The organism is Kribbella sp. NPDC058245, from assembly GCF_042882005.1.
Classification (GTDB): domain Bacteria; phylum Actinomycetota; class Actinomycetes; order Propionibacteriales; family Kribbellaceae; genus Kribbella.
Window position 1 is genome coordinate 356,494 of the sequence record NZ_JBHVWY010000004.1, and the last position, 112,238, is coordinate 468,731.

The following is a 112,238-nucleotide window of genomic DNA, read 5'->3' on the forward strand; positions in this document are numbered from 1 at the left end:
GAAGGGTTGCCGATCTACTCGCTGGCGATCCAGAACGAGCCGCACAACGAGGCGGCGTACGAGTCGATGCGGATGGAACCGGCTCAGCAGGCCGACGTGATCAAGAACCAGCTCGGTCCGAAGCTCGCGGCCAACGGCCTGTCGCCCAAACTCGTTGCCTGGGACCACAACTGGAACGAGGCGAACTACGCGACGACCGTTCTCAACGATGCGGGTGCGAAGCAGTACTTGGCCGGTTCGGCGTTCCACTGCTACGCCGGTGACGTGAGCGCACAGACCGCCGTACACAATGCGCATCCGGACAAGGACATCTGGTTCACGGAGTGCGCCGGTGGCGACTGGGCGCCGAACTTCGGCGACAACCTGAAGTGGAACCTGCAGAACCTGATCATCGGCGGGACCCGGAACTGGGCCAAGGGCGTCCTGTTCTGGAACCTCGCCCTCGACCAGAACCACGGCCCCACGAACGGCGGCTGCACGGACTGCCGCGGTGTGGTCACGATCAACTCCGGTACCGGCAACGTCAGTTATAACGTCGAGTACTACGCCCTCGGGCACGCGAGCAAGTTCGTCGTACCTGGTGCACGCCGAATCAGCTCGACCACCGTCGCCGGCAGTGTCGAGACCGTTGCCTTCCGCAACCCCGACAACTCGGTCGCCCTGATCGCACTCAACCCGTCCAGCTCGGCCAAGACGTTCACCGTCCGCTACAACGGCCAGTCCTTCAACTACACGCTGCCCGCCGGAGCGGTCACCACCTTCAAGTGGGCCGGCTGAAGCAGGCACAATGACCCCGTGAACTCAGATAAGCGCACCCGGGACCTGGCGTTGATCGCGACCTTCGCGGGTCTGGTCGGCGCCATGGGCCTGGTGCCAGGGGTGTCGCCGTTCGGATTCCCGGTGCCCGTCACCGTCCAGACACTGGGCGTGATGATCACCGGGGCGATCCTCGGCGGTCGTCGCGGTGGACTCTCGATGGTGCTGTTCCTCGGGCTGGTCGCGCTCGGACTGCCGCTGCTCTCCGGCGGCCGGGGCGGCCTGGGCGTCTTCACGGGACCGAGCGCCGGGTACGTGATCGGGTTCCCGGTGTCCGCGTTCGTGATCGGGGCACTCGTTTATCGGTTCGGAGCGCCGTACCGGATGTGGTTGGGTCTGCCGAGCATCGTGTTCGGCGGGATCGTGGTGCTGTACTGCATCGGGATTCCAGTGACGGCTTGGCGTGCGCATCTGTCGTTGGGTGAGGCGATCACCGGCAGCGCGTTCTTCCTGATCGGCGACAGCATCAAGGCCGTGATCGCGACTGTGGTCGCCGACGCCGTGCACCGCGCCGTACCGGATCTGCTGCCGCGGCGTCAGTCGTCGAAGCCGCGCGCGATCAAGGCCTCGGCCAACCCGTCGGCCTGACGCAGCGAACGAACCACCAGCGGTACGGCGAACGCTCGCAGGCTGAACCCGAGTCCACGGGCCAACTGGGCCGCGCGGACATCACGAGCCAGGTCGTAGACGACGGCAACCGAACGGATGCCTAGGGCAACGGTTATCCCAACACGCTCGGTGGTACAACGAACCGCCAGATCGAGAAGGTCGGTGGTGCGCGTTGTACTGCTGACGACACCGGCCAGCGCGAGGAGTGCAGCCAACCCGCCCGCGACATGGAAGGCTGTCGCCAGGCCGTCGGTCAACCATTGGTAGCCGCCGAGCAGAACGACGACCACCAAGTACGCCTTCCACTGCTTGACAAGCAGTCTGCGTGGGAGACGCGCCAGCACCGTAGCCGTCGCGGCCAACGCGAGCGCGCCCGCTGTTAACCACGCTCGGTCGACGACCACGGTGGCGATCGAGACCACAGCCAGGGTGAGTACCTTCGCACCAGCGGGCAGGCGGTGGATGATCGACGTACCGGGCGAATAGATCATCAGGTCGCTCATGTGACGAGCTTCCGGTACGCCGCTCGAGCCTCGTCAGGACGATCGTCGGCAGCCAGACGCCCGTCGTGAAAGACCAGGACGCGGTCGAAGTCGTCCAGCAGATGCAAGTGATGGGTCACCAGGATCACTTGGAGATCGAGCTGCTCGATCTCGCGCCGGATCCGCCGTTCGTTGCTCAGGTCAAGCAATGTGGTGGGCTCGTCGAGCACGAGAACCTCGGGCTCGGTCACCACAACGGACGCCAGTGCCAGCAGCTGTTTCTGCCCACCCGACAACGTGTGTGCGGGACGATCGGCGAGTTCGGTCAGGCCGTAGGTGGCGAGGATGCCGGAGACACGTTGCTGTACGTCGGTTTTGGCGAGGCGAAGCCGACGGAGGCCGAAGGCAACATCTTCGGCGACGGTCGGCATCACGATCTGCGAGTCCGGATTCGTGAAGCAGAAGCCGACCTTCCGGCGGATCCGGCGGGCCTGGTTCGCGGTGCTGTCCCCGTCGACCTTCACCGTGCCTGCCTCTGGAACGACCAGCCCGTTGATCATCCGCACGAACGTCGACTTGCCCGAACCGTTGCCGCCGATGATGCCGATCCGGCGCTCCTGAAGGGAGACCGTGACGTCTTCCAGGACAGCTGGTCCGTCTCCGAAGGCGTGCGTCACTTCGGCGAATTCGATCAGCGGCATGCTTCGACCAGGATCGCCGTACCTTGGCCACCACCAGCAGCGATCGCGGCGACGCCGTACCGACCGCCCTCCTGAGTGACCAACTGACTGAACAACCGCACCGCCAGTACGGCGCCACTCGCGCCCCATGGATGCCCGAGCGCGAGCGCTCCGCCCTGCGGGCAGACGCGGTCGTCGGGAAGCCCGAGCACGTCGCAGCACGCGAGCACTTGGCCGGCGAACGCCTCGTTGAACTCCCACACGTCGATCTCCGGCAAGGTCAACCCAGCCAGCTTCAGAACCCGTTGCACAGCAGGCACAATCCCAAGCCCCGGCAACGTCGGGTCCACTCCAGCAGATGCAGCCGCCACCACGCGAAGGCCCTGGCCAGCCTCTCGAGACAGCGCCACTACCGCGGCACCATCGTTCACGCCGCACGAGTTCCCGGCCGTCACCGTCCCGTCGGCCCGGAAGACCGCCGGCAACTTTCCCAATCGCTGCACGGTCAGCCCACTGCGCACCCGCTCATCAACCACCTCGCCTTGAACCGGCACGATCTCGCCCTCGAAGGCACCCGCATCCTGTGCAGCCGCGGCCCGCTCGTGCGACCTCGCTGCATACTCGTCCTGCCGACTGCGCGTGATCCCGTGCAGCTCGGCTAACGCGTCAGCCGCAGCGCCCATCTCCGGGTCACGACCCGCGGGAGCAAACGGCGCACGCTCGTACCGGACCCGCGTCTCCGGCCACGATCGCCAGGGCGCCGTCGAAGCGCTCTCCACCCCACCGGCCAGCACGTATCCATCGCGAGGTCGGGCGATCTCGATCGCGGCCAGGCCGCTCGCGCACTGCCGATCAACGGTCAGCGCCGGCACGTGATCGCCAATCCCAGCAGTCAATGCAGCAACCCGAGCTAGGTTCCCGCCCGGCCCCATACAGTTGCCGAGGACAACATCTTCCACCGGCCCCGGCAGTCTGCGGACCAGCTCCCCCAGCAGTACCCCGCCCAGCTCGGCGGCGGTCACCTCGCGAAAAGCCTTACCTGCGGTGCCGATCGGCGTCCGGAGCGCATGCGTGATGAACACGTCAGCCACGCGCCAACCGCACTCGATCAACCTTGCCGCCAGCAGTCAGCGGCATCTCGTCGACAACCTGCCACCGCCGCGGCCGATGCGACGACGGCAACTGTTCACGAGCAAACGTCCGCAACACCACCAGGTCATCCTCATCGACAACGGCAACCGCCAGCACCTCACCCAGCACCGCATGCGGCACCCCGAAAACGACCACCGGCCCGCGGGCGATCCGCGCCAACTGCTCCTCAACCTCGGCGATCACCACGGTCGCGCCGGCCGTCGTGACAGTTCCAGGCCGCCCCAGCACGCGCAACGCCGTACCGGACCATCGTCCGCGGTCCCCCACCGTCGCCCACCCGTCCGGATCAGTCCGCAGCGGACCGGCCGCGCCATCGGCGTACCCGAGGCAGACGTACGGCGACCGCACCCAGATCTCACCGTCCCGAAGCTCAACCTCAACCCCGTCGAACGGCTGCAGGTCATCACCATGGTTGCCCGCAGCCACAAACGACAACTCGGCAGCACCGTAGTAGTGAACAACCTGCGGCCCCGCAGACCGCTGCTCCAGCCGAGCGCCCGCAACACACACCACGGCCTCAGGCTTCAGCTCATCACCGAGCCGATCAAGCTGCGCAGGCGTCAGACAAGCGTGCGTCGCCTCACCAGGCTCCTCGACCACCCGAGCCCCAACCGCCTCCGCGTGCACCGCAGCAAACAGATTCATCGTCGCGCTCACGGGTCCCGGAATCCACACGGTTGCCCCGGCGCGGACACCGGTCAACTCCGAGTACGCCGGGAACGACGCCCACCACGACTCCGGATCCCGCACCACGAACCGCGGCCGATCCGTCGTACCGGACGTCGCCAGCGCGATCACCACCCCACGCTCCCGCGCCGCAAACACCGCCCGCACCGGGTCGTCCGTCTCCAACGGCCGCACAATCACAGCCCTGACTGTAGTTCGTACGCGCCCAAGGACAGGAGGTAGTCGTCTACGCATACCCCGCCGCACGCCTGAGCGACGCCGCCGCGACCGCAATCAGGTGACTACTACCTGTCGTTAGGCAGACCACTCAGCCCGGTTTGGTCGGCCCGGTTCCGATTGGTGGGAACCATCGGGCAAGATAGGCGCGGGTCGCTCCGGAAGGTGGGTGGCTGCCGCCGCGAGGCGTGTGGAGCATTGTCATGTCTGTCGACCATTCGTCGGCCGAAGCCTTCAGCAGACTGGCAGCTGAGCTGCAAGCAGTCGACGGGGTCGAAGAGACCGTCGAGGCCGTCGTCCAGTTCGCGCTGCAAGCCGTCTGGTGTCAGTACGCCTCGGTCGTGCTGATCACCCAAGGCCGTCGGCCGGAGCTGCTCGCCTCGACCGACCCGAAGCTGGCCGAGCTCTATCAGGAACAGATCGAGGCCGACGCCGGACCGCTCCTGACCGCCATCCGGGAGCGGACGGCACTCTCGATCACCGACGTCCAGACGGAGACCAGGTGGTCGCGGCGGCTCCTCGACCAATTGAGCGCCGCCGGAATTCACAGCGCGGTCCACCTGCCGCTGGCCGTCACCGGCCGCTCCGAGGCGGTGCTCAACCTGTACGGCGCCAAGCCCGGCGCCTTCACCGTGGACGACCTGGCAGTGGCCCACGTCCTGGCCAGGCACGCCTCGATCGCGATCGCATCCGCACGCCACCAAGCGACGATGATCCAGGCGGTCGACGCCCGGAAACTGATCGGCCAGGCGATGGGCATCCTGATGGAGCGCTACGACCTCGACGGCGGCCGCGCCTTCGAGGTCCTGAAGCGCTACTCCCAGGACAACAACCGCAAACTGCGCGACGTCGCCCAGGAGCTCATCGACACCCGCAGGCTCCCCGACCGCGTGCGCTAACTCTTGGTGAGGCTCTCCTCGCCGGCGCGCTGGGCGTCGGCGACGAGCTCCTCGGAAACCCTCCGCAGCTTCACGTTCCGGTGCTGCGACAACCGGGTCAGAAACGCGAACGCCCGCTGATCGGTGAGCGTGTACCGCTCCATCAACAGCCCGATCGCCTGTCCGATCGTACGGCGGGAGCGCAGCGCCTCCTGCAGATCGCCGATCTCCTGCGCGTACCCGATCGCCATCGCCGACTGATGCGTGAACAGCACGCCGATCTCCCCCAGATCCTCGAACGACCCCACCGTCGTCGAGTAGAGATTCAACGCCCCCTGAGACTTCGGCGCATCGAACAACCGCAACCCCGCCTGCGCCAGAATCCCGGTCGCGACCGCCGTAGCGGCGTACCGGGGAAACCGGTCGTCGTTGGCGAGATCCGGCGACAGCACGTGCACACCCTCGGTGGCCGCGTCGTAACACGGCCCCTCCCGAAGCTTGTACTGCGCCGCGTCCACACCCCACAGCAACTCGTCGGTCGGCGCGACCGTCTCCACCCGCCCGTCACTGTGCTTGATCGTGAAGCTCGCATACTCGACCTCGGGCAGGACCTCCACGGCGGCCGCCGTAATCCGACTCAGCGTGTGGTCAAGATCACCGGGCGTCAGCGACTTCGACAATCGTTCGGTCGTCTCGAGAAGTCCGGTCGCATCCATGGCCCGCCAGTACCCGCCCTCACACCCGCTGAAGCGGTCAGTGAGTGAGGACGGCGATCGCGACGATCAGGTAGAAGAGGTTGATCGCGACGAGGAAGATCCGCTCGGAGATGCCGAAGAATCTCCGGCGGAGCGGGCTGACCAGCAGAGCGACGACGAGGGCGATCAGCGAGACCAGCGCGATCCAGTGCAGGACGGTCAGTACGGCGAGGTTGTACTGACGGGCGAAGGTGCCGGTCAGGGAGTAGCTGATCGCGAACCAGGCGATGGCGGCCAGGTAGTGGACCCGGCCGATCGCCGTCCGGCGGGCGCCCTCGATGTCGGTGGGGATGAAGGGCAGGGCGAGGAAGATGGCGGCCAGGATCAGCAGCCAGAGCCTGGTCGACCCGTCGTCGACCGCGCCGGCGAGGGCCGCCCAGGCGACGGCTGTGATCCAGGTACTGGCCGTGGAGAGGCGGCGGGTGGGGCCGACGGCGTAGTCACTGACGGCGTGCTCGATGGGGTTGTAGTCGCTGCGGGCAAGATGCAGGGCGACGAAGAGGCCGAGCCGAACCAGGAAGAGCGCGGCGGCAACAACAGCCAAAGCGGTAGTCATGAAGGCATCGTCCTGCCCCCGTCTGACATTTCAATGACACGCCACCACCCCGGCCCGCCGGATCAAGTGGCGAGCAGTTGCTCGCGGTCGAGCCAGGCCTGTTCCCAGCGGCGGGTCATCGCGGGGTAGATGACGAGGTAGCGGAAGGGGGCGATCGCGGCCATGTAGCACCGGCCGAACGAGCCGTTGGGCTTGACGAGCACCGCCATCCGCAGTTCGAAATCACCGTCATCCCCTTGCACCCAGCCCAGATGCATGACCCCGTGCACGGTCTTGTTCGCGATCTCGCCGGCTGCCTCCCGTTCGAGCTCGTAGACGGGTATCAGTGGCATCCGATCGTCGTTCAGGTCGGTTGAGGCGGCGGGGAGATCAGCGGGCAGGCGGTCTCGTAGTGAGGCGACCCGGCTCCCGAGAACCGGCTTGTCCCAGCCGAACACCGCACCGAGCTTCCAGCGGAAGGCGAACAGGAATTTCGCCAACCAGGGCTGGTTGTCGAGCCCACCGGACGCCCGGATCGCCGCGAGCATGACCGGGAAGTCGTCGGGCCCGGCCCCCGGCGTACGGAAGGACCACAGGTCCTCGACCCTGAAGTCCCCCGCCAGCTCATGAATGCGCCAGTCCGTCTCGGCATGAAGCTTCGGTTCGAGTCGCGCCATGACCCCCGCCTCTCGATGTATACGTCGCCGTACATTTGATTTGTACGCTAACGTATAAATCCCATCGCAGCAATGGAGGCAGACCGATTCCCGCCGTCGCCAGGACCCCGCGAGCCCGCTGGATCGAAGCCGGCCTGACCGCCTTGGCCCGAGGCGGACCCGACGCCGTCCGGATCGAAACCCTGGCCGCCGAGCTCGGCGTGACCAAGGGCGGTTTCTACGGGTACTTCGACGGCCGGGCCGCACTGCTCGAGGAGATGCTCGACGAGTGGGAGCTCCGCTGCACCCAGGCCGTGCTGGCTCACATCGAGGCCGAGGGCGGCGACGCCGCGATGCGGATCCGTCGCGCGGGCGAACTGACCTTCTCCGAGGAGATCTACCCGATCGACCTGGCGATCCGGGCCTGGGCCCGCCACGACGAGGCGGTCGCGGCACGGCTGCGCCGGATCGACACCGAGCGCATGGACTTCCTGCGGGCGATGTTCAGCGCCTTCATCACCGACCCCGACGAGGTCGAGGCGCGCAGCATCCTCGCCTACACCTTCGCGATCGGCCGCCACTTCATCGCCTTCGACCACCCCGGTCGCACCCGCAGGGAAGCTGTCCACCTAGCCGGCGAACACCTCCTCCGCCCACCTCAGTGATTCCGCAGGCCTCAGCGATTCCGCAGGCCTCCGTGATTCCGCAGGCCTCAGTGATTCTGCAGGCCTCAGTGATTCCGCAAGCCGCGCAGTAGCAGTTCAACCAGGCGGCGCGGGTCGTAGGCGGGGTCACCCTCGCGGCCGATGCAGAGGTTGCCCACGCCGCGCATGAGCTCGAAGGCTTCGATGTCGGACCCGATCTCCTTGGCCTTGATCGCGGCGGCCAGCAGGTCGGCGCAGACCGGGACCAGGCGCTCGAGGAAGTAGGCATGCAGAGCTTCGAAGCCACTGCTGTCCGACTGCATCGCGTGGGCGAGACCGTGCTTCGTGACCAGGAAGTCGACGAAGAGGTCGACCCACTGACGCAAGGCCTCGAACGGTGAATCGAGGTCGGCCGACAAGCGCGGACCAGCCTCGGCGCAGGCCTCGACCTGATGGCGGTAGACGGCGACGACCAGGTCCGCCCGGGTCGGGAAGTTGCGGTAGATCGTGCCGGTACCCACGCCGGCCTGGGCCGCGATCTCCCGGATCGGCGCATCGACGCCGGACGCAAGGAACACCTCAGCGGCCGCCGACAGCAGCTTCTGCTCGTTCCGCAGTGCATCGGACCGCTTGCTCCGGCCGACTCCCATCACCCAACTCCCTTCGCGCGATGAAGCGGAACGGCGTCCCACTTGATAAGCGGAACAATGTTCCGTATCGTCGTAAGTGGAACAACGTCCCGGTTATTACTGTAGTGCACTGGAAGGAAACCGATGAGCACTCCCGTCATCTCGTACAGCCCGGTGATCCTGTCCGTGCCCGGACGGCCGGTCGACCTGCAGGTCCGCGTCTCGGCGCCGGCCACCGGCACCGACCTGCCGGTCATCCTGCTGTCCCACGGCCACGGCCACGCGAACAACCTCTCCTCGCTGAACGGCTACGCGCCGATCGCCAATGACTGGGCCGCACGCGGTTTCGTCGTCGTCCGGCCGACCCACCTCAGCTCGCGAACCCTGACCAACCAGGTCGCCGACGCTCCCGGAGCGCCGTACTTCTGGCGGTCGCGCGCCGAGGACATGTCCCAGATCCTCGACCAGTTCGACCTCATCGAGTACGCCGTACCGCAGCTTGCCGGCCGGGTGAACCGCGACCACGTCGCCGTCGCCGGCCACTCCCTCGGCGGCTTCACCGCCACCCAACTCCTCGGCGCCCGCATCACCGATCCGGAGACCGGCGAGATCGCCGACCTGCTGGAGCGCCGCATCAAGCAGGGCATCGTCTTCGCCGCCCCCGGCCGCGGCGACGTCCTGAACGGCCCGATGGCCGACGCCATCGACTTCGCCCGCACGATCGACTTCAGCACCATGACGACCCCGGCCCTGATCGTTGCCGGTGACAAGGACGACTCCCAGCACTTCACCGACTTCGGCCCCGACTGGCACGCCGACCCCTACCACCTGGCCCCCGCCCCCAAGACCCTCCTCACCGTCTTCGGCGCCGAACACCTCCTCGGCGGCATCCAGGGCTACGACGCCGCCGAAACCACCGACGAGAACCCCGAGCGAGTCGCCGCCATCGCCCGCCTCACCGCCGCCTACCTCCACACCCAGTTCCACCCCGGTAACCCCGCCTGGCAAGGCGCAACCGCAGACCTCGCCGGCCTAACCCACGTCGAATCCAAAACCACCTCGCGCTAACCAGCCGGCCCGCGCCATCACTGGTGCCTTGAGGCATGTACCACGGGCCGGAGACCTGATGCCACAGGTCTCCGGCCGTCGTTTGGTGTCTCTGGCCACCAGTGGTGGCCAGAGCACGCGGACAGGATCGGCACTGGGAGCCGACAATTCCCTGACATTCGGTCGGCATCGTGGCCGGTATGACGACCAGGAGACTGTTGCGGTGGGCACCGATGGTGCTGGTGGTGGTGTTGGCCGCGGGATGCTCGGCATCGAAGGGGGATACCGAGGCCCACGGGCAGGACGCCCCTGAGATCGCGTCCCTGACCACGCCGCCACCGGGGAAGAGCAGCACGAAGGCGACGCCGAAGGATCCGGACGCCGGTCGGCCCCGCGAGCGGATCGACATGACCGAGGCCGACCGGAAGCGGATGTACGCGCCGTACCTGCAATGCTTGAAGGACAACGGGATCGACGCCCTGGCGCAGCGCAAGGAAGCGGGTGTGTTGGGTAGCGGGCCGACGACGGATCCGAAGAAGGCAAAGGAAGCCGGCAAGGTCTGCGAGCCGAAATTGCCGTTGCCTGCTTGGGAGATCGACGCGAACAACCCGGACGCGCTGGACTTCGGTCGCAAGGTCGTGCAGTGCTTGAAGGACAAGGGCGTCAAGTACGTCGAGCTGTCCACAGACACGTCGTCCGGGATCGTCGGCCCGGCGCTCGGCGGGAAGAACAACGACATGCAGTCCATCACCAAGGGCATGGATCTCATGCCGGAGTGCGAGCGCGAGGTGGCCGGCAAGTGAGCTCTCGACGACGTGTGGTGACGGCCGTTGTGGCGCTGGTCGTTGTGGCCGGTGGTGGGCTGGCCGGCTTCCGGTACGTCGATCGTCCGGAGAAGGCGGTTGCGGCGAACGGTCCAGACCCGGCGCAGACGGTGGCGATCACCCGGACCGATCTGTCCCAGGCCAAGGAGGTGTCGGGGCAGCTCGGGTACGGCGATAGCTCGACCATCAAGAGTCATGCCACCGGTACGATCACGTGGTTGCCAAAGGCAAACACTGCGATGGACCGCGGAGACGTGCTGTATCGGGTGGACAACAAGCCGGTCACACTGTTCTACGGGTCCACTCCGCTCTTCCGCACGATCGGACCGCCTGCGGCCAAGGCCAAACCACTCGCCGGGCCGGACATTCGCGTCGTCAAAGAGAACCTGACCGCACTCGGCTTCTTGTCGAAGACGACCACCGACAAGCTCACCCCCGCCACCACCAAGGCGATCAAGGAGTGGCAGAAGTCCCTAGACCTGGAGCCGACCGGCGTTATCGACCCGACCACGGTCGTGGTGCTGCCTGGCGCCGTACGGGTCGATTCGCTGAAGGCGGCCCTCGGTGATCCGGCGGCCACCGATCTCCTCGGCGTCACGGCGACCGACAAGGTCGTCACGCTGCCCTTCGACGCCGACGACGCCGCCGGGATCAAGGCGGGTGCGAAGGTGAAGCTCGCGCTTCCGAACGGCAAGGACACCACCGGCACGATCCGCAGTGTCGGCACCGATGCCACGCCGCCGCCCGACGGCGACAATCCGGCTGACGGTGACAAGAAGCCGCAGCTGATCGCGACGATCACTCTCGATCAGCAGGCCGCGAGCAACGGCGTCGACACCGGCCCGGTTCAGGTGACGGTCCCTGGTCCCACGCGGAAGGGCGTTCTCGTCGTACCCGTGGCGGCATTGCTCGCCCTTCGCGAGGGCGGGTACGCCGTCCAGGTGGTGAACGGTACGACGACCTCGCTCGTCGGTGTCCAGACCGGGATGTTTGCCGACGGCAACGTCGAGATCACCGGCACCGGATTGCAAGCGGGCCTGAAGGTGGTGACCACCTCGTGACCGCGGTCGTCGAGCTCACGCATGCGGTGAAGGAGTACCCCGGCGGCGTCCGCGCACTGGACGACGTCTCGCTCACCATCGACCAGGGCGAACTGGTCGCGATCGTCGGCCCGTCCGGTTCCGGCAAGTCGACGCTGCTCAACCTGATGGGCACGCTCGACCGGCCGACCGCGGGCACGGTTGCGATCAGCGGCCACGATGTCGCAAGCCTTTCCGATCGTGAACTGTCCGCACTCCGCGGTCGCTCGATCGGGTTTGTGTTCCAGCAGTTCCACCTGTCCGACGGCCACACCGCCACCGAGAACGTGGCGACCGGACTTCTGTACGCCGGTACGCCGAGGCGCGCCCGGAAGCCGCTCGCGTTGGAAGCACTCGCCAAGGTCGGCCTCTCCCACCGAGCCGACCACCGCCCACACCAGCTCTCCGGCGGTGAACGCCAACGAGTCGCCATCGCGCGAGCCCTGGTCAACAGCCCATCCGTCGTACTGGCTGATGAACCGACCGGTGCTCTCGACACCGCCAACGGTCTCGCCGTACTGGACCTGCTGACGCAACTCCACGCAGCCGGTACGACGATCGCCGTCATCACGCATGACCGAGACATCGCGGCGCAGCTCCCCCGTCAGCTCGAGATGCGCGACGGTCAGTTGGTGAATGCATGACCAGGCTGACTCAGCCCGTGCGACTGGCCGTTTCCGACCTCCTGCTCTTGGGCCTCACTCGTTTGCGCACTCGGCCACTGCGTGCTGCCCTGTCCGCGCTCGGCATCTCGATCGGGATCGCAACGATGATCGTCGTGACCGGGATCCCGGCCTCCAGCCAGCAGGCGGTGCTCGACGAGTTGTCGACGCTGGGACCAGACCTACTCCGGGCGGCCGCCGTACCGGATGCGACGGACAAGACTGGTGCGCCGGCCGGGCTGCCGGTGGCATCCGTCGGGATGGCGGAACGAATCGGTCCTGTGCAAGACGTCAGCGGGGTGGCCAACGTTCACGCGAGCGTACGGCGTTCAGACAAGATCGATGCGACAACCAACAGCAGCGGGATCACGGTGCTGGCCGGGACGCCGAATCTGCTCGGTCTGATCAGCGGCAGAATGTCTTCCGGGAAGTTCCTCTCTCCCGCCACCGACAAGTTCCCGACGGTCGTGCTCGGGTCGAAAGCCGCTACCTGGTTGGGGATCACCAGTCTGCCCGCCGGGCAACCACTCCCCCGGATCCTGCTCAACGACACGTGGTTCACGGTGATCGGCGTACTGGCCAACTCGCCGCTCGCGCCGGATGTCGAGCAGTCGGTGCTGGTCGGCTGGGACGCGGCCAAGACCAGCCTGGGATTCGATGGGCGACCGTCCGTGGTCTACGTGCGGTCGACCGATACCGCGGTCGAGGACGTTCGCGCCGTACTCGGCCGCACGCTCAGCCCGGAACAACCCGGCCTCGTTCAGATCAGCAGACCGTCGGAGGCTCTGGCGGCAAAACGCATCACCCAGAACGCGTTCTCAACTCTGTTCCTCGGTCTAGCTGGTGTCGCCCTTCTCGTCGGTGGGATCGGTGTCGCGAACACGATGGTCATTTCCGTCCTTGAACGCCGTCGCGAGATCGGACTGCGCCGCGCACTCGGCGCCAACCGCGGGCAGATCCGCGGCCAGTTCCTGACCGAGTCCGTCGTCCTGTGCGCGATCGGCGGCCTGATGGGCGCGGTGCTGGGGGTGATCGGTGTGATCGGGTACGCCGATTCACAGGGGTGGCCGATCGTCATCCCGGCGTCGGCTTTGCTCACCGGGCTGGCCGCGTCGATCTCGGTCGGCGTACTGGCTGGGGTTTACCCGGCGGTCCGCGCATCGTTGCTCACGCCAACGGAAGCGCTCGCGTCGGACTGATGACAATTGTCAGGAAGTTGTCCGGGCACGATCGGCAGCACCCGGGTCCAGGTCGATGCGTCCTATAGTCGATGACATGTGTGCGCAGGTCGTGCTTGCCGAGGACGACGAGAAGCAGGCCGAGCTGGTACGCCGGTATCTCGAGCGGGAGAACCACACCGTGATCGTCGTGAACGACGGCCGGTCCGCACTGGAGGAGGTGCGGCGGCGGCAGCCCGATCTCCTCATCCTGGACGTGATGCTGCCGGGGGTCGACGGGCTGGACGTCTGCCGGATCCTGCGTCGCGAGTCGGACATCCCGGTGCTGATGCTGACCGCGCGGACCGAGGAGGACGACATGCTGCTCGGCCTCGATCTCGGTGCGGACGACTACATGACCAAGCCGTTCAGCCCGCGGGAGCTGGCGGCTCGGGTTCGCACGCTGCTTCGCCGTACCAGAGTGCCGGCAGCCGCCGAGCCCAGCACGCTCCTGCGCGTCGGCGAGGTCGCCGTCGATCTCGAACGCCACGAACTGTTTGCCGACGGCACCCAAATCTCCTGTACGCCGGGTGAGTTCCGGCTGATCGCAACCATGGCCGCGCGACCGCATCGGGTCTTCAGCCGCGCCCAGTTGCTGGCGAACATGCACGGGATCGACCAGTACATCACCACGCGAACGATCGACACCCATGTGCTGAACCTGCGGAAGAAGATCGAGCCGGATCCGCGACGCCCGGTCCGGCTGCTCACCGTCTACGGGGTCGGCTACAAGCTGACCGACGGCTGAGATGGCGGCGCGGCGCAGCATCCTGGTCCGGCTGTTGGCCGGCGCCGTACTGATCGCGCTCTGCTCGATCGCGGCAACGGCTTGGCTGGCAGCGCGCAGCACGACGGTCGCGATCCAGGAGCAGCAAGGCCAAGCGCTGGCCGACGACGCCAAGATCTACAACACCCTGCTCGAGTACGCCGCGACGCATCGCAGCTGGGCGGGTGTCGACCGGCTGCTCGGCGAGATCAGTCAGGTGACCGATCGACAGATCAGCCTCAGTACCCGCAACCGCGAGCCCATCGCCGGAAAGCCCGTCCCACCGACCCGCAAGCCTTCGGCGGTCATCTACCCGCTCCAGGTCGACGCCGCGCTGACCGCGGCGGAGGCCGGTGGCGACCAGATCGACCCGCGCGTGGTCGGGCCGTTCGCACTCACGCCGGCCCAACGGACGGCGTACAACGAGCTCGCGCAAGAGGTCGTGAAGTGTGTCCAGGGCCGCACCGGTCAGGGCAAGATCGTGATCGAGCCGACTGGCCGGCCTCATGTGGAGGATGCACCGGAGGTGGTCCTCAGTGGGTGTAACGCCGATCGGCTGGCCGTCATCGAGCCGCCGCAACTGGCGGCGTACGAGCGTCTGCAGAAGGCGGTCAACACCTGTCTGAGCGCTCGCGGACGGGTCTCCCCGATCAAGATCGCAGCCGACCTGAGCTGGTCCATTCCCAGCGGTCCGGCCGAACAGCTCCGGCCGGTCGAGCCGGCGGTCGCACCACCGCGCCCCGACCCCGACGCCGTCGACACCTGCCTGCTGAACGCACGCCGCGACCTCCTCAAGTCGTACGTCGCTCCGCCCGCGCTGCTGTTCGTGAGCGCGCAGAGCAGTAGTGCGTCGGCCGAGTTCGACCTGTCGTCGGCCAACCAGAAGCGGATCGCTGGAGTCGCCGCAGCGATCCTCGCGATCACCGTGCTGATCGCGGTGATCGGTGGGTTCCGGTTGGTCCAGCCGCTGCGCGCACTGACCAAGGCGTCGCGGCAGATGACCAGCGGTGACGAGGAGATCCGGGTCAGGGTCCGCGGTCAGGACGAGATCGGTCAGCTGTCCCTCGCGTTCAACGAACTGGCCGACAGCCGGGCCCGGACCGAATCGTTGCGCAGGGCAATGGTCAGCGATATCGCGCACGAGCTGCGGACTCCGCTGAGCAACATCCGCGGCTGGCTCGAAGCCGTCGAGGACGGCGTCGCCCAACCGGATCAGGCCTTCATCGCCTCACTCAGCGAGGAGGCGGCCCTCCTCCAGCACATCATCGACGACCTGCGCGATCTGGCGACCGCCGATGCCGGCAACCTCCGGATCCATCCCGAGCGCGTCTACCTCGGTCTACTCCTGGAACAGGTGGTCGCCACCTACCTCAGCCAGGCCGAGCACGCCGAGATCACGTTGTCCTCGGCAACTGACGGCGACATCGAACTCGACGCCGACCCGGTTCGCCTCCGCCAGGCCATCGGCAACCTGGTCGCCAACGCCCTCCGCTTCACCCCCGCCGGCGGTACCGTCCGGATCGAGGCACGCCGCGAAGGCGCCGACGTCGTCATCGACGTCATCGACACCGGCGCCGGCATCGCTCCCGAAGACCTCCCCAAGGTCTTCGACCGCTTCTGGCGCGCCGAACAGTCCCGCAACCGTCACACCGGCGGCAGCGGCCTCGGCCTGCCCATCGTCCGGTCTCTCATCGAGGCCCACCACGGCACCACCTCCGTCACGAGCACCCTCGACCAAGGCTCCACCTTCACCCTCCGTCTCCCCCAATCTCACCCCCTCTGACATCCCACCCACCGTCCACCCCTCGGCGGGACCCGCCACGCCCATTTGCTGGGCCCGCCCACCTCCATGTGCCACTACCCACCGCATACGGTTGGCCGTCCCACATCGCGATGGGTCAGCCCACCAAACGGGGCTCTTCTGACCCATTCGTGGGTGGTGCGGCGTACCGGTCTGTTCCCGGTGTGGTGGGGTCAGTGTGGTGGGTCAGTTGGCCGGTGCGCTGGTGGGCTGGCTGGGCGCTGTTCACCGTTGGCAGTAGGTGACCTGGTTGCAGTTGCTGGGGGTGTGGACAGGAAACGGGGACTGTGAACAAGGCATAGCTTGTTTCAAGGTCCCCGCAGGGGGTGCACACCCCCCGGGCTATATCCGGCGCTCCCCGGATATCGGACCTGTGCCACCGTCCAACCTGCCGCGCGGCTGCTCGTGCAGGTGATGCTGAGCGTGAACTGTCCGAGCCGCGCAGAGTTAGACGGTGCTGGCGGTCCGCCCCCGCCACCCCCACGCCCTCCCGCCGCATCCCCCGCCCCCGGCGAGCACGGTGGGTTCAGTCGCGGTGCAGAGTTAGACAGTGCCGGCGGTCCGCCCCCGCCACCCCCACGCCCTCCCGCCGCATCCCCCCGCCCCCAGGCGAGCACGGTGGGTTCAGTCGCCGTGCCGAGACAGCGGTCCGATGTCGAGTGGAAGGAGATTGCCGCCAGGAATCGATGTCCAGCAGCACGGTGCGTTCAGTCGACGACATCCTCTCCACATTCGCCGATGAGATCGCCCGAGACCCTGCGATCGGACGGCAACCTGACGGCAACCCGCCGGCCGGTGGCAGATCGCCGGTCTGCCAGCGGCGGTCCGACAACGCGCGAACCACCCACACCTACGTCACAACAGCCCCAATGGGCGTCCGCACGGAATGATCGCTGCCGATGTGTGCCCGTTGCGGTGTGGATGACAGTTCCTCCCCAAACCGGTTTGGGGAGGAACAGGCGCCGGCACGGAACGGGTTTGGGGAGAATCGCGGACGGACTCGGGGGGTGAATCCTCCCCAAACCGCCGCGGGGAGAGGGGATGGTCGCGCGGCGCCTCGAGTCGATCCCGCAACGTCCGAAGACACGCCGACCACGCCCTCGGGTCTTTCGGACGTTAGCCTCGGGCGGCAGCAGGGGTCGACGGCTCGGGCGGGAGTGAGGGCTCAGGGGCTTCGGAAGGTTTGGCGGTAGGCGTGCGGTGAGACGCCGACGGTGCGTTTGAACTGGCGGCGGAGGGTGGTGGGGGTACCCATGCCAGTGGCCGTCGCGATGGCGTCGATGGTCTCGTTGGTTGCTTCGAGCAACTCTTGAGCCCGGCGGACGCGACGGGTGAGGAGCCATTGGAGTGGCGTTTCGCCGGTGGCCGACCGGAAGAGCCGGCCGAGGTGGCGGGGGCTGGTGTTGGCTTCGCGAGCGAGGTCGGTGACGGTCAGCGGCTGGTCGAGGCGTTCTTCGGCCCAACCGAGCAGCCGCGACAAGGCGTGCTCGTCAGCGGGCTGCACCGGCTTCGACACGAACTGCGCTTGCCCACCAGCCCGATGCGGCTGTACGACGAGTCGCCGCGCGACCGCGTTGGCCACCCCTGCCCCGCGATCCAGGTGGACCAAATGCAGGCAGAGGTCGACCGCCGCCGCCTTCCCCGCGGAGGTCAGCACCCGACCGTTGTCCGTATAGAGCACGTCCGGATCGACCTCGGCCGCCGGGAACGCCCGGCTCAACTGTTCGGTATGCGCCCAATGCGTCGTCGCCCGCCGCCCATCGAGAAGCCCGGCAGCCCCCAGCACGAATGCGCCAGTGCATAACGACGCCACCCGGGCACCAGCGTCGTACGCGGCCCGCACAGCGTCGACCAATTCCACGGGCGGCGGTACGTCGACGTCCACACAGGCGGGCACGATCACCGTGTCCGCGACTGCCAACGCGTCCAGCCCGCTGTCCGGCTCAACCATGAATGGCCCGACCTGGATCGGACCCGGTCCACATAGGCGAACGTCGTACCAGTCCGTGGCATCGAGCGGCGGGTTGCCGAAGATCTCATAGGCGACACCCAGCTCGAAATGCAGAAGCTGTCCAGCCGTGGCGACCGCAACGGTATGCATGTCCGAAAGTGTACGCATGGTGGCGTTCCGGACGCTCCCTGATCGGACGCGCAGCGGCCAGACTGAACGCATGAAGAAGATAATCACCGTGTACGGCGCCACTGGGCACACCGGTCGTTTCGTGGTGGCGGAACTGATCCGCCAAGGGTTCACTCCCGTGGTCTCCGGCCGGGACGCCGAGGCGCTCAAGGCGCTGTGGCCCGACTTCGAGACCCGCCCGGCCGCCGTGGACGACGACCACGCACTCGACGCCGCCCTGATCGGCGCGGACGCGGTCATCAACGCCGCAGGCCCGTTCGCTCTCACCGGCGCCGCGGTCTCCGCCGCCGCCGTCCGCGCCGGCATCCCGTACGTCGATGTGGCCGCGGAGATCGAGGCCAACGCGGACACCTTCGCCGCCCACCGGAACGCGACGACCCCGATCGTGCCGGCCATGGCGTTCTACGGCGGCCTCAGCGACCTGCTCGTCAGCGCCACGCTCGGCGGGCGGACCAGCGCCGACGAGGTGATCGTCGCCTACGGGCTGAGCAGTTGGCACCCCACTCCGGGTACCCGAGCTGCCGGTCAGGTTTCCCACGATCGTCGCAATGGTCGCCGAGTGCGCTTCGCCGACGGTGAGTTGCAGTACCACGACGACCAGCCGAGCCAGGAGGACTGGCAGTTCCCCGAACCGCTCGGCAACCGCCGGGTGATCAAGGAGTTCACGATGGCCGATGTCGTCACGATCCCCAGCCATCTCGACGTACCGAACGTCCGAACCGCCATGACCCTCGAGGCCGCGGGCGACCTGGCCCAGCCGGACACCCCGGCGCCGAAGGCAGTCGACGACGAAGGCCGATCCGATCAGACGTTCATCGTGGACGTCCTGGTCCGCACCTCCGATGGCGACCTGCGGGCGAGCGCCCACGGCCAGGACATCTACGCCATCACGGCACCGCTCGCAGTCGGCGCCGTACGACGGTTGCTCGCCGGTGAAGCCCGTACGACGGGCGTGGCGTCGGCCGGAGCGATGTTCGACCCGGCCGACTTCCTCAACGAGCTATCGCCCTACCTGACAGTCAGGATTGCTTCGTCCACCAGCGGTTCGTGAGGCTGTCCCGCACGGTGTTGGTCGCGCAGTGGATCTCACCCTCGGACACATGCGTGCTGGTCAAGTCATTCACATATGTGACCTGGTAGCCGATCTTGCGGAACGCCTTCGAGATCGCGTCGGCGAACACATCCTTGCCGCCCAGCACAGGACCGAACGGTTTCGGCGCGATGTAATGACCCGCGTTCAGCACCAGGCCGTTCACAGTGCCGGGCACCTCCGCGACGCCGTCCCGCATCGCGTTCAGTTCCTTCACCTTGGCGTCCTTCTCCGGGCCGTCCGGCATCGAGCGGATGGAGGTCTCGAGCATCCCGTAGTCAAGAGAGCGCGCGGTGTAGAGCGCCGGAACGCGGACCAGGTCGGCCTCGGTCAGCCCAACCTTCTGCCGCAGTACGTCGACGTTGGCGGCGATCCGATCAGCCGCCCGCTCGTTGGTCCCGACGAACTGCGCATCGGCGAGGAACTCGTTCGTCGTCCGCTGGTCGATGCGCTCGTCGTACGGCCACTCCAGCGGCGGCTGGTTGCCATGCAGCTTGTCGCCGCCGTGCCCGGCCTTCTTGACCTCGCCGAGAAGCTTCAACCCTGCGGTCGGATCCGCGACCACGGCCTTCCAGCCGAGCCGGCTGCCCGGTACCGGAACGAACTGGATGAACTCGTCCACATGCCCGATCGTGAGCCACGACGTGTCCATGGCGATCGGATCCTGCATCCCCTGCGACTTCAGCAGCGTCACCATCTCAGGCGCCGGGCCGGTCTTCGTGTGGTCGAGACCGTCGCCACCGATCACCACGCGGCCATTCGGGTACGACGACGTGGCCGGAATCGTCTCGAGGTTACCCATCGAGTCGTAGCTGCTGTTCTCGAACGGCACCGGCACGTGCTCGACGTGCACCCCGCCGACATCAGCGCCCGCCAGTTCGGTGAAGATCACCCGCGACGCCACCCGGCGGTCGTCGTTCACCGACCCGATCAGCAGCTTCATTCCCTGCGGCTTACCGCCCGGACCAGGGATCGAGGTGTAGGCCGGTTCGAAAATGTCCTGGGCCCACTGGTCTCCGCTGAGATTCAGTTGCCGTAGGCCACCAGGTACGCCGGCCTTCTTCACCACCGCGGCCGTGTCGTCCCGCCACTGCTTACCTTCGCCCTCAGTGGTCTTTTCGGTGATGACCTGCTGGAGTTTCTGGGTGTTCAGCTGAGTCAGCACCGGCGCCTCGTGCATGGTCACCGTGCTCGCCCCACCACCGGCAACCGTCAGCGTGACGTCGATCGAGCCGTCCCACTGCGCGGTGTCGCGGATGATGTCGCGCCCTTCGATGCCCAGCTCGGCTCCCCGCCGCAACTCGTCCGCGCTCAGGCGAGTCTCCGGCGTCACCAGCTCCCAGGTACCGCGCTTGATGAAGAGGTGCACTCGATCCGGCTGCGAGATCCGCAACGAACCAACCGCCGACTTCGGCACGGTTGGCTGAGGGATCGTGTGGATCCGCGCCAGATCGAGTGCGTCCTGACTGCCGTTCACCACGGTGTCGGCAGCGTCGTTGCAGGCCGCGAGTTCGCGGTCGGCGAGGTTCTGTTCTTTCTGGTGAGTGCGCTGGAGCTCTTCGAACAGGCGCTGCGCTTCCTCCTGGTCGGGCATCTTCGCCAGTTCTTCGCGGCGTTTCTGGAACGCTTCGTCGTTGGCGGCCTCCCGGTCGACCGCTTCGGCGGCGATCTTCTTCGCGGGCGTCTGACAACGGCCGGCGTCGTCGTCGAGGTTGGCCAGGAACAGTCCGTGCGGCGTATCGGTCCGGAGCAGAGGGGACGCCGTACCGGCGTTGGCCGCGGCCAGTGGGGCTCCGATCACCAGCGCACCGGAGGTGGACAGTAGCAACAGTGTGCGAGCAAGCATGGAGCCATCGTTGCGGGCGCTTGTCAGAGAATTGTCAGCCTCATGTCCGACTCCGGTCATTTCAAGACCGGAGTCGGCCCGTCAACCTTCAGTGTCGGCTGACGGGCCGGGCCGAGGCTCAGTAGCGCCGGTTGAGCTTGCCCTTGGCAACCACCTCGGCGGCCCGGTCGGCCAGTGAACCACTGGCCTTCTTCGCCGCGGCGGCGCCCGGCGTCCCGTCAGCCGGTACGTCGGGACGCGGCGCCCCGGCGCAGACCGATCGCGACCCCGGCAGGATGCCCTTGATCAGGTAGTCGTTGATCTTGGCCGTGGCGCAGGGGTTCGAGCCGTACTGCCCGTGGCTGCCCTCGTCGCTGACCGAGATCAGTTGGTTGTCGAGCTTCGCCGCCATCGCCGGCGAACCGTCGTACTGGGTCGCCGGGTCGAACTCGGCGCCGATCACCAGACCGACCGGGTAGCCCTTGCGCTTCAGGTCGACCAGCTTCTCCTGCGGCTTCCACTTCGCGTAGGTGCAGTTGGTCGGACCGGCCTGCATCGCCCCCGGACCGTACGGGTACTTCTCGCGGAACAACCGCATCTGCTCCTCGTAACCCTTCGGGTCCTTCGACCAGACCGCCTCGCAGGTGACCGCCTGGAAGACTCCTTGGTAGGTCTCTTTGATCGTTCCGTACAGGACCTTCAGCGCCTTGCTCGCGTCCTTGCTCAAGGCCCGCTTCCCCGCCGGAGCGTTCGCCGCATCCCGGATCAGACCGATCAGCTCCGCCGCCACGGCCCACATCGGCCGGTATCCCGACCCGCCGAGGATGATGTCGAAGAACGGTCCGTCGACCGGCGATCCGCCGCCCGGGATCGGCCAGTCCACCGGGTGCGCGGCCACCTTCGCCCGGACGTCGTTCAGGTACGCCGTCACCTCGGCCAGTGTCTTGCCGAAGTGGTAAATGCTGTCACGCTGGGCCATCCATTCCGCGAGGGCGTCGAAGTTCTCCTTGGCGGACATCGACACCTCCTTGGCCTGCTCGTAGTACAGCCAGTCCGGATGCATCGACGAGTCGAGCACCGAGCGGTTCAGCTGTCCCGGGAACAGCGAGCCGTAGACGGCGCCGAGGTAGGTTCCGTAGGAGTAGCCGAAGAAGTTGATCTTCTTCTCGGCCAGCACTCCGCGAATGATGTCCATGTCTCTGGCGGTGTTCGCCGTGCTGATGTACTTCCGGATTCCGCCGTCCGTCGCCGCGCAGCCCTCCTCCAGAGCCTTGGCGTCGGCCGCGATCTGGGCGAACTGCTTGTCGGTCGGCCTGGTCTCGAAGAGCGGCTCGGTCGGCGGCACCTCACACTGCAACGGCGTCGACCGGCCGGTACCCCGCGGATCGAAGCCGATCAGGTCGAACGGCCCCGCGATCTTCTCGTCCTTCATCCAGTTCGGCATCGTCAGCCCGGGCCCGCCGGGACCGCCGGGGTTCAGCAACAGCACGCCTTGCCGATGCGCCGGGTCCGCCGCCTTGCGCCGGCTGATCGCGACCGACAGATTCCCGTCACCCGGCTTCTGGTAGTTCATCGGTACGACGATCGTCGCGCAGTCGAGCCCGGCCCATTCCTTCTCCCACTCGTCCGGCGGAAAGCCTGGCGGCGGCGGACCGGCCTCACACGCCGCCCAGTCCACCTTCTGGTTGTAGTACGCCGCGAGCGCCGCATCGGCTGCTCCGCTCGCCGGTATCACCACCAGTGATCCGGCCGCCATCGCCAGCCCGGCAGTCAGGCCCACGACTCGCGCCAACCGTGGTCGTCCACTCATCTGTTGTCTCTCCGTTCACTGAACGTCAGAAGGCAGTGACGCTAGTGACACAGTGGTGTGGTGATGATCAGCAAGAGATAGGGATCCTGTGAAGACCGCCAACCGTCCGTCGAACGGACTATCCTGTCCGCATGACCGACCGAGGGATGCAGGAACTGGCCTTGCTGTTGCTGACGGCCCTCGCGAACGAATCGCGTCACGGGTACGCGATCGCCCAGGAGGTCAAGGCGATCACGGACGGCCGGGTCGCCCCCAGGACCGGAGCCCTGTACGGCGCTCTGGACCGGCTACTGGCCGACGACCTGATCGCCGTGGAGCGTGAGGAAGTCGTCGGCGGCCGCGCACGGCGGATCTTTGCGCTGACCCCGAGTGGGCGCGAGCGCCTGGAGACAGAGGCGGAGCGGCTGGCCGCGACCGCTCGGGAGATGCGCCGGCGCCTGGCCGGTGGGACTGCTCAGGCCACATGAGGCTGTACCCGCCGAGCTATCGCGCCGCCGCCGAGATCCTCGACGTACATCGCGAAATGACGGTCGGCCTGCCGTGGCCTGCCCGAGTGCGCGCCGACGCGGACCTGCTCGCCCACGCCCTGCGCGTCCGACTCAAACTCGACTCCGCGTCAGCCGGTGGGCGGTTCTTCGAGCTGGCGGCACCATTCGCGCTGGCGGTTGCCGCGGCGTACGGCGGAATCTGTTTGATGGGCTGGTACGCCGGGGTCGCCATCTCACCGGGATCCACCTGGAATCACCTCAAGACACTCGACCTCGCTCTGGGTCTCAACGTGCTGTTCCCGTTGCTGATGTGCATCGGCGGGATCGTTGCCCTGCTCAAGTACTGGCGGGTCGGCGTCGCCCTCACAGTCGTTGGCCTGCTGGGCTTTGCCCTCCAGTGGACCGTCAACCCAGGCCTGTACGGCGATGGTCCGTTCGAGGCGATCGCCGCCGTACTGACTGTGGTCGTGATCCTGGCCTGCCCACCTGATCGACGGGGTGACCGGAAGCGCGCGGCGGTGGCCGGAGCGATGGCGGCCGTCGCGTGGTTTCCGTCCGCCTTGGTGCTGACCCGAGGGTTCGTCGTGAGCACGGACTACGGGGCCTGGCCGCTACTCGCCCTCACTCTGACCGGCCTCGCCTTCTACGCGCGGCCCTCGGGCATCCGCACGCTGGCCGCGATGGCGGCGGCCGCTCCCCTCTTCGTCGCCTATGCCGTGATTTCCCTATAGTCCGTTCAAGTGAGTATTCTCTGCAGCGTACTATCCGCGCAGCAGAGGAGAGTTCGGCATGCCCTTCACCCTGGCCCACCCGGCCGCGGTCCTTCCGCTACTGCGCCCTCCGTTCGTCCCGGTCGCACTGATCGCCGGCTCGATGGCCCCGGACGCGCCGTACTTCCTCACCGCCGCCGGGATCACCTCGACCAGCGCGGACGACTGGTACGGATCGTTCCTCAATGCGACAACGACCCATTCCCTCGCCGGGCTACCGATCGATCTGTACTACACAGCCGTCCTGGTCGCGGCCTATTTGTTGCTGAGGGCACCGATCACCGCGCTCGGACTGGCGCTCCCGAAGATCGGGCGGCCGAATGTCCTCTGGCTGATCCTGTCCGCCCTCATCGGAGCCGGCACCCATCTGCTGTGGGACTTCCTGACCGACGCCGACTTCGTGCCGGTTCTACGACTGCTCCAATACGCGAGCACGGCGTTTGGGCTCGTCGTGATCGGCTGGTATCTCTGGAAGCACCGCAGCCAGTTCCAGGGCGCGACCACGCTCAAGCCCGGATTGCGCCGGATGACCGTCGCCGTACTGATCGCGGCTCCGGCGCTCGGCGCCGCCGTACTGGCGCGCTCCGACTTCGTCGCCTATCGAGAGGCGACCGACACGTGGACCGCCGTCGCCGAAGGCGTGCTCACGGGAGCCATCAAGCGCGCGGGCGCTGCCTTCGCGGTCGCCCTCCTGCTCTACGCCGCCACCTGGCGAATCGCGCCCACCTCTAACTCGACCACCACGTCGACTCGGCGATCGTCGTGAAGCCCAACGACTGGTAGAGGTGCAGCGCGGCCTCCGCGGCGGTCAATGTGACCAGCAACGGATCGAGCTGCCCAAGGGCTGCGTGCATGAGTTGGCGGGCGAGGCCCCGGCCGCGGAACTCGGGCAGGGTGGTGACGAAGTAGATGCCGGCTACCTCGTCGTCACTGATGGTCGCGCAAGCCGCTGCCCACTGCCCCTCGACCGCGATCAGGTAGGCATCGAAGCCCACCGTCGTCAGCAGGCCGGGTGGAATGGCGGCCGCGGACCCGTGCGGCTGGAAGTGCCGAATCGGGAAGCCTTCCACCACGAGCTTGTCGACCCCGGCGAGCTGCGCTTCGGTCTGCACGTGGACCACCTCGACGGTCGGCGCCGGTAGCGGCGCTGCGGGCCGGACCATCACCGGCTTGCGGTTCGGTGTGAGAGGCGGTGACATCACGCCGAACTGATCCTCGATCGTCACCCGCGGCCAGCTCCGGCTCTTCATCAGCTCGGTGAGCTCGGCGAGGTCCGCCGCCGGTGGCTCGGGCGAGGTGAGCACGACACGGAGACCATTGCGGACGGGATCGAGCGCGGCGAGGAAGCCTGGTCGCTCGATCAGCTCGTAGCCGCGAGCTCGCCCGACCGCACGCCAGAAGGCGGCACTGTTCTTGTTGGCCAGTTGAAGGTCGTTCATGGCAACGAACCTACGACAGCGCTCCGACAGTTCTTGTCGTGGTAGGGCGCGCCCTACCAAGAGTCTCTGGCTGGCTGGATGGTTCGGCGACGGAAACGTCCATAGCGTTCGGGGTGTTCGCAAACGCCCATCCCGAGGAGTCCCCCGATGTCTTCGTCATCTCGCCGCCGGTTCGGTCTGCTGGCCGCGGTCGCAGTCGCAGCACTCGTTGGTACGGCGGCCATCTCGTCGGCCGCCCCGGCCGCCGAACTCACCCGACCGAACAACGCAGTGCAGCGGAGTCTTGATGCCCTGGCTCAAGGTCCGGCCTTTCCGGGAGTGATCGCCACCGTTCGCGACCGACAGGGGAAGACGCGGATCTACACGGCAGGTGTTGGCGATCTCGCGACCGGAGCACCGATCCCGCGGGCCAGCCGGGTGCGAATCGGCAGCAATACCAAGACCTTCACGTCGGTCGTCGTCCTGCAGTTGGTTGGCGAAGGCAAGATCGGCCTCGACCAGCCGGTCGACACCTATCTACCGGGGCTCGTCCGCGGCGACGGTATCGACGGCCGCAAGATCACCGTCCGCCAGCTGTTGCAGCACACCAGCGGCATCCCGGACTACGACGAGATCTTCGGCACGGACTATCTGCCGCTGCAGCACACCTACTGGGAGCCGCGGCAGATGCTCGACGAGGCGCTGCGGAAGAAGGCATTGTTTGCCCCCGGCACCAATTGGGAGTACAGCAACACCAACTACATCCTGGCCGGGCTGATCATCCAGAAGGTCACCGGACGCCCGGTCGGCGAAGAGATCACCCGCCGGGTGATCGAGCGCGCCGGTCTGCGGGACACGTACTGGCCGGCGCTCGGCGACCAGCGCATCCTCGGCCCGCACCCGAAGGGGTACTACAAGACGACCCCGGACGGGAAGGCCACCGACGTGACCGAGAGCGAGCCGTCGATGGGCTGGGCGGCCGGCCAGATGATCGCCACGCCCGGTGATCTGAACAAGTTCTTCAGCGCGCTGATCAACGGCAAGCTCCTCAAACCTGCCCAGCTGCAGGAGATGCTCCACACCGTGCACGCGCCCGATCTGGACGTCAACGGCGACGGTGAGTACGGGCTTGGCATCGCGAAACTCGCCTTGTCCTGCGGTGGATTCGCCTGGACCCACGGCGGCGACATCCCCGGCTTCGAGACCCGCAACGCGGTCACCCCTGACGGCCGTGAGGCTGCCGTCGCAGTCACTGCTTTGCCGACCACCATGGAGGATGCCAAGCGAGTGGCCAAGACTCTGGACACCGCGCTCTGCAGCTGACCAACCCAGCGTGGATCGCCTTGCCCCCCTAGAGCGAGGCGATCAGCGGTACCAGGGTGAGCCAGTTGGTTCGGGCCGCATCGGCAGCAGCCTCGGCATCGCCCGCTTCGCAGTGGGTGATGATCACGTTGTGCTGGGCAACTGATTCGCGGCCGCTCAGGGACCCGAAACGGAGCCGTTCGATGCGACGAAGAGCTGGCGTGTACTGGTCGAGGACGGCAGCGACCGCCTGGTTCGCGCTAACCCGGACCGGTACGGCGTGGAAGTCGTCGTCGGCCTGGAGTGCGGCGTCGACGTCAGTGGCCTGCAGGGCCTTGGCAAAGCGGGCGTTGGCGGCGCGCATCTCCGCCAGGTCGGCGGCAGCGAGATGCGGGACCGCTTCGCGAACAGCCAGTTCGTGCATGGCAGCGGTGACCAACTGGGCTTCACGGAGTGCGCGGGCGTCGAGCGGGCTGACCATCGTGTAGCGACCGGGCTTGGTCTGCACCAGCCCGGCCTGCTCCAGCCGCGCGAGCGCCTCACGGACCGGCGTACGGCTGACACCGAGCCACTCCGAGAGGTCGGCGTCGTTCAGGCGTTCGCCCGGTGCGAGCTCACCTTTGACGATCGCGTCGCGGATCGCCCGATAGGCGTCCTCGCGCAGCAGTGAGCGCGGGACGACCGCGCGTTCCTTGGGCACCGGCATGCGACCGCAACCTACCGGAAGAGTCCGCTGTAGGCGTTGAGGGCAGGCTGACCACCGAGGTGCGCATATAAGACATTCGAGTCCTTGCCGATCTCACCGTCGCGGACGAGATCGATCAACGCGGCCATCGACTTCCCTTCGTAGACCGGGTCGATGATCATCCCCTCCAACCGACCCGTGAGCCGGATCGCGTCCAGGGTCGACTGCACCGGTACGCCGTACAGGTCGCCGGCCCAGCCTTCGAGCACGGTGATCTCGTCGTGGCGCAGGTCGCGGCCGAGGCCGATCAGCTCGGCGGTGGACCGGGCGATCTTCTCCACCTGCGCCTGCGTCTCGGCGAGCTTGGCCGACGCGTCGATCCCGAGCACGCGCCGCGGCCGATCCTGACCGGCGAACCCCGCGATCATCCCGGCATGCGTGCTGCCGGTGACGCTACAGACGACGATCGTGTCGAAGAAGACACCGAGCTCGCGTTCCTGCTGCTCTACTTCGTAAGCCCAGTTGGCGAATCCGAGCCCGCCGAGCCGGTGATCCGACGCACCAGCAGGGATCGCGTACGGCGTCCCTCCGTCGGCTCGTACTTCGTCGAGTGCCTGGTGCCAACTGTCCTTGAGCCCGATCCCGAACTCGGCCTCGACCAACCGGACCTGCGCTCCCATGATCCGGCTGAGCAGGATGTTGCCGACCTTGTCGTTCACCGGGTCCGGCCAGTCCACCCAGCTCTCCTGCAGCAAGATCGCCTTCAGCCCGACCTTCGCCGCCACGGCCGCGACCTGACGGGTGTGGTTCGACTGCACTCCCCCGATGGTGACCAAGGTGTCCGCGCCCTGCGCCAACGCCTCCGGGATCAGGTACTCCAGCTTGCGCGTCTTGTTGCCGCCGTACGCGAGACCGCTGTTGCAGTCCTCCCGCTTGGCCCAGACCCGCGCCCCACCCAGGTGAGCGGTCAGCCGGTCCAGCGGGTGGATCGGGCTCGGCCCGAACAGCAGCGGGTAGCGATCGAAGTCGTCCAGGGCCATCTGCGCTCCTCAGCGATGTGCAATATATCGCATATTACAGCGCCTTCGATGCTTGCTGTCCAGAGCTACCGACGGTGACCGTCGGGGCCTGCATGTCCTGGCAAAGGCGGGCGAAAAGCCCTTCAAACACTTGAATTTCGTGAGCAATATCGTGGATTCAGGGGTATTTACGAGGATGCGGCGACTCGGTATCGCTCCGTTATTGCCGCGGATGGTTACCGCCTGGTAGGAACGTCCATCAGCTTCGTACTGAACGGTAGTTCAAGTACGTGAATCTTGGATTTTCCGGAGGGGGTCCCGGAGTCCGACAGTGAGGTGGAGGACTCAATGCAGCGCAGTACCTTGCTATGCGGTGCTCTGCTGGCCGTGGTCGCGGGTCTGTTGTGTCTGGTCGGGGAAGCTCTCGGTCTGGACACGCAGCACGTGGCACTGGTCGGCGGGGCCCTGGGGGGTGTGGTGGGGCTGGTGCAGGAACGAACCCCGGCCCAGCGAGCCATCGGGTTCCTGATCGGGCTGTTCGTGGCCTGGCTCGGATTCGCCGTACGGGCTCTGTATCTGCCGGACTCGGCATCCGGGCGAGCGGTTGCGGCGGTCATCGTGGTGGCCGTGTGCGTGGCGTTCGCGGCGGGGTCCGGGAACCGGCTTCCGTTGTGGACGTTGCTATTGGGCGCGGCCGCGATGGTGGCTGTGTACGAGGAGAGCTATACGGCAGACAGCCCGGCGTTCCTGGCGGAATCGCCCTCGGCGGCGACCGGCGTACTGCTCGCGGCAGGGATCGGGTTCCTGGCGACCTCGCTCCAATGGCCCGGGCGCACACCAGTTGCGGCTCCACCCGCAGCTGACGAACCAGCGCCCGACGAGGCCCCGACCCGCGAGTTCGCCACCACCGAAGGAGAGCGTCCGTGACCGCCCGCCGGATCACCCGGGGACTGGCCGCCGTCATCGCCGTCCCCACCGTCTTCGTCCTGACCACGTCACCGGCCCTGGCCACCGCCACCGCCGACCCGGTCGCAGTCACCAACACCGAGACCGTGCAAGCCCGCCTCGACCCGAGCGGCAAGGTCGACAGCGCCCGCATCTACGAGCAGCTCGCTCTGGTCGGCAAGGGCAAGGTGAAGGTCACCAATCCCGTGTCTGACAAGGGCATCCGCAACCTCGACGGCTGGGGCGGCTACACCGTCAAAGACGGCAAAATGACCGTCGACACGACCGTAGACGGCGAACAACGCCTGCGAACCGTCAGCGACTACGACAAGAAGAAGCTCCCGATCAAGGTCGCAGTCACCTACACCCTGAACGGCAAGCAACTCAAGAAGCCCGGCGACGTCGTAGGCAAGAAGGGCCACCTCGAAGCCCACTACGTCGTCGAGAACACCTCGGCCCACTCCGAAGAGATCACCATCACCGACGGCTACGGCAAACAGGTGAAGGAACAGGCCGACGTAGTCATCCCCATGGTCGGCCAACTGACCACAGTCCTGCCCCCCGAGTTCGGCGACGTCACCTCGAACGAAGCCAACAAAGCCGGCGACGGCAAAGGCGGCACCAAACTCAGCTTCACGGTGACCCTCTTCCCGCCAGTAGGCGCAGCCACCGCCGAGTTCGGCTGGTCCGCTCAGGTCAAGGACGCCATCGTCCCTGAAGCCGAGCTAACCGCCTTACCAGTAAGCCCCCTCGACAGCCCGACCTTCAAGACAGCGGTCACAGGCTACGAAAGCGGCGCCGAAAAGGGCACCGACCTGGTCGAAGGCGGCACCGAGCTCGACACCAACCTCATCAAGCTCCGCGACGGCTCCCAAAAACTCCTCAGCGGCTTGTTGCAGCTGAACGCCGGCGCCCAAACCCTCAACGAAGGCCTAGCCAACCAAGCTGCCCCCGGCGCCAAGCAACTCTCCACCGGCGCAGCCCAACTAGCCGGCGGCTTAGCCCAGCTGGATACCGGTGCTTCGTTGCTCCGCACCAAAACCGGCGAAGCCGCCGCGGGCGCGGACAAGGTGAACACCGGCGCGGGCAAACTTCAGACAGGTGCGAAGGATCTCAGCACCGGAGCAGGCAAGGTTCACGTCGGCGCAGGGAAGGTCGCCTCGGGCCTCAGCCGAGCAACCGGCACGGTACCGCAGCTGATCGGCGGGCTGACTCAGGTGAGCGGCGGCTTGCAGAGTGTCGAAAACGGCCTAACTCAGATGTACGGCGGCATCGGCCAACTGCCCACGAAGGCGAAGGCACTGCACGAAGGTGTGCAGAAACTCCGCGCAGGTATCGGGTCGGTCGGCGCCGACGAGACTCTGCTCGGCGGTCTCGAGAATCTGAAGAACTCGCTCGCCGCTGCAGGCCCGGGAATCGACAAGATGCGCGGTGGCGCATACTGCGCCTCCGACGCGCTGAAGGCTGTCAGCAATGGCAAGCCTGTCGGGACGTACAGCGAGGCCTGCTACGGCGCTGCGGCCGCGCAGCTGAACGGTCCGGCCGGAGCGCTGAACGTCGGGCCCGAGACCAACCCCGTCAAGAAGATGATTCTGGATGCGGTGATCCCCCAACTGGGCTCGATCACCGATCCGATTCCTGATCTGGACCAGCCGCTGCCGGACTCTGCCACGTTGCAGGTGGCCCTCGGCTATCTGAAGGGCCGCCTGACCCAACGCGCGGTACCGGGTATCGCGAAGCTGCAATGCGGTCTCGACAACAGAGTCGCGGGCTGCCCGGAGTCGACGCTTGGTCTGATGCAGGGCCTCGACGGACTGGACGCCGGCGTCTCGGTACTCGTGTCGAGTGTCGTTTCCAGCGTCCAAGGCGGAATTGGCACCTCGAAGGACACGCCTGCCAAGAAGACTCTGCGCGGCGGCATCAACGGCCTGCAGGGCGGTGTTGCGCAGATTCACGAGGGCGGCAAGCAACTCCTGTCCGGACTGAACCAACTGTCGGACGGCGCTGACCAGGTCAACGCGGGTACGGGTTCGGTCGCCAACGGAGCCGGCAAGCTGAAGGCGGGCACCGGCGTACTCGTGAACGGGACCGGGCAACTCGACAACGGGCTCGGGCTCCTTTACGGCGGGACGGGGAAGCTGGCCGACGGGGTCGGGACTGCTCGGGACGGGTCCGACCAGCTCGCCACTGGGTCGAAGGATCTGGCTACTGGGATTGGGTCGGCGGCTGATGGATCGGGGAAGTTGGCGGCAGGGTTGACGACAGCCGCCGACAAGGCGACGGGGATTCCGGATGGCGCCAAGAGGCTTTCTGCTGAGGGGGCGCAGGCCCTGCAGAAGAAGGGTGCGGATACTGCGCTGGACTTCGGGCGGAGGTACTCGATGTTGGCGGCTGCGGCTGACCGGGCGAAGACCGAGTCGATGCCGTATGGGGCTCCTGACGGTGCGGCCAGCGCGACGGCGTACTCGTTGAAGTTGGCGGGGGCTACTGGTGAGGGTGGGCGGAGCTGGATTCGCTTGCTGGCCGGCCTTGCGTTGTTCGGGGTGGCGATCGGGGCTGCGAGTGTGATTCGGCGGCGCGTCGCTTAAGAAGGAACTGTGCTGGGGACCAGGTCGCGGTACCGGCCACGACCTGGTCCTCGATCATTCGCCCGTGGGTGCGCGGCTTTGTCTGGTGGCGCGTCGGTTGCGGAGGCGGACCGCCCCCACTCACCAAGTGCCCTCGACAGCGGTTTCCACCTCCCGCCTGAGCGCGCCGTACCCGGCACTGGGCAGGTTAGTGAGTGCTGGCGGTCCGCCTCCCACCCAGTCAGCGTGGCGTTGGCCGCCCCGGCGAGCGGCCGACCTCACCCCGCCATGACAGCCGCCACCTTGAGCACCGGTCAACCATGTAGCACCCGTCGAAATGGTCGAGCCGTGCTCAACGTCGTACAGGCGGCTCACCTTGAGCACCCGTCAACCACCTTGTGGCCGGAAAGATGACTGACCCGTGCTCAAGGTCGTACCGGGTTCTGCCGGCGCCGCTGACGTCCGAAGACACGCCGACCATGCCCTCCGATCGTTCGGACGTTGGCGCGGCGAGGTGTCGGAATGGGGTGGGGCGGTTGGGGGTTGTGGTCGGTAGGGCTGTACCGGTCAGAGGAGGAGAGCACGATGGGCACGGAGCTGAAGCTCGAGGCGGTTGTTGTTCCGGTGGCGGATGTGGACCGGGCGAAGGCGTTCTATGCGGGGCTCGGGTGGCGGGAGGATGCGGACTTTGCCTTTGACAACGGGTTCCGGATCGTCCAGTTCACGCCGCCGGGTTCGCCGGCTTCGGTCCAGTTCGGTACGGCGGTCACCACCGCGAAGCCTGGTTCCGCGCAAGGGATCTACCTGGTGGTCGACGACATCAACGCGGCCAGAGCTGAGATCGCAGCACGAGGTGTTGAGGTGAGCGAGGTGTTCCACCCCGGGGCACCGGGTGCGCAGTTCGAACCGGGGGCGGCCAACCGCGCGGACGGGCGCGACGCGAACGGCGGTAGCTACGGATCGTTCGCGACGTTCCAGGATCCCGACGGCAACACCTGGCTCCTCCAGGAAGTCACCACCAGGCTCCCGGGTCGCGTGACCGAGGCGGCGTACGAGTCGGTGGAGGACCTCACCGCGGCGTTGCAGCGGGCGGCCGCCGCGCATGGTGAGCACGAGAAGCGGCACGGCGGGGAGTACGACGAGCAGTGGCCGGCCTGGTACGCGTCGTACATGATCGCGGACCGGACCGGCCAGGAGCTGTCCGAGTAGTTACTCCGGAAGAGCCGCGCGGAGCATGTCTTCGCGCGGGACGACCTTGATGCGCTCGCGACCGTGGGGTTCGCCGAGGGCGGTCTCGTGGGCGTCGAGGCGGGCCCAGGCGTCGCGGTCGACGATGGTGGCACCGTTCGCGACCAGGTGGTTGATGATCGCGTCCGGGTCGGCGACCTCGGGGCTCGGCAGGGTGTCGGCGTCGGCGAGCAGGTTGGCGATCGTCTCGGCCGCGTCGGACTTGGTGTGGCCGATCAGGCCGATCGGGCCGCGCTTGATCCAGCCGGTGACGTACATGCCTTCCAGCGGTACGCCGTCCAGGTCCAACACACGACCGCGCTCGTTGGTGATGACGCCGGCCTGGTGGTCGAACGGCAGCTCCGGCAGGTGCGAGGAGAGGTACCCGACGGCGCGGTAGACGGCCTGCACCGGCGTATCGACGTACTCGCCAGTCCCGCGCGCGGTGCCGTCGCCCTGGAGCTGGGTCTTCTCGGTGCGCAGAGCCTCGACGCGGTCGGTGCCGAGGACCTCGACCGGCGCGTGGCAGAGGTGGATGTGGATGCGGTGCGGTGCACCGGTCGGCTCGGCCTCGAGGTGCTTGAGCAGCGTGTCGACGACCAGGCGGGTGCTCTTGCTGGAGCTGATCGCGGACTGGCTCGCCTCGTCGATCTCGAAGCCCTCGGGGTGCACGATCACGTCCACCGACGGCGAGTGCGACAGCTCGCGCAGCTCGATCGGCGTGAACTTGATCTGCGCCGGACCGCGCCGCGCGAAGACGTGGATATCCGTTGCCTGGTTGAGCTTCAGGCCCTGGTACACGTTGTCCGCGATCTCGGTGCTGAGCTGCTCGTCGGCCGGCTTGGCCAGCATCCGCGCGATGTCGAGCGCCACGTTGCCGGCCCCCAGTACGGCGACCTCCCGCGCCTCGAGCGGCCATTCCCGCGGTACGTCGGGATGTCCGGCGTACCAGCTGACGAAGTCCGCGGCGCCGTAGTTGCCGGGGAGGTCGACGCCCGGGATGTCCAGCGGCCGGTCGGTGATCGCGCCGGTCGCGAAGATCACGGCGTCGTAGTGCCGCCGCAGGTCGTCGAGCTTGAGGTCCACGCCGTACGTGACGTTGCCGATGAATCGGATCCGCTCGTGCTGCAGCACGCGGTGCAGCGCCTTGATGATCTCTTTGATCCGCGGGTGATCCGGGGCGACGCCGTACCGGACGAGACCGAACGGTGCGGGCAGCCGCTCGATCAGGTCCACCTGGGCGGTCGGGTGCTCCTTGGTCACGATGTCGGCGGCGTAGATACCGGCAGGTCCGGCACCGATGACGGCGATGCGGAGATCCTTCACAAGCTGCAGTCCCTCACAGTGACTCGAATGAGTTAGGTAGTCCTAACTTTAACGAGCCTTCAGCGCCGATCCCGACTCGTTCCACACCTTGAGATTCATTTCACAAGGCCCCGGCGATGTGCTGGACCTGATAGATTATGGTCATCATCTTAAATTCGTGATGGAGGAACGGGCATGGAACTCAGTGGCGCGGTGGCAGTGGTGACCGGGAGCAACCGGGGCCTGGGGCGGGAGCTGGCGGCGCAGTTGGTGGCGCGCGGAGCGAAGGTGTACGGCGCGGCGCGGCGGCCCGAGACGGTGGACGTGCCAGGTGTCGTACCGCTGAAGCTGGACGTGACCGATCCGGAGTCGATCCTTGAGGCAGCTCGGGTGGCGAGTGACGCAACGCTGCTGGTCAACAACGCGGGGGTGTCGACGCACACCGCGCTGGTCAGTGGCGACTGGGACAACATCCAGCTGGAGCTGGACACGCACCTGGTCGGGCCGCTGCGGTTGATCCGGGCGTTCGCGCCGGTGATCGAGGCGAACGGTGGCGGCGGGGTTCACAACGTCCTGTCGGTGCTCGCGTGGGTTCACCACATCGAGGCGTATGCCGCGTACAGCACCGCCAAGGCCGCGGCGTGGGCGATGACGAACGCCGTCCGCGCCGAGCTCGCGCCGCGCGGGATCGAGGTCAGCTCGCTGCACGTCGGCTACATGGACACCGACATGGCCGACTACGTACCGGTCGGCGAGAAGACCGACCCGGCCGGGGTCGCCAAGCAGGTACTCGACGGGATCGCCGCCGGTGCGGGCGAAGTCCTTGCCGACGAGTTCACCCGGGAGACCAAGGCGAGCATCTTCCAGTAGGTTCGAGGTCGGTCGAGTGAGGAGTTGAGATGGGTCGGGCGTCACGAGCAGATGCGGCGCAACATCGCGACGATGTTGTGCAGGCCACCTCGCGGTTGTTGCGTGAGCGCGGCAGCGCGGGGATCAGCGTGCAGGACGTGATGTCGGCGGCCGGGCTCACTCATGGCGGGTTCTACAAGCACTTCGCGTCGAAGGACGAGCTGATGGGGATCGCCGCCGGCGAGGCCTTCGACGAGGTGCTCGTCCGGATGGCGCCGATGGATCGGGAAGAAGTCGTGAAGGACTACTTGTCGGTCAGCCATCGCGATGATCCGGGCAACGGCTGCGCTTGTACGGCGTTGGCTCCCGACGCGGCTCAGGCCGAGGCCGGGAGCCCGCTGCGCACGGCGTACGCGGAAGGTCTGGCGAAAACGCTCGACGCGTTCGCCGGTTTCGAGGAGGCTGCGGACTCCGACGACGATGCGCGGCGCCGCGCCGTACTGGATCTGGCCACGTTGGTCGGCGCCGTCACGCTGGCGCGGGCTGCTGGGCAGACCCCGCTCTCCGAAGAGATCCTCGCGACAGTGCTCGACCAGCTGACCTAATCCAGGTGGAAGCCCAAGGCCTTCGCGGCTCGGGTGGGGACTGGGTCGGCCCAGTTGGCGGTGTAGTTCTCGATGGTGCACAAGGAGCGCGTCTCGAGCTTGTCCACGTAGACCGTGCCGCGGAGGTGATCGGTCTCGTGCTGCACGATGCGCGCCTGCCAACCCTCGAAGGTCTTGTGGTGCGTCTCGCCGGACGGGTCGTCGAAGCTGGCGTGGACGGCGAAGTAGCGGTTCACCACCGCGGTGTAGCCGGGCATGCTCAGGCAGCCCTCGAAGAAGCCGACCCGGCGGTGCCCGGCCGAGCGGTAGCTCGGGTTGATCGCGGCGAAGAACTCCAGCTTGTACCGGTGCCGCGCCTCGGCGATCTCGGCCGGAACCGTGGCCGGATCCTCCAGTACGGCGATCTGCACCGGTACGCCGATCTGCGGCGCGGCGAGGCCGACACCGGGAGCCGCGCGGTTCGTGCGCTTCATCAGCTCGATGAACTCGGTCAGTACGGCGGCGTCCACCTGACCGTCGAACGGCTCCGCGACCTGCCGCAGTACGGCGTCGCCGAGTGACACGATCGGCGCTACGCCACCATCGCCGTACTTGTCGACGAGCTCCTCGATCTGGTCCTTCACGATGCCAACTCCTGAGGCTGTCTGGACAGAACCGGCCAACGGCAACGCCGCAGCACCGGTGAGCAAGGTACGCCGGGTCAGTGCCATGCGCACCATTATGTGGCGAGTGGGAGCCTCAGGTCGAAGGAGGCGCCGCCGGCGGGTGTGTCGCCGACGGTGAGGGTTCCGCCGTGGGACTGGGCGAGGTCGCGGGCGATGGCGAGGCCGAGACCGGCGCCACCCTCGTCGCGGCTGCGGGCGTCGTCGAGGCGGACGAAACGCTCGAAGATCCGCTCCCGATCGGCCTCCGGTACGCCGGACCCATCGTCCTGAACCTGGATCACGGCCTGTCCGTCGGCGGTGCTGACGACAACGCGAATCTCCTTGCTGGTATGACGTTCGGCGTTGTCCAGCAAGTTGCTCAGCACCCGCGCCAATCGGGTTTTGTTGCCGAGGACAACTGGTTCACCGGTGATCTGCAACCGCGCGGTCCGGCCGTCGATGGCATCTCGGACGAGGTCGGAGACGTGGATGCGCTCGGGGTCAGGGTGGTCGCCCGCGTCGAGACGAGCCAGCAGGAGCAGATCGGCGGCGAGGTGCTGCAGACGGATGGTGTCCGCGATCAGCTCGTCGAGTTCGAGCAGCTCAGGGTGGGCGGCGGCGACCTCGAGCTGGGTCCGGAGCGAGGCGATCGGGCTCCGGAGTTCATGGGATGCATCCGCCACGAAGCCACGTTGCTGGGCGACTGAGGTCTCCAGCGCGGTCAGCGTGTCGTTCGTCGTACGGGCAAGGCGGGCGACCTCGTCGCGGGACTCGGGTACGGGGACGCGGCGGCGCAGGTCGCGGGAACCGGTGATGCCGGCGAGCTCAGCGCGAATCGCCTCGACCGGCGCGAGCGCGCGGCGAGTCACCATCCAGGTGACCAGGGCAACGACCGCGAGCAGGAGCGGTAGGCCGATGAGCATGGTCCGGCTCACGCTCGAGACTGCATCCCCTGCAGTGGCGAGTTCGGCACCGGCTTGGACGGTGACTTCACCGGCGCCCTTCGGCAGCGTCACCTTCAGCGCGGCGAACCGGTAGGCCGCGGTTCGGCCGTCGACCGTCGCCGTACCGTTGGAGTAGCTGGCGTCCCCCTCGGCCACCCGTCCCGCCGGCGGAGTCGGTGTCGGGGAGCTGTCGTCATCAGGCTCGTCATCTCCTCCGCGCCCCCGCCCACGGTTGTCGTCATCATCGCCTGTGGGGGTAGGGGTCGGCTTCGGAGCCACCGTTGGCACTGGAGTCGGCCGGGACGGCTGCACAGGATTGCCGTCGACGGCGGACAAGCCCTCGCTGGCGGCGAGTACCTTGCCACTCGCATCCGTGATGCGGACCGGGTGTTCATCGTCCAGGTCGAGCTTGGCGATCGCCGTACCGGCGGCCAACTGGGAGGCGAGTTGCTGCGCGGTGACCTCGGCCTGCAGTTGAGCTTGGCTGGCGAGGTTGGAACGCAGCAGCAGTACGACGGCCAGTCCGGCGATCACGAGAGCGACCGCGACCACCGCGGTGGCGGCGACTGTGGTTCGGGTCCGGAGAGAGCCGCGCATGTCAGCCACCGTCCCGGGCCAGGCGGTAGCCAGAGCCGCGCACGGTGGTGATCGCCTTCCGGCCGAACGGCGCGTCCAGCTTGCGGCGCAGCGCGCTGACGTAGACCTCGATGATGTTCGGATCGCCGTCGTACGCCGCGTCCCAGACGTGGTCGAGGATCTGCGTCTTCGACACCACCTGGCCGGCGTTCGTGGCGAGATGCTCCAGTACGGCGTACTCCTTCGCGGTCAGGTCGATCTCGTCGGACCCGCGGAAGACCCGGCGCGCGGCCGGTTCGACTCTTAGGTCGCCGAGCTCGATCACCGGGGCTGCTCCCCTGGTACGGCGACGCAGGAGCGCGCGGATCCGGGCCAGCAGGACGACGTACGAGAAAGGCTTGGTCAGATAGTCGTCGGCGCCGGTGTCGAGTCCCTCAGCCTCGTCGTACTCGCCGTCCTTCGCGGTCAGCATCAGCACCGGCGTCTCGTCGCCGGCCGCGCGCAGGTCGGCGCAGACGCGGTAGCCGTTGCGGCCGGGCAGCATGATGTCGAGCAGGACCAGGTCGTACTCACCACTCAGGGCGCGGTCGAGCCCGGTGAGTCCGTCGTACGCGACGTCCACCACGAATCCCTCGGCGACCAGGCCCCGCGCGAGCGAATTGGCCAGCCGTTTCTCGTCCTCGACGATCAGCAACCGCATGCCCCCAGCCTGACACGCCCGCCTGAAGCCCGCTTCAGGTTCCTTCAGGACCGCTTCAGGACCGGTTGGCAAGGTCATTCCCGTCAGCAAGTTCCCCACCGAAAGGCTGCCTGATGAAGCGCCTCGCACTGACCCTGACCGCCGCCGCTGTGCTCACCACTGCGGGTGTCGCCACCGCGTACGCCGTCCAGTCCGACGACAAGCCCACGCCCAGCGCCTCCCCCACCAGCAGCCCGACGGCCAGCCCGACCACCAGCTCGAACGGCGTACCGACCGGATCGCTGACCGCGGCGAAGGCGGTCGCGCAGGCTCTGAAGGACGTCCCGGGTGGTGTGGTGACCGACGTCGACTGGGACAACAGCAAGTGGGAGCTGGACGTGCACACCACCGCCGGCTGGCGCGAGCTGAGCTACGACGCCAACGGCAAGCTCCTGTCCAACCGAGCCGACAACCACGGCGACGACCACGCAGACGACCGCTCCGACGACAGCGGCAACGACTCGGCCCAGGACCGCGCGGAGAACAAGGCCGACCGCTCCGACGACTCTGCCCAGGACCGGGCCGAGGACAAGAGCGGCCGGTCCGACGACAAGGGTGGCGACGACCACGGCAAGCAGGACGACGACAACTGACGCGCCCCGCGAGGCCGGCCGAGCATCCCTCGGCCGGCTCGTACGGCGAGACGCCCAAACACCCAGCGGTGTGAACGGATAACGTTTGCACCGTGTTCGACCGGCCCGAGTCTGCACTGCACATCGTCGCCCGGTCGAAGTTCTACCGCGCGGCGTTCTTGTCGTTGCTGATCGCCGGCATCGGCATGTCCGCCGCCACTCCCCAGCTCACGCTCTTCCTGGTCCGCGACCTCGGTACGCCGCTCCCCGTGGCCGGCCTGTACTACGTCACCAACCTCGCCGCCCCGATCGCCGGCTACCTGCTCGGCCGCCTCTCCGACCGCAGCCACGACCGCCTCCGCCTACTCCGGATCTGCGCGCTCGTCGGCACGGTCGGCTGGCTGGCGATGGCCTCGACCAACGCCGTCTGGCAGCCGTTCGTGATCAGTGCCGTCGTCCTGAGCATCGGCGGCGGGGCAATGGCGCAACTCTTCGCAGCCTGCCGCGACGAACTCAGCCGCAACCCCACCCGAGCCGACAACCGCGTCGTCGCGACCGTGCGGATGGGATTCACCCTCGGCTGGATCCTCGGCCCGGTCCTCGGCAGCTGGTACGGCGGTGTCTTCGGCCTCCGCTCGCTTCTCGTCGCCACCGCGGTCTGCGTCTTCGCCCAGATCATCCCCTTCGGCCGCCAACGCATCGAGCGCTACCAAACGCGGCGAGTCCGGGAATCGGACCGGCGCGAGATCACCCACATGCTGCCGCTCCTCGCGTTCACCACGGTCTGTGTGCTGGCCATGACCGGCGACACGATCAAGTTCGGCTACCTCCCGATCTACATGGCCGACGAACTCCACCTGTCCGACGGAGTCCGTGGCGCAGTCATCGGCATCCAGCCGCTCGTCGAACTCCTCCTGCTCCCCGTCGTCGCCCGCGCGGCCGACCGCTTCGGCGGTCTCCCCGTGATGACCGGCGGCGTCGTGATGGGCCTGGCCGGCAACCTCTCCTTCGCCACCAGTACTGGTGTCGGCATGCTCTTCCTCGGCCAGATCCTGACCGCCGGCCTCTGGGCCTGCGTCGCTGCGATCGGCGTCTCGATCGCCCAGGACCTCTACCCCGAAGGCGTCGGTACGGCGTCCGGTGTCTTCCTCGGCGCTATCCCGGTCGGCTCCGCCATCGGCGGCACGATCGGCGGGATCGGCGTCGCCGCGATCGGTCTCCCCCAGGTCTTCTTCGTCCCCGCCGCCCTGACCAGCCTGGCCATCGTCGGCTTCGTCATCCTCAGCGTGCGAGCCCAACCAAAGCACTAAGCGCCTCGTACGACGGACTCCCCGCAGCCGCGGTCAGCACCATCAACCGCTGCGCGTGACCGCCGGTGCTCCACAAATCGCAGTCAAGAGTGAGCGGCCCAACCACCGGATGCTGATAGTGCTTTGTCCCGTAGCTTCCACCGCTCACGTGATGTTCGGCCCACCACGTGCGGAAGTCGGCATCCTGCACCGACAGCTCACCGACGAGCTGCGCAAGATCCGGATCCCCGGGATCCGCGACCGCCTCCATCCGCAGCGCCGCGACCGCCTCCCGCGCATCGTGATCCCATTCCGCGTGCAAGCGCCGTACCGGATCGTTCTCGAACAGCAGGCGGAGGTAGTTGCGCCGGGCAACCGGTATCGCCGCGAAGTCGGTGTACAAGGCAACAGCCGCCGCATTCCAGGCGAGGATGTCCAATCGCTTGCCCAGGACAACGGCCGGCGTCTCGGTGAGCTGGTCGAGCAACCGCAGCATCGCGGGCCGAACCTTCTGCACGGTACGACGGCGCCGCGGGCGAGCGTCGTTCTTCCCGGCAACGGCGTACAGGTAGGTCAGCTGATCGTCGTCGAGCCGAAGTGCCCGCGCGAGCGTGGACAACACCGAGGCGGACGCCTGCACACGCCCCTGCTCCAGCCGGGTGTAGTAGTCGACGCTGATCGCGGCCAACTGTGCGACCTCTTCGCGCCGCAACCCGGAGACCTTGCGCTGCCGAGTCTCCGGCAGGCCGACATCCTGCGGACGCAAGGCGGCGCGTCGCGAGGTGAGGAACGCGCCGAGGTCGTCAGTCATGGCTCCATTCTCTGCCTAGGACAAGCGGATCTGGGAGGGAAGGATTCCTCCCAGGCACAAACCTGCTGATTTTCCGCGGCGCCCAACCGAGCGAGCGTAGGGACATGAGCAAACTCGACATCACCTTTGACAGCAACGACATCACCCTCGCCGGCCACCTCTACCGGCCACAGACCGAGGGCCCGCACCCGGCGATCGTCGTCGGTCACCCCGGCAGCGGCGTGAAGGAACAGGCCGCCGGCCTTTATGCCCGGCGGCTGTCCGAGGCCGGCTTCGTGACACTCGCGTACGACGCCGCGTACCAAGGCGAGAGCGGTGGCAAACCGCGCGGCCTCGAGGACCCGGCTCAGCGAGTCGAAGACCTCAAGGCCGCGGTCTCCTATCTGTCCGCTCAGAGCTTCGTGACCGAGATCAATGCCTTGGGCATCTGTGCATCCGGCGGTTATGCCTTGGCAGCAACGGCAACCGACCACCGCATCCAGCGGATCGCCACCGTCAGCTCCACCGACATCGCCCGCGTTTTCCGATACGGCGCCGACGGCACGCAGGACCCCGCCGTCTTCGACGGCATGCTCGACCAAGCCGCGGCGGCCCGCGCTGGCGGCCCGCAGGATCTCGTCCTGTTCCCGGAGACCATCGAGCAGGCTCGTGCGCTCGGCGGCGAACACGGCGCCGAAGGCTTCGAGTACTACCGCACCCCGCGGGCCGAACACCCACGGTCCGCGCAGACGTTCCCGTGGATCAGCATCGACCGAATGGCCACCTTCGACGCCTTCGCCGCCGTACCGCTGATCGGTTCGCGTCCGCTACTGATGGTCGCCGGCACCCGCGCCGTGACCGCGTGGATGGGCATCGAGGCCTACCAGCGGGCACGCGGCCCGAAGGAGTTCCACTGGGTCGAAGGCGCCAGCCACGTCGACCTCTACGACAAGCCCGAGTACGTCGTACCGGTAATCGCGAAGCTCGCGGCCTTCTTCCGTACGCCGAAGTGAGCCGACCACACGCATCGACCATCCCGCCTTGAGCACCCACCAACCGCGTTCGGGGCGTCGGCATGGTTGACCCGTGCTCAAGGTCGGGTGGCCGGCTCACCTTGAGCACCTACCAACCACCTTCGGGCCGGGCACACGGCTGAGCCGTGCTCAACGTCGATCGCCGTATCTCGCTCATCGAGGCCTCCTGACGGGATTTCTGGTGACGCCTCGCTAGGCTGGCCGTCATGGTGGACGGGGGCCTGGCGCGATATCGGTGGATCCAGGGGCTGATGGTTGCTGCTGGCGTGCTCTACTGCAGCCTGCTGCTGGAGCTGGCGGCCGGTCGCCCGCTCAACATCCACACCTCGATGCTCAGCGACCTGGCGGCACTGGATCAGCCCACCAGCCTCATTGCGCGCGGGATGGATCTGACGTCGGGGATCCTGCTGGTTCTCGCGGTCGTGCTCGCCCGCCCGGCCGCCCGGCTGGGCCGCGATGTGGCCGCGCTCCTGATCAGCACCGCGCTGTTCGGGGTCGGAACGATGCTCAGCGTCTTCCTGCCCCTGGACTGTGCGCCCTCGTTGAGCCAGGCCTGCCTGGACTCAGAAGGCAGCGGCCGGGCCGGGATGGCGCTGTTCCTTCATGCGACCTTCTCGACCGTCGCCGGCGTCGGTTGCGTGGCGATGGCGGTCTTCGTGCTCCTGATCCTCCGCCGCACGGGCTGGGGTAGCACGGGCGGCCGGACCGCCGCCGTACTGGCTGGAGGGGCCCTGGTCAGTCAGATCTGGCTCACCATCGCGATCGGCATCCAGGAGCTGAAGGGCGATGACGCCCACCAGCCCGGGATCATTCAGCGCGTGTCGGTGGTTCTGGTCTGTCTGATGATGGCGACGGTGGCGCCGGGGTTGAAGCAGGCGCTGACGCCGGCGGAGTCTCTTCAGCCGGTGGGCTGATCCGGGTAAAGACGATCGGCCGAGCAGCAAGCCGCAGCCGTCGACGCCGGAGAAACTCCAGTACGACGACTGTCCCGATCAGCAGGCCGAGGCCGCCGGCTCCGCCCAGCAGGCCGAGTCGCAGCCCAGCCGGGTGATACACGCAGGACACCTTGCTCGCGGACCTGCCGACCGGCATCGCCATCAGACCGGCCATCTGGGTCGGCTTGCGGAAGTCCTGGTTGTCGACCTGGCAGCGCCACCCCGGCGTCCGGACGACCCCCATCACGACGAGCCCACGGGTCTGCGGCTTCAGCTTGACGTCGATGCTGTGGCCGCCGACGTGCACCTCAGCGGGCTGGCTCTGCCGAAGAGCGGTGACCGCGGCGTCGAGCTTGGTGCGGTCCAGGCATCCGATCGGTCGGTCCGGCAGTTGGGTCGACTCCGGCACCCGCAGCTTGACGTCGACCGCGCCGCTCGGCCCCGCCGTACTGACTCGGCGGATCGGTGCACCGCGGAAGATGCCGGGCCGCTTGGCGCCGGTCGTCAGGCTGATCGTCCACTTCTGTCCGTCGACGAGCACGTCACCGACGAACTCGGGCCCGAACAAGTAGACCTCGGAGCCCGGCTTGCACCGCGCGGTCAGGCGGAACTCGCCCGCCCTCTTCAGATCCTGCGGCTGGTTGATGGTCAGCTCGCCCGGCCGCTTGTCGCTGACCGTCACGCTGGAGCCGTCGTCGACGTACGCGCGCAGTTTCGGCGTCGTGTAGACGCTCGCGCCGAGCGCAGTCTCCTGCAGGCCGTACGGCCCGGAAAGGGCCGAGACCCACGGATGCAGCGGGCGCACCGAGACGAACGGCCCGACCTGGCTGCGCGCCAGCCGCAGCTCGCCGGTGGGATCCAGCGTCAGCCGGGCGCCCGTCGCGAAGACGGCGTCGACCACCGGGTTCACCGGATCGACGATGGACCGGCCGAACGCCGAGTACCCGAAGCCGAGGTTGAGCAGTTCCTGGGAGAGCTCGTCCGGAATCGTCGAGCTGTAGTACTCCGGCCCCTCGCCACCGATCAGCATCGGGTCGTTGACCGTGGTGAACGCGCCCGGCGACACCCGCTGCCGCGGCCAGTCGTTGTCCCCCATCACCAGCGCCCGGCTCGTCTCCTGCCGGGCTCCCCACGCGCGGCCGGTGTGGTACTTCTCACCGCGGTGCGCCTCGATCGCGTACGACGACGCCCCCGACTCGATCAGTACGGCGGCAATCACCGCGCCGACCGCGATCCGTAGTACCAGCTGTTTCGGGTCGCGCCGGGTGAAGACCCACGCCAGGATCGCCAGCACCCCGACCACCGGTACGGCGACCGCTGTGACCGCCGTCGACGTCCAGTTGTTCCACGCGAACGCGTACAGCGCCGCCAGGAAAACGGCCGGTATGACGACCGTCGACACGCTGCGGATTCCCGCCGCCGCCGACATCCAGCCGGCGATCACGATCAGCCCGGCGATCACGAACGCCTGCCGGAACGGGTTCCCGTTCGGCGCGTCGAAGCCGTGCCAGATCTCGTGCGTGACGGTGATCTGCATGCTGACCATCGCGAGCAGGATGGCCACCGACCAGACGATCCGCTCCCGGAGTGCAATCTTCCAGTTGAAGGGGAAGCTCAGCGCGAGCAGCAGCATCAGGGTGCCGACGGCCAGGCCCGGCGTCTTCCCGACACCCTCCGATCCAGGCAGCAGCCGGCCGAAGAAGTACAGCCAGCCGATCGGGTGGAAGGTCTCGTCCGGACTGGGCCGCGCGTACCCGACCGATTTGAAGGTCGGCACCAGCAGCGGCGCGGAAAGCGCGATCCCGACCAGGACCACGATCAGGCTGCGCACCGCGCCACCGATCCGGCGGCCCCAGTCGCCACCGTCAGGGTCGGACAGGACGCGGGCGATCACGACGATCGCCGCGCCCAGCGTGGCCATGTAGACGGTGTAGAAGTGCGAGTACCAGAACAGGGTGATGACGAACGGCGAGATGATCATCGACGGCAGTGAGCGCGACTTCCAGACCCACTCGCACATCAGGCAGATCAGCGGGAACGCGATCAGGCCGTAGAGCCAGCCGGTCATGTAGCCGCCGTCGTCGAGCGCCCACCCGCAGGTCGCGTACGAGACCCCGGCGAGCCCGGCCAGCCAGACCGGCCCGGTCGGGCGCAGCTTGCGCAGGTACGCCGTCATCGCTCCCGCTGCGCAGGCGATCGCGGTCGCCGAGATCACGTAGAGCGCGAGGTCGATCTTGTCCCGCGGGAACAGCAGCACGATCCAGGACAGGGCGGCCCCGTTGTAGGCCATGAAGTCGCCGATATACGGAACGCCGTACCCGCTGGACCAGTTGAAGAAGAAGTCGCCCGGCCCGGTCCCGGTCAGCAGGTCGCGCAGATGAGCGTGCATCGGGATGAACTGCTGCCCGAGGTCCAGGATGTTGCGCGGGACGTCGCCGAACGGATAGCTGCCGCGAATGATCCCGCCGGCGATGTACGCGAGGGCAGCCGCCAGCGCCGCCACCGGCACTGCCAACCACCCGCGCCCTCGCCCCTGGGCTGCCGCCATCAGTCTTCATCCCTCGCTCGTGACCCCGCTGCGCCGTCCGACCTTATCCGAGAGGGTCGGCGAGGGATGAAAGTTGCCCTGCACAAGCAGGTGTTCCCGATCGGGTACCCACGCTAGACCGCTCAGAGATAGTGAAACCCAGGGTGCGGATGCATCAGGAAATCATGGTGCGAGATGTTCCACGCATACGCACCCGCCATTGCGAACACGATACGGTCCCCGGCCCGCACCTCGGCGACCGGAATCCCCTGTGCCAGCAGGTCTTTCGGCGTACACAGCTGACCGGTCAACGACACTCGCCCAGCCGCTCCCGGCCGCGGCCACGGGTGCGACCACTCTTCGACTGGTACGACGGCGAACGGCTGATCGTGTCCCTTCGTCGCCGGTGTCCGAAGGTGATGCGTACCACCCCGGACCACGGCGAAGTGCTCACCTTGGCTCGTCTTCACGTCCAGCACCTCGGTGGCGTAGTAGCCGCAGTACGCCGTGAGCGCGCGTCCCGGCTCGATCCGAAGCCGCAACTCCGGTCGTCGGTCGAGCAGCTTGCCCAGACCGTCACCGAACTCGACCCAGTCGAACCGTGCGGACGGGTGGGCGTAGTCGACCGCCATCCCGCCGCCGACGTTCACCTCGTCGAAACGCAGGCCATGCCGGGTGGCCAGCGCGGCCGACCAGTTCACGATCTGCTCAGTCACCGCGAGGTGCTCGGCCGCGCTCAGACCGCTACCAAGGTGCGCGTGGATCCCGCGCAGCCGGAGTTGCTGACCGATCGGACCGGCCAGCAACGCCAAGGCGCTCGCAACAGCCGCCGGGTCGAGGCCGAACGGGCTCGGCCGACCACCCATGGCCAGGGCGACCGACTCGAGCGAGCCCTCCGCCACCGGCACGTTGACCCGCAGCATGACGTCGACCCGCTGCTCACCGTCTAGCGCGGCCGCCAGTTGGTAGAGCTCCTGCACGCTCTCCACGTGCCACCGATGCACCCCGGCCGCGACCGCCGCAGCGATCTCGGCCGGCGTCTTGCCGGGCCCTCCGAAGGCGAGCGGCGCATCAGGCGCCGCCTGACGTACATGCGCCAACTCCCCCGCACTGGACACCTCGTAGCCGTCAACGGAGCTCCGCAGAGCCTCCAGTACGGCGGTGTCCGGGTTGGCCTTGGCCGCGTAGTACAGCTCGACACCCGCTGGCAGCGCTGCCCGCACCGCCGCCGCGTGGGTGCGCAGCGCGCCCAGGTCGTAGACGTAGGCGGGCAGCGCGTCCGCCGCCAGACCGGCGGCGAACGCGCTCACATTGGAAGGTACGGTCACCGCGCGACAGGCTCGGTCGTGGCAGCGAGAACAGCCTCCGCGATCGGCGACGGCAACCGAACGTAACCGGCACTCCGGTCCGGCAGCCGGCCCCACCGGGTCAGCATGTTCGTCTTCGCCGGCAGCGGTACGCCGGCCAGCAGCGCCGCAAGTAGCGGCGGGCAGCCGTTCTCGTCGGCGTACTCCTCCATCGCGGTCCGCACCTCGGCCCACAACCGGCCCTCGAGCTCCGGGCTCAGGTCGGCCACGGCACCGAGCAGGTCTGAGACGTGGTTGACGAGCAGGCAGTAGACCACCCGGTCCCAGCCGCGCTGAGCGTCGTACGTCATCGGACCGGCGACGTCCGCAGGCAGGCCCGCGAGGGTCTCGGTGTGCAGCTCGTCGACGAGCTTGGTGCCTTCGAGGTCCCGGAAGAGCACCTGCACCGGCTGGTTGTTCGCGTCGACACCGATCAGCACGTTCTGCAGGTGCGGCTCGAGTACGACGCCGTGGTCGAGGTAGGCGGCCAGCACAGGCGGTACCAACAGCCGCAGGTACGCCGCCCACCAGGACAGGATCTCGGCGTCATCAGCGTCTTCGAGCAGCAGCGAGATGTGCGCGGAGCTCGTCGCATACTCATCAGCCACGGCTGCTGCCATCAACGGCGTCACACCAGGACGCAGTACGTCGTTCAGTCCGGTCCGCACGATCAGTCCGAAGCCCTCGTAGACCGCGAGATCGGCAGCACCATCTGCAGCCGGCAGGGCCAGCGTCCGGAACGCGGGCTCCCGCAGTACGGCGGCACCGGGGAAGCGCGCGGCCAGATCCGCCAGCACCGGCGCGAGCAAGCGGGTGAGCGCAACCGCGCCCGTCATCTCGTACGCCGCGTTCTTGCGCAGGCAGTTGGTGATCCGGATGTTCAGGCTGAACTTGAGGAAGGCGTCCGGACCGGCCAGCGTGCGGACCGAGGAGGTCGGCGTGAACGGCACACCACCGACACCGAGGTCGATGACGTCGCCACGCTCGACCGCGGCCTGGAACAGCGGGTTGTCCTGAATCATCGCGAACTGCCACGGGTGTGCGGGCAGCAACCGGTAGCCGGCCGGGACCTCAGCCAGGTTGTCTAACAGCGCGGTGATCTCCGGGTCGAGGCTCTCCTCGGCGAGCAGGTCCGCGCGGACGGCAAGATGCCGCAACTGGAACGCCGCCCGCGATTCCGGCGCGTAGGCCGCCCAGTCGTCGCGATCCTCGGTCCTGGCCTTCGGCGCCGGATGGAAACGGTGTCCGAAGAGCATCGCCTGTTCCGATTCGAGAAACCGGTCCGCGCCGGCGGGACGCGTCCGAGTCAGTGCACGCGTGACACCCTCGTGGCTCGATTCGATCTGCGGAAGGAATTCCTCATTCTCGAATCCACTCCGCAGGGCGAGCTCCCGCCGTACCAGGTCGGCCAGTTCACGCCAGGTCAGCTCGGCCCAGAACGCGCCATGCTCCTGGAACACCGGCCCAGTGAAGCGATGTGCTCCGACCAACGCCGTCCGGCGCAGCTCGACGCGCAAGAGGACGCCGGCCCGCGGCAATCGGAGCAGCAGCCAGCCGTCGTCGACAGCGCTCTGGTGCTCCGGCGCGGAGACCTCGCGCAGCAGGCAGTTGAGCAGGGTGTGCGCGACGACGTGGTCGGCCCGCGGTAGTGCGGTCGCAGCCGGGGGAAGGGACTGCATGACAGACATAGGTGACTCCGAAGTCATCCGGGGACGAGTGAGCAACACGGCGGAAACGGCTGTGACCAAGGCTGCGCAGGTGCCGATCAGCACCGGGGCGGCTGCACCGAACAGGCTGTTCGAGACAGCTGCGACGGCGCCGGCGGCGACAGCGCCGGCCTTGGAGAAGAATTCGACGGTACCGAACATCCGGCCGGGTGCGCGCCCTCTCGCGGCGTCCGCGGCCAGAATCGACAGACACACCAGACCGAGCGTCATCCCGATCCCGAGGATGAGCCGCGCGACGACGAAACCGGGCAGGGTCCGGACCACCGCATGCGCGGCCAGGCCGAGCGCGACGAACGCGAACCCGGCGGCCAGCCCACTGCGCGAATGCGTGCGGAACCGCTGGTGCACGCCACTTGCGAACACCAGGTAACACAGGTGTGGCAAGGCGAACAGAACTCCGGCAACTGCCCCGGACGTGTTCGGCATCCGCCGTTCGATCAACGCGATCAAGTAGGGAAACGAGATGATGGTTGCGAACACGAACGCAAACTCGAAGACATACAGCAACCGGAGCGTTCGCAGCGGTGGCGGTGGCTCGGTCGACACGACCTCGTGCAGTTCGACAACCGGATGATCGGGTTCCGGCAGCAGAACCAGCAGTACGGCGGCGGCCAGCGGCAGCACGGCCATGATCAGGTACTGGCGGTGTGGGGAGACCCACGGACTCAGTGAGCCGACCAGGATCGGTGCGACCACCAACGCGGCTCGCGCACTCCCCTGCATCAGCGTGAGTGCCTTGGACAGCTTGTCGCCGGTCAGCGCCGCCGCCAGATAACCGTTGCTCGCGGCAAACGTTCCACCGAGGAAGCCCTGGAGAACGAGAGCCAGCGTGAAGGCCGGCAGGCTGTTCGCGAGCCCGGCCGCGAGGAACGCGATCGAGAGTCCGAGCTGTGCCCGGAGCAGCAGCCGCTTCCGGCCGTAGCGATCGGCGAGACGGCCCCAGAACGGCGCCCCGATCGCGCTGAAGACGGTCGGAACGACGTACAGGAGTCCGGCCCAGCGTCCGCTCTCGTCGCCGAGCGACGGCAGGATCTCGGTCAGGTACGGCGGGAGGCCGAGCGCGGCGAATGAGGCCACGAAGTAGCAGCCCGCGATCGCGGGGACGTGCATCCGGCTGAGGTGCGGGCGCGGCGGAGCGACCGGTCGTGTCGCGAGGAGAGTCACCGCGCGAGCCGGAGGTAGTTCGGGCCGGTCGTGTAGTGCTTGTTGATGTCGGCGGCACCCGACCGCTGCTTGCTCAACAGCGTCCCGGCGGTGATCATCGCTTTCACCGGCAGACGGTCGGCGTCCAGCAAATCCGCTCGTAGCGCGTCGCCGTTCGGACCGAGCCGGTCGATGGCCTCGGTCAGGCGGGTGCGCAGGATCGCGAGCAGATCACTGTCTGCCAGCTCAAACGCGAGCGACGCCGTACAGAGGTGAATGGTGATGGTGGTGAAGAGATCGGTGAGAGCGCGGTCGTCGTCGGCGAACATCCGCTCGTCGGTGAACGCGCCGCGATCCGGCCAGCGCTGCAAGTTGATCCGGAGGCCGTCGTTGTCCTTGTAGAGCAGGCGAATCCGGGTCTTGCCGTCGATACGACCGAAGATCACCGAGGTGTTCTGCTGATGGGACTCGAGCGCGATCCCGTAGCCGAACAGGGTCGTCTGCCAGTCCAGGAGCAGCGTGACTAAGGCGTCGTACAGGTCGTGGAGCTTGCCGTCGTAGAAGCGGTCGGCGAGGTGGTCGATGACGCGCCGGCCGCTCGGGGCCTGCGCGGTGAAGGCGGCGAGCGGGACGGTGAGGGCGTCGTCGAGGTCATCCGGGTAGCGACGGAGCAGTACGGCGAGAAGCTCGTCACCGCTCTCGTAGTACGTCTGCTCGTCAGCGTTCAGGATGGTCGTGGCGAACCGCGGTTCCTTCGCGATGATCTCGTGCACCAGGCGTTCACCTGCAGCACCGTCAACGAGGACGCCCGCCTTGATCGTCCGGCGGTTCCGCGCGCCGAGAGTGGCCGTTGCCATCGGCAACTTCAGGTGGCAGCTCGGGTCCTGCACGACGGCCACGGTCCGGGTAGACAGCGTCGGTACGACGTCCAGGTACGGAACCGGACCGAGGACACCAAAGGTGACTTCGGTCAACGGGTGCAGCGGCAGCGTCGTGTGATCGGTGAGCTCGGGCAGGCCGATGTCGGCGGGCGTCGGCCACCAAGTCGGCCAGTCAGCCTTGGCCGGCCCCGGGACGGCGATCCACCGGAGCTGGAAGGTCGGGTGGAACTCGGGGGTATACCCGCGCACCTGCACCGTCGTCAGCCCGAGCCGACCACGCGCGGTCGGGTACACGGGGTGATCGAGGAAGGCCGCCAACGTGTCGAACGCGAGCGAACCACCCAAACCCGTCCATTCGGTCGGGTCGTCGCCGTACCGCTCCGCCAGCCCGGCCAGAACCTCGGCTTGGACCTCGTCGTGCAACTCCATCGTGGCGAGCGTCTGTCGACACTCATCCGCGAACGTGTCGTAACCGCCGCGATCCTCCCGGTCAGCCAAGTCCCGCAGTACGGCGAGGATCTCGTCGAGCGTGGTCAGCTCGTCGCCGTCGACCTCAAGCAGCGGCCGGCGAGCGCCGTACTCGGACTGAAAGCCCTCCTCAGCCACCGGCAACGCGAGCAGTCGACCGCCGAGCTCAAGCTGGAGCCACGAACCGTCGGACCGCTCGACGAGGGTGCTTCTGGTGCGCAGCCCGAGCACGTCTTCACGAATCAGAGTGGAGAGAACGCGCAAGGTCAGAGTTGCCGCTGCGTTCACGGCTGAATGTCCCAGACGTTGTCGCGGAGGAACGCCGCGGCGACCTGCTGGAGCGCGGCCTGGTCCGGGCCAATGCCCTGGATGATGCCGAGGTAGTCGCGGTTCGTGGCGTAGTGCGGGTGCTCCTCACCGACCTCGCGGAAGGTCCGGTAGGACAGCGCGATGCCGTCGACCACCCGGTCGAACGGCTTCGGCGCCGCCTTCAACGTCCCGGCCCGGTCGGCACAGGCATAGAGGCTGTACGACGTCAGGTCGGTGCGCGCGCCGAGATCCGCCGGAAGCGGTTCGCCGAGGTAGACCCGCAGTACCTGCTCGAAGTACGGAATGCCGAGGATCTGCTCGAGCGCGAGGTCCATCCGGTCGCCGATCGCGCGGTAGTTGACCTCGATCAGCCGGGCCCGGCCGTCGTCCTGTACGACGAACTCGGTGTGGCACGCGCCGAACCCGACCCCGAGCGCGTCGAGCTGGGCCAAGACCTGGTCGGTGATCGCCTGCGGATGCGCCCCGACGAACTCCAGCGACAACTCGATGAAGGCCGGCGGCTCGGAGATCGCCGTACGGAATCCGCCGAGCACCTGGCGCGTCCTACCGTCGCCGAGCGTCTCCAGCGTGCGCAGGTCGCCGGCCAGGAACTCCTCGACCAGCAGTACGACGTCCGACCGGCGCTCCCGGACCTCGGTGACGAACCGGACCAGGCCGGCCAGGTCATCAACCAGCGCGACGTCCTCACTCGCAACGCCCTCACGAGGCTTGACCACGCACGGGAACGGGATGTCGGTCAGGGCCGCCGGGTCCTGACCAGGCGCCAGCTCGGCGGCCCAGACTGTGTCGAGCCCGGCCGCTCTCAGGCAACGCCTGGTCTCCGCCTTGTTCTTCGCACGGAACGCGGCCTGCCAGTCCTTCCCCGGGAGACCGAAGTACTGGGCGACGAGGCTGGCCTGCGTCTGCAGGTGATCGCTGTTGGTGAAGACCGCGTCCGGCGCGTGCTGCCGGGAGATTTCGCCGATCACCTCGCGGAAGTCCCGGACCGCACACTCGCGGATCTCCGGAAGCTGCGGAAAGTCCTTGTAGGCCTCGCGATGCGCGGCCGCCGAGTCCGTCAGGACGGTCACCTCGAGCCCGCGGCGCGCGGCCGCCGGGAGGAATCCTTCAGTGACGGAATCGGTCGGATTGAGGGCGAGCAGGTACAGCCGCATACCGAACGAGTCCTCCTGAACTGGGGCGGGAGACTCGATCATCTTCGGTAAGCCTATCCTTAGTCAATCCGGACGACGAGAGGTCCGTCACGCGGGCATCCCGCGGTCATTGCCATCCCCGCAGACCGGCATTCAGCCCGGCCTGGAAGCGGCTGGTGGCGTGCAGCGAGTCCTGCAGATGGGTGATCCGGCGGCGCAGCGTGCGGGGGCTGATGCCGAGGTGGCGGGCGATCGCTTCGTCCTTCATGCCGCTGGCCAGCAGGTTGAGCAGCTGAGTGTCGGGAGTCTCGGCGGCAGCCACATGCAGGGGTGTCGCCTGCCGCCAGAGCTGATCGAAGAGGACCTGGAGCGCGCTGGTGAGGACAGAGTCGGTGACGATGACCGCGCGGGGCTGGGTGGTGGCGGGCATGTCACCGGCCAGCGGGAGCATCGCCGTCGAGCCGTCGACGATCAGGAGTTTGACGGGGACCTGCGGGAGGACGCGGGACTGTTCGCCGCGGTCGGCCATCGAGGACAGGCGGGTCACCCAATCGGGGTGGTCGAGGACCTCGGAGGCGTAGATCGCGCGGAAGCGGACGCCGCGGTCGAGGAGGGCGAGCTCGGCACCGGACACCTGACTGCTGCCATCGGCAACGTACGGCGGGGTGTCGGTACCGACCGCCTGTTCGGTTGCCCCACGCAACATGTCGTCGATCCGCGCCTCGATCGCGTCCCGGCCGACCGCGATCTCGATCAGGCGACTCGGCTCGGCCCGCAGTTGACCGGCGGTGAACTCGCGGGCGAGCTGATCGGCCATCGACGCGACGCCGTCGAGCGCCGCACGGCGTTCTCGTACCAGCATGCCGAGGCCCGACCGCGGATCGACCGGCGCCGGCGCGGCCTCGGACTAGGACCGCACCAGCCCGGCCGCGACCAGCCGGTCGACCGTGGCCGCGATTGTTGCCGTCGGCACCTCAAGCGCCTCGGCGTGCCGATCCACCGGTACGCCGGGATCGCGGAGCACCTGGCGGTAAACCAGAGCGTCGAATCCGGATAGCCCTACCGCATCCCAGTCAGCCACGGACCCAGGCTAGTTGGCCGGTATCGGCGTTTGGCCGGAATGGGCGCCGTACCGGCACCGGCAGGGCTTAGCGTGACCTCGACCCCAACCGTTGTCCAAGGAGTGAGCCTTGCGTCTGCATGCCGGTCGTACCGTGATCGCCCTGGTGGGTGCGATCACCAGTGCGCTACTCGTCAGCTCGGGAGCTGGTGCCGCGACGGCGACCTTCTCACCGCAGTCGATCGTCTGGCCGACCCAGTCCGACGGCTACGTCCTCGGCCGGGTCACCTGCAGTACGACGACCTGTCCGGCCGCCGTGAAGGCGACGCACGACGGCGGTAAGACGTGGGCCGCCGTCGGCCGCACGCACAACGGACTGGCGATGAGCGGCGAGCGCGGGCTGACCAGCCTGCAGTTCGCGACTAAGACCTTCGGTTGGGCGTACGACCCGTTCCTCGAGGCCACCCGCGACGGCGGTAAGACGTGGACCCAGGTCCCGATCCCCGGTGGTGACGCCAAGGTGCTCAACCTGCTCGCCGCTCAGGACGGGACGTACGTCGTCACCTCCGGCTGCGCGATCGGCAGCGGCATCTGCGATGACCGGCCGCTCAAGGTCTGGCGCGCACCGGCCGGCCAGCTCACCGGCTGGAAGCAGGTGAAGGTCGACGTGGCCGCCGGTGATCACGCCGCGCTCGCGTCCTCCGGCGCGACGGTTTACTTGCTCGCGGCCCCCTTCGTCGACCAGAGCCGGCTCAGTACGATCAGCGGCGGCGTGGTCAAGCCCGTCAGCACGGTCACCTGCCCGACGCAGGAGGACGGATTCGCCACCGACCTCGCCGCCAACGCACCGAACCGGATCTTCATCCTCTGCAACGCCAACTTCGGTCGCGGCCACTCGGACAAGTCGGTGATGGTCTCTGCCGATGGCGGCCGCACCTTCCGGTACGACGCTGTCACCGGCGGACTCGGTCTGGGCAGCCAGCTCGCGGTCGGTGCGGACGGTGCGGTTCTCCTGACCACTGTCACCGCCAGCCTGGTCTACAACCGGCCGGCGTTCGCCAAGTCCTGGCAGGTGGCCGACAACTGGCTCGAGAACAGCGAACACATCCACGACCTGGTGTGGCAGTCGGCCACGACCGCCTGGATGGTCGAGCGCGACGCGGCATACACGCCGGACACCCGCCTGTGGATGACCCGCGATGCGGGGCAGACCTGGCAGCAGACCACGATCCCCGCCTGAGGAGTTATTGCTGTGATCTCATTGCGCCGGCTGACGATTCCGTTGGCCCTCGTCCTCGTGGGTGCCACCACCACTGTGGCGGCCGCGGACGAACCCAAGGCGGTAGCCAGCTGTGACCAGAAGGTCCAGCCCGGCTTCTTCACCTGCTTCGCCATCCGCCGGGCCGACCTCGGCTTCCGCTCCCGGGCCGCGGGTCCGGCCGGATTCGGCCCGGCCGACCTGCAGGCCGCCTACAAGTTGCCGTCGGCATCAGCTGGTCGCGGTCAGCGCGTCTACATCGTCGACGCGTACGACGACCCAACCGCTGAGGCCGACCTGGCGGTGTACCGCAAACAGTTCGGTCTCCCGCCCTGTACGACGGCCAACGGCTGCTTCCAGAAGCTCAACCAGAACGGCAAGCCGAACCCGCTGCCCGCGCCGTCGCCCTCCTGGTCCGGCGAGATCTCGCTCGACCTCGACATGGTGTCCGCCGTCTGCCCGCAGTGCGCGATCACGCTGATCGAGGCCGACTCCCCCAGCAACGATCTACTGGCCGCGACCAAGACTGCCGAACAGCTCGGCGCCAAGTTCGTCTCGCTGAGCTGGGGCGGCCCCGAGCCGACCGATGCGGCAAAGGCCGACCAGGAATACTTCGCTCCCCGCGGAACCCTGTACGCCGTCTCGACCGGCGACAGCGATTTCGAAGCCGGTACGTCGTACCCAGCCAGCTCGGCCGCGGCGACCGCGATCGGCGGGACCTCGCTGACCAAGGACGGCTCGGCCCGCGGGTGGAGTGAAACGGTCTGGAACAGCGAACCCGGCCACGGCACCGGCTCGGGATGCTCGGCCCAGATCGCCAAGCCCAGCTGGCAATCCGTCATCCCGTCGACCGTCTGTGCCAAACGCGCGGTCGCTGACATCTCCGCCGTCGCCGACCCGAATACCGGTGTCGCGGTCTACCAGACCACTGGCGGAAGCGGTTGGGGCGTGTACGGCGGAACCAGCGCGGCCGCCCCGATCGTCGCCGCGGCCTACGCGCTGGCCGGGGATCCGGCACCGGCCACGCACCCGGCGTCGTACCCGTATGGCAAGACGGCTCAACTGAATGATGTTGTCAAGGGCAACAATGGTTCCTGCGACGTCGCACCGCTGTGCACGGCACAGTCCGGCTGGGATGGTCCGACCGGGCTCGGCACACCGAACGGTCTCCAGGCCCTCACCTCACCGATCGCCTCGAACAAGATCGCGCTCAGCGCGCCGACGCACCAGTTCGGCGCGGTCGGCGACGTCGTACTGCTGCGGGTTAAGGCCAACGGTCGCGGGCTGCGCTTCACCACCACGGACCTCCCGGCTGGGCTCCACATCCAGGCCTCGACCGGCGTCATCTACGGCCGCCTGACCACGCCGCACACGCACTCGACGACGGTCACTGCGGTGGACAAGACCGGGGCCCGCGCGAACACCGCGATCAACTGGGTCGTCAGCTCACACAGCGGTCCGGTCGTCAACGGCGACTTCGAAGCCGGCGTGGGCGGCTGGACGCAGACCCCGGACGTGATTCGCGAGGACGGTCAGTACAGCAAGGCCGGTCTGGGTTATGCGTTCCTCGGCGGCTACACCGAAGCACACACCGACACCCTCAGCCAATCCGTCGCGGTCCCGGCCACGGCGCACCCGACCCTGCGGTTCGCCCTGCGCATCCATCCGGCCGCCAAGGACGCGCTCAGCCTCACGGTCGATGGCAAGGTCATCCGCACCATCCCCGCGACCCAGGCCAAGCCGTCGTACGTCGATCAGTCGGTCGACCTCACGCCGTACCGAGGCCGCACGGTCACCCTTGCCTGGACGAGCAGCGGGGCCAGCACCTTCCTGCTCGACAACATCACTCTGCGCTGAGCTGCTGCCAGGCATCCCGGGCGAACGACCAGAGCAGCGCGATCAACCCGATCGCGGGCAGTACGGCGAGCCAGCCGCTGGCGGCGAGGCGTGGAAACACCCCCGCCGCCAGGACTGCTGCGACCAGCAGGATCGCCTGCCCAAGGCCCACTACTCGCCGCGCCTGGCTGAACGGCAGCGGCTTACGCAATGCGGGCAGGGCCAGGCTGGCCAGTAGGTAGAGGTAACGCATGGCGCCGATCAGCAGCACCCACCAGCCAGCGACGTGTAGCACGATCAGGCTGATGCTGAGCACTACGGTGACCGCGGCGTCGGCCTCGTTGTCGAACCAGGCGCCGAAGCGGCTGGCCTCACCGCGGGCGCGGGCGATGCGTCCGTCGACGCCGTCCAGGATCAGGCAGAGCGTCGCCAGGGCCGTGGCGACGAGTACATGGGCTGGCAACAGGGCTAAGACGATGAGCCCGCCGAGGAGCCTGATCGAGGTGACGGTGTTAGCCAGTCCGAACCGGGTCACAGCCTCACCCCCGAGCACTACGTCCCGCAACGTCCGAACAACTGTAGTACGTGGTCGGCGTGATTTCGGACGTTGCGGGAATGATGGGGCCCAGACGACGACTTAAACTTGTGCCGGTGAAGATTTCTCATGTGGTCTGGGACTGGAACGGCACCTTGCTACACGACAACGACATCGTGCTGGCGGCGGTGAACGAGGTCTTCGTCGAACTCGGCGGTACGGCGATCACCTGGCCGGCCTGGCAAGCGGCGTACACGCGTCCGATGCGCGTCTCCTACGAGACAGTGCTGGCCCGCCTGCTCAACGAAGAGGAGTGGGCACAGGTCGACAGGCTCTACCACGACCGGTACGACGCCCTGCTCGCCGAAGCCCTGTTAGCCGACGGCACCCAAGACGTGTTGGAGCAGTTGGCGGAGTCCGGCCGCACTCAGTCCCTGCTGTCGATGTGGTTCCACGACCGCCTGACCCCGACCATCGACGAGTTCGGCCTGACATCACACTTCACCCGCATCGACGGCCTCGTCGCCGAGGTAGGCGGCGGTTCCAAGGCCGACAGCCTCACCCGCCACCTCGAGGCCCAGAACCTCGACCCGGCCAACGTCGTACTGATCGGTGACGTAGTAGACGACGCCGAAGCAGCCAAGGCCGCCGGCGCCACCAGCATCCTGGTCACCACCGGCGCCATGAGCCGCGCAGCCCTCGAAGCAACCGGCATGCCAGTCACCGCATCCATCCAAGAAGCCGTCGCCCTACTGGACTAGCCGGTTTTGCTAGACGGGGTCGGTGAACGAGACCGGCTTACCGGTGGCGCGCGCGTAGGCGATCTCCCTGGACGTGGACTCGCCGACATATCCGCCGGGATTGACGACCAGAACGCGGTCAGCCAGGTCGATCTTGCGCAGGTGAAGCTCGCCCAACGCGGTCTTCTGTTCGTCGGTGATGAGATCCTCGGCGCCCAGGAATCCTCCCGGCGCGACGACGATGACGCCTGCCAAGGTCAAGTCGCGGTTCGCCACGTACATCTCGTCGGCAAACCGGGCAGAGCCGCAGATGCACACGATCTCAGGTCGGTCAGCCACAGCCCAGCCCTTCGGATCGAACGGGTAGCGCTCGGTGCGCGCGTCGGCGTCACCGACAGGTCGACAGTGTATGCAGCGTGATGGCAGGACCGCACTGCGACTGAGGTCAACGAGCTCAATGTTTGCCTCAGGCAACGAGTGCGACGTTGTAGATCTGTGGATCTTCTGTGGATAACTATTTCCCTTGAAAATAAGGGGTTCCGGCTTTGAAAACTGTCGGAGGGGGTGTCTAGAGTTATATGCATGGAACTCCTGGGTGAGCGGCCGGCGTGGTCGATGAGCGGCAGCGAAGCGCTGGCCGACATCGACTCGATCGACGCCGAGATCGCCCGGTTGGAGACCGCTCGTCTATCGCGGGTCGCGAGGGTGGACGAGACCGGGCACGCCGAAGAACTCGGCGCCCGCAACACCGCCGAGCTCCTCACCCTCCGGCACCGCATGGACCCCTACCAAGCCCACGGCCTGGTCCGGCTCGCCCGCGCTCTGCCGAAATACTCAGCCGTGCTTGACGCGCTGCCTGACCCGAGCGTTGCGGTGCCGGTCCCGGACGGTACCGACGACACCCTCCCGCCCGAGGTGTCGCTGTCGCCGGAGCGAGCGGCTGTGATCGTGTCCATGCTGGAGAAAGTCCCGGACACGGTCCCGGTCGAGAATCTGCGCGTCGCCGAAGAACAACTGGTGAAGGTCGCCCGCGACATGCCGCCCGGTGAACTGCGCAAGGCGGCCCAGCGCGCCCGCGACATCCTCGACGAAGACGGCCCCGAGCCCGCTGAGGAGAAGGCCTACGCCCGCGAACGCCTCAACCTGATCCCCGACGAACACGGCGTCCGCATCTCCGGCTACCTCGCCAACGACAACGCCGAAATGATCTGCTCCACCATCCACACCCTCGCCCGCCCCCACCGCACCATCGATGGTGAACGCGACCCCCGCTCCGCCGAGAAGCGCCGAGCAGACGCCCTGTCCACCACCGTCCGCATCGCCACCGCAGCCACCGACGCCGCCGCCCTCCGCACCGCCCCAACCACACCGGACGCGGCGGACGCGGCGGACGCGGCGGACGCGGCGACGGGTGCCGCTGCCACACCGGCCACTGTTACGCCATCGGCGGCAGCAGGCACCCCGGATCCGACCACTCCGCCGACCGCCTCGGCTGAGTCCGACAGCGACGCCAATGCGGACTCAGGCTCGGGCGCAACTGAGGCCCACGCGGACAGCCAGGCGCCGACCGTCGACCTGCCCGCCGACACCCCGATCGATGCAGACACGCTGGTCGATGCGCAGGTAGTCGGGGGTGCTGCTACTCAGGCTGAGCATTGCGCCACCACCGCCGCGACAGCCACTCTCGGACCAGTGGTCGCCAACAACTGGGTGCCTGGGTTTGGTGCGAAGGCGACTCTGGTGGTGACGATCGACTGGCAGGACCTGAAGAACGCCACCGCACACTCCATCGCTGACACCGTCTTCGGTGCCGGTCTGTCCGCGTCCACCGCACGGCTCCTGGCGTGCGACGCCAAAATCATCCCGGTCGTCCTCGGCTCCAACTCCGAACCACTCGACGTCGGCCGGTGCGAACGCCTTGTCACCAGGGGAATGCGACGTGCCCTGAACACCCGAGACCGCGGGTGTGTCGTCTGTGGTGCGCCACCAGTCCAATGCGATGCGCACCACCTCATCTCGTGGATCGACGGCGGAATCACCGCTGTCAGCAACCTCGTCCTGCTCTGCCGCATCCACCACGTCGACCTCCACGCCGGCAAATGGAGCGTCACCATCACCAATGGCAGAGTCCACGTCGCCCGACCGTCCTGGGCGGACCCACCATCCCGCCGATACCGACCGCCCCTCCCACTCCGAGCCGAACCACCGCCCACTACCGCACGCGCCGCCACCGCCACCGCCACCGGCCAGTCCGGCACGAGCAACCCCTCCGCGCCCGATCTCGACCTGACTCCACTTGGCCTGACTCCACTCAACCCGAGCGCCTGCGGCTTTGGCGGACCCGACCTGACGCTGTCCGGGCCGACAGCGCCCCGCGCGAGTGAGCCGAGCCGGCGACAGCCCAGCGGATTCCAAGATGGTGAGGATGCGGCGCTGACGGCAGCGGAGGTTCGTGCTGCCACCATGCGGACCATCTGGGGTGAAGATCCAGCATCTGACCCTCAACCGCGGCTCACACGACTACGCGACGCCGACTTCGATCCATGGGCTGACGCAGACGCCGACCCTGCGCCCCCACAACCCACCGATCAACCGCTCGTCCCAAGGCCAGAGCCAGCAGCACCCTGGTCAGCGCCCACGCGCCACTCCGCAAAGCCTGCGAGGTCACTGGCTTCCCCATCGTCGACCCCCTGCGGAAAGCCGCCGCGGTCCTGAACCAGATCGCCAAGGAGCACAGGCGGAACTACTACAAGCCGGTGTAGCCGGTCGCGCTGACGTCGAGTGGGCTCGGGCAGCGTCCTCAGCCCTGACCACAGTCGCGCCGAGCTTGAGTGGGTCCCGGCAGCATGCTCAGCCCTGACCACCGCCGCGCCGAGCTTGAGTGGGTCCCGGCAGCATGCTCAGCCCTGACCACCGCCGCGCCGAGCTTGAGTGGGTCCCGGCAGCATGCTCAGCCCTGACACCGCCGTGCCAGGTGCACGGGGCGGGTCGCCGTCCGTACGTGGGAGCGACTCCACCATGTCGCGGTCAAGTGAGCGGCGTACTGCCTTGTCTGTTCACTGCGTGGATGTTCACCGCCTCGCCGTCGCGGAGGCAGCGGTGGGGTAGCCCGAGCGAGGCGAGGTGGGCGGCGGCTCGTTCGGCGCCTTCTGCGTCGGGGTGATCGGATCGCCAGTGGGGAACGATGCGGTACGGGATCAGGCGGAGGGACTCCGGCGGCGCGGTGGTCGGCGGATAGCCGTCGGGCCGGACGGTGGGGTCATCAACGAGGTCGATGCCTTGGAGGTCCGGTCCGGCAACGCAGGCGCCTGCCGAGTAGCCGCCGTAGGTGAACTCCGGCCGATGCTGCTGCCCTTGGAGGGCATCGCGAAGTCGTGCCTGGGTCATGGCGCGGGCCAGTACGAAGGCGTTGCCGCCCAGCGCCCAGACGAGGTCGAGGTTGTCGAGGCGTCCGGGGAGTTCCTGGGGGTCGGCGAAGTAGTCGCGGAGATCGAGTTCTTCGCACGAGTAACCGAAGCTCTCCAGGGTGCGTCTCTCGCGGGCGTAGTCGCGAGAACGTGAGGCGCCGTACTGGTCGAGTGCGTTCAGCACAATGCCCGCCCTCCCAGTGACCAGCGCACCGGGCAACCCCGACGGCCCGCTGTCGGGCGTCAGGAACCAAGAGCTCAGCACCAGTCGGATCAATACCTCCCGGTCATCGGATCGCACGGTGGTGATCACCCACCCTGCCCTGCATCGGGTGCAGTCACGCGGGGCGCGCGGAGGGGATGGGGAGCCCTGCCTGTCCATCTAGGTTCAGTCCGCTCCCAGATCCAGCCAGAGAACGAGCCCATTACCACCCGGCGGCAACCACAGCCCGGAAGCCCAAGCAACGATCACTTATCCGCCGAGCGCACCATCCACCCCAGCCCAAGACCGCGCCCGCCAACCGCTTCAGAAAACCGGCCGCAGCGGCGAGCAGCCACCGCGTAGCACCGCGCCGGCCGCGGTCGATCGGCGGCTCACCGAGTGTGGCGACGACCGCCAGCGCCACCTGGGCGCGCATGGAACGGCGGTTCCGGGGCACCGGCGGCGGATAGGCCAAAGCAGAGAAGGTCGACGACAGTGAGCGGAAGATCGGAGGACGGTGTGAAGATCGGGTACTTCCTATCGAGCGAGGAGTACACGCCCGCTCAGCTGATCGAGCAGGCCCGGATGGCCGAGGACGCCGGGTTCGACGGGTTGTGGATCAGTGACCATTTTCATCCGTGGAACGACGAGCAGGGGCAGAGCGCGTTCGTCTGGTCGACGATCGGCGCGGTTTCGCAGGTGTGCGAGTTGCCGGTGACGACTGCTGTCACCTGTCCGACTGTGCGGATCCATCCGGCGGTGATCGCGCAGGCGGCAGCGACGAGCGCCGTACTGCTGAATGGACGGTTCCGGCTCGGGATCGGGACCGGAGAGGCCTTGAACGAGCACGTCCTCGGATCGGTCTGGCCGACGGTCGACGTGCGTCTGGAAATGCTCGAAGAGGCGGTGGAGATCATGCGGCGGCTGTGGACGGAGGAGGGGTTCGTCTCCCATCACGGTAAGCACTACACCGTGGACACCGCCCGGATCTACACACGTCCGGACGAGCCGCTGCCGATCTACATGTCCGGCTTCGGTCCCGAGGCGACGGATGTGGCGGCGCGGATCGCGGACGGATACATCACCACGTCGCCCGATGCCGAACTGCTCGGTCGCTTCCGCGCGAACGGCGGGAGCGACAAGCCGGCGCAGGCCGGGTTCAAGGTCAGCTATGCGCCGACCGAGGCCGAGGGCGTCGAGCAGGCACACCGGATCTGGGGTAACTCCGGCCTGCCGGGTGAGCTCGCCCAGGTCCTGCCGTCGCCACGGCACTTCGAGCAGGCGAGCCAGCTCGTCACGAAGGAGGCGACCGCAAAATCGGTCACCTGCGGTCCGAAGGCCGATGACCACGTCGACGCGTTCACTCCGTACGTCGAGGCCGGGTTCGACGAGATTTACGTGGCCAACATGGGCCCGCACTCCGTCGACATGATGAACCTCTACCGCACCGAAGTACTGCCCGAACTGCGCCGTCGTCACCCTTAGGAGGAACTATGAGCACCAACCCGATTCCGGTCCCGCCGGTCGAGCCGCTGCCCGACCTGACCGATCCCGTGCCGGACGAGAGCAACCCGGATCCGGACCTCGACCCGAGCCCGGCTCCGGCCCCTGACCCCGATCAGGACCCGGACGAGCAGCTTCCGCACCTCGACAACTAGCCGGTCGGCTGCCCGTCGGCGTGCACTGCCAGCAGATCCGCGATCGCGCGGTTGCAGGGAGTCGGTACGCCGAGGGCGCGGCCCCGGTCGACGACGTCACCACTCAGCCAGGGCACCTCAAGCCGGTTGCCCCGCTCAAGGTCGTGGTGCATCGAGGACGTCATCTCGGCCGGGGCCTGATCGACGAAGGCCAACCGGTCATCGGCGAAGTCGGCCGGGATCGGAACGCCCTGTGCACGCGCGACCTGGACGACCTCGTCCATCACGTCGCGCAGGAACGCCCGCGAGCGCGGGTTCGCACGAATCGGTCCGATCGGCGTCCGCGTGCTGGTCGTCGTACCGGACAGGCCGACCAGGAAGACGAACTTCTCCCAGAGCGTCCGCTCGATCTCGTTGCTGACGGCAACATCAATGCCGCCCTCGGCACAGGCCGCGCGGAACGCCTCGACCCGCGCCGACGCCGACCCGTCGTACTCGCCGAAGACCAAGCGTTGCAACGTCCCGGTGTGCTTGATGACGCCCGGCTCGGCGATCGTCGCGGCGATGTAGGCGACCCCGCCGACCACGTGCTCCGGTCCGAGGATGCGACGCAGTACGTCGTCCTTCACGACTCCGTTCTGGAACGACACCACCGCAGTCTGGTCACCCAGCAACGGCTTGATCAGTCCAGCCGCCTCCTCGGTGTCCCACAGCTTGACGCCGAACAGTACGACGTCCGCCGGCGCCAGCTCACTCGGATCATCCGTCGCCTCGACCGTCGGCAAATGCACGTCGCCGAGCTCGCTCTGCACCCGCAACCCGTTGGCCCGCAGCGCCTCGAGCTGACGCCCCCTGGCCACGAAGGCGACCTCATGCCCCGCCGCCGCCAGGCGTCCCCCGAAGTACCCGCCGATCCCGCCAGTCCCCATCACCGCAATCCGCATGAAACCACCCTCGCACAGGCCCTGGGAGCACCCTCCGGCTACCAGATTGTGGGCCGCTTACCGTCGGGACCTTTGCGTAAAGATGTGCTTACTGGGCGAGAATGCGCGGGTTTGCGCTTGCCCGACCGGCCCTTGCAGGGGTTCGATAGCGGGTGTGGAGCAGACGGAACAGCATGATGGGGTCTCGTACCGGACGTTGATCTGGCTGGCGGTGGCCGCGTTCTCGACCGGGATCGACGGCTACGTGCTGGCGGGTCTGCTCCCGGCGATCGCCGACGACCTGCGGGTGACCGAGCCAGCGGCCGGTCAGCTGATGACGGTCTTCGCGCTCACCTCGGCGATCGCGGCCCCGATCCTCGGTACGGCGACCAGCCGGTGGGAGCGTCGTCGGACGATCGCGCTGGCGCTGGCGGTCTTCGTGGTCGGCAACCTGATCGTCGCGCTCGCCCCGAACTACGGCGTCGCGATCGGCGGCCGGGTGGTCGCCGCGCTCGGCGGCTGTCTGCTGAACGCCGCGATCCTGGCCTACGTGATCGCGCAGACGCCGATCCGGCACCGCGGCAAGGCGCTGTCGTTCGTCCTCGGCGGCTGGATGACCGCGACCGCGCTCGGCGTACCGGTCGGTCTGGTCATCGGTCAGTCCAACTGGCGCTTCCCGATGATCCTGGTCGCCGTGGTCGGCACGATCGCCCTGATCGGCATCCTGCTCCGGCTGCCCGAGCTGCACCTCCCCGCCGGCACTCTCGCCGACCGGCTCCGGCCGCTGCGTCAGCCCCGGCTGCTGGCCGGCCTGCTCGTCACGGTCGGCATCCTGTGCAGCAGCTACACCTGCTTCACCTACGCCACCCTGATCTTCGGCCCGACCTTCAAGGCGGACTGGATGATCATCCTGATCATGTTCGGCTACGGCGTGTTCAGCATGCTCGGGAACTTCGTCACCGGCCGGCTCACCGACCGCTTCACGCCGATCCGAGTACTGACCGTCGTCCTCTGCGGCCTGCTGCTGAACTCCATCATCGGCGGTCTCGCCCTCAGCTACGCGCCTGTCACCGTGGCCGCCGTGATGGGCCTGGCCTGGTTCTTCCTGGCCGGCGTCGGCAACGGCGGCGGCGCGGTCCCCCAGCAGGCCCGCCTCGGCGTGCTCGCCGGCGACTCAGCCGCGATCGTGATGGCCCTCAACGGCAGCGCGATCTCCCTCGGTGCCGCACTCGGCGGCGGCCTCGGCGGCATCACCCTGGCCACCGGCGCAGCACCGCACACGCTGCTCGCGGTCGCCGCCGTCATCCTCACCATCACCCTCGGCATCCACCTCCTCGTCGCCCGCCAAGGGCGGACCGCCATCACCGTCTAACTTCGTGAGGCTCCCGCAGCTCACGCTCAGCGTCACCCACGCGAGGGCCGCTTTGGCGAGTTGGACGGTGGCACAGGTCCGCTAGGCGCGGTGATCGGCGGCTAGGTCGTGGGCGAGGGCCAGGGTGGCAGCGTCGAGGGTCGCGGGGTGGAGGACTGCGTGCTGGGCGTAGGCAGCACGTAGTAGCAGTTCGACGGAATCGGCGCGGCCGGGAGCTTCCGACGCGACCGAGCCGACCGAGGCCGGATCAAACGGCAACTCCAGCTGGCGGTAGATCTCGGTGAGCAGCGGCCGCAGCTGGTCGTCATCACCGAGCACGACCAGCGCACTGAACAGCCAGCCGCTGCGGACCACGCGCTGCCCAGTTCCGATCAGCTTCACGACTCCGCGGGCGTTGACGCTGTGCGCACCCGGGCAATACTCCCCCGGTACGGCGCCCACGCGCGCGTCGATGCCGAGGTCACGGAGCACACCGGCGTACAGGTCTCCGTAGTGCGCGAAGCGCGACTCCATCCCGTCCGGAGCTAACCGCTCATGCCGGACGTGGTCGACCACGAGGGCCTCGGTCGTGTACGCAACAGGTCGTCCACCGACCGCACGGACCAGCGGCTCGAAGCCGGCCTCCCGAGCAGTCTGTACGGCGGCCGCGAAGCCCGGCAGGCGCGTATCCCGGCGACCGAACACCACCACCGGAGCAGCCGGTCGGTAGATCCGGAGTGCTTCCTCGAGATCACCATCGGAGGCACGCCGTACCAGCGCATGAGCTACCGCTAGCTCCAGTGATCCATCAGGATGCGACACAGAACCTTGTTGCAGATGACCCGAGTACACATGCACCTCGGAATGGTGCCACGGGCCGATAGTGTGCCCGCATGGAGGAGGCCGAGCCCGACGTACAGGCACGAGTCCGCGCGAGCTTCGAGCGCCAAGGACTGATGGAGCACCTGGGTGCACAGTTGACCCGCATTTACCCGGGGTGTGTGCACATCGAGTTGCCGCGACGCCCCGAGGTCACCCAGCAGCACGGCTACTTCCATGCCGGTGCGACCAGTGCGATCGCTGACAGTGCAGGTGGTTATGCAGCCTTCACTCTCTTCGCTCCGGACAGCTCGGTACTGACCGTCGAGTACAAGATCAACCTGCTCGCGCCGGCCGAAGGCGACTACCTCGAGGCGGTCGGGACGGTACTCAAAGCTGGTCGTACGTTGACTGTTTGCCAGCTCGAGGTCTTCGCGGTGGAAGGAGATCGTCGCACGTCGATCGCCACCGGGCAACAGACGCTGATCCAGATCGCGGCGCGTCCGGAGCACTGAAACGTTAGCGGTAACAGTTACCCGTTGAGGCCATTTCGTCGGGGTGGTGGGCGCATTGTCTCGGGGTCCGGCAAGGTCTGAAAGAAGTTGACCGTGAGTACATCTTGACGGGGCCGGTCGCCACCTGATTACTGTTAGTGAGTAAGCCGACGGGGTCGGACCACAGGCGATCTGGGGACGCCGAAGTCCGTATGCCACCCGTCGTCGTCCAGTCGTCCGTGTGATCCGCCCGTCTCTCCGACAGCTGATCCACGCTGTGCCTTGGCTGCGTCATGCCCAGGTGGTTTCAGCGTGGCGTTCTGATCTGCACAGACCACGCATGCGTGGTGCTGACGCATGCCCGCAGTCGATTCGAACGGTGGTGTGTTTGTCATGACCCTGACCGAACCTGATCTGAGCGCCAACGGACAGCCGCAGCTGAGCCTCGGTACGGCGGCCGCCCGCAACCTGGCCACGACCACGAAGTCCGAGCCGCAGATGCAGGGCATCACCTCCCGGTGGCTGCTCAAACTGCTGCCCTGGGTGGAGGCCAAGGGTGGCGCCTACCGGGTGAACCGCCGGCTGAGCTACGCCGTCGGCGACGGCCGGGTCACCTTCACCACCTCCGGTGCGGAGGTCCGGGTGATCCCGCAGGAGCTCTGCGAGCTGGGCATGTTGCGCAGCTTCGACGACGTCGAGGTGCTGAGCGCGCTCGCGGACCGCTTCGTCCAGCGCGACTTCCAGCCCGGGGACGTGATCGTCGAGCGCGGCCACCCGGCCGACCAGATCTGCCTGATCGCCCACGGCAAGCTGGACAAGATCGGCGTCGGCAAGTACGGCGACGAGACCGTGCTGCAGACCTTGGTCGACGGCGATCACTTCACCTACCGGGCGATTCTGGAGTCCGACGACCTCTGGGAGTTCACGGTCAAGGCGACCACGCCGGGCACGTTGCTCTCGCTGTCCCAGCAGTCGTTCGAGGAACTCGTCGGCCAGTCCGACAGCCTGCGCGCCCACATCGAAGACTTCCGCAACAGCCCCGAGGCGGCCCAGGACGAGTACGGCGAGGCTGCCATCGAACTGGCCTCCGGCCACGCCGGTGAGGCCGAGCTCCCCGGCACGTACGTCGACTACGAGACGACCCCGCGTGAGTACGAGCTGAGCGTCGCGCAGACCGTGCTGCGGGTCCACACCCGGGTCGCGGACCTCTACAACCACCCGATGGACCAGACCGAGCAGCAGTTGCGGCTCACCATCCAGGCGCTGCGCGAGCGGCAGGAACACGAGATGGTCAACAACCGCGACTTCGGCCTGCTGCACAACGCGGACCTGAGCATGCGGATCCCGACCCGCAGCGGCCCGCCGACGCCCGGTGACCTGGACGAGCTGCTCAGCCTGGTCTGGAAGGAGCCGGCCTTCTTCCTGGCGCACCCGCGCGCGATCGCCGCCTTCGGCCGCGAGTGCACCAAGGCCGGGATCTACCCGGACGCGATCGATGTCGGCGGTCACCGGCTGCCCGCGTGGCGCGGCGTACCGATCTTCCCGTGCAACAAGCTCGGGATCAGCGAGACCCGGACCAGCTCGATCATGCTGATGCGTACCGGTGAGGACAACCAGGGCGTCGTCGGCCTGCACCAGACCGGACTGCCGGACGAGTACGAGCCCGGACTGTCGGTGCGCTTCATGAACATCAGCGAGAAGGCGATCATCAACTACCTGGTCAGCGCCTACTACTCGGCCGCCGTCCTGGTTCCCGACGCCTTAGGTGTCCTCGAGAACGTGGAAATCGGCCGCGAGGCCTGAAACAGATGAAGCAACAGCAGCCGTACGAGCTGCCCGACTTCTATGTGCCGTACCCCGCCAGGATCAATGCCCACCTGGAGGGAGCCCGGACGCACAGCAAGTCCTGGGCCTACGAGTTCGACATGATCGACGTACCGCAGGAAGGGCATCACGTCTGGGACGAGCACGACTTCGACTCGCACGACTATGCGCTGCTGTGTGCGTACACCCATCCCGACGCGACCGGTCCGCAGCTGGATCTGGTCACCGACTGGTACGTGTGGGTCTTCTACTTCGACGACCACTTTCTCGAGCTGTACAAGAAGACCCGGGATATCCCAGCGGCCAAGGCGTACCTCGATCGGCTGCTGTTGTTCATGCCGGCGGAAGGGGAGATCGTCGAGACACCGGAGAATCCGGTGGAGCGCGGTCTCGTCGATCTGTGGAACCGCACGATCCCGGCGATGTCGACGGACTGGCGACGGCGGTTCCGGATCACCACAGAGGCTCTACTCGCCGAGTCCCTGTGGGAGCTCTCGAACATCAGCGCCGGCCGGATCGCCAACCCGATCGAGTACATCGAGATGCGGCGGAAGGTGGGCGGCGCGCCCTGGTCGGCGAACCTGGTCGAGTATGTGACGGCCGAGGTACCGGAGGCGATCGCCGAAACCCGGCCCATGCATGTGCTGAGTGACACGTTCTCGGATGCCATTCACATGCGGAACGACCTTTTCTCCTACCAGCGCGAGGTCGAGGTCGAGGGTGAGGTCAACAACGCGGTGCTGGTGATGGAGACCTTCTTCGGTTGCCCGACGCAACGGGCCGCCAACCTGGTCAACGACATCCTCACCTCGCGGTTGCACCAGTTCGAGAACACGGCGGTCGTCGAGGTCCCTCAGCTCCTCACCGAGCACGGGATCGATCCCCAGGGACACCTCGACGTGCTGAACTATGTGAAGGGCTTGCAGGACTGGCAGTCCGGCGGTCATGAGTGGCATCTGCGGTCGAGCCGCTACATGAACCAGGGCGGCAAAGCCGCGTCGACGGGCCTGGGCAGTGGATTCGGTACGGCGGCGATGCGGATCGTGTCGTCATTGGTTGCCACGGCCCCCTACCGAGCCCGCAGTCACAGCTTCACGCCGTACCAGCCGGTCGGGCCGACGACGCTGCCCGACATCTACATGCCCTTCAAGGCCAAGAGCAGCCCGCATCTCGACAACGCGCGGTTCGCGGTGCTCGAGTGGGGCGCGCAGACCGGGTTGTCCGACGGCACGATCTGGGACGCCCGGATGCTTGAAGCCTTCGACCTGCCGCTCTGCGCGTCCGGCATCTTCCCGGATGCCTCGGCCGAGCAGCTCGCCCTGGCCAGCCAGTGGCTGGCGTGGGGCACATATGCGGACGACTACTACCCGCAGGTCTTCGGCCAGCGGCGTGATCTGGCAGCAGCAAAGGCAACCACGGCACGGTTGTCGGCGTTGATGCCACTCGACCTGAACGGCCCACCACCGGTGGGTGCGTTGGAGGTCTCGCTCGCAGACCTGTGGCAGCGCACTGCCGGCCCCATGGCCCCGGACAACCGGCGAGCCTTCCGGCAGGCCGTCGATACGATGACCGAGAGCTGGCTGTGGGAGCTCGCCAACCAGGCGCAGAACCGGATCCCCGATCCGGTCGACTACGTCGAGATGCGGCGCCGGACCTTCGGCTCGGACCTGACCATGAGTCTGTGCCGGATCGGCCACGGTCGCTCCGTCCCTCCGGAGGTCTACCGATCGCGTCCGGTATAGGCGATGGAGGCCGCGGCCGCCGACTACGCCTGCCTGCTGAACGATCTCTTCTCGTACCACAAGGAGATCCAGTACGACGGCGACTTCCACAACGGGGTGGCGGTCGTGCAGAACTTCCTGGCCTGCAGCAAGGACGAAGCCGTTGCCGTCGTCAACGACCTGATGACGGCCCGGATGCAGCAGTTCGAACGCGTCACCGAGACCGACCTGCCGATCATGATCACCGACTTCGGCCTGTCCGAAGAGGTCGGCAAGGCAGTGCTCGGGTACGCCGACGAACTCCGCAACTGGATATCCGGGATTCTCGTCTGGCACGAAGGCTGTCATCGCTACAAAGCCTCTGACCTGCCGCATCGCCAAGCCGCCCTGCCGCATCGCCTCGGTGGACCCACCGGGCTCGGCACCTCCGCCTTCCGCATCCACAGAAAGGCCGGTGCAGCATGACGGTCGACCAGGAACAACCTCAACTCTCACTCGGTACGGCGGCCGCCCGGCAACTGTCGACGACCACCAAATCCGTCCCGCAGATGCAGGGCATCACCCCACGCTGGCTGCTGAACCAACTCCCGTGGGTGGAGACCAAGGGAGCCGCGTTCCGCGTCAACCGGCGGACCACCTTCTCCGTCGGTGACGGCCGGCTCAGCTTCTCGGTCACCGGGTCTGACGTCCGAGTGATCCCGGCCGAGCTGACCGAACTGCCGCCGCTGCGCGGCTTCACGGATGAGGACGTGCTCAACGCGCTGGCCGACCGCTTCCACCGTGAAGACGTTCAGCCCGGTCAGGTGATCGTCGAATTCGGCAGCCGCGTCGACGACGTCGTACTGATTGCGCACGGCAAGGTTGCCAAGACCGGCGTCGGCGAGTACGGCGCCGGTACCGACCTCGGGACTGTTGCCGACGGCGACCATCTCGGTGCGCAGCTGCTGACCGAACCGCCGGAGCACCTCTGGGAGTACACGGCCAAAGCACTGACGAGCTGCGTGATCCTGCGACTGCGCCGTCACGACTTCATCGAGTTGGTCGATCGATCTGAGGCTCTCCGGGCCCAGCTCGACGAGTACCGGCAGCGGCCGAAGCAGGCGCAGAACAAGAACGGTGAGGCGGAGATCGATGTCGCCTCCGGTCACGCCGGCGAGGATGTGCTGCCCGGCACGTATGTGGACTACGACCCGGCACCGCGAGAGTACGAGCTCAGCGTCGCGCAGACGATCCTGCGCGTGCAGACCCGGGTGGCGGATCTCTACAACGACCCGATGGACCAGACCGAGCAACAGCTCCGGCTGACCATCGAGGCGCTCCGCGAGCGGCAAGAGTGGGAGATGATCAACAACCGCGAGTTCGGTCTCCTGCACAACGCGGACTACAACCAGTGCATCTACACCCGCACCGGTCCCCCGACACCCGACGACTTCGACGAGCTCCTCACCCGGCGGCGAAAGCCTCGGCTGCTGCTCGCTCATCCGCGCGCGATCGCCGCGTTCGGGCGGGAGTGCACCAAGCGGCGCATCTACCCCGAGACCACGGTGGTCAACGGCAAGACCGTGCACGCGTGGCGCGGCGTACCGCTGCTGCCGTCGAACAAGATCCCGATCTCCGACACCAACACCACCTCGGTGCTGGTCCTGCGGACCGGTGCCGATGACGAAGGTGTCATCGGATTGCACCAGACCGGTCTGCCGGACGAGTACGAGCCCGGCCTGAACGTCCGATTCCTCGGCATCAGCGACAAGGCGATCATCTCGTACCTGGTCAGCACCTATTACTCGGTGGCTGTTCTCGTCCCGGACGCGCTCGGCGTTCTGGAAAACGTCGAGCTCGGCGGATGAGGGGGAAGAGATGTCAACACTCCAGGAGACCACCAGTCAGGGTGATCGTTCGGCGGCCGAGGTGCTCGCGTGGAGCCGGGAGGTCGTCGATCCGGCACTCCGCGCCGCGGTAGCCACACTCCCACCGGCGACGCGACGGATCGCCGATTACCACTTCGGGTGGGCCGACGAGGAGGGCCGGCCCGCGCATGCTGACAGTGGCAAAGCGATCCGGCCGGCGCTCGTTCTGCTCACCGCACAAGCAGTCGGCGGTACGACGGAGTCCGCGCTACCGGCCGCGGTCGCGGTCGAGCTGGTGCACAACTTCTCCTTGCTGCACGACGATGTGATGGACTGCGACACCTCGCGACGGCACCGCGCCACGGCGTGGACCGTGTTCGGACTCGGGCCGGCCATCCTCGCCGGCGACGCGTTGCTCGGCCTGGCCTTCGACGTACTGGTTGGAAGTGGTCACCCGGCTCGCGGCGAAGGTGCTCGCATCCTTGGCGCGGCGGTTCAGGAGCTGGTGGACGGCCAGTTGGCCGATGCCGAGTTCGAGACCCGGGCTGACGTCGTACCGGCGGAATGTGTGCGCATGGCGCAACTGAAGACCGGCTCACTGCTCGGATGCTGCACGGCCCTCGGCGCCCTTCTCGGTGGCGGGCGACCCGATCAGGTCGACCACCTCCGCCTGTACGGCGAGGATCTCGGGCTCGCGTATCAGTACGTCGACGACCTGCTCGGCATCTGGGGAACGCCGTCGGTCACCGGCAAGCCCGTGTACTCGGACCTGACCAGGCGGAAGAAGTCGTTGCCAGTGGTCACCGCGCTCGCCTCCGGTACGCCGGCCGCCAGGGAACTCGCCGCGCTCTACGCGCGGACCGACGAGTTGTCGTCGGACGAGCTGACGACTGCGGCTGCGCTGGTCGAGACCGCGGGCGGCCGCGCGACCAGTCAGGCTCAGGCCGACGCCTTGCTGACGGCCGCTCTGGGTTCCTTGATCAGCGCGGGCGCGATCGCGCCGGCGTCCACCGAACTGGAGAGGCTGGCTCGGCTCGCAACACGTCGCGATCACTGAAGGGGGGATCCAATGACGACACGCACCATCCTGCTCGCTTCACCCCGGTCGTTCTGCGCCGGAGTGGAACGAGCCGTCGACATCGTCGAACGACTACTCGCGGCCCGCTCCGGGCTCAACCAAGACAATTCCCACCCCACCACCCCGAACGTCTATGTCCGTAAACAGATCGTCCACAACACCAGAGTCGTCGATGAGCTTCGCGAACGTGGCGCGATCTTCGTCGACGAACTCGACGAGGTGCCGGCGGGCGCCACCGTTGTCTTCTCCGCACACGGGGTTGCGCCGGTGGTCCGGCGGGACGCCGCGCAGCGCGGACTCGACGTGGTGGACGCCACCTGCCCACTCGTGACCAAGGTGCACCTCGAGGCCCGCCGGTACGCCGCTCGTGGCGACACCGTGGTCCTCATCGGGCACGCGGGTCACGAGGAGGTGGAGGGCACACTCGGCGAGGCACCACAGCAGACCGTGCTGGTGGAGACGCTCGCTGATGTCGAGGCGCTGGAGGTGGACGATCCGAACCGGGTCTCCTACCTGACCCAGACCACCTTGGCTGTGGACGAGACCACGGCCCTGATCGATGCCCTGCGCAACAAGTTCCCCGGCGCCCGCGGACCGGACACGGCGGACATCTGTTACGCGACCACCAACCGGCAGGCCGCGCTGAGTGTGATCGCCGAAGAGGCCGATCTCGTTCTCGTGGTCGGCTCGGCCAACTCGTCGAACTCGGTCCGCTTGGTCGAGCTCGCCGAGCGGAACGGTACGCCGGCATACCTGGTGGACCGGGCGGACGACGTACCGACGGCTTGGTTCGACGATGTCCGCGTCGTCGGGCTGACAGCGGGTGCTTCGGCACCGCCGGAGCTGGTGAACGAGGTGATCGAGCGGATCGCGTCCTGGGGTCCGGTTCAGGTCATCGAGCACGAAGTGACCCGGGAGACTGTCCGGTTCACGCTCCCCCCGGCGGTGAGGCCGGCATGAGTCTGTACCTGAGCGGTGTGCTGTGGGTTGTCGGCATCATGATCGTCACCGGCATCCTGGCCGTCGTCCTGCGCAAGGCCCGGCAACGGGAGGGACGCGAGGCCAACAACGAGGTGGCCGGACAGGTCTTCACGATCGTCGGCGGCGTCAACGTGGTCATTGCCGCGTTCGTGTTGATCTCACTGTTCGACGGAATGGATTCCGCGGAGAAGACGACGTACACGGAGGCGAATGCTCTCGTCGCCGTGCGCTGGTCCGGGAACTTGCTGGCCGAACCGGCCAAGTCGCAGGTCGAGAAGCTGACCAAGGCGTACGCGACCGAGGTCGCCGAGCGCGAGTGGCCGGCGATGCAGGACGGTCGCGAGGTCAGCGGGCAGGGCTGGACGCTCCTGTCCGAGCTGCAACGAACGGTGGAGCAGGCAAAGACCACCACGCAGCGGCAGGAGGACAGCCGGGCCGAGGCGGCCACCCAGGTCTGGGCCGTCTACGAGGCCCGGCAGGATCGGCTGAACTCCAGCGGTAGCGGGGTCAGCGCCGTGGTCTGGTTCGCGATCATGATCGGCAGCGTGATGTCGGTCGCGCTGATGTTCATGTTCGGCGGGCCGGGGCTGTACTCCTACGCGTTCATCGTGTCGATGCTGGCCGGGGCGATCGGGTTGCTGCTGTTCGCGATCTACCAGCTGCAGAACCCGTTCAGCGGCGGTGCGAATGTCGGCCCGGAGGCGTTCCTGTCCGCACTCCAGCGTTTGGGCGACAGTGGGTGAGGCTCGTCGAGCGCTCGCCTGTGCCGCGGTGGTGGCAGCCACCGCGGCCGGGGTGGTCGTCCTGGCCGCCCCCTCCGAGGCAGCGGCCGACTGCTCGATCTTCGACTTCCAGTCGGCCGGGTACACCTCGCTGTCCCGGCTGGTCCGGATCGACCTGCCGGCCGGGACGTCGACCGACCTCGGCCGGCTGGACTACCAGGTCCAGGCGGCCGGTTTCTCCACCAGGCAAGGACTCGTGTACGGCGTCGCGACACGCGACCGGAAGGGATGGCTACTCCGTCGGCCACATCTGCTGACGGTCAACAGCCGGGGTGCGGTCACCGATCTGGGTGAGGTACGGCGTGGGGTCGGTGGCCTCGCGGACCCAGTCGGTGGCGCGGTCTGGGGGACAAAGTTCTACGTGCGGGATGTACATCGGCTCTTCACGATCGACATCGATCCGGAGAGTCCGACGTACCGGAAGGTGGTGGGTGACGTGCGGCTGAAACCCGTGACGTTGGGATTGACTGTGGACGACTTCGGGGCATCACCGGCGAGCGGGACGCTGTACGGCGTCTCGACCGCCGGGCACACCGCGAAGCTGGTGAGCCTCGACCCGGTGAGCGGCTCGGTGCGAGTGGTCGCCTCGGTACCGGGGATTCCCTGGCTGGACTCGTACAGCTCGGTGGTGGTGGGGGCGTCGGGGGTGTACGCCGTGCACACCGGGTATGGCCGGTCGAGCCAGGTGTTCCGGATCGGGTTCGACGGCTCGTCGACGCAGATCGCGTCGTGGCGGTCGCTGGCGTTCAGCGAGGCAGCGGGGTGCCTGCCGCGCGTCGCGCCACCTCCTCCCACACCGACTCCCACTCCAACCCCGCGGCCGCCTCGGCCGACGCCGACGCCTACTCCGCGGCCGACACCTACTCGGGTGGCTACCGTCCCGGCGCCACCGCGGCCGACGCCTACACCTATCCCCACGCCGACTCCGACCCGGACGCCAACTCCGACACCGACTCCGACTCCCTCGCCTTCGGCTGAGCCGCAACTGGAGGTGCCGGCGCCACCGCCAACCCCGACGCCAACTCCTACTCCGACGCCCCGTCCGCCGACACCGCCGACGGGGTTCGTCGCCGCGCAGCAGGCGGCAGCCAAGCCAGGAGCACCGCACAACACCGTGCAGGTACTGCGACGGTGGTCGTTGGCAACCGTCGTACTGATCTTCACCGGTGCCGCAGCGATGGCTGCCCAGCGGCGAATGCGGCGCTCATGAACGCGCCCTGCGTCGAAGCACGACGCGATCATGAACTCGAGGTCCTGCACGATGCCCTGGGCAAGGAGGCCGGGCTGATCCTGGTGGTCGGCGAATCCGGAGTGGGCAAGACCCATCTGCTGCGGCAGGTGGCCTCGCAACACTCGGTGCCGTGGTTCATCACGCAATGCCTCGCAGGTACGTCGTCTCTCGACGCCGTGCTCGAGGTGCTCGGAGTCGATGCGGCGGACGCGGATCGGCGCGGTGCGGTTCTGCGCGGGCTGGAACGGCTCGGGCCGATCGTGCTGGCTGTGGAGGACCTGCAGTGGGCCGATCCGGAGACCTTGCGGCTGGTCCGCTTCATCGCGGCACGGATCCCGTCCGGCGTACACCTCGTGGTGACGTGCCGGCCGGAGGCAACGGAGCGGGGCTTCCTCGCGGAGCGGGTCACCGAGGTGCGCCTCGGTCCGCTCGATGCCGGCGAGGTGCAGGCGGTGGCCGCCAATCACCTCGATGGGCATGTGTTGTCGCCCGCGCTGGCTGAGGAGCTGACTCGGCACAGTGGCGGATTGCCCTTTGCTGTGCTGGAGTTTCTGCGGACCATCAAACCTGGTTCGGCCGTCGAGCGCGACGTACGGCGAGCCTTGGTCGAGACACCGCCGCCGGTCGCGTTGCGGGCCTCGTTGGGGATCCGGATGCGCGAAGTACCGGAGTCATGTCGACATGTCGTTCGGGCGGCAGCCGTGTTGACGACAGCGGCTCCGGAGTACCTGCTGGGAACCGTCGCCGGGTTGACCGGGCCGACGTTGACGGCGGCGATCGACCACGCGCTGACGACCGGTCTGCTGCATGAGCAGCGTCCGGGGCTTTACGATCACCGGCACACGTTGGCTCGACGTGCGGTGCTGGCGATGCTGCCGCCGGACGAGTTGCGGCGGTTGCATCGGCAGGCGGCCCGGGCGTTGATGGCGATCACGCCACCACCGCACGCACGGATCGCCGAGCATGCCCGGAGGGGTGGCCTGCTCGGTACCTGGCTGACGCACGCCGAGCTGGCCCCGGACCACTTGGTTGCTGCTGGCAACCTCATGGCCGCGGCCGATCAGCTCACCGCGATGTTGCAGGTGAGCGCGTTGCCGTGGACGGATCGCGCTCGGATCGCGACCAAGCTCGGCCGGACGACGCTGGTCGACAGCAACCGCTGGGGCGACGTGATCGCCGTACTGGGTGGGGTGCTCGCCGAGTCCGACATTGCCGGAGTGACGCGTGGCCGGCTGCGGCTGGCGCTTGGGTTGCTGTTGCATGATCGGGCTGGCGACATTCGATCGGGGCGTCGCGAGTTGTGCGCGGCGGTGTCGGAGCTGGATGGCGATCCGGGGTCGATCGCGTGGGCGTTGTCGGCGCTGGCGGTGCCGACGCACGGTGGTGAGCCGATTGCCCAGCAGCGGGTTTGGATGCGGCAGGCCCGGTCGCTGGTGCAGGAGACAGTCGACGGTTCGACGCGTTGCGCCGTACGGACGAACGAGGCTCGGTTCCGGCTGGCGACGGGTGAGCTCGACCCGGCGCCTGGTGCCGAGGCGGCTGGTGCGCGTGCGTGGCTCGGGCAGCGGCAGACGTTTGCGGACGTGGGAACGGATCGCTATTCGCGTGCGGTGGTTGCGGCCGCTCAGGTGCGAGTGGCCTTTGCCGCGGCCGATTGGGCGACACTTGAGGAACGGTTGACGCGGGCAAGGGTCGCGGCCGAAGGTCTGCCACTGGTGCTGGCAGAGCTCGACCTGATCGACGGCCGGCATCGCTTGGCCCGCGGCGATGTTGCCACCGGCAAGGGATTGCTCGAGACCGTGATCACGCGAACATCCCTTGGGCCGTTGCCACTACACGCGGCCGCCGTTGCCGCGTGTCCCGATGCCGTCCACGAGCACTGCCTGGACGTCGTACGGCGAAAGGGGTTGTGGGCGGCGTCCGGCGATCTGGTCATCCAGGTCTGTACGGCGTTGATGCGTGCTGACCGGGTTGAGGACGCGACACAGTTGGCCGACGAGTTCGCCGAGGCGGTGGGTGATGTCAACGCGCCCGCGGCCGCCGCAGCGGCTGCCCTGGTCGATGCGGTCGTGCGGCCTTCCGTGGCCGCGTTCCAGCAGGCAGCCGCGCAGTACGCCGCTCTGGGCTGGCGCTACTACGAGTGCCTGGCGCAGGAGCAACTCGGCGGCTATCTGCTCACTCAGGGTGACGCGGAGCATCTCACCACTATCGCGCGCAACTACGACGCTCTCGGTGCGCGTGGAGACGGTGAGCGCTGTCGGGGGGCCTTGCGGGCGGCGGGCCATGCGGCGCCGCGGAAGCGTGGGCGGCGCGGTTACAACAACAAGCTCTCGCCACGGGAGCTCGAAGTGGCCCAACTGGCAGCACAGGGTCTCACCAACCGGGAGATTGCCGTCCAGCTGAACCTGTCCGTCAGCACGATCGAGGACCACATCACCAGCACCTTCCGCAAGCTCGGCGTCTCTTCACGACGAGCGCTGGGGCCGCTGTTGTAAATCCGGACCCGCGTGCGGGTGGGCTGGCTGGGCGCTGTTCCATCGCTCGCAGTAGGTGACCTGATTGCGGTTGCTGGGGGTGTGGACAGGAAACGGGGACTGTGAACAAGGCACAGCTTGTTCAAGGTCCCCGTTGGGGGTGCGCACCCGAGTGGAAGGAGATTGCCGCCAGAAATCGATGTCCAGCAGCACAATGCGTTCAGTCGACGACACACTCCCCACACTCGCCGATCACATCGCCCGAGACCCTGCGATCGGAGGGCGACCTGCCGGTCCGACAACCCGCGACCCACCCACACATACGACACAGCCGTAAAGCTGTTCTCATCGCAGCGATGAGTTCTCCCTCCGGCAACGGTCTATATATGTGAAGGACCGCTAGCCGGAGGGAACGGATGGACATCGAGGAGGAGTTCGCGCGGCATCGCGCCGAGCTCGTCACCCACTGCTACCGCCTGCTCGGCTCGCTGCATGACGCCGAGGACGCGCTGCAGGAGGCGTACCTGCGCGCCTGGCGCGGGCAGGCCGGCTTCGAGGAGCGTTCGTCGGTCCGGACCTGGCTGTACCGGATCGCGACCAATGTCTGCCTCAACCAGTTGCAGCACAGCAGCAGGCGGGTGATCCCGTCCGCACTCGGCCAGGCCGGAAGCGATCCGGACGAGCTGCGGCCGCCCGCGCTCGAGGTGAGCTGGCTCGAACCGCTCCCCGACCTGATGCTCGGTACCGATCCGGCGGCCGTGGTCGGCGACCGGCAGAGCCTGCGGCTGGCCGTGGTGGCCGCGATGCAGCACCTCGCCCCGCGGCAGCGCGCCGTACTGATCCTGCGCGAGGTCCTGACCTGGCCGGCCGCCGAGGTCGCCGCGACACTCGGTACGACGACTGCGGCGGTGAACAGTTCGCTGCAACGAGCTCGAGCCGAACTGGCACGGATCCGCCCGTCCGAGGAGGACCTGAGCGAACCGGACGAGCCGGCCCGCCGTGCACTCCTCGATCGATTTTCAGCCGCCATGGAGAGCAAGGATCTCGCTGCCCTGGAAGGACTTTTCACGGCGGACGCCCGGTGGGAGATGCCGCCGATCCCGGACTGGTTCAGCGGGCGGGACGCCGTACTGGGGTTGCTTGACAGCAAGCTGCAGTCCGGTCCTGGCCGGCGGGTGCTGGTGGAGACCGCGGCGAACGGGCAACCGGCGTACGCGCTCTACATCCGCGGGGCGGATGCGTCCTACCACGCGCACTCGATCAAGGTCCTGACACTCGTCCCGGCTGGGATCAGCGCGGTCCTGGCCTTCCACAGTCCTGGGCTGTTCCCGGCCTTCGGACTGCCCCTGACCCTAGCTAGGAGTGAACACAAAGATGTCTAAGGCAACTACCTTGCGAGCACTGCACGTGCCCGGTACGCCGGTCGTGCTGCCCAACGCGTGGGACGCGGCCTCGGCCCGGATGATGGAAGCGGCCGGATTCGCGGGCGTGGCCACCAGCAGTGTCGCGACCGCGGCCGTCCTCGGGTACGACGACGGCGAGCAGGCACCCGTCGACGAGGTGCTGGCCGCGACCGCGCGGATCGTGCGATCGGTCGCCGTACCGGTCACTGTGGACTTCGAGCGCGGTTATCGGCTCCCGCCGGCCGAACTCGTCGACCGGCTGGCCGCGATCGGCGTGGCCGGCGTCAACCTCGAGGACTCGGATCCGGCCGGCGGCACCATGATCGACCCGGGGGAACAGGCCGAGTTCCTGGCCGCGGTCCGCGCCGCGGCCGGCGACACGTTGGTGATCAATGCCCGGATCGATGTCTTCCTGCGCCAGGCCGGTACCCCCGACGAACAGTTCACCGGGGCGATCAAGCGCGCCGCCGTTTATCTGGAGGCCGGCGCGGACTGCGTCTATCCGCTCGGTCTCGGAGATCTCGACCGGCTCGGCGATCTCGTCACCGAGACTCCCGGCCCGGTGAACGTCGCCTACGGCCAGGGTGCGCACTCGTTAGCCGACTATGCAGCTCGCGGTGCCGCCCGGATCACCTTTGGCCCGATGCTCCAGCGGACCCTGTACGGACGCCTGTCCGGCACCCTCAATGCGCTCACGGAGGACCGAAATCCGTTTGCCGGGTAATTGGTGCGTGTGGGATTCCGCACCTGGGGTACCGCCCGATAGGTAGGACGAAGCAACCATCGAGAGAACGGGGAAAGACGATGGGTATTTTCGACAAGGCCAAGGACGCTCTCGGCGAGCACGGCGACAAGGTTGACGAGGGCATCGAGAAGGCCGGTGATTTCGCCGACGAGAAGACCGGTGGCGAGCACGCCGACCAGATCGACAAGGGTCAGGAGTTCGCCAAGGACCGCCTGAGCGGCCTCGGCGGCGACGACCAGAACAGCTGAGCCGTACGCCCGGTCACCGCCAGATCCTGGCGGTGATCGGGCGGCGCAGTTTCACGCGGTCACCGGCTCGACGCTGTCCGGCGTTCTGGACGGCGGAGATCACCGGCTGTAGATCGCGGTTGACGGGTTCGATCGTTTGTACCACCAGGAACTATTGCTCGGCGGGTACGCTCCCCGTGGTTCGCGACGTACGCTACGAACCACTATCTGATGCAGGGGGGAACTTGCTGATGAGTCGGCTGTGCCGTGCGCTGGTGTGGATATCGGGGGCCTCGGCCGGGTTGGGCGCCGCACTCGCGGCGACGGTCCCGTTCGAAGAAGCGGAAATGGTGGACATCTCGCGACGCGGGGGCGCGCCGGGGGCTGCTCATGTGGCGGTGGATCTGGCGGACCCTGCGTCCTGGGAGGTGGTGGCCGCCGATTTCGATCAGCGGCTGAGTGATTTCCGTGGTGACACTGTGGTGTTCATCCACAGCGCTGCGACGTTGACGCCCTTGGGATCCGCGGACCGGGTGGAGGCCGAGCCGTATACCCGCAATGTCCTGCTCAACTCCGCCGCGGCGCAGGTGCTGGGACACGCGTTCCTGTCCGCGGTGACGCGGGCCTCGTGCGAGAAGCACCTCATCCTGATCTCGTCCGGTGCTGCGCGGAACCCGCACGAGGGTGAGTCGAGCTATGGCGCCGGCAAGGCCGCGATCGAGCAGTGGGTTCGCACTGTCGGTCTGGAGCAGGAACGGCGTGCCCCTGGCTGCCGGGTGATCTCAGTGTCACCGGGTGCGGTCGATACCGAGATGCAGGCCGAACTCCGGGCCAGCTCGGTGCCTGACGCGCACCGGTTCCGGCAGCTCGAGGCGGACGGCCAGCTGGCCAAGCCGGAGAACGTCGCCCGGATCATCTGGTCGCTCCTGGACCGGGAACTGCCGAACGGCAGCGTCCTGCACGTCCGTGATTTCAGTTGACGCGACTGCGACGCCGCTTGGGGTTGCAGCCCTGGATCACCGGAACCGCGGGGACTGCCTGCGGTTCCGGCGGTACGACGGGACGGTCGGCGGACAGCGCCAGAATCCCGCGCGCGAGCAACTGACTGAACTTCGAGTGCGGATCGTCCGGATCACCGAGGATGTCCAGGGTCGGCACGATCACGGCCGAGACGTGTTCCTCAATCGTTGCCTTCTGCAACAGTACGGCGAACCCGTCCGGATCGGTCAGAGCGTCGTCGACGTGCACGGTGCCGAGGATGTGTCCCTGGGTCCGGGCAGCCTCCGCGAGCAGCTGTTGTTCGGTCCCGATCTCGAAATGGCGGAGTGAACACCGCCGCTGAACGTATCCGAGAGCGAGTGGCATCGGCCGACTGATCATCATCGTCACTGACCCCCGTCAGGTGATTGCACCGACCGGGCCAGCCGGTGCACTTGCCGTCGTGTCGCCGGATACAGCTCGGCGTAGGTGCGGAACAACGTCGCGTAGGTACTGGCGTTCTCCGGGTCCGGGTGGACGGTGTGATCGAGCTCCGCCCAATCGGTCTCCGGTGCGACCAGTCCGATACCGATCGCGGCCAGCAGCGCATCGCCGTACGCCGCTCCGATCGTTTGCTTCGGTACTTGCTGTTCCAGACCGCTCACATCACTGACGATCTGCGTCCACAGACCGCCTTGGGTACCACCGCCAACCGCCACCACTCGCGCCGGCTGACCGGCTGCGGCTTCGAACTCGGCCACGATCTGCCGAACACCACAGGCAATGCCTTCGTACGTCGCTCGCAGCAGGTGGCCGCGTCCGTGTCGCAGCGTCAGTCCGGCGATCACACCGCGCGCCAGCGGGTCGTAGATGGGCGTGCGCTCGCCGCTGAAGTACGGCAGCATCACCAGCCCTTCACTACCGGCCGGGACTGCCGCAGCCTCGCTCACCAACGTCTCGAACGGCACTCCCCCGGTCAGGTCCTGCAACCAGGTGGTGATGATGCCGGAGGTCGCCATCCCGGCGGCCAAGGTGTGTGAGGCGCGCTCGACACCGGAGGTGGTCCAGAGGCCGCGCACACTCGTCGGTGCAGTCAGCACCTGGACGAAGAACATCGTCGAGCCGTACATCAGCATCAGATCGCCCGGCTTCCGGACACCGACGCTGAAGGCCTCCGCCCACGCGTCCACCGTGCCTGCCACCACCGGGGTGCCCTGGGCGAGCCCAGTGGCTTGGGCGGCCGCGTCGTGCACGATGCCGACCTGCTCAGCCGGCCACACCAGTCGCGGCAACGCCAGACCGGGGAGAACCGCTTCCACCCAGTCGGTGGCCCACTGCTGCTTCTGGACGTCGTAGAACGGGTCGCACTGGCTGGCGGTGTGGTGATCGAGCACCCACTCACCGGTCAGCTGCGCAACGACGTACGTGTGAGCGCTGAACCAGCGGTCCGTGGGACGCCAGTCGGCTCCGGCAGCACGCCGCAACCACGCCAGCTTCGGACCGATCGCCTGGCTGGAGAGGTCCTTGCCACAGCGCGCCAGGATCGCGTCCGCACCGAGCCGGCTGGTGATCTCGTCGATCTCCACGGTCGCGCGGGTGTCAACGCCGTACAGGATGGCTTCGCGCCGCGGCTTGAGGCTGTCGTCGGTCTGTACGACGCACGGTCCGAGCCCGGAGACGCAGACGGCGGCGATGCGCTTGTCAGGGTGAGCAGTGGTGAGCTCACGCAGCACCTCGACGACATCACCCCACCAGTCCCGCTCGGCGTCCATCTCAGCCCACCCGGGCTGCGGGAACGTCGGCGCGTGGTCCCTCCTGGCTGTGCCGATGAGCGTCCCGTCCGGAGTGGTCAGCACGGCCTTGGTACTGGCCGTGCCGATGTCCACACCGATGAGCGCCCTCATGCGGTCACTCTCCGGCGTGGGAAGAGACCGGACAAGGCAGTTCCCCAGGTGTTCAGCAACACCATGGTCACTAGCAACAAGCCTTGGCAGATGTTCACCACATGCGAGCTGACGCTCAAGGACAGCAGGCCGGCGCCCAGCAACTGCATGGCGATCGCTGCGATCACCACACCGGCCACAGTGAGGTAGCCGCCTTCCGGATCCACTCCGGCCAGTACGGCGATCACTACGGCCAGCAGCACGTATGACGAGCCGTAGTCCGAGTTCGCGCCACCAGCTCGCGCGGAGATGATCAGACCGGCCACACCACCGAGCGCGCCGCTCATCACGTACGTCGCGAGCAGCACTCGGGCTCTCCGGATGCCGCTGAAGTCCGCGGCGGTCGGGTTCGCACCAACCAGCCGCATCCGGAAGCCCAGTGGGGTCTTGGCGACCACCATGCCGATGACGACGGCCACGATCAGCATGACCCAGAAGATCAGCGGGATACCGGCCACCGTGAGCAAGGCGAGTCGTGTGAAGGACTCCGGCAGCCCCTTGACCACAGTCCCGCTGGACGCGACCAAAGCGAGTCCGGAGAACAGCTGTCCGGTCGCAAGAGTCGCCAGGATCGGCGGTACGTGCTTGTAGCCGACGAGCAGCCCGTTGACCGCGCCACAGGCCAGTGCGACACCAAGAGCGGCCAGCATGGCCAGACCGGGCGACTGGTGGCCGTTGGTCATGATCAACGCAGCCACGACACCGGACAGGTTCGCGATCGACACTACGGACAGGTCGATTCCGGCGGTCAGCATGGTCAGCGCCATCGCCAGGCTGAGGATCCCCACCTCGGGCGACGCCAACTCGACGTACTGGAGGTTCTGGCCGCTCAGGAAGACGGACGGCTTGAGGATGCCGAAGACGACGACGATCGCGACCGCCACGACCAGGAGCCGGATGAAGCTGGCGCGCGTGCCCATGGTGAGCAGCAGCCTGCGGAAGCGCTCAGGCATTCGTCACCTCCGGCGCCGGTGCGTCCAGGATCGGCCGGATCCGTTGCCGGCGGCTGATCGTGGTCTGCAGCAGGATGCCGCCGATCAACAGCGCACCGACCGCTGCACGCTGCCAGATTGTCGGGATGCCGAGCGGTACCAGGGACGCGGTCACCAGCGAGATCAGCAGTACGCCGAGCACCGCGCCTCGCACTGTGCCTTTGCCACCGGCGATCGCGACGCCGCCGAGCACCACCGCTGCCAGCGTGTCGAGCTCGCGGCCCAGGAAGGTCGTCGGATCCGCGCGTCCGCTCAGCGTGACCGAGATGATCCCCGCCAGGCCGGCGACCGCACCGGCGATCGCGAAGACCAGCACGCGGATCCGCGGTACCGAGATCGCGGCGCGCGAGGCTGCCTCCGCGTCACCGCCGACCGCGAAGACGCTCCGGCCGGCGATCGTGAAGCGCAGGAACGCCCAGACGAGCACGCAGACCACGAGGACGACCAGGATCAGCACGTTGAGGCTGGTGGTGCCGCGGACTGCGCCCTTGACCGTGATGAGGTGCGTGGTGCCGAGCGTCTGCAGGGGTTGCGGCAGGGACGAGATGACCTCGCCGCCGACGAACGCGAACATCGCGCCGAGGTAGATCGAGCTGGTGGCCAGGGTCGCGATCAGGACCGACGTACGGGCGACGATGACGACGGCCGCGTTGATCAGACCGAGACCGAGGCCGATCGCCGTACTGATGGCGAAGGATGGCACCGCACCGAGTGGGCCGTCGCCTTGCGGGCCCCACTTGACTGTTGCGTAGGCCGAAAGGATGCCGACGGCAAGGAACGAGACGTCGATACCGCCGGACACCACAACCAGCATCACGCCGACCGCGAAGAGGATGCCGACCATCGAGGCGGTAAGGACGTTGAAGAGCGTCTGCAAGCCGAAGAAGTCCGGAAACTTGAGGCTGACCGCGAGGATCAGCAGGGCCATCAGCCCGATCAGCAACAGCTCCTGGTTCTTGATCAGCCGCTTCACGATGCCGTCACCGCTTCGATCACAGTGTCTTCGCGGAGCTGATCGCCGGTCAGTTCGCGGACGATCCGGCCACTGCGGACGACCAGGATCCGGTGGCACATCGAGATGAGCTCGGGGACGTCGTCGCTGATGATCAGCACGCCAAGACCCTGCAGGGACTGGGCATTGAGGACGCCGAGGATGTCGAACTTGCTGCCGACGTCGACACCAACCGTTGGTCCGTTCAGGATCAGCACCTTCGGCTCGCCGACCAGCCACTTGCCGAGCAGCACGCGCTGCGCGTTCCCGCCGGAGAGCGAGCGAACCGGGTCGGTCAACTTGCCGAGCTTGATCCGCAGATCGCGGACGACCTGGGTCTTGCGCCGCTCGATCGCTTGGGACCGGAGGAACCCACGCCGGGCCGGCAGGTGGGTCGCGACGATGTTGTCGCCGATCGGCTGGTCGAGGAACAGCCCCTGGGTGAGCCGGTCCTCGGGCACGTACCCGATGCCGGCCTTCACCGCGTCGCCGAGCGCCTTGATCTCGACCGGCCTGCCGAGCACCTCGATCGTGCCGGTCTGTGCCGGCTTCACCCCGCAGATGGCTTCGGCGATCTCCGTCCGCCCGGACCCCAGCAGCCCAGCCAGGCCGACGATCTCACCGCGGCCGATCTCCAGATCGACATCGGCGAACAGCGGCTCACGGCCGAGGCCCTTCACCTTGAGCGCAGGCGCGCGGCCCTTGTTCCGGGGGGCGACCCGATCGAAGCTCTGGCTACCGCGGCCGGTCATCGTCTCGGCCAGCGAAGCGTGGGTGAACTCGTCCGGCCGGCCGCTCGTCACGACTGAGCCGTTGCGCAGGACGGTGACACGCTCGGCGATCGAGAAGATCTCCTGCATCTTGTGTGAGATGAACGCGAGCGCGACCCCGGCCTCCTTGAGCCGGCCGACCGCCGCGAACAGCGCGTCGACCTCCTTCCAGGTGAGCGCGGTCGTCGGTTCGTCCATCGCGATGAACTTCGCCTCGTGCGCGAGCGCCCGCGCGATCGCGGTCAGCTGCCGCTCGGCGACGGTCAGCTCACCGACCGGGATGTCCAGCTCGATCTCCACACCGAGCCGTACGACGGCCCGCTCCGCCAGAGTGCGGGCCGCCGTACGGGAATAGAGGCGTCGACCACCGGCCACGGATCCGGGCAGCGCGATGTTCTCGGCGGCGGTGAGGTTCGGCATCAGGCTGAAGTCCTGGTAGATGACCTCGATCCCGGCCGAGAGGGCCTGGCGCGGCGTGAGGTGGTCGTACGCCGTACCGGCAACGACGACCTGGCCGGAGGTCGGGCGGTAGGCGCCGCTGATCACCTTCAGCAGCGTGGACTTGCCACAGCCGTTCTCACCCACGATGCAGTGCACTTCGCCGGGACCGAACGTCACGCTGACGTCCGTCAGGGCCTGGACGCCTCCGAAGCGCTTGGAGACGCCGACCGCTTCGACGATGGGAGCTGGCATCGGAACCCACTCAAAAGTCGTAGTTGCCGATCTCGGCCCTGGTCAGCACCAGCATGGCGTCTCCGAGGAACACCTTGGGGTTCTGAGGCGAGACCGCGAGCTTCTCGTAACCCTTAACACCCAGGTTGGTGCCCTCGGCGAGTTGCTTGCCATCAACAATCAACTTCGCGGCGCTCAGCATCGCCTCGCCGGCCAGTTCCGGGTCCCACAGGTAGATCGCGTCGATCGAGCCGTCGTCGACGAACGCCTTGGTCTGCGACGGGACGCCGGTGCCGAAGACACAGGTGTCGTTCTGCAGACCGGCCTCCTTGACGGCCCGGGCGATGCCCGGGATGTCCTCGGAGGACGCACCTTGGAAGCCGGCCAGCTTCGGGTGTGCCTGGAGCAGCTCCTTGGCCTTGCGGTACGCCTGGTCGCCGTTGTTGTTCGACTCGACCGGAGCGCTCACCCGCTTCATGCCGGGGAACTTCTGCTGCTGCAGCTCGTACGCCGCCTGGGTCCAGGCCATGTGGGTCGCGGCGGTCAGCGTGCCGACGAACTGAACGTACTCGCCGGTGCTCTTCATACAGGCGGCCATGTCGGTCATGATCTTCTGCCCGTACTTCGCGTTGTCGAACGCCTCGATGTCCGCGTCGACATCGGTCAGGGCCGGAGCCTCGTGGGTGACCACCTTGATGCCGGCCGCCCGGGCCTGCTTGATCACCGGGATCACCGAGCTCGGGTCCGACGGCACGATCGCCAGCGCCGCGGGCTTCTGCGCGATCAGGCCCTGGATCAGGCTGACCTGCTGCTCGGGGCTGTTGGTCGAGGGACCGGTCTGGGTCGCGGTCACCTTGGCGGTGGTCGCGAACTGCTTGACGCCTTGGTTCATGCGGTCGAACCAGGCGATGCCGGTCAGCTTGACCACATTGATGTAGGCGCCGCCCGCACTGGAAGAGGAGGAGGGGTTTCCGGCGGGCGGCGCCGTACTGCCCTGGTCCACCGTCCCGCATCCGGCAAGCATCGCGATCAGTACTGCGCCGGGCACTAGCAGTGACGGCCTGAGCATGCGAAACTCCTTCGAATGGTTCGGCAAACCAGCGTTTGTATTCTGCACGTTTCGCACGATTGCTTGCACGAATTCGTGCAGTGCGCCTCACTCTGGCGGCTGGTTCCGGTCTATGTCAATGGTGAGTGACGACCCGATTCCGGGCAGTTGCGACCTTACGGCCTGGTGACCGATGGTTTACAGTCGAGCACCAAGTCACGCCTGAGGCCGGAGGGAGACGACCGATGCGGTTACGGCTGAACGCGCGTCAGCGCGCGATTCTCCGTGAGGTCGAGGGCCGTGAGTACGTCGAGGTCAAGGACCTCGCACACCGGCTCGACGTCGACGTCTCGACGATCCGCCGTGACCTCCAAGGCCTCGTCCGCGACGACCTGGTCGAACGCCTGCACGGCGGCGTCCGGCGCCGTACCGTCGAGAGCCCTCCGGTTGCCTTCAGTACGACGCCCGACAGCGGCGTCGACGCGATCGCACACACCGCCCGCCGGATGGTCCGCAACGGCGACCGGATCGCCCTCGGTGCGGGCGTCTGCATCGACCGCCTGGTCGGCACGCTCTTCGACGTCGAGGACCTGACCGTCGTGACCACAGACCTGCAGTCCGCCGAACGCCTCAGCCGCCAGCCCAACATCCGCGTCGTCATCGCCGGCGGCGAACTCCGCGACGCCCCCGGCTCCACGGTCGTCTCCGGCGCAGCCACCGCCGAGTTCCTCGCCGCCCAACAGGCCGACTGGGTCTTCCTCGAGGTCGACGGCATCCACCCCTTCGCCGGCATCACCAGCTCCCACACCTGGCACGTGTCGACCGCCCGCGCCCTGCTCTCCGCCGGCGACCGCCGCGTCGGCCTCGCCCGCTCCCAAGCCTTCGGCGCCCGCTGCGTCGGCTTCATCGCCGAAGCCTCCGAGCTCGACTTGGTGATTACCGACGACCGCCTCACCGACGCCGAACTCCCCGCCTTCGCCGGCCGCATCGTCCGCGCCTCCCTGGACCCCACCGACGACTGGCGCACCGAGCAACCCCCCACCTACCACGCCCCCCGCCGCCTCTAACCAGTACGACCTTGAGCACGGTTCAACCATTCCGGCGGGCGTCGCGCGGTTGAGGGGTGCTCAAGGTGAGCCCGTACGACGTTGGGCACGACTCAACCATTCCCGCGGCCGCCCCATGGTTGAGGAGTGCCCAAAGTGGATCGGCCATCCGACCTTGAGCACGGTTCAACCACCTCGACGGGCGCCGGGCGGTTGAGGGGTGCTGAAGGTGAGTCGCGTAGGGCGGTCGGCCGCGTTGCCGGTGAGTTTTCGTCGCCTGGACCCGAAAATCTCACCCGTAGCGCAAGCCCCGAGCAGCAGGTAGCTCAGCCACAGCCCGGAAGCCCAGGCGGCGTGCACCCCGGCGGCGGGCTTCGGTGGCGGCGTACCGGCGGACGGGTAGTGGTGGGTGGTTTGGGTTGTTGCGCGGGGGTGCGGAGCGTGGCGGCGGGGTCGTGGGGCGACTACTACCCGTTGTTCGGTACGGCGTTAGTCGGTGATGGCTCGACTGAGGTAGACGGCGGCTATGAAGGTACGGAAGAGGTCGAGGGGGTTGTCGTGGCGGATGGCTACGACGGTTTCGGCTTGGCGCTCTACGTTGCGGAGGGCTTCGGCGAGGTCGGCGTGGGCGCGGGTGTGGAAGCGGACCGTTAGTTCGGGCGGGTTCGGGATGGTGGGCGGCTGGAGATGACCCTGGAGGGCTCGGCTGGCGGCTTCGTGGATGAGTTCGCGGGCTCGGTCCGGGTGGATGGAGAGGGCCGCGTTGTGGGAGATGGACTGCTTGATGACGACGCCCTCGGCTCCCGGGATGAAGGGTCGGGCTTCGTCGATCGTGGTCTGGTCGCCCGTGATGAGGACGATCGGTACGTCGTACGCCTGGGCGACCAGGGCATTGACCGCGGCCTCGCCGGCGATCGCGTTGTTCAGGCGGACCTCGGCGATCGCGCGCGGATTGTAGGTGTGGTGGAGGACGGACGACGTCGCTCCCGCCGAGCCGTGGTACGAGATGAAGAAGATCGCATCGAACGAGGCGTCGAGACCCTCCATCATGTACAGCGGCTTGTGCTTGCCGGAGAGGTAGCTGGCCCGGCCGTGCAGTTCGTCCGGGCGGAGGTTCTGCATCGTCGAGTGTGAGTCGTTGACCAGAAACTCGGTCGCACCGGCCTCGAGCGCACCGTCGATGGCGGCGTTCACCTCGGCTTGCAGTTGGCCGCGGTAGTACTCGTACTCCGCACTCGGCGCCCGGCACTGTGACCAGTCGACCACCCCGGCCGTGCCCTCCATGTCGGTCGACAGGAAGATCTTCATCCGGTCAGCAGACCGTGTCGGTCGCGACACCGAGGGCCTGGCGGTGCAGGCGATCGAGGTGTACGGCGGTCGGGATCGTTGCGAGCAGCAACGAGATGTCGCAGCGCGGCCCGGAGTGCCGGAGCTTGTCGACCCGAACGAGCTCGGCCAGCAGATCGACGGTCAGCTGGTCCAGTTGCTTGCGGACAGCATCAAGATCGGGGCCGGTAGTCGGCGCGGACTCGGGATGCGTGGCCCAGTGCGCCAACAGCCCGCGCTGCACGACCTTGCTCGCGTCGATCTGCGCCTGGAAGAACGTCGCAGTCTCGTCGGGGTCGATCCCCAACCGAACCGCCGACTCACGGACCGACACCAGGATCTGTTGCTCTCGCACCGGATCGTCCACCGGCTTGCCACTGAAGTACTTTGACGCGGCGACATCGTCACCCACCACAATCCGCCGTACGACGAGATCGGTCAGCTGCTCGAACCCAACCCGCGACTGCACGGTCGTAACCTGCGTCGTAGCGGGTTGAGCGAAAGCCGGCGTCACCACCTGACTGCCCCCGAGAACCGCCGCCACCAAGAGCACTCGTCCGACCAGCCGCATCCGTGCCTCCACTGCCGAGATCCAGTTGACCTCCGCGACTTTACGCCGCCGCTTGGGTCGCGAACTGGGTGGCGTGGAGTTCGGCGTACAGGCCGTGGGCGGCGAGGAGTTCGTCGTGCGTGCCGTGTTCGCGGATCTGGCCGTCGTCGAGGACGAGGATCTGGTCGGCCTTGCGGATCGTGGAGAGGCGGTGCGCGATGACGAGGGAGGTCCGGCCGACCAGGGCGTTGGCAAGAGCAGCCTGTACGGCGGCCTCGGACTCGGAGTCGAGGTGAGCCGTGGCTTCGTCGAGGATGACGATCGAGGGCGATTTGAGGAGCAGGCGGGCGATGGCCAGCCGCTGCCGTTCACCACCGGACAGGCGATACCCGCGATCACCGACGATCGTGTCGAGCCCGTCGGGCAGACTGTCAACCAGGGTAGCGATCTGAGCCGCTTCGAGCGCGGCATGCAGGTCAACCTCGGTGGCGTCGGGGCGGGCGAGCAGCAGGTTCGACCGGATCGTGTCGTGGTACATGTGCGCGTCCTGAGTGACCACGCCGATCACATCACGCAGTGAGCGCTGTGTGACCTCGCGGACGTCGTGACCCCCAACCAGGATCGCGCCGCCGGTGACGTCGTACATGCGGGAGACGAGCGAAGCGAGTGTGGTCTTGCCGGCACCGGACGGGCCGACGACCGCGATCATCTCGCCTGGGCGGACCGAGAAGCTGATGCCCTTGAGTACCTCTTCACCCGTCTCGGCCGACAGCGTCGCCACCGACTCGAGCGAGGCGAGTGAGACTTCGGCTGCCGACGGGTAGTGGAACCTCACCTGGTCGAACTCGAGCGACGGTTCGACATCAGCCGGAAGCTCCTTGGCGTCCTTGCGGTCGGCAACCATCGGCGGAAGGTCGAGCACCTCGAGTACCCGCTCGAAGCTGACCAGCGTGGTCATCACATCGACCTGGACGTTGGAGAGTGCGGTCAGCGGGCCGTAGAGGCGGGTCAGATAGGCGGTCAAGGCAACGACCGTCCCGATCCCGAGCGCACCATGGACCGCGAAGACACCACCGACGCCGTACACGAGAGCAACCGCGAGCGCCGCCACCAAAGTGAGCGAGACGCGGAAGATCCCGGCGTACATGGAAGTCGTGACGCCGATGTCGCGGACTCGTGCAGCTCGCTCGGCAAACTCCTTCGACGAATCCTGCGTGCGGCCGAAGACCTTGGCCAGTACGGCGCCGGCCACGTTGAACCGCTCGGTCATGGTCTGCGCCATGGTCGCGTTCAACCGATATGTCTCGGCCGTTGCCTCACGCAACCGACCGGCCATCAGCCGGGCCGGGAGGATGAACAGCGGCAGGAGCACCAGCGCGAGCAGGGTGATCTGCCACGACATCACGAACATCGCGGCGAGCACCAAGATGACGCTCAGGACGTTGCTGACCACGTTCGACAGAGTTGAGGTGAACGCCTGCTGCGCCCCGAGGACGTCACCGTTCAGGCGTTGGATGAGCGCACCGGTCTGGGTGCGACTGAAGAAAGCGACCGGCATCTTCTGCACGTGGTCGAAGACAGAGGTGCGCAGGTCGTAGACAAGTCCCTCGCCGATCCGCGCAGAGAACCAGCGCTCGCCCAGCGTGACCGCACTGCTGACGAGCGCGAGCAGGGCGACGACGAGCGCGAGCCAGATGACCAGTGCGGTGTTCTTGGGAACGATGCCGCGGTCGATGATCGCGCGATACAGCAGCGGGGTCGCCGCGCCGGTGCTCGCATCAATCACGACGAGGACGAGGAAAGCGGCCAGATAGCGGCGGTAGGGAACGGCGAAACCGGCGATGCGGCGCAAGGTGCCCGCGGACAGTTTGTGGTGTCGGACGGAGGAGTCTTTCAGCAGCGAACGCATCGCTCGCCCGCCACCGCCTCCCCCACCCGGCATTCCGGAGATCTGTGACATTGGAGCCCTTCGGTTGAATTCAGATATGCTGAGGTTACCTCACTATGAGGCTAACTCACAAGACCGTCAACGTTAGGCTCACCCTGTGAACGCGTCCGACAACACCGCCGAACAGATCGCCGCCCGGCTGGACGCCGTCATCCGTCGGCAGCGCCGTGCCGCCAGGGCCGACGTCGAGGGCCTCACCCACGGCCGCTTCCGCGTCCTGCGCACCCTCGACCAGGCCGGCCGCCCGCTGCGCCTGAGCGAGCTCGCCACCCAGCTCGGCATCGTCCCGCGCTCAGCCACCTCGGTCGTCGACGACCTCGAGGCCAGCGGCCTCCTCGCCCGCCAGCCCGACCCCCACGACCGCCGCGCCACGCTTGTCGCCCTGACCCCGGCCGGCACGGACGTTCTGGCCGCCGTCCGCCGCAACCGCCGCGACGCCATGGTCACCCTCCTCGACCGCCTCACCCCCGCCGAGCAGTCGACGCTCTTGGACCTCCTCAACCGCCTCGCCGACGACTGACAGTTCCCCAACATCCGGTACGGCGATCGCTAGCATCCAAATGTGCTGAGGTGGGACGGGGTCACGCGGGCGCTACTCGCAGCGGCCGGTGTTGTCTTGTTGCCAGTGCTGTGGGTCGACAGGATCCCTGAGGCCGCGATAGTCCCGGCCTTGCTCGGCTGGGACATCCTGGCAGTCGCTTTCCTGAGCCGGCAACTGTGGATCATGCGGCATGGTCGCGCCGCGCCTGACACCGACGGGTCGCCGGCCTGGTTACTCTCGGCCCGGCTGATGCGACTGCGGTTCGGGGCGCTGATCGTTGCCAGTGCGGCCGGACTGTCGAGTGGCAAGCTGATCGTGATAGTCGACGCGATAGACGACGGCTCCTCCTGGCATCTCTGGATCATCCGCCTGCTGGCCGCAGCGACCGTCGTACTGGCTTGGCTTACGCTGCATGTCGGGTATGCGATGCACTACGCGAACATCTACTTCGCCTCCGGGCAGGGCATCACCTTCCCCGGTACGCAGAAGCCGAACTTTCTCGACTTCGCGTACTTCGCGTTCACGATCGGGGCGACGTTCGCGACCTCCGATGTGGAGATCACCAACCGGCGGGTTCGGCACGCGGTGATCTGGCACTCGGTGATGTCGTTCTTCTACAACGCCGCCGTCCTGGGGATCGCGATCGGGGCGTTCACCGGGAAGTAGTGTCGCGGGCCGCGAGGTGGTCGCGCCATTCCTCCATGGCCTGCTGGAGTTTCTCGCTGATCAGCATCACCAGGTCGGCGGACGATTCGAAGCGAGCGCCGGCAGGAGTGTCGGCACCCAGCACCTCGGCGGCGCGGCGGGACGACGCGGCAAGAGCCTCGTTCATTTGGACGGACGCGATCAGGTTGCGCAGCCAGATCTCGTCGTCGATGACGTAGCGTTCGCGACGCTCGCCCGGGTCGCGTTCGCGGCGCAACATCCCTTGCTGCTCGAGGAACGCGATCGCGTGCGAGATGGATGCCGGGCTGACGCGGAGGCGCTGGACGAGGTCGGCGGCGGTGAGGCTGCCGGAGTCCGTGATGTTCAAGCAGGTAAGGACTCTGGCCTCCATCCGAGGAAGACCCTGCTGTACCAGAAGCTCGGTGAAGGAATCCGCAAGCTCCTGTACGGCGGCCGGGTCGCGGCCGTGACTGTCGTCGAACATCGGCGTCGCGGGCGGCTCGGCCTGCTTCTGCCGGCGGGCGCGTTCGCGGGTGTCCTGGTCGGCGCGATCCGCTTGGTAGCCGTCGGGTCCGCCGTTGCGGGTGACCTCGCGCATCACCGTTGAGGCGGGCCGCTCGAGGCGGCGGCCGATCTCGGCATAGCCGAGGCCCTCGCCCAGCCAGCTGGCGATCTGCTGACGGTCGTCGGTGGTGAGTCTGCCTCCGGGCATCCGGTCCGGCCTCCTGGTCTGGTCGCGCGTCGTACGACGCTGCCCAGTATGCATTCATCGCCATCTCATTGCAAAGCCCCGCATTGCATTTAGTCTCAGCCTCATTGCAAAGAACGTTATAACCCCGCTCAGATCGGCGAAAATTGCGTGTTGACGGATCTCTAAACGCAACGTACGGTTCTTCTTGTTCAGAGATTGCAAAACGAACCGAACGCAAGGAGTCCCACCATGAGCACCACGATGATCCCGGTCGACGACACCGCACTGTCGGTCTCGGACTCCGGTGGTACCGGCCGCCCGGTCGTGTACCTGAACGGCGCCTACGCCAACTGGAAGCACTGGAAGCCGGTGATCGCTGCCCTCGGCAACGACTTCCGGCACATCACCTACGACGAGCGCGCTCGCGGCAAGTCGAAGCAATCGTCGGACTACTCGTTCGCCGCCTGCCTGCGCGACATCGACGCCGTACTGGAGGCCACTGGGGCCGAGCAGCCGATCCTGGTCGGTTGGTCGTACGGCGCGACCCTCGCCGCGCACTACGCCGAGCTGCACCCGGATCGCGTCGCCGGTGTCGTCGCGGTCGACGGTGCGATGCCGTACGGACTGACCGGCGAGGAAGGTGCGGAGCGGATCCGCAAGCTGTTCAGCAAAATGCGGTTGCTGCTGCCGCTGGTTCGTCCGTTCGGTCTGGCGGCGCGGATGAGCGTCGACGACCACATCGACGTCAACATCGAGGTCAACGCCATCGGTGCGGCGATGGGTCCGGTCCTGGAACGCATCACCTGCCCGCTCCGCTACGTCCTCGCGACCGGCTCCAACCTCGGCGGCGCCGAGGAGGAGATGGAGGCGGCCCGCGCCTCCTTGGACCCGATCCTCGCGGCCAACCCGAACGTGCAGATCGCCGCGAAGGTCCCCAGCAACCACTCACACATCCTGCGCAAGGACTTCGACGCGGTCGCCGACGCCGTCCGCGCCACCGCTTCCATCACCCGCTAATCACTGATCAACAAGGAGAAACCATCATGACCATCAACCTCACCGACCAGGACAAGACCACCCTGCGCGTCGCCGCCTACGGTGCCGTCAGCCTGCTCGCCGCCGCCGGCGACAAGCCGCACAAGATCGCCACCAACGGCACCATGGCACTCACGTCCGCCACCGGCGCCGTCGGTCACGTCCTCAACGAGAAGCGCGGCACCATCCCCCTGAAGGGCAAGAACGTCGCCGAGATGGCCGACCAGGTCCTGCCCGCCCTGAAGGACGCCGTCACGCTCCTCGAAGCCCACTCCCCTGCCGAGGCCGAGAACTTCCGCACCACCATCACCATCGCCCTCGAAGCGGCCAAGCTCCACCAGTCCGCCCCGTCCCCCGTCCTCACCGAGATGACCCGCAAGATCACCGAGTCCCTCGCCTGATGCCTCGTTTGGTGGGCCAGCCCATCGCGTTGCGGGTTGGCCAACCGCATGCAGTAGGCCCACCCACAAGCCCGTGGGTCAGCCCACCAAATGGGGTCGGTCGGGCCGGTCGGTCGGTCGGTGAGTGGGTGAGTCGGTGAGTGGGTGAGTGGGTGAGTGGGTGAGTGGGTGACTGAGTGCGCTGGCGGGTTAGCTGCGGAGGTGGTTGATGATGCCGTCGATGTCCTCGATCATGCGGTCGTGGCGGATGAAGTGACCGCCGTCGTCCTCATGGTGGAGGTACGGGATGCCGGCCTGATCGAGGGCGGCCCGGAACTCGCGGTGGCCGGCCAGGACCTGCGTTTCGTTGATGTAGTCACCAGGGTCGGAGCTGGGCGACGTACCGGCGACAAGGAAGATGCGCTTGCCGCGGTAGCGCTCGATGTTCTGCATCGCGTTGTCCGCGGTGACCCGAGCCTCGTCCCAGGGCACGCCGTAGATCGTCCCGCCATTGAGTTCGACGGCGGCCGACGACGCGTTGGCCCAGTTCGCCACGAGTCCGCCGTCGCGCCGGATGCTGGCCGGGCCGGAGTGGGAGCTGACTGAGGCGAAATGACCGAAGTACTTGGCCGTGTACTTCAGGGCGCCGAAGCCGCCCATCGAGAAGCCGGACACGGCCCGGCCGGCGAATTCGGCGTACGTGCGGAAATTCGCATCCACCCACGGGATCAGCTGGTTGAGGTGGAAGCTCTCGTAGTTGCGCGGGCCGACGTTGGTGGTGACCGGGTTGGAGTACCAGCCGGCCTTCCCGCCGTCCGGCATCACGACGATGATCGGCTTGCCCGCGGTCCACTCCCGGACGCCTTCACGGTCGAAGGTGATGAAGTCCTGCTGGCCCCCGTGCAGCAGGTAGAGAACCGGGTACCGCCGGCCGCCGCTTTCGTGATAGCCATCGGGCAGCAGCACGTTGACCGCGGGCTGCCAGCCGATCTCGGCGGTCTGGAAGCGGTAGTACCACATGCGTGGATCGGCTTGGTTGCTGTCGACGATGTGCAGCCCGAAACCGTCGTCGGCGGCGCTGGCCGCGACGGAGGTGGCCAGAATGGTTCCAGCGCCGAGGCCTGCCGCGACGGTCAGGCCACCGGCAGCCTTCAGCAGAGTTCTCCGGGTGGGGCGGTGCTCACTCACCATGATCTCCTGGGGAGAAGTAGGGATATGCACTGTAAGTCACAGTGCGTATCTAAGTTAGTAACATAACTTAGGGGTCAGCGGACTCAGAGGAGGGTTGTGACAGGCACTTCGCCCCGGCGTAAGACCGGCGGCCGGCAGGCGCAGATCGGGCTCGCGGACATCGAGCGGGAAGGGCTGCGCCTCGGCCTCGCGAACCTCACCGTCAACGGCGTCGCCGGCGCGCTCGGCGTCACGCCGACCGCGCTCTACCGCCATGTCGACGGCAAGCTCGGTCTCGAGTCGCTCGTCGGCGAGGCAGTCCTCGCAGAGCTCCACCTCATCGACGATCCGGCCGACGATCTCACCGCGCATCTGCTCTCGTTCGCCCAACAACTCCGGACGTTCGTCATCGACCGGCCCGGACTCGCGGCGTACATGCAGGGCTTGTTCCCGCGCGGCGCGTCCGGGGTCCGGCTGCAGCGCGAGGCGATCGACGCGCTCGGACGACGCGGGTACGGCGCTGCCGCCGCGGTCATGTTGTCGGGCACCGTCGCCTCCCTCGCGATCAACCTGGTCGCCGCCGAGGAACGCCACCGCCCCTACGAGAACGGCCCGTACCAACGCGAACTCGAGAAGGTCTACGCCCTCCTCGCCGCCGACGAGGTGCTGGCGGCCGTCCACGCGGAGCTCCCCCGGATCAGCAGTGGCGACTACTTCGGCATGGTGATGACCGCGTGCATTCGCGGCTTGACCACCAGCGCTCCACCTAGCCGGTCAGTCCCGGAAGTCCTGAGCGATCTCGGTCTGACCGATTGAGCACTTCGCTCAATCGGCGGGGCGCGACGCATGCCGGGTGGTTTGGTCAAGGCATGCGTATTGCGAAAACATCGCCTGCTGAGGCGGCACAGCTCTTGCGGGACGACCAAGCATTACTAGTGACGGCGATCGATGGGTTGAGCGCCGAGGAGCTGCAAGCGCCGTACCGGCTGAGTGCGGGACCGCTCGGTCATTTCTGTGAGTCGTTGCACGACCTGGTCGGACACGTGTTGATGTGGGACGAGATCACCCTGGCTGTACTGCGTGATGCGCGGAACGGGCGGATGCATTGGAGCCTTGATCCCCGCTGGGAGACTCCCGAGGCAGGCAGCGCACTGAACGTCGGCGGTGTCGAGGCCGGGCGGCACATTCCCTCCGATCTCCTGCTCCATCGCTTCCACAGCGTCGGCGGCGCGCTGCTGGCCGAGATCGAGCAGTACGACGAGATCGCGTGGGCCGACCCGACGACGGGCGGCGGGTACGACGGTGGAATCGGGGCGCTCGCCGAGTACGTGTCGACCCCACCGGGCTACGAGGTGTTCGGCCACGCGGCAAGGCACTTGAAGCCATGATCATCGACTCGCCCGTGTTCGCAACCGAGACCGATGCCCTGCTGAAGCTCTTCGCCAACCAGCCCGCCGGGCCAGAGCTCGACCCCTACGAAAGCCTGCTCCTGGATCGCCTTGAACTACCCGATCCAGACCTCGCCGGTACGGCGGACCTACGCACCCGGCCGCGTGACCTGCGGATCGAGCTGCCGGGGCGCACGCTCGAGGCTCGGGTCTACCATCCGGTTCAGTCCTCGGGCCCGACGCCGGTCGTCCTTTGGCTGCACGGCGGCGGGTTCATCGGCGGTCATCTGCGCGACATCGAGTACGCGACCTCCAGGATCGCTGCCGAGGGCAACGTTGTCGTTGTCTCGCTCAACTATCGACTGGCGCCCGAGAACCCTTACCCAGCTGGGCTTGATGATGCCTACGAGACGCTGACGTGGATTCGGGAGCACAGTGCCGAGCTGAAGGGCGACGGGCGGATCGCGGTCGGCGGGCAGAGTGCCGGCGCGGCGTTGGCCGCCGGAGCCTGCTTGGTTGCCCGGGACAACGGAACCCCGCCGCCCGATCACCAGATCCTCTGCTATCCGTGTCTCGACCTCGATCAGGACACCGCGTCGTACCGGCTGTTCGACGGCACGTTCCTCAGCATCGCTCCCGGTCGCTGGTCGTCGGCCCAGTACTTCCCGGCCGGCGAGCTCCCCGCGAGCGCCGTACCGCTCAGGGCTCAAAACCTTGATGGACTCCCGCCCGCGCTGATCCTCGCCGCCGGACAGGACCCGCTGCGCGACGATGCACGCCAGTACGCCGAGCGGTTGGACGCGCGGCTGGTCGAGTACGCCGACACCATGCACGCGTTCCTCAACTTCCCCGCCGTACTGTCTGCGGGTCGTCATGCGGTGGAGCTGATCGGCGCTCACCTCCGGGAGGTGTTCTAGTGGTCGGCTCCGTGGTTGAAGTAGCGCGCCGGGTCGCTGGCTGCGCGCGGCCCGGAGGCTAGCCAGACGGCGAACTCGTCGGGGTACCGCCGCTCGAGTTCGTCGAGGTAGGCCCGCCGTACGTCGATCGTCGCCGACCAGTGATCGGTCCGGCGGAGCTCCCCGAAGCTGCGCCGCCAGGCCATACACAGCTCGGCTGCCGTCATCTCACTCAGCGGTACGGCGTTGTCCAGCTCAGGCACGTCGACCGCGTCCTTGCCGACGACCGGGACGGGCACAGCTGGACGCAGCTGTGTCGACGAAGCGGCCGGCGCCTCGTGAAGCCAACCGATCCACGCAACGACCGGTGGCGACGTCGCGGCGATGACCACGAGCAGGAGCAGCACGTCGAGTCCCACGGCAGCGCCGTACCCGAGAACCGCTAGCCCGGCCGCACCGCCGAGGGCCGCCCAGCGCGGCGCGGCCCGGAAGACGTCATCCGGCGTGCGCTCCACCGACAACCCGAGACCGACGTAGATCGCGCCGGCCATGAAGGCGGCGAGCAAGAACGCCGCCAGATTGGGCCCTGGTGCCACGAACACCAGCGCCGTCAACACACCGATCCCGGCCAGCGCTCCGACAGCCACGCGCCAAACCCGGTAGTACCCCGTCCCGACGTACCTCTGCATGCCTCATCAGGTGCCCACAAACGGCAGATGTCAAGCGGTCGCGTCGGCTGTGGTGAGAGTTCGGGCGATGAGAGCGCCGACCTGGTCGAGTTCGATCAGGAAACCGTCATGGCCGTACGGCGAGTTGATCGTGTGCACGCCGTCGGCCGACGGGTAGGCGGTGACCAGCTCAGCGGAGAGCGACGGTGGATAAAGGCGGTCGGAGTCGACCGCCGCCACGACCAGGCGGGAGCGCAGGCGGGCCAATGTGGTGGCCAGGCTGCCGCGACCGCGGGTGATGTCGTGGCTGTTCATGGCGCGGGTCAGAACGACGTACGAGCCGGGGTCGAAGCGGCGGGCGAGCTTGGTCGCGTGGTGGTCGAGGTAGGACTCGACGGCGTACCGACCGCCGGTGGCGGGGTCCTCGCCGGGTTGCGCGGAGCGGCCGAAGCGGGTGGCCAGCTCGTACTCCGAGCGGTAGGTGATGTGCGCGATCCGTCGCGCGATACCGAGGCCGACGGCCGGGGAGCGGCCGGTTCCGTAGTAGTCGCCTCCCTGCCAGTCGGGGTCGGAGGTGATCGCGGTGAGCTGCGGTGCACACCAGGCGATCTGGTCGGACGACGCGTAGCCGGTGGAGGCGAGGACGATCGCCGTACCGACTCGGTCTGGGTACATCAACGGCCACTCGATCGCGCGCATGCCGCCCATCGAGCCGCCGATCACGGCCGCCCAGAGATCGATGCCGAGGGCATCGGCCAGGGCGGCCTCGGCATTCACCTGGTCCCGGATCGTGATCGCGGGGAACCGGCTCCCCCACGGACGACCGTCCGGTGCCTCACTCGATGGACCTGTGGTTCCTTGGCAACCACCGAGCACGTTCGCGGCGACGACGTACCAGTCGGTGGGGTCGAGGTACCGGCCGGGACCGATCAGACCGTCCCACCATCCCGGGGTTGGCTGATCGGGTCCGGCCGGACCGACGACGTGTGCATCTCCGGTCAATGCGTGACAGATCAGGATCGCGTTATTTCCTTGGGGATTCCCCCAGGTCTCGTACGCGATCCGTGCCCCGGGCAACGTCGTACCGCTCTCGAGCAGAAGGTCGCCGACGGCAACGAAGCGCCGCCCGGTGGCACTCATCAGGGTCAGACCGACTTCGCAGCGGCGAACCCGACCTCGAGATCGGCCAGGATGTCCTCGATGTGCTCGATGCCGACGGCCAGCCGGACCAAGCCGGGCGTGACGCCGGAGGCGACCTGGTCCTCGGCGGACAGCTGGCTGTGCGTGGTCGAGGCCGGGTGGATCACCAGGGAACGCACGTCGCCGATGTTGGCTACATGGCTGTGCAGCTGCAGCGCGTCGACGAACCGCTTTCCGGCGTCCACACCACCCTTGATCTCGAACGCGACGACGGCGCCCGCACCGCGCGGCGCGTACTTCTGTGCGAGTTCATGCCACGGCGACGATTCCAGGCTCGCGTAGGCGACGCTGTCGACCTCGTCGCGCGCCTCCAGCCACTTCGCGACCTGCAGCGCGTTGTCGACGTGCCGCTCGATCCGCAGCGACAGCGTCTCCAGGCCCTGCGCGATCAGGAACGCGTTGAACGGCGACACGGCCGGGCCGATGTCACGCAGCCACTGCACACGGGCCTTCAGGATGAAGGCGAGATTGCCGAGATCCGAACCGACACCGAGGTCACGGCCGTAGGTGAGGCCGTGGTAGCTCGGGTCCGGGTTGTTGAAGCCCGGGAACCGCTCCGGGTTCGCCGCGTAGTCGAACTTGCCGGAGTCGACGATCACACCGGCGATCGCCGTACCGTGGCCACCCAGGTACTTCGTGGCCGAGTGGACGACGACGTCCGCGCCGTGCTCGATCGGACGGATCAGGTACGGCGTCGCAACCGTGTTGTCGACGACCAGCGGGACGCCGTACTCGTGGGCGACGTTCGCGACCCCCTCGATATCGAGGATCTCACTCTTCGGGTTCGCGATCGTCTCGGCGAAGAAGACCTTGGTGTTCGGCTTGATCGCGGCCTTCCACGACTCCAGATCATTGGGGTCCTCGACGAACGACACCTCGATCCCCAGCTTCGGGAACGTGTAGTGGAACAGGTTGTACGTGCCGCCGTACAGGCTCGGGCTGCTCACCACGTGGTCGCCGGCCTCGGCGATGTTCAGCAGTGCGATGGTTTCCGCCGCCTGACCGGAAGCCACCAGCAATGCTGCCGTCCCACCCTCGAGACTCGCGACCCGCTGCTCGACCGCATCCTGGGTCGGGTTCTGGATCCGGGTGTAGATGTTCCCGAACTCCTTCAGCCCGAACAGGCTCGCCGCGTGGTCGGTGCTGTCGAAGGTGTACGACGTCGTCTGGTAGATCGGCAGCGCACGGGCCTTGGTGGTCAGGTCCGACGTCTGCCCGGCATGGATCTGCCTGGTCTCGAACGACCAGCTGGGCGCGGTGTCAGTCATCATGTCCTCTTCTCGGAGTCACAGCACACTGCGTGAAAAACAGGTAAGGCAAAAGGTACTAATTAGATCGACTTACTGGACTCAATCTCGAAGCGTGGACAGAGCGCCCGTCCGCGTGCGGGAATGAATTGGCGCCGTTGACCTGCCATCGCTTGCATGCTGGAATCCGGACCATGACAACCCGGATCGCGATCGCCGGCGCTGCCCATCCGCACGCCAGGTACGCGACCGCCGAGATCGACCGGTACGACGGCTACCAGCTCGTCGCCGTGGCCGATCCCGACCGCGCTGTCGCCGAGCGCTACGCGACGCCGTACCAGGCAAAGGTCTTCACCGACCACCGCCAGATGCTCGAAGAGATGCGCCCCGACGTCGTGATGGTCGCGGGGATCTACGCCGATCGCGGCCGCGCCGTCGTCGACGCGCTCGACGCGGGTGCACACGTCCTCGCCGACAAACCACTCTGTACGACGCTCGCCGACCTGAGCGCGATCACAGAAGCCGCCGACCGCAACCACCGGTACGTCGTCCTGCTGCTCGAGAAGCGCTATTACCCCGAGACCATCGCGATGACCGAGCTCATCCACGAGCTCGGCACGATCCACGGCGTCGTCTCCACCGGCCCGCACAAGCTCAACCGCCCGACCCGCCCCGAGTGGTTCTTCGACCGCGCCCGGTACGGCGGTCTCCTCAACGACCTCGCCGTTCACGACATCGATGCCGCCCTGTACTTCACCGGCCTCACCGCAGGCACGGTCACTGGCGCTCTCGCCAGCGAACCTGGCTTCCCCCGCTACGGCACCGCCACCCTCACCGGTCCAGGCGTGCTCATCACCGCCGGCGTCGACTGGCTGACCCCCGCCGCCTCTCCCCTGCACGGCGACTACCGGATGAAACTCATCGGCACCAACGGCACCGCCGAACTCCAATGGGCCCAGAAACGCCTCATCCTCACCACCACCGACAAGGCCCAGTACGACGTACCGCTGCCGCCCGGCCACCGCCCAGCCGAACTCCCGGTGCAAGCACTTGCCAACGGCAACGAACCGGAGATCACCACCAGCCACAGCCTGCTGGTCACGCGCCTCGCCCTCCTCGCCCAGCAGTCGGCCGAGAACGGCAACCAGCCCCTGCCCTGGACCAGCTGACCGAAAAGAGCCTTCATGCGCTTTGCCATCGTGGGCGCCGGTGCCATCGGCACCGTCCACGCCCGTCTCCTGTCCAGCCTCGATGCTGAGCTCGTCGCAGTCGTCGACACCGACCTTGAACGCGCCCAGCAGCTAGCCGACCAGTACGGCGCTCGCGCGGGCGCAGACATGGACAGCGTCTATTCAGACGTAGATGCCGTCAGCATCTGTCTGCCCAGCGCCCTGCACGCGGACGCCGCGATTGAGGCGCTGTACGCCGGAAAGCACGTCCTGGTTGAGAAGCCGGTGGACATCACCCTCGCCGCGGCCGACCGCCTGATCGCTGCGCAACAGGAGACTGGCCGCACCGTCTCGGTCATCAGCCAACGCCGTTTCCAGGAACCCGTTACCCGGATCAAGCAAGCGGTCGACGCCGGCACCCTCGGGCGGATCACCTCGGGCATCGTCGAGTCGGCCTTCTACCGCCCACAGTCGTACTACGACGGCGATGGCTGGCGCGGCACACTCGCGATCGACGGTGGTGGCGCGCTGATGAACCAAGGCATCCACGCCCTCGACCTCCTGGTCTGGATGCTCGGCCGTCCCATCAGCGTCAGCGCCCAGACCGGGCAACTCGCGCACGAGAACATCGAGGTCGAGGACGTGGCCGCCGCCACCATCACCTTCGAGAGCGGCGCGATCGGCCTGCTCCTCGCCAGTACGGCGGCCTATCCCGGCAGGCCGGTGCGGTTGTCGATCCACGGCGACCGCGGTACCGCAGTAATGGACGACGACCGGCTGACCGTCCTCACCGGCACCGACGAGTTAGGTGAGCAGAGCCCCACCTCCGTCGCCCACCTCGCGCAGTACCGGGACTTCATCGCCGCCGCGCAGGAAGGCCGCCCACCCGCAGTGACCCTCGCGGACGGCCGGCGTTCTTTGGCCACGGTGCTCGCCGTGTACGAATCCGCCCGCGCGGGCCGTCCCGTCGAGCTGAAGGAGGCCTGAGCGATGCGCATCGCCTTGGTAGGAACCGAAAACAGCCACGCCACGCACATCATCCACCACCTCAACGAGGACCCGAGCTCGGACGCTCGCATCGTCGCGCTGGTCGGCGCCGACGACGAGCACAACCAGCAACTGCTAGCCGCCGGCGGCATCACCCAACTCGTCCCGACCTCCACCGAACTCATCGGCAGCGTCGACGCCCTGATCGTCACCAACCGCGACGGCGCCCTGCACCGCGAACACGCCGTACCGTTCCTCGACGCCGGCATCCCCGTCTGGGTCGACAAACCTCTAGCAGCCAGTACGGCGGACGCCCGGGCCATCCTCGCGGCCGCGAACCGCACGAGCACCCCGGTCACGTCGTACTCGGCTGTCCGCTGGGTCGCCGACGCGGACATCCTTGCCCAAGGCACCCAAACTGTCGGCGACCTCCAGGCGATCACCGTCACCGGCCCGGCCGACCCTGCCAGCGAGTACAGCGGCATCTTCTTCTACGGCATCCATGCCGCCGACCTCGCCCAACGCCTCGCCCCTGGCGAACCAGGACCGGTCAGCACTGAGCAGGTCGGCGACACCGTCATAGCCCGCTATCGCAGCAACGGGGTCGCCGTCACCCTCCAACTCGTCAAGCCGACCGACACCGGCCGCGTCCCCTTCCACGCCGAGATCGTTGGCCGCGAAGGCCTGGTGAGCCACGATGTCCACCTCGACGCCGACTACGTCGTACCGGGCCTGAAGGTCTTCCTCGACCTCCTCGCCACCGGCCGCGCTCCGCTCGACGACGCGACCCTGCTGGCGCCCATCACCGTCCTCGAACAGATCAGTGCGGCGCCCTAGCCGCCCAGCAACAGCTTTGTGGCTCGGGCGGTGCCATCGGTGTCGATGGTCGGGGCCAGGGCTTGCGCTCGGGCGAGCGTTTCCGGCGCCAGTGTGGTGGTGAGGGCCTCGGACAGGGACTCGAGGGTCGGATCCGGGTCCTGGTGGGCGAAGCCGATGCCCAGTTCGGCGACGCGAGCGGCCCACCGCGGCTGATCGACGATCCGCGGTACGACGAGTTGCGGCGTACCGGCTTTGGCTGCGGTTGTCGTGGTTCCGGCGCCGCCGTGGTGGATGACGGTGGCGACCCGTGGGAAGAGTGCTTGCTGGTTGACCTCGCCGACCACGAAGGTGTCCTTCTGGTCGTCGATCGCGACCAGGTCCGCCCAGCCGCGGCTCATCAGGATCCGGCGGCCGTGAGCGCGCGCTGCCTCGATCGTGTTCCGGGCGATGTCCTTCGGGGCGTGCGACGCCATGCTGCCGAATCCGACGTACACGGGTGGTTCACCGGCCTCCAGGAAGGCTTCCAGGTCAGCTTCGAGCGGTCGGTCGTCGGGCAGCGTCCAGGCGCCGATCTGCAGCACCTCGGGTACGTCGGCCGGCCACAGGGTCGGGTCGGCCGCGAGCCACGGCTGCTCGGTGCGGACGTGGGAACGAACGTCATCCACCGGCGGCAGGCCGAGCGCTGCTCGCCCGCGGTTCAGGGCGTCGCCGTACAGGTCGTTCGTGAACGCCGACGGCGCCCCCACAGTGTGGAAGGAGGCGAACACGTAACGGGCACCCACCTTCTCGGCGACATCCCGCGCACCGGCAGGCAACAGCCCGGTCGCGACGATCGCGTCACACCCCTCAGCGGCGAGCTTCATCAGCACGTCGAACCGCGCAGCGACCAACTCGGGGGCCAGTCGCAGCGCATCCTCCTTCGACGGTGGCTTCGGATTGTTCACCACCGATCGCACCGACGGGCCCAGCGGCACCATCGGAACCTTGGCCCGCGCCAGCAGCACTCCGAACTCCTCGTCCGGCGGCGCACACACCACCGCTTCCGCGCCGAACTCCTGCAACCGCTGCGCGAGTCCCGCCAGCGGTTCCACGTCGCCGCGCGATCCCCATGTCAGCAACACAACCCGCATCTGCACGTCCCTCGATTCGTGATGGAACGCCATCCTGAGGCATCACCGGGGCCTTGCGGCAAGTCCCCCTGTGCGCTATATCTTGGTAGTGGCAGGAGGTTCATTCCTCTTGCCTTTTGTTTTTCCCCGCTGGGGGCGGCGAGGGCAGAGATCCGCGGAACGGGGGCAGGATCCGCGGATCCTGGACAGCGTGGGGTGCGTCCGAACCTACGCTCGGGGTTGTTTCTCATGAGGGGGTAGGTCAGTGCGTAGTCAACTGTTCGCTGCGGAGAACCAGGAGCAGGAGTCGGCCCAGCCGGGTCTGCGGCTGCAGAACTCGAAGCTGCTGAAGGTCGAGCTGCGGGGCGAGGTGTTCGCCCGCCAGGGCGCGATGGTCGCCTACCAGGGCAACGTCCAGTTCGAGGCCCAGGGGTCCGGCGGGATCGGCAAGTTCATCAAGCAGAAGCTCACCGGCGAGGGCATCCCGCTGATGAAGATGAAGGGTCAGGGCGATGTCTTCCTCGCCGACCGCGCCGCCGACGTCTACCTGATCGACCTCGAAGGGCCGCACGACGGGCTCAGCATCAACGGCGCCAACGTGCTCGCGTTCGAGCCGACGCTGAGCTGGGACATCCAGCGCGTCCAGGGCATGGGGATGATGTCGAACGCCGGCCTGTTCAACTGCACGTTCTCCGGCCAGGGCCGGCTCGCGATCACCTGCAAGGGCACCCCGGTGGTCCTGACGGTCGACCAGCCGACGTACGCCGATCCGCAGGCCGCGATCGCCTGGTCGACAGGTCTGCAGACCGGCTACCAGCGTGCCGACCAGATCGGCCTCGGCACCCTGCTCGGCCGCACCACGGGTGAGGCGTTCACGATGAGCTTCGCCGGCCAGGGCTTCGTCGTCGTCCAGCCCTCGGAGGAGCCGCCCGGCGGCTTCATCAGCGGAACCGGCGGCGGTCAGCAGACCGGCCAGGACGGCGGCGTGGCCGGTGTCCTCGGTGGTCTACTCGGCGGACGCTAGTTCCTCACAGATATCCCAGGCAGCCTGTTGAAGAAGGGCCGCGGTGTCCGCATCGAGGCCCTTCACCGGTACGTCGATCCCGACCGGATCCTCAGCCAACAAGGCGATCAGGAACACACACGCGGCCAGATAGCTGCCCGCCAACGCCGGATGACTGTTGTCCTGGTCGTGCAGCACCGGCTCGTCATGGGTGGCGAGGAACCGCTCCCACACCATCCCGACCGGGATCAGCGTCGCGCCGAGCTCAACCGCAGCCCCGCCGTACGCGCTCGTGAGTGCTGCCTGGGACTCCGGCGCGTTGCGGCGCGCCCAGGTCAGGTAGAGCGCGGTCCGCGCACCAGCCGCCGTGATCGCGGCATCGAAATCACGCGCACTCTCCCGAAACCGCTCCGCGCTCTTGACCGGCAAAGTGCTCTGCTCCTGCAGTACGACGACGTCGTACCCGCCGCTCGCGATCGCGGTGAGCGCCTGACCCGCATTGAGGTGCTGGCGCAGTGACGCACCGCCGGCCGAGATCAGCTTGAACTCGATCTCGACCCCACGCTGAGCAGCCAGCCCCTTCAACAACCCGGGCAGGTTGTTGCGCGCCGTGAAGCTGTTCCCGACAAAGAGAATCCGCACGACACCGAACCTACTACGTGTCACTATCAGCGTCATGACGCTGCGGATTGTGCGGGTTGATGATGAGGCGACGCTGCTCGATTGGCGGCGGGTGCACAACGAGATCGTCCCGCCGGCGGCGCTGTCGGTCGAGGAGGTCCGCGAGCGCAGCACGCGCAATATCCTCGAGGTCGCGTACGACGGTGACGTGCTGATCGGCTGCTCGACGGTCCGACCGCCGTCGGCGGAGACGGCCGCGGAGACCGTGATCGCGCGCGTACTCCCGCCGTACCGGCGACGCGGCTTCGGCGAGACGCTGTACCAGCACTGCCTGGCGCAGACCCGCGGACCTTTGGAGACGCACATCCTGGCCAGCAACGTGGATGGGGTGCGGTTCGCCGAGCACCACGGCTTCACCGAGGTGGAGACGTATGTGCTGCCCGGCGAAACCGAAGCGTGGGTCTTGCTCAGACGGCCCTGAGGCTCAGCCTCGGGTCGGGGTTGTCTCCGGTACGACGGCTTGGCGGAGGCCGGGGGTGGTTGTGGCGACGGTGACGACTGCGGCCACGCAGAGGACTGCGCCTGAGATCAGGGCGGTGAAGGGCGAGGTGAACTGGGCTGTGACGCCGCCGCGGACGTTGCCGAGGTTGGGGCCGGCGCTGCCGACGATCTGTTCGGCGGCGGCGACTCGGCCGAGGAGTTCGTTGGGGGTGTGCAGCTGGACAATGGTGCTGCGGGCAACGACCGAGACCGTGTCGGCGGCACCGGCGACGGCTAGGAAGGCAAGCGCAATCCACGGGGTGGGCGCGAAGGCGAACAAGCCCAACGCGATTCCCCAGCTGCCAGCGCCGATCAGCATCACGACGCCGGGGCGTGGCAGCCGGGTGTAGGAACCGGACAGCACCGAGGCGGCCACTCCGCCGACGGCGATCGAGGTCAGGAACAGTCCGAGCGTTCGCGGATCTCCACCGAACCGTTCTGCGTTCAGCGCCGGGAACAGGCTGATCGGCATCGACAGCACGGTGACGGCGAGGTCGGTGATCAGCGCACCACGGATGACCGGGGTCGACACGACGAAGGTCAGCCCGTCGACCACTCCGCGCAGGCCGGGTCGCACGTCACCCTCGACTCGAAGCAGTGGGAGGCCGAGAACGCCGTACAGGGCTGCGGTGAACGTCAGCGCGTCGACCAGGTACGCCGTACTGGGGCCCCAGGCGCCGACGATCAGTCCGCCGGCGGCCGGGCCGATGAGCATGGCGCCTTGGAAGGCGACGCGGTTGAGGGCGATACCGCCGGCCAGCAGTTCGCGGGGCAGTAGCTGCGGGAGGATGCTTCGGGCCGCTGGGCCGGACGCTGCACCGAAGGCGGCTTGCATCGCGACCAGGCCGAGCAGTACGCCGACGGGCACCGAACCGATCACTAACTGGCTCGCCATCAGGGCGGAGGTGAACAACTGGCCGAGCGTGGTGATCAGGTAGAACCGGCGGCGTTCGAACCGGTCGACCGCAGCCCCGGCGAACAGGCCGAGCACGATCAGCGGCAACGCCTGCGCGAGCCCGACCGCACCGGTCCAGGCCGAGCTCTTCGTCTCGTCCCACACCTGGAACATCACCGCGACGAACGCCAACTGCCCACCGAAGACCGACACCACCTGCCCGAACCACAACCGCCGGAAGGGCCGCGACGCCCGCAGTGGGGCGAGGTCGATCAGCATGCCCCTCACGGTGTCGTTTCCTGGGCAAGCTTTTCGGTGACGCGCTCGTAGAAACTCTTCCGCGCCAGCGCCGCCTCGATGTCACGCACGACCTGCGTCATCTTGTACGGCAGCTCTTCCTCGAGCTCGGTGATCGCCGCCTCGGTCGCCCGCCACTCCGCGGCCAGCAACCCGGCCAGCTCCTCCGCCTTCGGCGTGAGCGCCACCACCTTGGCTCGAGCATCCGGTCCGGCCTCGGTCTGCACGAGCCCCGCCGTCCGCATCGCCGCGACCTTCTGACTGAGCGCCGAATGCGTCCGCCCCACCGAATCGGCCAGCTCAGTGATCGTCATCGGCCCCTTGAGATGCAGCCGCAACAGCTCCATCACATAGGTCGGCTTCAGCCCCTGAATGTCCCGATCGGTGTAAACCCGCCCGATCTCACCGTCGATCCGCCCCAGCAACTGATGGAGCGCACGCCACTGACTCTGCTCTGTCGGATCATCCACCGAGCTATCGTAACAGCACTTATATAAGTACTGTCACAACGGCTTGATGTTCATGTTGCGGTGGAAGACGTTGGTCGGGTCGTAGGTGGTTTTGACCGCCTGCAGCCGCGCGTACTTCTTTTCGCCGTACGACGCCTTGACCCGGTCGGTGTCGAACTCCGCCATCGCGTTGATGTAGCTGCCGTTGCCGAGGGTGTGCGGCTGGAACTCGTCCCAGAGCGCTCGCACCCAGGCGCGTTCGGACGGGAGGCCTTCGGGGGTCGGCGAGATCGCGACCATGAAGACGGCGTACCGCGGGGAACGTCCGCCACCGAATGCCGTGTCGTCGTCGCCGACCTCGGAGTAGGCG

The 112,238-nt window shown here is 67.5% G+C and carries 106 protein-coding genes and 2 pseudogenes (2 of these 108 only partly in view); 58 read left to right on the forward strand and 50 right to left on the reverse strand.

The window, feature by feature from the left end; translation table 11 throughout:
- Window positions 1–777, forward strand: the 3' portion of a protein-coding gene (locus tag ACFVWG_RS11010; RefSeq protein WP_391543030.1) for a glycoside hydrolase family 30 beta sandwich domain-containing protein. 537 nt of this gene lie to the left of the window's left edge; 777 of the gene's 1,314 nt are visible here — the last part of the coding sequence; the start codon falls outside the window, past its left edge; it ends in the stop codon at window positions 775–777.
- Between the two features lie 18 nt (window positions 778–795).
- Complete coding sequence (locus tag ACFVWG_RS11015; RefSeq protein WP_391543031.1) at window positions 796–1,404, forward strand: biotin transporter BioY; 609 nt, start codon at window positions 796–798, stop codon at window positions 1,402–1,404.
- On the opposite strand, the gene ACFVWG_RS11020 is transcribed toward ACFVWG_RS11015, so the two are convergent.
- Genes ACFVWG_RS11020 through ACFVWG_RS11035 form a run of 4 tightly spaced genes read right to left on the reverse strand, consistent with a single transcriptional unit; the run spans window position 1,353 to window position 4,606 of the window.
- Complete coding sequence (locus tag ACFVWG_RS11020; protein ID WP_391543032.1) at window positions 1,353–1,928, reverse strand: energy-coupling factor transporter transmembrane component T family protein; 576 nt, start codon at window positions 1,926–1,928, stop codon at window positions 1,353–1,355. The genes ACFVWG_RS11015 and ACFVWG_RS11020 overlap by 52 nt on opposite strands.
- Complete coding sequence (locus ACFVWG_RS11025; protein WP_391543033.1) at window positions 1,925–2,608, reverse strand: energy-coupling factor ABC transporter ATP-binding protein; 684 nt, start codon at window positions 2,606–2,608, stop codon at window positions 1,925–1,927. Before ACFVWG_RS11025 ends, ACFVWG_RS11020 begins: the two co-directional genes overlap by 4 nt.
- A complete protein-coding gene (locus ACFVWG_RS11030) occupies window positions 2,599–3,678 on the reverse strand; it encodes a thiolase family protein (RefSeq protein ID WP_391543034.1) in 1,080 nt (359 codons plus the stop codon). The genes ACFVWG_RS11025 and ACFVWG_RS11030 overlap by 10 nt, the downstream gene beginning before the upstream one ends.
- Entirely contained in the window at window positions 3,671–4,606 is a 936-nt protein-coding gene (locus tag ACFVWG_RS11035; protein ID WP_391543035.1) for an o-succinylbenzoate--CoA ligase, read from the reverse strand. The genes ACFVWG_RS11030 and ACFVWG_RS11035 overlap by 8 nt, the downstream gene beginning before the upstream one ends.
- A 239-nt stretch (window positions 4,607–4,845) precedes the next feature.
- Here ACFVWG_RS11035 and ACFVWG_RS11040 point away from each other — a divergent pair, with 239 nt between their 5' ends.
- Window positions 4,846–5,541: a GAF and ANTAR domain-containing protein gene (locus tag ACFVWG_RS11040; RefSeq protein ID WP_391543036.1), complete on the forward strand. Its 696-nt coding sequence runs from the start codon at window positions 4,846–4,848 to the stop codon at window positions 5,539–5,541.
- Here ACFVWG_RS11040 and ACFVWG_RS11045 read toward each other — a convergent pair.
- From ACFVWG_RS11045 to ACFVWG_RS11055, 3 genes are all read right to left on the reverse strand, one after another.
- The gene (locus tag ACFVWG_RS11045; RefSeq protein ID WP_391543037.1) at window positions 5,538–6,236 is read right to left on the reverse strand and encodes a GAF and ANTAR domain-containing protein; all 699 of its coding nucleotides are present in this window, start codon (window positions 6,234–6,236) and stop codon (window positions 5,538–5,540) included. The genes ACFVWG_RS11040 and ACFVWG_RS11045 overlap by 4 nt on opposite strands.
- A gap of 37 nt (window positions 6,237–6,273) precedes the next feature.
- The gene (locus tag ACFVWG_RS11050) at window positions 6,274–6,831 is read right to left on the reverse strand and encodes a DUF998 domain-containing protein (protein WP_391543038.1); all 558 of its coding nucleotides are present in this window, start codon (window positions 6,829–6,831) and stop codon (window positions 6,274–6,276) included.
- 62 nt (window positions 6,832–6,893) lie between these two features.
- Entirely contained in the window at window positions 6,894–7,487 is a 594-nt protein-coding gene (locus ACFVWG_RS11055; RefSeq protein WP_391543039.1) for a DUF2867 domain-containing protein, read from the reverse strand.
- A 122-nt stretch (window positions 7,488–7,609) separates the two neighbouring features.
- Between ACFVWG_RS11055 and ACFVWG_RS11060 the strand changes: the two genes are divergently transcribed.
- Window positions 7,610–8,131 carry a TetR/AcrR family transcriptional regulator gene (locus ACFVWG_RS11060; protein WP_391543267.1) on the forward strand — a complete coding sequence of 174 codons (522 nt, stop codon included), beginning with the start codon at window positions 7,610–7,612 and terminating at the stop codon, window positions 8,129–8,131.
- Window positions 8,132–8,196: 65 nt separating this feature from the next.
- On the opposite strand, the gene ACFVWG_RS11065 is transcribed toward ACFVWG_RS11060, so the two are convergent.
- Entirely contained in the window at window positions 8,197–8,760 is a 564-nt protein-coding gene (locus ACFVWG_RS11065; RefSeq protein ID WP_391543040.1) for a TetR/AcrR family transcriptional regulator, read from the reverse strand.
- 123 nt (window positions 8,761–8,883) lie between these two features.
- On the opposite strand from ACFVWG_RS11065, the gene ACFVWG_RS11070 reads away from it, so the two are divergent.
- From ACFVWG_RS11070 to ACFVWG_RS11100, 7 genes are all read left to right on the forward strand, one after another.
- Window positions 8,884–9,807: an alpha/beta hydrolase family protein gene (locus tag ACFVWG_RS11070; protein WP_391543041.1), complete on the forward strand. Its 924-nt coding sequence runs from the start codon at window positions 8,884–8,886 to the stop codon at window positions 9,805–9,807.
- A 179-nt stretch (window positions 9,808–9,986) separates the two neighbouring features.
- The gene (locus ACFVWG_RS11075) at window positions 9,987–10,589 is read left to right on the forward strand and encodes a hypothetical protein (RefSeq protein ID WP_391543042.1); all 603 of its coding nucleotides are present in this window, start codon (window positions 9,987–9,989) and stop codon (window positions 10,587–10,589) included.
- Between the two features lie 17 nt (window positions 10,590–10,606).
- Entirely contained in the window at window positions 10,607–11,671 is a 1,065-nt protein-coding gene (locus ACFVWG_RS11080; RefSeq protein WP_391543043.1) for a peptidoglycan-binding protein, read from the forward strand.
- Window positions 11,668–12,333 (forward strand): ABC transporter ATP-binding protein, encoded by a 666-nt coding sequence (locus ACFVWG_RS11085; protein ID WP_391543044.1) that lies wholly within the window; start codon window positions 11,668–11,670, stop codon window positions 12,331–12,333. Before ACFVWG_RS11080 ends, ACFVWG_RS11085 begins: the two co-directional genes overlap by 4 nt.
- A complete protein-coding gene (locus ACFVWG_RS11090; RefSeq protein WP_391543045.1) occupies window positions 12,330–13,550 on the forward strand; it encodes an ABC transporter permease in 1,221 nt (406 codons plus the stop codon). Before ACFVWG_RS11085 ends, ACFVWG_RS11090 begins: the two co-directional genes overlap by 4 nt.
- Window positions 13,551–13,626: 76 nt before the next feature.
- Complete coding sequence (locus ACFVWG_RS11095; protein WP_391543046.1) at window positions 13,627–14,316, forward strand: response regulator; 690 nt, start codon at window positions 13,627–13,629, stop codon at window positions 14,314–14,316.
- Between the two features lies 1 nt (window position 14,317).
- Window positions 14,318–16,117, forward strand: a complete 1,800-nt coding sequence (locus ACFVWG_RS11100; protein WP_391543047.1) for a sensor histidine kinase — start codon at window positions 14,318–14,320, stop codon at window positions 16,115–16,117.
- Between the two features lie 1,183 nt (window positions 16,118–17,300).
- Here ACFVWG_RS11100 and ACFVWG_RS11105 read toward each other — a convergent pair.
- On the reverse strand, window positions 17,301–18,236 hold the full coding sequence (locus ACFVWG_RS11105; protein WP_391543048.1) for a GlxA family transcriptional regulator: 936 nt from the start codon (window positions 18,234–18,236) through the stop codon (window positions 17,301–17,303).
- Window positions 18,237–18,306: 70 nt separating this feature from the next.
- Here ACFVWG_RS11105 and ACFVWG_RS11110 point away from each other — a divergent pair, with 70 nt between their 5' ends.
- Window positions 18,307–19,326: a saccharopine dehydrogenase NADP-binding domain-containing protein gene (locus tag ACFVWG_RS11110; RefSeq protein ID WP_391543049.1), complete on the forward strand. Its 1,020-nt coding sequence runs from the start codon at window positions 18,307–18,309 to the stop codon at window positions 19,324–19,326.
- On the opposite strand, the gene ACFVWG_RS11115 is transcribed toward ACFVWG_RS11110, so the two are convergent.
- Window positions 19,295–21,211: a protein-arginine deiminase family protein gene (locus ACFVWG_RS11115; RefSeq protein WP_391543050.1), complete on the reverse strand. Its 1,917-nt coding sequence runs from the start codon at window positions 21,209–21,211 to the stop codon at window positions 19,295–19,297. The genes ACFVWG_RS11110 and ACFVWG_RS11115 overlap by 32 nt on opposite strands.
- A gap of 118 nt (window positions 21,212–21,329) precedes the next feature.
- The gene (locus tag ACFVWG_RS11120; RefSeq protein ID WP_391543051.1) at window positions 21,330–23,000 is read right to left on the reverse strand and encodes an alpha/beta fold hydrolase; all 1,671 of its coding nucleotides are present in this window, start codon (window positions 22,998–23,000) and stop codon (window positions 21,330–21,332) included.
- A gap of 131 nt (window positions 23,001–23,131) precedes the next feature.
- On the opposite strand from ACFVWG_RS11120, the gene ACFVWG_RS11125 reads away from it, so the two are divergent.
- Genes ACFVWG_RS11125 through ACFVWG_RS11135 form a run of 3 tightly spaced genes read left to right on the forward strand, consistent with a single transcriptional unit; the run spans window position 23,132 to window position 25,024 of the window.
- A complete protein-coding gene (locus ACFVWG_RS11125; protein WP_391543052.1) occupies window positions 23,132–23,467 on the forward strand; it encodes a PadR family transcriptional regulator in 336 nt (111 codons plus the stop codon).
- Entirely contained in the window at window positions 23,464–24,219 is a 756-nt protein-coding gene (locus ACFVWG_RS11130; RefSeq protein WP_391543053.1) for a hypothetical protein, read from the forward strand. Before ACFVWG_RS11125 ends, ACFVWG_RS11130 begins: the two co-directional genes overlap by 4 nt.
- Window positions 24,220–24,277: 58 nt before the next feature.
- Window positions 24,278–25,024, forward strand: a complete 747-nt coding sequence (locus ACFVWG_RS11135) for a DUF4184 family protein (RefSeq protein WP_391543054.1) — start codon at window positions 24,278–24,280, stop codon at window positions 25,022–25,024.
- Here the strand turns inward: ACFVWG_RS11135 and ACFVWG_RS11140 are convergent.
- Complete coding sequence (locus tag ACFVWG_RS11140) at window positions 24,987–25,697, reverse strand: GNAT family N-acetyltransferase (RefSeq protein ID WP_391543055.1); 711 nt, start codon at window positions 25,695–25,697, stop codon at window positions 24,987–24,989. The two genes, ACFVWG_RS11135 and ACFVWG_RS11140, sit on opposite strands and share 38 nt — an antisense overlap.
- 147 nt (window positions 25,698–25,844) lie before the next feature.
- Here ACFVWG_RS11140 and ACFVWG_RS11145 point away from each other — a divergent pair, with 147 nt between their 5' ends.
- A complete protein-coding gene (locus tag ACFVWG_RS11145) occupies window positions 25,845–26,999 on the forward strand; it encodes a serine hydrolase domain-containing protein (RefSeq protein WP_391543056.1) in 1,155 nt (384 codons plus the stop codon).
- Window positions 27,000–27,027: 28 nt separating this feature from the next.
- Here ACFVWG_RS11145 and ACFVWG_RS11150 read toward each other — a convergent pair whose 3' ends face one another.
- Window positions 27,028–27,684, reverse strand: a complete 657-nt coding sequence (locus ACFVWG_RS11150) for a GntR family transcriptional regulator (RefSeq protein WP_391543057.1) — start codon at window positions 27,682–27,684, stop codon at window positions 27,028–27,030.
- Between the two features lie 11 nt (window positions 27,685–27,695).
- Window positions 27,696–28,703: a 1-aminocyclopropane-1-carboxylate deaminase gene (locus ACFVWG_RS11155; RefSeq protein ID WP_391543058.1), complete on the reverse strand. Its 1,008-nt coding sequence runs from the start codon at window positions 28,701–28,703 to the stop codon at window positions 27,696–27,698.
- A gap of 327 nt (window positions 28,704–29,030) precedes the next feature.
- Here ACFVWG_RS11155 and ACFVWG_RS11160 point away from each other — a divergent pair, with 327 nt between their 5' ends.
- From ACFVWG_RS11160 to ACFVWG_RS11170, 3 genes are all read left to right on the forward strand, one after another.
- A complete protein-coding gene (locus tag ACFVWG_RS11160; RefSeq protein ID WP_391543059.1) occupies window positions 29,031–29,609 on the forward strand; it encodes a hypothetical protein in 579 nt (192 codons plus the stop codon).
- Complete coding sequence (locus ACFVWG_RS11165; RefSeq protein WP_391543060.1) at window positions 29,606–32,215, forward strand: hypothetical protein; 2,610 nt, start codon at window positions 29,606–29,608, stop codon at window positions 32,213–32,215. Before ACFVWG_RS11160 ends, ACFVWG_RS11165 begins: the two co-directional genes overlap by 4 nt.
- Window positions 32,216–32,779: 564 nt before the next feature.
- Window positions 32,780–33,403 (forward strand): VOC family protein, encoded by a 624-nt coding sequence (locus tag ACFVWG_RS11170; RefSeq protein ID WP_391543061.1) that lies wholly within the window; start codon window positions 32,780–32,782, stop codon window positions 33,401–33,403.
- Here the strand turns inward: ACFVWG_RS11170 and ACFVWG_RS11175 are convergent, their stop codons facing one another.
- Window positions 33,404–34,747 (reverse strand): FAD-dependent oxidoreductase, encoded by a 1,344-nt coding sequence (locus tag ACFVWG_RS11175; RefSeq protein WP_391543062.1) that lies wholly within the window; start codon window positions 34,745–34,747, stop codon window positions 33,404–33,406.
- Between the two features lie 174 nt (window positions 34,748–34,921).
- Between ACFVWG_RS11175 and ACFVWG_RS11180 the strand changes: the two genes are divergently transcribed.
- Together ACFVWG_RS11180 and ACFVWG_RS11185 are read left to right on the forward strand one after the other, a co-directional pair.
- Window positions 34,922–35,596, forward strand: a complete 675-nt coding sequence (locus ACFVWG_RS11180) for an SDR family oxidoreductase (RefSeq protein WP_391543063.1) — start codon at window positions 34,922–34,924, stop codon at window positions 35,594–35,596.
- Between the two features lie 29 nt (window positions 35,597–35,625).
- Entirely contained in the window at window positions 35,626–36,180 is a 555-nt protein-coding gene (locus ACFVWG_RS11185) for a TetR family transcriptional regulator (RefSeq protein ID WP_391543064.1), read from the forward strand.
- On the opposite strand, the gene ACFVWG_RS11190 is transcribed toward ACFVWG_RS11185, so the two are convergent.
- From ACFVWG_RS11190 to ACFVWG_RS11200, 3 genes are read right to left on the reverse strand one after another with little or no spacing between them, the layout of a single operon-like run.
- The gene (locus tag ACFVWG_RS11190) at window positions 36,177–36,890 is read right to left on the reverse strand and encodes a peptide deformylase (protein ID WP_391543065.1); all 714 of its coding nucleotides are present in this window, start codon (window positions 36,888–36,890) and stop codon (window positions 36,177–36,179) included. The genes ACFVWG_RS11185 and ACFVWG_RS11190 overlap by 4 nt on opposite strands.
- An 8-nt stretch (window positions 36,891–36,898) precedes the next feature.
- Window positions 36,899–38,365 (reverse strand): sensor histidine kinase, encoded by a 1,467-nt coding sequence (locus ACFVWG_RS11195; RefSeq protein ID WP_391543066.1) that lies wholly within the window; start codon window positions 38,363–38,365, stop codon window positions 36,899–36,901.
- A gap of 1 nt (window position 38,366) precedes the next feature.
- Window positions 38,367–39,044, reverse strand: a complete 678-nt coding sequence (locus ACFVWG_RS11200) for a winged helix-turn-helix domain-containing protein (protein WP_391543067.1) — start codon at window positions 39,042–39,044, stop codon at window positions 38,367–38,369.
- Window positions 39,045–39,157: 113 nt separating this feature from the next.
- On the opposite strand from ACFVWG_RS11200, the gene ACFVWG_RS11205 reads away from it, so the two are divergent.
- Both ACFVWG_RS11205 and ACFVWG_RS11210 read left to right on the forward strand, forming a co-directional pair.
- Complete coding sequence (locus tag ACFVWG_RS11205) at window positions 39,158–39,676, forward strand: hypothetical protein (protein ID WP_391543068.1); 519 nt, start codon at window positions 39,158–39,160, stop codon at window positions 39,674–39,676.
- A 92-nt stretch (window positions 39,677–39,768) separates the two neighbouring features.
- Window positions 39,769–40,965, forward strand: coding sequence for an MFS transporter (locus tag ACFVWG_RS11210; RefSeq protein WP_391543069.1), 1,197 nt, complete (start codon window positions 39,769–39,771; stop codon window positions 40,963–40,965).
- On the opposite strand, the gene ACFVWG_RS11215 is transcribed toward ACFVWG_RS11210, so the two are convergent.
- Complete coding sequence (locus tag ACFVWG_RS11215; protein WP_391543070.1) at window positions 40,937–41,755, reverse strand: helix-turn-helix domain-containing protein; 819 nt, start codon at window positions 41,753–41,755, stop codon at window positions 40,937–40,939. The genes ACFVWG_RS11210 and ACFVWG_RS11215 overlap by 29 nt on opposite strands.
- Window positions 41,756–41,859: 104 nt before the next feature.
- On the opposite strand from ACFVWG_RS11215, the gene ACFVWG_RS11220 reads away from it, so the two are divergent.
- Window positions 41,860–42,747, forward strand: a complete 888-nt coding sequence (locus ACFVWG_RS11220; RefSeq protein ID WP_391543071.1) for an alpha/beta hydrolase — start codon at window positions 41,860–41,862, stop codon at window positions 42,745–42,747.
- A 227-nt stretch (window positions 42,748–42,974) separates the two neighbouring features.
- Window positions 42,975–43,682, forward strand: a complete 708-nt coding sequence (locus ACFVWG_RS11225) for a DUF998 domain-containing protein (RefSeq protein WP_391543072.1) — start codon at window positions 42,975–42,977, stop codon at window positions 43,680–43,682.
- On the opposite strand, the gene ACFVWG_RS11230 is transcribed toward ACFVWG_RS11225, so the two are convergent.
- The 7 genes from ACFVWG_RS11230 to ACFVWG_RS11260 form a co-directional block, all read right to left on the reverse strand.
- Window positions 43,576–46,251: a YfhO family protein gene (locus ACFVWG_RS11230; protein ID WP_391543073.1), complete on the reverse strand. Its 2,676-nt coding sequence runs from the start codon at window positions 46,249–46,251 to the stop codon at window positions 43,576–43,578. The genes ACFVWG_RS11225 and ACFVWG_RS11230 overlap by 107 nt on opposite strands.
- 122 nt (window positions 46,252–46,373) lie before the next feature.
- Window positions 46,374–47,558: a type III PLP-dependent enzyme gene (locus tag ACFVWG_RS11235; RefSeq protein WP_391543074.1), complete on the reverse strand. Its 1,185-nt coding sequence runs from the start codon at window positions 47,556–47,558 to the stop codon at window positions 46,374–46,376.
- Entirely contained in the window at window positions 47,555–50,467 is a 2,913-nt protein-coding gene (locus ACFVWG_RS11240; RefSeq protein WP_391543075.1) for an MFS transporter, read from the reverse strand. Before ACFVWG_RS11240 ends, ACFVWG_RS11235 begins: the two co-directional genes overlap by 4 nt.
- On the reverse strand, window positions 50,464–52,083 hold the full coding sequence (locus ACFVWG_RS11245) for an IucA/IucC family protein (protein ID WP_391543076.1): 1,620 nt from the start codon (window positions 52,081–52,083) through the stop codon (window positions 50,464–50,466). The genes ACFVWG_RS11240 and ACFVWG_RS11245 overlap by 4 nt, the downstream gene beginning before the upstream one ends.
- Window positions 52,080–53,321: an acetyl-CoA carboxylase biotin carboxylase subunit family protein gene (locus tag ACFVWG_RS11250; protein ID WP_391543077.1), complete on the reverse strand. Its 1,242-nt coding sequence runs from the start codon at window positions 53,319–53,321 to the stop codon at window positions 52,080–52,082. The genes ACFVWG_RS11245 and ACFVWG_RS11250 overlap by 4 nt, the downstream gene beginning before the upstream one ends.
- A gap of 64 nt (window positions 53,322–53,385) precedes the next feature.
- On the reverse strand, window positions 53,386–54,120 hold the full coding sequence (locus tag ACFVWG_RS11255) for a LuxR C-terminal-related transcriptional regulator (protein ID WP_391543078.1): 735 nt from the start codon (window positions 54,118–54,120) through the stop codon (window positions 53,386–53,388).
- A gap of 45 nt (window positions 54,121–54,165) precedes the next feature.
- Window positions 54,166–54,339: a helix-turn-helix domain-containing protein gene (locus tag ACFVWG_RS11260; protein ID WP_391543079.1), complete on the reverse strand. Its 174-nt coding sequence runs from the start codon at window positions 54,337–54,339 to the stop codon at window positions 54,166–54,168.
- 109 nt (window positions 54,340–54,448) lie between these two features.
- Between ACFVWG_RS11260 and ACFVWG_RS11265 the strand changes: the two genes are divergently transcribed.
- Together ACFVWG_RS11265 and ACFVWG_RS11270 are read left to right on the forward strand one after the other, a co-directional pair.
- On the forward strand, window positions 54,449–55,558 hold the full coding sequence (locus ACFVWG_RS11265) for a hypothetical protein (RefSeq protein ID WP_391543080.1): 1,110 nt from the start codon (window positions 54,449–54,451) through the stop codon (window positions 55,556–55,558).
- Between the two features lie 12 nt (window positions 55,559–55,570).
- On the forward strand, window positions 55,571–57,433 hold the full coding sequence (locus ACFVWG_RS11270; protein WP_391543081.1) for a putative Ig domain-containing protein: 1,863 nt from the start codon (window positions 55,571–55,573) through the stop codon (window positions 57,431–57,433).
- Here ACFVWG_RS11270 and ACFVWG_RS11275 read toward each other — a convergent pair.
- Window positions 57,420–57,947, reverse strand: coding sequence for a CDP-alcohol phosphatidyltransferase family protein (locus ACFVWG_RS11275; protein WP_391543082.1), 528 nt, complete (start codon window positions 57,945–57,947; stop codon window positions 57,420–57,422). The two genes, ACFVWG_RS11270 and ACFVWG_RS11275, sit on opposite strands and share 14 nt — an antisense overlap.
- A gap of 116 nt (window positions 57,948–58,063) precedes the next feature.
- Between ACFVWG_RS11275 and ACFVWG_RS11280 the strand changes: the two genes are divergently transcribed.
- Complete coding sequence (locus ACFVWG_RS11280; protein WP_391543083.1) at window positions 58,064–58,708, forward strand: HAD family hydrolase; 645 nt, start codon at window positions 58,064–58,066, stop codon at window positions 58,706–58,708.
- Between the two features lie 9 nt (window positions 58,709–58,717).
- Here ACFVWG_RS11280 and ACFVWG_RS11285 read toward each other — a convergent pair whose 3' ends face one another.
- Window positions 58,718–59,026, reverse strand: coding sequence for a hypothetical protein (locus ACFVWG_RS11285; protein ID WP_391543084.1), 309 nt, complete (start codon window positions 59,024–59,026; stop codon window positions 58,718–58,720).
- 243 nt (window positions 59,027–59,269) lie between these two features.
- On the opposite strand from ACFVWG_RS11285, the gene ACFVWG_RS11290 reads away from it, so the two are divergent.
- On the forward strand, window positions 59,270–61,402 hold the full coding sequence (locus ACFVWG_RS11290) for a DUF222 domain-containing protein (protein WP_391543085.1): 2,133 nt from the start codon (window positions 59,270–59,272) through the stop codon (window positions 61,400–61,402).
- A 312-nt stretch (window positions 61,403–61,714) separates the two neighbouring features.
- Here ACFVWG_RS11290 and ACFVWG_RS11295 read toward each other — a convergent pair whose 3' ends face one another.
- Complete coding sequence (locus tag ACFVWG_RS11295) at window positions 61,715–62,359, reverse strand: Type 1 glutamine amidotransferase-like domain-containing protein (protein WP_391543086.1); 645 nt, start codon at window positions 62,357–62,359, stop codon at window positions 61,715–61,717.
- Window positions 62,360–62,791: 432 nt separating this feature from the next.
- On the opposite strand from ACFVWG_RS11295, the gene ACFVWG_RS11300 reads away from it, so the two are divergent.
- Both ACFVWG_RS11300 and ACFVWG_RS11305 read left to right on the forward strand, forming a co-directional pair.
- Window positions 62,792–63,781: a TIGR03557 family F420-dependent LLM class oxidoreductase gene (locus ACFVWG_RS11300; protein ID WP_391543087.1), complete on the forward strand. Its 990-nt coding sequence runs from the start codon at window positions 62,792–62,794 to the stop codon at window positions 63,779–63,781.
- A gap of 8 nt (window positions 63,782–63,789) precedes the next feature.
- Entirely contained in the window at window positions 63,790–63,954 is a 165-nt protein-coding gene (locus ACFVWG_RS11305; RefSeq protein ID WP_391543088.1) for a hypothetical protein, read from the forward strand.
- Here ACFVWG_RS11305 and ACFVWG_RS11310 read toward each other — a convergent pair.
- Window positions 63,951–64,877 (reverse strand): ketopantoate reductase family protein, encoded by a 927-nt coding sequence (locus tag ACFVWG_RS11310; protein ID WP_391543089.1) that lies wholly within the window; start codon window positions 64,875–64,877, stop codon window positions 63,951–63,953. The two genes, ACFVWG_RS11305 and ACFVWG_RS11310, sit on opposite strands and share 4 nt — an antisense overlap.
- Window positions 64,878–65,031: 154 nt before the next feature.
- Here ACFVWG_RS11310 and ACFVWG_RS11315 point away from each other — a divergent pair, with 154 nt between their 5' ends.
- A complete protein-coding gene (locus ACFVWG_RS11315) occupies window positions 65,032–66,228 on the forward strand; it encodes an MFS transporter (RefSeq protein WP_391543090.1) in 1,197 nt (398 codons plus the stop codon).
- Between the two features lie 81 nt (window positions 66,229–66,309).
- Here ACFVWG_RS11315 and ACFVWG_RS11320 read toward each other — a convergent pair whose 3' ends face one another.
- Entirely contained in the window at window positions 66,310–67,029 is a 720-nt protein-coding gene (locus ACFVWG_RS11320; protein WP_391543091.1) for a biotin/lipoate A/B protein ligase family protein, read from the reverse strand.
- A 71-nt stretch (window positions 67,030–67,100) separates the two neighbouring features.
- On the opposite strand from ACFVWG_RS11320, the gene ACFVWG_RS11325 reads away from it, so the two are divergent.
- The 13 genes and pseudogenes from ACFVWG_RS11325 (at window position 67,101) to ACFVWG_RS11385 (ending at window position 82,813) form a co-directional block, all read left to right on the forward strand.
- Window positions 67,101–67,541: a PaaI family thioesterase gene (locus ACFVWG_RS11325; RefSeq protein WP_391543092.1), complete on the forward strand. Its 441-nt coding sequence runs from the start codon at window positions 67,101–67,103 to the stop codon at window positions 67,539–67,541.
- Between the two features lie 372 nt (window positions 67,542–67,913).
- A complete protein-coding gene (locus ACFVWG_RS11330) occupies window positions 67,914–69,323 on the forward strand; it encodes a family 2B encapsulin nanocompartment shell protein (protein WP_391543093.1) in 1,410 nt (469 codons plus the stop codon).
- A gap of 122 nt (window positions 69,324–69,445) precedes the next feature.
- Window positions 69,446–71,530, forward strand: a pseudogene (locus ACFVWG_RS11335) (germacradienol/geosmin synthase).
- Entirely contained in the window at window positions 71,527–72,912 is a 1,386-nt protein-coding gene (locus ACFVWG_RS11340) for a family 2B encapsulin nanocompartment shell protein (protein ID WP_391543094.1), read from the forward strand. Before ACFVWG_RS11335 ends, ACFVWG_RS11340 begins: the two are co-directional and overlap by 4 nt.
- A gap of 10 nt (window positions 72,913–72,922) precedes the next feature.
- On the forward strand, window positions 72,923–73,969 hold the full coding sequence (locus ACFVWG_RS11345; RefSeq protein WP_391543095.1) for a family 2 encapsulin nanocompartment cargo protein polyprenyl transferase: 1,047 nt from the start codon (window positions 72,923–72,925) through the stop codon (window positions 73,967–73,969).
- Between the two features lie 12 nt (window positions 73,970–73,981).
- A complete protein-coding gene (gene ispH, locus ACFVWG_RS11350) occupies window positions 73,982–74,950 on the forward strand; it encodes a 4-hydroxy-3-methylbut-2-enyl diphosphate reductase (protein WP_391543096.1) in 969 nt (322 codons plus the stop codon).
- The gene (locus ACFVWG_RS11355; RefSeq protein ID WP_391543097.1) at window positions 74,947–75,714 is read left to right on the forward strand and encodes a hypothetical protein; all 768 of its coding nucleotides are present in this window, start codon (window positions 74,947–74,949) and stop codon (window positions 75,712–75,714) included. Before ispH ends, ACFVWG_RS11355 begins: the two co-directional genes overlap by 4 nt.
- On the forward strand, window positions 75,707–76,963 hold the full coding sequence (locus ACFVWG_RS11360; RefSeq protein ID WP_391543098.1) for a DUF6923 family protein: 1,257 nt from the start codon (window positions 75,707–75,709) through the stop codon (window positions 76,961–76,963). Before ACFVWG_RS11355 ends, ACFVWG_RS11360 begins: the two co-directional genes overlap by 8 nt.
- Window positions 76,960–79,479 carry a LuxR C-terminal-related transcriptional regulator gene (locus tag ACFVWG_RS11365; protein WP_391543099.1) on the forward strand — a complete coding sequence of 840 codons (2,520 nt, stop codon included), beginning with the start codon at window positions 76,960–76,962 and terminating at the stop codon, window positions 79,477–79,479. The genes ACFVWG_RS11360 and ACFVWG_RS11365 overlap by 4 nt, the downstream gene beginning before the upstream one ends.
- Window positions 79,480–79,871: 392 nt before the next feature.
- A pseudogene (locus ACFVWG_RS11370) lies at window positions 79,872–80,840 on the forward strand (RNA polymerase subunit sigma-70); the annotation flags it as partial.
- Window positions 80,833–81,585 carry an isocitrate lyase/phosphoenolpyruvate mutase family protein gene (locus ACFVWG_RS11375; protein ID WP_391543100.1) on the forward strand — a complete coding sequence of 251 codons (753 nt, stop codon included), beginning with the start codon at window positions 80,833–80,835 and terminating at the stop codon, window positions 81,583–81,585. The pseudogene ACFVWG_RS11370 and the gene ACFVWG_RS11375, both read left to right, overlap by 8 nt.
- 80 nt (window positions 81,586–81,665) lie before the next feature.
- Window positions 81,666–81,854, forward strand: coding sequence for an antitoxin (locus tag ACFVWG_RS11380; protein WP_391543101.1), 189 nt, complete (start codon window positions 81,666–81,668; stop codon window positions 81,852–81,854).
- A gap of 230 nt (window positions 81,855–82,084) precedes the next feature.
- On the forward strand, window positions 82,085–82,813 hold the full coding sequence (locus tag ACFVWG_RS11385; protein WP_391543102.1) for an SDR family oxidoreductase: 729 nt from the start codon (window positions 82,085–82,087) through the stop codon (window positions 82,811–82,813).
- Here the strand turns inward: ACFVWG_RS11385 and ACFVWG_RS11390 are convergent.
- Genes ACFVWG_RS11390 through ACFVWG_RS11415 form a run of 6 tightly spaced genes read right to left on the reverse strand, consistent with a single transcriptional unit; the run spans window position 82,806 to window position 89,248 of the window.
- Entirely contained in the window at window positions 82,806–83,216 is a 411-nt protein-coding gene (locus tag ACFVWG_RS11390) for a hypothetical protein (protein WP_391543103.1), read from the reverse strand. The two genes, ACFVWG_RS11385 and ACFVWG_RS11390, sit on opposite strands and share 8 nt — an antisense overlap.
- Window positions 83,217–83,218: 2 nt before the next feature.
- Window positions 83,219–84,715: an FGGY-family carbohydrate kinase gene (locus ACFVWG_RS11395; protein WP_391543104.1), complete on the reverse strand. Its 1,497-nt coding sequence runs from the start codon at window positions 84,713–84,715 to the stop codon at window positions 83,219–83,221.
- Entirely contained in the window at window positions 84,712–85,707 is a 996-nt protein-coding gene (locus ACFVWG_RS11400; RefSeq protein WP_391543105.1) for an ABC transporter permease, read from the reverse strand. The genes ACFVWG_RS11395 and ACFVWG_RS11400 overlap by 4 nt, the downstream gene beginning before the upstream one ends.
- Window positions 85,700–86,719 (reverse strand): ABC transporter permease, encoded by a 1,020-nt coding sequence (locus tag ACFVWG_RS11405; RefSeq protein ID WP_391543106.1) that lies wholly within the window; start codon window positions 86,717–86,719, stop codon window positions 85,700–85,702. The genes ACFVWG_RS11400 and ACFVWG_RS11405 overlap by 8 nt, the downstream gene beginning before the upstream one ends.
- Complete coding sequence (locus tag ACFVWG_RS11410) at window positions 86,716–88,200, reverse strand: sugar ABC transporter ATP-binding protein (RefSeq protein ID WP_391543107.1); 1,485 nt, start codon at window positions 88,198–88,200, stop codon at window positions 86,716–86,718. Before ACFVWG_RS11410 ends, ACFVWG_RS11405 begins: the two co-directional genes overlap by 4 nt.
- A gap of 10 nt (window positions 88,201–88,210) precedes the next feature.
- Entirely contained in the window at window positions 88,211–89,248 is a 1,038-nt protein-coding gene (locus tag ACFVWG_RS11415) for an autoinducer 2 ABC transporter substrate-binding protein (RefSeq protein ID WP_391543108.1), read from the reverse strand.
- Between the two features lie 224 nt (window positions 89,249–89,472).
- Here ACFVWG_RS11415 and ACFVWG_RS11420 point away from each other — a divergent pair, with 224 nt between their 5' ends.
- Window positions 89,473–90,294, forward strand: coding sequence for a DeoR/GlpR family DNA-binding transcription regulator (locus tag ACFVWG_RS11420; RefSeq protein WP_391543109.1), 822 nt, complete (start codon window positions 89,473–89,475; stop codon window positions 90,292–90,294).
- Window positions 90,295–90,762: 468 nt separating this feature from the next.
- On the opposite strand, the gene ACFVWG_RS11425 is transcribed toward ACFVWG_RS11420, so the two are convergent.
- Genes ACFVWG_RS11425 through ACFVWG_RS11435 form a run of 3 tightly spaced genes read right to left on the reverse strand, consistent with a single transcriptional unit; the run spans window position 90,763 to window position 94,058 of the window.
- Window positions 90,763–91,581, reverse strand: a complete 819-nt coding sequence (locus ACFVWG_RS11425; RefSeq protein ID WP_391543110.1) for a M55 family metallopeptidase — start codon at window positions 91,579–91,581, stop codon at window positions 90,763–90,765.
- A gap of 4 nt (window positions 91,582–91,585) precedes the next feature.
- Window positions 91,586–92,170: a gamma subclass chorismate mutase AroQ gene (gene aroQ / locus ACFVWG_RS11430; protein WP_391543111.1), complete on the reverse strand. Its 585-nt coding sequence runs from the start codon at window positions 92,168–92,170 to the stop codon at window positions 91,586–91,588.
- A 40-nt stretch (window positions 92,171–92,210) separates the two neighbouring features.
- The gene (locus tag ACFVWG_RS11435) at window positions 92,211–94,058 is read right to left on the reverse strand and encodes an ABC transporter ATP-binding protein (protein WP_391543112.1); all 1,848 of its coding nucleotides are present in this window, start codon (window positions 94,056–94,058) and stop codon (window positions 92,211–92,213) included.
- A 136-nt stretch (window positions 94,059–94,194) separates the two neighbouring features.
- Between ACFVWG_RS11435 and ACFVWG_RS11440 the strand changes: the two genes are divergently transcribed.
- Window positions 94,195–94,617, forward strand: coding sequence for a MarR family winged helix-turn-helix transcriptional regulator (locus ACFVWG_RS11440; RefSeq protein WP_391543113.1), 423 nt, complete (start codon window positions 94,195–94,197; stop codon window positions 94,615–94,617).
- Window positions 94,618–94,659: 42 nt separating this feature from the next.
- Window positions 94,660–95,304, forward strand: a complete 645-nt coding sequence (locus ACFVWG_RS11445; RefSeq protein ID WP_391543114.1) for a DUF1345 domain-containing protein — start codon at window positions 94,660–94,662, stop codon at window positions 95,302–95,304.
- Here the strand turns inward: ACFVWG_RS11445 and ACFVWG_RS11450 are convergent.
- Window positions 95,291–96,070 (reverse strand): MarR family transcriptional regulator, encoded by a 780-nt coding sequence (locus ACFVWG_RS11450; RefSeq protein ID WP_391543115.1) that lies wholly within the window; start codon window positions 96,068–96,070, stop codon window positions 95,291–95,293. The genes ACFVWG_RS11445 and ACFVWG_RS11450 overlap by 14 nt on opposite strands.
- Window positions 96,071–96,244: 174 nt before the next feature.
- On the opposite strand from ACFVWG_RS11450, the gene ACFVWG_RS11455 reads away from it, so the two are divergent.
- A complete protein-coding gene (locus tag ACFVWG_RS11455; RefSeq protein WP_391543116.1) occupies window positions 96,245–97,012 on the forward strand; it encodes an alpha/beta fold hydrolase in 768 nt (255 codons plus the stop codon).
- Between the two features lie 26 nt (window positions 97,013–97,038).
- Window positions 97,039–97,431: a hypothetical protein gene (locus tag ACFVWG_RS11460; protein WP_391543117.1), complete on the forward strand. Its 393-nt coding sequence runs from the start codon at window positions 97,039–97,041 to the stop codon at window positions 97,429–97,431.
- 189 nt (window positions 97,432–97,620) lie between these two features.
- Here the strand turns inward: ACFVWG_RS11460 and ACFVWG_RS11465 are convergent, their stop codons facing one another.
- On the reverse strand, window positions 97,621–98,598 hold the full coding sequence (locus tag ACFVWG_RS11465) for an alpha/beta hydrolase (protein WP_391543118.1): 978 nt from the start codon (window positions 98,596–98,598) through the stop codon (window positions 97,621–97,623).
- Window positions 98,599–98,697: 99 nt separating this feature from the next.
- Here ACFVWG_RS11465 and ACFVWG_RS11470 point away from each other — a divergent pair, with 99 nt between their 5' ends.
- The 3 genes from ACFVWG_RS11470 to ACFVWG_RS11480 are packed head-to-tail and all read left to right on the forward strand — an operon-like array spanning window position 98,698 to window position 100,885.
- Window positions 98,698–99,396, forward strand: a complete 699-nt coding sequence (locus ACFVWG_RS11470; protein WP_391543119.1) for a hypothetical protein — start codon at window positions 98,698–98,700, stop codon at window positions 99,394–99,396.
- A 53-nt stretch (window positions 99,397–99,449) separates the two neighbouring features.
- Window positions 99,450–99,968, forward strand: coding sequence for a hypothetical protein (locus ACFVWG_RS11475; protein WP_391543120.1), 519 nt, complete (start codon window positions 99,450–99,452; stop codon window positions 99,966–99,968).
- A complete protein-coding gene (locus ACFVWG_RS11480; RefSeq protein ID WP_391543121.1) occupies window positions 99,965–100,885 on the forward strand; it encodes an alpha/beta hydrolase in 921 nt (306 codons plus the stop codon). The genes ACFVWG_RS11475 and ACFVWG_RS11480 overlap by 4 nt, the downstream gene beginning before the upstream one ends.
- On the opposite strand, the gene ACFVWG_RS11485 is transcribed toward ACFVWG_RS11480, so the two are convergent.
- From ACFVWG_RS11485 to ACFVWG_RS11495, 3 genes are read right to left on the reverse strand one after another with little or no spacing between them, the layout of a single operon-like run.
- Window positions 100,882–101,553, reverse strand: a complete 672-nt coding sequence (locus ACFVWG_RS11485) for a hypothetical protein (protein ID WP_391543122.1) — start codon at window positions 101,551–101,553, stop codon at window positions 100,882–100,884. The genes ACFVWG_RS11480 and ACFVWG_RS11485 overlap by 4 nt on opposite strands.
- Before the next feature lie 30 nt (window positions 101,554–101,583).
- Window positions 101,584–102,672, reverse strand: a complete 1,089-nt coding sequence (locus ACFVWG_RS11490; protein ID WP_391543123.1) for a homoserine O-acetyltransferase — start codon at window positions 102,670–102,672, stop codon at window positions 101,584–101,586.
- Between the two features lie 5 nt (window positions 102,673–102,677).
- Entirely contained in the window at window positions 102,678–104,000 is a 1,323-nt protein-coding gene (locus ACFVWG_RS11495; RefSeq protein WP_391543124.1) for a bifunctional o-acetylhomoserine/o-acetylserine sulfhydrylase, read from the reverse strand.
- A 173-nt stretch (window positions 104,001–104,173) separates the two neighbouring features.
- Here ACFVWG_RS11495 and ACFVWG_RS11500 point away from each other — a divergent pair, with 173 nt between their 5' ends.
- Genes ACFVWG_RS11500 through ACFVWG_RS11510 form a run of 3 tightly spaced genes read left to right on the forward strand, consistent with a single transcriptional unit; the run spans window position 104,174 to window position 106,972 of the window.
- Complete coding sequence (locus ACFVWG_RS11500; protein ID WP_391543125.1) at window positions 104,174–105,148, forward strand: Gfo/Idh/MocA family protein; 975 nt, start codon at window positions 104,174–104,176, stop codon at window positions 105,146–105,148.
- Window positions 105,149–105,163: 15 nt separating this feature from the next.
- Complete coding sequence (locus tag ACFVWG_RS11505) at window positions 105,164–106,135, forward strand: Gfo/Idh/MocA family protein (protein WP_391543126.1); 972 nt, start codon at window positions 105,164–105,166, stop codon at window positions 106,133–106,135.
- 3 nt (window positions 106,136–106,138) lie between these two features.
- The gene (locus ACFVWG_RS11510; protein WP_391543127.1) at window positions 106,139–106,972 is read left to right on the forward strand and encodes a Gfo/Idh/MocA family oxidoreductase; all 834 of its coding nucleotides are present in this window, start codon (window positions 106,139–106,141) and stop codon (window positions 106,970–106,972) included.
- On the opposite strand, the gene ACFVWG_RS11515 is transcribed toward ACFVWG_RS11510, so the two are convergent.
- The gene (locus tag ACFVWG_RS11515; protein ID WP_391543128.1) at window positions 106,969–108,084 is read right to left on the reverse strand and encodes a glycosyltransferase; all 1,116 of its coding nucleotides are present in this window, start codon (window positions 108,082–108,084) and stop codon (window positions 106,969–106,971) included. The genes ACFVWG_RS11510 and ACFVWG_RS11515 overlap by 4 nt on opposite strands.
- Window positions 108,085–108,328: 244 nt before the next feature.
- Here ACFVWG_RS11515 and ACFVWG_RS11520 point away from each other — a divergent pair, with 244 nt between their 5' ends.
- Window positions 108,329–109,087, forward strand: a complete 759-nt coding sequence (locus ACFVWG_RS11520) for an AIM24 family protein (protein WP_391543129.1) — start codon at window positions 108,329–108,331, stop codon at window positions 109,085–109,087.
- Here the strand turns inward: ACFVWG_RS11520 and ACFVWG_RS11525 are convergent.
- Window positions 109,070–109,708 (reverse strand): hypothetical protein, encoded by a 639-nt coding sequence (locus ACFVWG_RS11525; protein ID WP_391543130.1) that lies wholly within the window; start codon window positions 109,706–109,708, stop codon window positions 109,070–109,072. The genes ACFVWG_RS11520 and ACFVWG_RS11525 overlap by 18 nt on opposite strands.
- Window positions 109,709–109,742: 34 nt before the next feature.
- Here ACFVWG_RS11525 and ACFVWG_RS11530 point away from each other — a divergent pair, with 34 nt between their 5' ends.
- The gene (locus tag ACFVWG_RS11530; protein WP_391543131.1) at window positions 109,743–110,168 is read left to right on the forward strand and encodes a GNAT family N-acetyltransferase; all 426 of its coding nucleotides are present in this window, start codon (window positions 109,743–109,745) and stop codon (window positions 110,166–110,168) included.
- 3 nt (window positions 110,169–110,171) lie between these two features.
- Here the strand turns inward: ACFVWG_RS11530 and ACFVWG_RS11535 are convergent, their stop codons facing one another.
- The 3 genes in view from ACFVWG_RS11535 to ACFVWG_RS11545 are tightly spaced (at most 33 nt apart) and all read right to left on the reverse strand, a layout consistent with a single transcriptional unit that may run on beyond the window.
- The gene (locus ACFVWG_RS11535) at window positions 110,172–111,401 is read right to left on the reverse strand and encodes an MFS transporter (RefSeq protein WP_391543132.1); all 1,230 of its coding nucleotides are present in this window, start codon (window positions 111,399–111,401) and stop codon (window positions 110,172–110,174) included.
- A 5-nt stretch (window positions 111,402–111,406) separates the two neighbouring features.
- A complete protein-coding gene (locus ACFVWG_RS11540; RefSeq protein WP_391543133.1) occupies window positions 111,407–111,889 on the reverse strand; it encodes a MarR family winged helix-turn-helix transcriptional regulator in 483 nt (160 codons plus the stop codon).
- A gap of 33 nt (window positions 111,890–111,922) precedes the next feature.
- Window positions 111,923–112,238, reverse strand: partial view of an FAD-binding oxidoreductase gene (locus ACFVWG_RS11545; RefSeq protein WP_391543134.1) — the 3' portion only. The gene runs 1,079 nt beyond the window's last position; only the last 316 of its 1,395 coding nucleotides appear in the window; its start codon lies beyond the right edge, outside the window; the stop codon is at window positions 111,923–111,925.

What these genes read in the sequence shown, in the direction of transcription:
- ACFVWG_RS11020 (WP_391543032.1), bottom strand. Translation starts at nt 1,928, where the DNA reads ATGAGCGACCTGATGATCTATTCGCCCGGTACGTCGATCATCCACCGC.
- ACFVWG_RS11025 (WP_391543033.1), bottom strand. Translation starts at nt 2,608, where the DNA reads ATGCCGCTGATCGAATTCGCCGAAGTGACGCACGCCTTCGGAGACGGA.
- ACFVWG_RS11040 (WP_391543036.1), top strand. Translation starts at nt 4,846, where the DNA reads ATGTCTGTCGACCATTCGTCGGCCGAAGCCTTCAGCAGACTGGCAGCT.
- ACFVWG_RS11045 (WP_391543037.1), bottom strand. Translation starts at nt 6,236, where the DNA reads ATGGATGCGACCGGACTTCTCGAGACGACCGAACGATTGTCGAAGTCG.
- ACFVWG_RS11050 (WP_391543038.1), bottom strand. Translation starts at nt 6,831, where the DNA reads ATGACTACCGCTTTGGCTGTTGTTGCCGCCGCGCTCTTCCTGGTTCGG.
- ACFVWG_RS11055 (WP_391543039.1), bottom strand. Translation starts at nt 7,487, where the DNA reads ATGGCGCGACTCGAACCGAAGCTTCATGCCGAGACGGACTGGCGCATT.
- ACFVWG_RS11065 (WP_391543040.1), bottom strand. Translation starts at nt 8,760, where the DNA reads ATGGGAGTCGGCCGGAGCAAGCGGTCCGATGCACTGCGGAACGAGCAG.
- ACFVWG_RS11070 (WP_391543041.1), top strand. Translation starts at nt 8,884, where the DNA reads ATGAGCACTCCCGTCATCTCGTACAGCCCGGTGATCCTGTCCGTGCCC.
- ACFVWG_RS11075 (WP_391543042.1), top strand. Translation starts at nt 9,987, where the DNA reads ATGACGACCAGGAGACTGTTGCGGTGGGCACCGATGGTGCTGGTGGTG.
- ACFVWG_RS11090 (WP_391543045.1), top strand. Translation starts at nt 12,330, where the DNA reads ATGACCAGGCTGACTCAGCCCGTGCGACTGGCCGTTTCCGACCTCCTG.
- ACFVWG_RS11095 (WP_391543046.1), top strand. Translation starts at nt 13,627, where the DNA reads ATGTGTGCGCAGGTCGTGCTTGCCGAGGACGACGAGAAGCAGGCCGAG.
- ACFVWG_RS11100 (WP_391543047.1), top strand. Translation starts at nt 14,318, where the DNA reads ATGGCGGCGCGGCGCAGCATCCTGGTCCGGCTGTTGGCCGGCGCCGTA.
- ACFVWG_RS11105 (WP_391543048.1), bottom strand. Translation starts at nt 18,236, where the DNA reads ATGCATACCGTTGCGGTCGCCACGGCTGGACAGCTTCTGCATTTCGAG.
- ACFVWG_RS11110 (WP_391543049.1), top strand. Translation starts at nt 18,307, where the DNA reads ATGAAGAAGATAATCACCGTGTACGGCGCCACTGGGCACACCGGTCGT.
- ACFVWG_RS11115 (WP_391543050.1), bottom strand. Translation starts at nt 21,211, where the DNA reads ATGCTTGCTCGCACACTGTTGCTACTGTCCACCTCCGGTGCGCTGGTG.
- ACFVWG_RS11120 (WP_391543051.1), bottom strand. Translation starts at nt 23,000, where the DNA reads ATGAGTGGACGACCACGGTTGGCGCGAGTCGTGGGCCTGACTGCCGGG.
- ACFVWG_RS11125 (WP_391543052.1), top strand. Translation starts at nt 23,132, where the DNA reads ATGACCGACCGAGGGATGCAGGAACTGGCCTTGCTGTTGCTGACGGCC.
- ACFVWG_RS11130 (WP_391543053.1), top strand. Translation starts at nt 23,464, where the DNA reads ATGAGGCTGTACCCGCCGAGCTATCGCGCCGCCGCCGAGATCCTCGAC.
- ACFVWG_RS11135 (WP_391543054.1), top strand. Translation starts at nt 24,278, where the DNA reads ATGCCCTTCACCCTGGCCCACCCGGCCGCGGTCCTTCCGCTACTGCGC.
- ACFVWG_RS11140 (WP_391543055.1), bottom strand. Translation starts at nt 25,697, where the DNA reads ATGAACGACCTTCAACTGGCCAACAAGAACAGTGCCGCCTTCTGGCGT.
- ACFVWG_RS11145 (WP_391543056.1), top strand. Translation starts at nt 25,845, where the DNA reads ATGTCTTCGTCATCTCGCCGCCGGTTCGGTCTGCTGGCCGCGGTCGCA.
- ACFVWG_RS11150 (WP_391543057.1), bottom strand. Translation starts at nt 27,684, where the DNA reads ATGCCGGTGCCCAAGGAACGCGCGGTCGTCCCGCGCTCACTGCTGCGC.
- ACFVWG_RS11155 (WP_391543058.1), bottom strand. Translation starts at nt 28,703, where the DNA reads ATGGCCCTGGACGACTTCGATCGCTACCCGCTGCTGTTCGGGCCGAGC.
- ACFVWG_RS11160 (WP_391543059.1), top strand. Translation starts at nt 29,031, where the DNA reads ATGCAGCGCAGTACCTTGCTATGCGGTGCTCTGCTGGCCGTGGTCGCG.
- ACFVWG_RS11170 (WP_391543061.1), top strand. Translation starts at nt 32,780, where the DNA reads ATGGGCACGGAGCTGAAGCTCGAGGCGGTTGTTGTTCCGGTGGCGGAT.
- ACFVWG_RS11180 (WP_391543063.1), top strand. Translation starts at nt 34,922, where the DNA reads ATGGAACTCAGTGGCGCGGTGGCAGTGGTGACCGGGAGCAACCGGGGC.
- ACFVWG_RS11185 (WP_391543064.1), top strand. Translation starts at nt 35,626, where the DNA reads ATGGGTCGGGCGTCACGAGCAGATGCGGCGCAACATCGCGACGATGTT.
- ACFVWG_RS11190 (WP_391543065.1), bottom strand. Translation starts at nt 36,890, where the DNA reads ATGGCACTGACCCGGCGTACCTTGCTCACCGGTGCTGCGGCGTTGCCG.
- ACFVWG_RS11195 (WP_391543066.1), bottom strand. Translation starts at nt 38,365, where the DNA reads ATGCGCGGCTCTCTCCGGACCCGAACCACAGTCGCCGCCACCGCGGTG.
- ACFVWG_RS11200 (WP_391543067.1), bottom strand. Translation starts at nt 39,044, where the DNA reads ATGCGGTTGCTGATCGTCGAGGACGAGAAACGGCTGGCCAATTCGCTC.
- ACFVWG_RS11205 (WP_391543068.1), top strand. Translation starts at nt 39,158, where the DNA reads ATGAAGCGCCTCGCACTGACCCTGACCGCCGCCGCTGTGCTCACCACT.
- ACFVWG_RS11215 (WP_391543070.1), bottom strand. Translation starts at nt 41,755, where the DNA reads ATGACTGACGACCTCGGCGCGTTCCTCACCTCGCGACGCGCCGCCTTG.
- ACFVWG_RS11220 (WP_391543071.1), top strand. Translation starts at nt 41,860, where the DNA reads ATGAGCAAACTCGACATCACCTTTGACAGCAACGACATCACCCTCGCC.
- ACFVWG_RS11225 (WP_391543072.1), top strand. Translation starts at nt 42,975, where the DNA reads ATGGTGGACGGGGGCCTGGCGCGATATCGGTGGATCCAGGGGCTGATG.
- ACFVWG_RS11230 (WP_391543073.1), bottom strand. Translation starts at nt 46,251, where the DNA reads ATGGCGGCAGCCCAGGGGCGAGGGCGCGGGTGGTTGGCAGTGCCGGTG.
- ACFVWG_RS11250 (WP_391543077.1), bottom strand. Translation starts at nt 53,321, where the DNA reads ATGATCGAGTCTCCCGCCCCAGTTCAGGAGGACTCGTTCGGTATGCGG.
- ACFVWG_RS11255 (WP_391543078.1), bottom strand. Translation starts at nt 54,120, where the DNA reads ATGCTGGTACGAGAACGCCGTGCGGCGCTCGACGGCGTCGCGTCGATG.
- ACFVWG_RS11290 (WP_391543085.1), top strand. Translation starts at nt 59,270, where the DNA reads ATGGAACTCCTGGGTGAGCGGCCGGCGTGGTCGATGAGCGGCAGCGAA.
- ACFVWG_RS11305 (WP_391543088.1), top strand. Translation starts at nt 63,790, where the DNA reads ATGAGCACCAACCCGATTCCGGTCCCGCCGGTCGAGCCGCTGCCCGAC.
- ACFVWG_RS11310 (WP_391543089.1), bottom strand. Translation starts at nt 64,877, where the DNA reads ATGCGGATTGCGGTGATGGGGACTGGCGGGATCGGCGGGTACTTCGGG.
- ACFVWG_RS11325 (WP_391543092.1), top strand. Translation starts at nt 67,101, where the DNA reads ATGGAGGAGGCCGAGCCCGACGTACAGGCACGAGTCCGCGCGAGCTTC.
- ACFVWG_RS11330 (WP_391543093.1), top strand. Translation starts at nt 67,914, where the DNA reads ATGACCCTGACCGAACCTGATCTGAGCGCCAACGGACAGCCGCAGCTG.
- ACFVWG_RS11340 (WP_391543094.1), top strand. Translation starts at nt 71,527, where the DNA reads ATGACGGTCGACCAGGAACAACCTCAACTCTCACTCGGTACGGCGGCC.
- ACFVWG_RS11345 (WP_391543095.1), top strand. Translation starts at nt 72,923, where the DNA reads ATGTCAACACTCCAGGAGACCACCAGTCAGGGTGATCGTTCGGCGGCC.
- ispH (WP_391543096.1), top strand. Translation starts at nt 73,982, where the DNA reads ATGACGACACGCACCATCCTGCTCGCTTCACCCCGGTCGTTCTGCGCC.
- ACFVWG_RS11355 (WP_391543097.1), top strand. Translation starts at nt 74,947, where the DNA reads ATGAGTCTGTACCTGAGCGGTGTGCTGTGGGTTGTCGGCATCATGATC.
- ACFVWG_RS11365 (WP_391543099.1), top strand. Translation starts at nt 76,960, where the DNA reads ATGAACGCGCCCTGCGTCGAAGCACGACGCGATCATGAACTCGAGGTC.
- ACFVWG_RS11375 (WP_391543100.1), top strand. Translation starts at nt 80,833, where the DNA reads ATGTCTAAGGCAACTACCTTGCGAGCACTGCACGTGCCCGGTACGCCG.
- ACFVWG_RS11380 (WP_391543101.1), top strand. Translation starts at nt 81,666, where the DNA reads ATGGGTATTTTCGACAAGGCCAAGGACGCTCTCGGCGAGCACGGCGAC.
- ACFVWG_RS11385 (WP_391543102.1), top strand. Translation starts at nt 82,085, where the DNA reads ATGAGTCGGCTGTGCCGTGCGCTGGTGTGGATATCGGGGGCCTCGGCC.
- ACFVWG_RS11390 (WP_391543103.1), bottom strand. Translation starts at nt 83,216, where the DNA reads ATGATGATCAGTCGGCCGATGCCACTCGCTCTCGGATACGTTCAGCGG.
- ACFVWG_RS11395 (WP_391543104.1), bottom strand. Translation starts at nt 84,715, where the DNA reads ATGAGGGCGCTCATCGGTGTGGACATCGGCACGGCCAGTACCAAGGCC.
- ACFVWG_RS11400 (WP_391543105.1), bottom strand. Translation starts at nt 85,707, where the DNA reads ATGCCTGAGCGCTTCCGCAGGCTGCTGCTCACCATGGGCACGCGCGCC.
- ACFVWG_RS11410 (WP_391543107.1), bottom strand. Translation starts at nt 88,200, where the DNA reads ATGCCAGCTCCCATCGTCGAAGCGGTCGGCGTCTCCAAGCGCTTCGGA.
- ACFVWG_RS11415 (WP_391543108.1), bottom strand. Translation starts at nt 89,248, where the DNA reads ATGCTCAGGCCGTCACTGCTAGTGCCCGGCGCAGTACTGATCGCGATG.
- ACFVWG_RS11420 (WP_391543109.1), top strand. Translation starts at nt 89,473, where the DNA reads ATGCGGTTACGGCTGAACGCGCGTCAGCGCGCGATTCTCCGTGAGGTC.
- ACFVWG_RS11425 (WP_391543110.1), bottom strand. Translation starts at nt 91,581, where the DNA reads ATGAAGATCTTCCTGTCGACCGACATGGAGGGCACGGCCGGGGTGGTC.
- aroQ (WP_391543111.1), bottom strand. Translation starts at nt 92,170, where the DNA reads ATGCGGCTGGTCGGACGAGTGCTCTTGGTGGCGGCGGTTCTCGGGGGC.
- ACFVWG_RS11435 (WP_391543112.1), bottom strand. Translation starts at nt 94,058, where the DNA reads ATGCGTTCGCTGCTGAAAGACTCCTCCGTCCGACACCACAAACTGTCC.
- ACFVWG_RS11450 (WP_391543115.1), bottom strand. Translation starts at nt 96,070, where the DNA reads ATGCATACTGGGCAGCGTCGTACGACGCGCGACCAGACCAGGAGGCCG.
- ACFVWG_RS11455 (WP_391543116.1), top strand. Translation starts at nt 96,245, where the DNA reads ATGAGCACCACGATGATCCCGGTCGACGACACCGCACTGTCGGTCTCG.
- ACFVWG_RS11460 (WP_391543117.1), top strand. Translation starts at nt 97,039, where the DNA reads ATGACCATCAACCTCACCGACCAGGACAAGACCACCCTGCGCGTCGCC.
- ACFVWG_RS11475 (WP_391543120.1), top strand. Translation starts at nt 99,450, where the DNA reads ATGCGTATTGCGAAAACATCGCCTGCTGAGGCGGCACAGCTCTTGCGG.
- ACFVWG_RS11480 (WP_391543121.1), top strand. Translation starts at nt 99,965, where the DNA reads ATGATCATCGACTCGCCCGTGTTCGCAACCGAGACCGATGCCCTGCTG.
- ACFVWG_RS11485 (WP_391543122.1), bottom strand. Translation starts at nt 101,553, where the DNA reads ATGCAGAGGTACGTCGGGACGGGGTACTACCGGGTTTGGCGCGTGGCT.
- ACFVWG_RS11490 (WP_391543123.1), bottom strand. Translation starts at nt 102,672, where the DNA reads ATGAGTGCCACCGGGCGGCGCTTCGTTGCCGTCGGCGACCTTCTGCTC.
- ACFVWG_RS11495 (WP_391543124.1), bottom strand. Translation starts at nt 104,000, where the DNA reads ATGACTGACACCGCGCCCAGCTGGTCGTTCGAGACCAGGCAGATCCAT.
- ACFVWG_RS11500 (WP_391543125.1), top strand. Translation starts at nt 104,174, where the DNA reads ATGACAACCCGGATCGCGATCGCCGGCGCTGCCCATCCGCACGCCAGG.
- ACFVWG_RS11505 (WP_391543126.1), top strand. Translation starts at nt 105,164, where the DNA reads ATGCGCTTTGCCATCGTGGGCGCCGGTGCCATCGGCACCGTCCACGCC.
- ACFVWG_RS11510 (WP_391543127.1), top strand. Translation starts at nt 106,139, where the DNA reads ATGCGCATCGCCTTGGTAGGAACCGAAAACAGCCACGCCACGCACATC.
- ACFVWG_RS11515 (WP_391543128.1), bottom strand. Translation starts at nt 108,084, where the DNA reads ATGCGGGTTGTGTTGCTGACATGGGGATCGCGCGGCGACGTGGAACCG.
- ACFVWG_RS11530 (WP_391543131.1), top strand. Translation starts at nt 109,743, where the DNA reads ATGACGCTGCGGATTGTGCGGGTTGATGATGAGGCGACGCTGCTCGAT.
- ACFVWG_RS11535 (WP_391543132.1), bottom strand. Translation starts at nt 111,401, where the DNA reads ATGCTGATCGACCTCGCCCCACTGCGGGCGTCGCGGCCCTTCCGGCGG.